76 protein-coding genes and 2 pseudogenes are annotated in these 86,889 nt (G+C 69.0%); 33 read left to right on the top strand and 45 right to left on the bottom strand.

The genetic code is table 11. The features are described from left to right. Positions 1 to 91 precede the first annotated feature (91 nt). Positions 92 to 670 carry a hypothetical protein gene (locus ABT061_RS39895; RefSeq protein ID WP_350928005.1) on the bottom strand — a complete coding sequence of 193 codons (579 nt, stop codon included), beginning with the start codon at positions 668 to 670 and terminating at the stop codon, positions 92 to 94. Positions 671 to 792: 122 nt separating this feature from the next. Between ABT061_RS39895 and npdG the strand changes: the two genes are divergently transcribed. Next, entirely contained in the window at positions 793 to 1,458 is a 666-nt protein-coding gene (gene npdG, locus ABT061_RS39890; protein ID WP_350928003.1) for an NADPH-dependent F420 reductase, read from the top strand. Between the two features lie 98 nt (positions 1,459 to 1,556). On the opposite strand, the gene ABT061_RS39885 is transcribed toward npdG, so the two are convergent. Further along, positions 1,557 to 1,727: a hypothetical protein gene (locus ABT061_RS39885; protein WP_350928001.1), complete on the bottom strand. Its 171-nt coding sequence runs from the start codon at positions 1,725 to 1,727 to the stop codon at positions 1,557 to 1,559. 280 nt (positions 1,728 to 2,007) lie between these two features. Between ABT061_RS39885 and ABT061_RS39880 the strand changes: the two genes are divergently transcribed. Together ABT061_RS39880 and ABT061_RS39875 are read left to right on the top strand one after the other, a co-directional pair. Beyond that, positions 2,008 to 3,180 carry a trans-sulfuration enzyme family protein gene (locus tag ABT061_RS39880; protein ID WP_350927999.1) on the top strand — a complete coding sequence of 391 codons (1,173 nt, stop codon included), beginning with the start codon at positions 2,008 to 2,010 and terminating at the stop codon, positions 3,178 to 3,180. 86 nt (positions 3,181 to 3,266) lie between these two features. Next, positions 3,267 to 4,178, top strand: coding sequence for a threonine/serine dehydratase (locus ABT061_RS39875; RefSeq protein ID WP_350927997.1), 912 nt, complete (start codon positions 3,267 to 3,269; stop codon positions 4,176 to 4,178). 65 nt (positions 4,179 to 4,243) lie between these two features. Here the strand turns inward: ABT061_RS39875 and panB are convergent, their stop codons facing one another. Continuing rightward, a complete protein-coding gene (panB, locus tag ABT061_RS39870; RefSeq protein ID WP_350927995.1) occupies positions 4,244 to 5,089 on the bottom strand; it encodes a 3-methyl-2-oxobutanoate hydroxymethyltransferase in 846 nt (281 codons plus the stop codon). A gap of 208 nt (positions 5,090 to 5,297) precedes the next feature. On the opposite strand from panB, the gene ABT061_RS39865 reads away from it, so the two are divergent. The 3 genes from ABT061_RS39865 (at position 5,298) to ABT061_RS39855 (ending at position 8,851) form a co-directional block, all read left to right on the top strand. Then, positions 5,298 to 6,500: an MFS transporter gene (locus tag ABT061_RS39865; protein ID WP_350927993.1), complete on the top strand. Its 1,203-nt coding sequence runs from the start codon at positions 5,298 to 5,300 to the stop codon at positions 6,498 to 6,500. A gap of 133 nt (positions 6,501 to 6,633) precedes the next feature. After that, positions 6,634 to 8,196, top strand: coding sequence for an MFS transporter (locus ABT061_RS39860; RefSeq protein ID WP_350927991.1), 1,563 nt, complete (start codon positions 6,634 to 6,636; stop codon positions 8,194 to 8,196). Between the two features lie 7 nt (positions 8,197 to 8,203). Continuing rightward, complete coding sequence (locus ABT061_RS39855) at positions 8,204 to 8,851, top strand: TetR/AcrR family transcriptional regulator (protein ID WP_350927989.1); 648 nt, start codon at positions 8,204 to 8,206, stop codon at positions 8,849 to 8,851. A 201-nt stretch (positions 8,852 to 9,052) separates the two neighbouring features. Here the strand turns inward: ABT061_RS39855 and ABT061_RS39850 are convergent, their stop codons facing one another. Together ABT061_RS39850 and ABT061_RS39845 are read right to left on the bottom strand one after the other, a co-directional pair. Next, positions 9,053 to 9,289 (bottom strand): DUF397 domain-containing protein, encoded by a 237-nt coding sequence (locus ABT061_RS39850; protein ID WP_350927987.1) that lies wholly within the window; start codon positions 9,287 to 9,289, stop codon positions 9,053 to 9,055. Next, on the bottom strand, positions 9,274 to 10,113 hold the full coding sequence (locus ABT061_RS39845) for a helix-turn-helix domain-containing protein (protein ID WP_350927985.1): 840 nt from the start codon (positions 10,111 to 10,113) through the stop codon (positions 9,274 to 9,276). The genes ABT061_RS39850 and ABT061_RS39845 overlap by 16 nt, the downstream gene beginning before the upstream one ends. 219 nt (positions 10,114 to 10,332) lie before the next feature. Here ABT061_RS39845 and ABT061_RS39840 point away from each other — a divergent pair, with 219 nt between their 5' ends. Beyond that, on the top strand, positions 10,333 to 12,093 hold the full coding sequence (locus tag ABT061_RS39840; RefSeq protein ID WP_350927983.1) for a hypothetical protein: 1,761 nt from the start codon (positions 10,333 to 10,335) through the stop codon (positions 12,091 to 12,093). A gap of 20 nt (positions 12,094 to 12,113) precedes the next feature. Here ABT061_RS39840 and ABT061_RS39835 read toward each other — a convergent pair whose 3' ends face one another. From ABT061_RS39835 to ABT061_RS39790, 10 genes are all read right to left on the bottom strand, one after another. Continuing rightward, positions 12,114 to 12,311 (bottom strand): hypothetical protein, encoded by a 198-nt coding sequence (locus tag ABT061_RS39835; RefSeq protein WP_350927981.1) that lies wholly within the window; start codon positions 12,309 to 12,311, stop codon positions 12,114 to 12,116. Positions 12,312 to 12,386: 75 nt separating this feature from the next. Beyond that, positions 12,387 to 12,863, bottom strand: coding sequence for a hypothetical protein (locus ABT061_RS39830; protein WP_350927979.1), 477 nt, complete (start codon positions 12,861 to 12,863; stop codon positions 12,387 to 12,389). Between the two features lie 67 nt (positions 12,864 to 12,930). After that, complete coding sequence (locus tag ABT061_RS39825) at positions 12,931 to 14,712, bottom strand: NAD+ synthase (RefSeq protein WP_350927977.1); 1,782 nt, start codon at positions 14,710 to 14,712, stop codon at positions 12,931 to 12,933. Positions 14,713 to 15,000: 288 nt separating this feature from the next. Further along, on the bottom strand, positions 15,001 to 15,906 hold the full coding sequence (locus ABT061_RS39820; RefSeq protein WP_350927975.1) for a TolB family protein: 906 nt from the start codon (positions 15,904 to 15,906) through the stop codon (positions 15,001 to 15,003). Positions 15,907 to 15,964: 58 nt separating this feature from the next. Then, positions 15,965 to 18,061 (bottom strand): sensor histidine kinase, encoded by a 2,097-nt coding sequence (locus ABT061_RS39815; RefSeq protein WP_350927973.1) that lies wholly within the window; start codon positions 18,059 to 18,061, stop codon positions 15,965 to 15,967. Between the two features lie 2 nt (positions 18,062 to 18,063). Beyond that, positions 18,064 to 19,557 (bottom strand): BTAD domain-containing putative transcriptional regulator, encoded by a 1,494-nt coding sequence (locus tag ABT061_RS39810; protein WP_350927971.1) that lies wholly within the window; start codon positions 19,555 to 19,557, stop codon positions 18,064 to 18,066. Positions 19,558 to 19,642: 85 nt separating this feature from the next. Beyond that, positions 19,643 to 21,565: a histidine kinase gene (locus ABT061_RS39805; protein WP_350927969.1), complete on the bottom strand. Its 1,923-nt coding sequence runs from the start codon at positions 21,563 to 21,565 to the stop codon at positions 19,643 to 19,645. A 216-nt stretch (positions 21,566 to 21,781) separates the two neighbouring features. Further along, positions 21,782 to 22,729, bottom strand: a complete 948-nt coding sequence (locus ABT061_RS39800) for a terpene synthase family protein (protein WP_350927967.1) — start codon at positions 22,727 to 22,729, stop codon at positions 21,782 to 21,784. A gap of 161 nt (positions 22,730 to 22,890) precedes the next feature. Beyond that, positions 22,891 to 23,436 carry an EF-hand domain-containing protein gene (locus tag ABT061_RS39795; RefSeq protein WP_350927965.1) on the bottom strand — a complete coding sequence of 182 codons (546 nt, stop codon included), beginning with the start codon at positions 23,434 to 23,436 and terminating at the stop codon, positions 22,891 to 22,893. A gap of 35 nt (positions 23,437 to 23,471) precedes the next feature. Next, positions 23,472 to 24,317 (bottom strand): terpene synthase family protein, encoded by an 846-nt coding sequence (locus ABT061_RS39790; RefSeq protein WP_350927963.1) that lies wholly within the window; start codon positions 24,315 to 24,317, stop codon positions 23,472 to 23,474. Positions 24,318 to 24,500: 183 nt separating this feature from the next. On the opposite strand from ABT061_RS39790, the gene glnA2 reads away from it, so the two are divergent. Both glnA2 and ABT061_RS39780 read left to right on the top strand, forming a co-directional pair. After that, the gene (glnA2, locus tag ABT061_RS39785; protein WP_350927961.1) at positions 24,501 to 25,862 is read left to right on the top strand and encodes a gamma-glutamylpolyamine synthetase GlnA2; all 1,362 of its coding nucleotides are present in this window, start codon (positions 24,501 to 24,503) and stop codon (positions 25,860 to 25,862) included. A 297-nt stretch (positions 25,863 to 26,159) separates the two neighbouring features. Further along, positions 26,160 to 26,885: a hotdog fold domain-containing protein gene (locus tag ABT061_RS39780; RefSeq protein ID WP_350927959.1), complete on the top strand. Its 726-nt coding sequence runs from the start codon at positions 26,160 to 26,162 to the stop codon at positions 26,883 to 26,885. 115 nt (positions 26,886 to 27,000) lie between these two features. On the opposite strand, the gene ABT061_RS39775 is transcribed toward ABT061_RS39780, so the two are convergent. After that, positions 27,001 to 27,864 (bottom strand): alpha/beta hydrolase, encoded by an 864-nt coding sequence (locus ABT061_RS39775; RefSeq protein ID WP_350927957.1) that lies wholly within the window; start codon positions 27,862 to 27,864, stop codon positions 27,001 to 27,003. 186 nt (positions 27,865 to 28,050) lie between these two features. Here ABT061_RS39775 and ABT061_RS39770 point away from each other — a divergent pair, with 186 nt between their 5' ends. The 3 genes from ABT061_RS39770 (at position 28,051) to ABT061_RS39760 (ending at position 33,373) form a co-directional block, all read left to right on the top strand. Then, on the top strand, positions 28,051 to 28,752 hold the full coding sequence (locus tag ABT061_RS39770; RefSeq protein ID WP_350927955.1) for a type 1 glutamine amidotransferase: 702 nt from the start codon (positions 28,051 to 28,053) through the stop codon (positions 28,750 to 28,752). 207 nt (positions 28,753 to 28,959) lie between these two features. Next, positions 28,960 to 31,941, top strand: coding sequence for a bifunctional [glutamine synthetase] adenylyltransferase/[glutamine synthetase]-adenylyl-L-tyrosine phosphorylase (locus ABT061_RS39765; RefSeq protein WP_350928007.1), 2,982 nt, complete (start codon positions 28,960 to 28,962; stop codon positions 31,939 to 31,941). Positions 31,942 to 32,146: 205 nt separating this feature from the next. Beyond that, the gene (locus ABT061_RS39760; protein WP_350927953.1) at positions 32,147 to 33,373 is read left to right on the top strand and encodes a hypothetical protein; all 1,227 of its coding nucleotides are present in this window, start codon (positions 32,147 to 32,149) and stop codon (positions 33,371 to 33,373) included. 151 nt (positions 33,374 to 33,524) lie between these two features. Here ABT061_RS39760 and ABT061_RS39755 read toward each other — a convergent pair whose 3' ends face one another. From ABT061_RS39755 to ABT061_RS39745, 3 genes are all read right to left on the bottom strand, one after another. Continuing rightward, positions 33,525 to 34,928: a hypothetical protein gene (locus ABT061_RS39755; protein ID WP_350927951.1), complete on the bottom strand. Its 1,404-nt coding sequence runs from the start codon at positions 34,926 to 34,928 to the stop codon at positions 33,525 to 33,527. Then, complete coding sequence (locus ABT061_RS39750; RefSeq protein WP_350927949.1) at positions 34,915 to 35,433, bottom strand: SigE family RNA polymerase sigma factor; 519 nt, start codon at positions 35,431 to 35,433, stop codon at positions 34,915 to 34,917. The genes ABT061_RS39755 and ABT061_RS39750 overlap by 14 nt, the downstream gene beginning before the upstream one ends. A gap of 194 nt (positions 35,434 to 35,627) precedes the next feature. Next, positions 35,628 to 36,284 carry a DUF6461 domain-containing protein gene (locus ABT061_RS39745; protein WP_350927947.1) on the bottom strand — a complete coding sequence of 219 codons (657 nt, stop codon included), beginning with the start codon at positions 36,282 to 36,284 and terminating at the stop codon, positions 35,628 to 35,630. Between the two features lie 568 nt (positions 36,285 to 36,852). Here ABT061_RS39745 and ABT061_RS39740 point away from each other — a divergent pair. Beyond that, complete coding sequence (locus ABT061_RS39740; protein WP_350927945.1) at positions 36,853 to 37,575, top strand: permease-like cell division protein FtsX; 723 nt, start codon at positions 36,853 to 36,855, stop codon at positions 37,573 to 37,575. A 473-nt stretch (positions 37,576 to 38,048) separates the two neighbouring features. On the opposite strand, the gene ABT061_RS39735 is transcribed toward ABT061_RS39740, so the two are convergent. The 7 genes from ABT061_RS39735 to ABT061_RS39705 form a co-directional block, all read right to left on the bottom strand. Beyond that, positions 38,049 to 38,885 carry an LLM class flavin-dependent oxidoreductase gene (locus ABT061_RS39735; RefSeq protein ID WP_350927943.1) on the bottom strand — a complete coding sequence of 279 codons (837 nt, stop codon included), beginning with the start codon at positions 38,883 to 38,885 and terminating at the stop codon, positions 38,049 to 38,051. A gap of 104 nt (positions 38,886 to 38,989) precedes the next feature. Continuing rightward, on the bottom strand, positions 38,990 to 39,601 hold the full coding sequence (locus tag ABT061_RS39730) for a C40 family peptidase (protein WP_350927941.1): 612 nt from the start codon (positions 39,599 to 39,601) through the stop codon (positions 38,990 to 38,992). A 183-nt stretch (positions 39,602 to 39,784) separates the two neighbouring features. Next, the gene (locus ABT061_RS39725; protein WP_350927939.1) at positions 39,785 to 43,564 is read right to left on the bottom strand and encodes a type I polyketide synthase; all 3,780 of its coding nucleotides are present in this window, start codon (positions 43,562 to 43,564) and stop codon (positions 39,785 to 39,787) included. A gap of 48 nt (positions 43,565 to 43,612) precedes the next feature. Continuing rightward, positions 43,613 to 44,656 carry a ketoacyl-ACP synthase III family protein gene (locus tag ABT061_RS39720; protein WP_350927937.1) on the bottom strand — a complete coding sequence of 348 codons (1,044 nt, stop codon included), beginning with the start codon at positions 44,654 to 44,656 and terminating at the stop codon, positions 43,613 to 43,615. Positions 44,657 to 44,675: 19 nt separating this feature from the next. Then, positions 44,676 to 44,927, bottom strand: coding sequence for an acyl carrier protein (locus ABT061_RS39715; RefSeq protein WP_350927935.1), 252 nt, complete (start codon positions 44,925 to 44,927; stop codon positions 44,676 to 44,678). Next, entirely contained in the window at positions 44,924 to 45,934 is a 1,011-nt protein-coding gene (locus ABT061_RS39710) for a ketoacyl-ACP synthase III family protein (protein WP_350927933.1), read from the bottom strand. The genes ABT061_RS39715 and ABT061_RS39710 overlap by 4 nt, the downstream gene beginning before the upstream one ends. A 402-nt stretch (positions 45,935 to 46,336) precedes the next feature. Then, positions 46,337 to 47,659 carry a cellulose binding domain-containing protein gene (locus ABT061_RS39705; protein WP_350927931.1) on the bottom strand — a complete coding sequence of 441 codons (1,323 nt, stop codon included), beginning with the start codon at positions 47,657 to 47,659 and terminating at the stop codon, positions 46,337 to 46,339. Between the two features lie 549 nt (positions 47,660 to 48,208). Between ABT061_RS39705 and ABT061_RS39700 the strand changes: the two genes are divergently transcribed. Next, entirely contained in the window at positions 48,209 to 48,427 is a 219-nt protein-coding gene (locus ABT061_RS39700) for a hypothetical protein (RefSeq protein ID WP_350927928.1), read from the top strand. Positions 48,428 to 48,714: 287 nt separating this feature from the next. Here the strand turns inward: ABT061_RS39700 and ABT061_RS39695 are convergent, their stop codons facing one another. Further along, positions 48,715 to 49,056: a hypothetical protein gene (locus ABT061_RS39695; RefSeq protein WP_350927926.1), complete on the bottom strand. Its 342-nt coding sequence runs from the start codon at positions 49,054 to 49,056 to the stop codon at positions 48,715 to 48,717. Positions 49,057 to 49,282: 226 nt separating this feature from the next. Here ABT061_RS39695 and ABT061_RS39690 point away from each other — a divergent pair, with 226 nt between their 5' ends. Together ABT061_RS39690 and ABT061_RS39685 are read left to right on the top strand one after the other, a co-directional pair. Next, complete coding sequence (locus ABT061_RS39690) at positions 49,283 to 50,158, top strand: helix-turn-helix domain-containing protein (RefSeq protein ID WP_350927924.1); 876 nt, start codon at positions 49,283 to 49,285, stop codon at positions 50,156 to 50,158. Beyond that, positions 50,155 to 50,382, top strand: a complete 228-nt coding sequence (locus tag ABT061_RS39685; RefSeq protein WP_350927922.1) for a DUF397 domain-containing protein — start codon at positions 50,155 to 50,157, stop codon at positions 50,380 to 50,382. Before ABT061_RS39690 ends, ABT061_RS39685 begins: the two co-directional genes overlap by 4 nt. A gap of 99 nt (positions 50,383 to 50,481) precedes the next feature. Here the strand turns inward: ABT061_RS39685 and ABT061_RS39680 are convergent, their stop codons facing one another. Beyond that, positions 50,482 to 50,985, bottom strand: coding sequence for a hypothetical protein (locus ABT061_RS39680; RefSeq protein WP_350927920.1), 504 nt, complete (start codon positions 50,983 to 50,985; stop codon positions 50,482 to 50,484). A 350-nt stretch (positions 50,986 to 51,335) separates the two neighbouring features. Between ABT061_RS39680 and ABT061_RS48470 the strand changes: the two are divergent. From ABT061_RS48470 to ABT061_RS39670, 3 genes and pseudogenes are all read left to right on the top strand, one after another. Next, a pseudogene (locus tag ABT061_RS48470) lies at positions 51,336 to 51,482 on the top strand (IS630 family transposase); the annotation flags it as partial. A gap of 573 nt (positions 51,483 to 52,055) precedes the next feature. After that, positions 52,056 to 53,081, top strand: coding sequence for a WD40 repeat domain-containing protein (locus tag ABT061_RS39675; RefSeq protein WP_350927918.1), 1,026 nt, complete (start codon positions 52,056 to 52,058; stop codon positions 53,079 to 53,081). Positions 53,082 to 53,245: 164 nt separating this feature from the next. Then, positions 53,246 to 53,512 (top strand): hypothetical protein, encoded by a 267-nt coding sequence (locus tag ABT061_RS39670; RefSeq protein WP_502991576.1) that lies wholly within the window; start codon positions 53,246 to 53,248, stop codon positions 53,510 to 53,512. Between the two features lie 50 nt (positions 53,513 to 53,562). On the opposite strand, the gene ABT061_RS39665 is transcribed toward ABT061_RS39670, so the two are convergent. Continuing rightward, positions 53,563 to 54,042 (bottom strand): winged helix-turn-helix transcriptional regulator, encoded by a 480-nt coding sequence (locus ABT061_RS39665; RefSeq protein WP_350927914.1) that lies wholly within the window; start codon positions 54,040 to 54,042, stop codon positions 53,563 to 53,565. A 94-nt stretch (positions 54,043 to 54,136) separates the two neighbouring features. Between ABT061_RS39665 and ABT061_RS39660 the strand changes: the two genes are divergently transcribed. Next, complete coding sequence (locus tag ABT061_RS39660) at positions 54,137 to 55,381, top strand: MFS transporter (protein ID WP_350927912.1); 1,245 nt, start codon at positions 54,137 to 54,139, stop codon at positions 55,379 to 55,381. Positions 55,382 to 56,139: 758 nt separating this feature from the next. Beyond that, positions 56,140 to 57,570 carry a WD40 repeat domain-containing protein gene (locus tag ABT061_RS39645; protein WP_350927910.1) on the top strand — a complete coding sequence of 477 codons (1,431 nt, stop codon included), beginning with the start codon at positions 56,140 to 56,142 and terminating at the stop codon, positions 57,568 to 57,570. Between the two features lie 796 nt (positions 57,571 to 58,366). On the opposite strand, the gene ABT061_RS39640 is transcribed toward ABT061_RS39645, so the two are convergent. Next, on the bottom strand, positions 58,367 to 58,954 hold the full coding sequence (locus tag ABT061_RS39640) for a TetR/AcrR family transcriptional regulator (RefSeq protein WP_350927908.1): 588 nt from the start codon (positions 58,952 to 58,954) through the stop codon (positions 58,367 to 58,369). 73 nt (positions 58,955 to 59,027) lie between these two features. On the opposite strand from ABT061_RS39640, the gene ABT061_RS39635 reads away from it, so the two are divergent. Together ABT061_RS39635 and ABT061_RS39630 are read left to right on the top strand one after the other, a co-directional pair. Then, complete coding sequence (locus ABT061_RS39635) at positions 59,028 to 59,864, top strand: SDR family oxidoreductase (RefSeq protein WP_350927906.1); 837 nt, start codon at positions 59,028 to 59,030, stop codon at positions 59,862 to 59,864. A gap of 35 nt (positions 59,865 to 59,899) precedes the next feature. After that, complete coding sequence (locus ABT061_RS39630) at positions 59,900 to 60,853, top strand: alpha/beta hydrolase (RefSeq protein ID WP_350927904.1); 954 nt, start codon at positions 59,900 to 59,902, stop codon at positions 60,851 to 60,853. 115 nt (positions 60,854 to 60,968) lie between these two features. Here the strand turns inward: ABT061_RS39630 and ABT061_RS39625 are convergent, their stop codons facing one another. Further along, the gene (locus ABT061_RS39625; protein ID WP_350927902.1) at positions 60,969 to 62,597 is read right to left on the bottom strand and encodes an AMP-binding protein; all 1,629 of its coding nucleotides are present in this window, start codon (positions 62,595 to 62,597) and stop codon (positions 60,969 to 60,971) included. Between the two features lie 92 nt (positions 62,598 to 62,689). Between ABT061_RS39625 and ABT061_RS39620 the strand changes: the two genes are divergently transcribed. Next, positions 62,690 to 63,550: a LuxR C-terminal-related transcriptional regulator gene (locus tag ABT061_RS39620; protein WP_350927900.1), complete on the top strand. Its 861-nt coding sequence runs from the start codon at positions 62,690 to 62,692 to the stop codon at positions 63,548 to 63,550. A gap of 195 nt (positions 63,551 to 63,745) precedes the next feature. Here ABT061_RS39620 and ABT061_RS39615 read toward each other — a convergent pair whose 3' ends face one another. Further along, positions 63,746 to 65,752, bottom strand: a complete 2,007-nt coding sequence (locus tag ABT061_RS39615; protein ID WP_350927898.1) for a CocE/NonD family hydrolase — start codon at positions 65,750 to 65,752, stop codon at positions 63,746 to 63,748. Positions 65,753 to 66,023: 271 nt separating this feature from the next. After that, a pseudogene (locus ABT061_RS39610) lies at positions 66,024 to 66,230 on the bottom strand (transposase family protein); the annotation flags it as partial. 102 nt (positions 66,231 to 66,332) lie between these two features. Between ABT061_RS39610 and ABT061_RS48465 the strand changes: the two are divergent. Then, positions 66,333 to 66,533: a tyrosine-type recombinase/integrase gene (locus ABT061_RS48465; RefSeq protein WP_502991579.1), complete on the top strand. Its 201-nt coding sequence runs from the start codon at positions 66,333 to 66,335 to the stop codon at positions 66,531 to 66,533. Between the two features lie 63 nt (positions 66,534 to 66,596). Here ABT061_RS48465 and glnA read toward each other — a convergent pair whose 3' ends face one another. Beyond that, positions 66,597 to 68,021 (bottom strand): type I glutamate--ammonia ligase, encoded by a 1,425-nt coding sequence (gene glnA / locus ABT061_RS39600; protein WP_350927894.1) that lies wholly within the window; start codon positions 68,019 to 68,021, stop codon positions 66,597 to 66,599. 170 nt (positions 68,022 to 68,191) lie between these two features. Then, on the bottom strand, positions 68,192 to 69,217 hold the full coding sequence (locus tag ABT061_RS39595; protein WP_350927892.1) for a hypothetical protein: 1,026 nt from the start codon (positions 69,215 to 69,217) through the stop codon (positions 68,192 to 68,194). 123 nt (positions 69,218 to 69,340) lie between these two features. On the opposite strand from ABT061_RS39595, the gene ABT061_RS39590 reads away from it, so the two are divergent. The 4 genes from ABT061_RS39590 (at position 69,341) to ABT061_RS39575 (ending at position 72,484) form a co-directional block, all read left to right on the top strand. Then, entirely contained in the window at positions 69,341 to 69,802 is a 462-nt protein-coding gene (locus tag ABT061_RS39590; protein ID WP_350927890.1) for an RDD family protein, read from the top strand. Positions 69,803 to 69,901: 99 nt separating this feature from the next. Then, complete coding sequence (locus ABT061_RS39585) at positions 69,902 to 70,939, top strand: RNA polymerase subunit sigma-70 (RefSeq protein ID WP_350927888.1); 1,038 nt, start codon at positions 69,902 to 69,904, stop codon at positions 70,937 to 70,939. Beyond that, positions 70,936 to 71,241, top strand: a complete 306-nt coding sequence (locus tag ABT061_RS39580) for a cupin domain-containing protein (protein ID WP_350927886.1) — start codon at positions 70,936 to 70,938, stop codon at positions 71,239 to 71,241. Before ABT061_RS39585 ends, ABT061_RS39580 begins: the two co-directional genes overlap by 4 nt. Positions 71,242 to 71,356: 115 nt before the next feature. After that, positions 71,357 to 72,484 (top strand): serine hydrolase domain-containing protein, encoded by a 1,128-nt coding sequence (locus tag ABT061_RS39575; RefSeq protein WP_350927884.1) that lies wholly within the window; start codon positions 71,357 to 71,359, stop codon positions 72,482 to 72,484. Between the two features lie 152 nt (positions 72,485 to 72,636). On the opposite strand, the gene ABT061_RS39570 is transcribed toward ABT061_RS39575, so the two are convergent. The 9 genes from ABT061_RS39570 to ABT061_RS39530 form a co-directional block, all read right to left on the bottom strand. Next, positions 72,637 to 73,431, bottom strand: a complete 795-nt coding sequence (locus ABT061_RS39570; protein ID WP_350927882.1) for a class I SAM-dependent methyltransferase — start codon at positions 73,429 to 73,431, stop codon at positions 72,637 to 72,639. Further along, positions 73,431 to 74,111, bottom strand: coding sequence for a DUF4191 domain-containing protein (locus ABT061_RS39565; protein WP_350927880.1), 681 nt, complete (start codon positions 74,109 to 74,111; stop codon positions 73,431 to 73,433). Before ABT061_RS39565 ends, ABT061_RS39570 begins: the two co-directional genes overlap by 1 nt. 514 nt (positions 74,112 to 74,625) lie before the next feature. Continuing rightward, positions 74,626 to 75,555, bottom strand: coding sequence for a lipoyl synthase (lipA, locus tag ABT061_RS39560; RefSeq protein WP_350927878.1), 930 nt, complete (start codon positions 75,553 to 75,555; stop codon positions 74,626 to 74,628). Positions 75,556 to 75,672: 117 nt separating this feature from the next. Continuing rightward, positions 75,673 to 76,350, bottom strand: a complete 678-nt coding sequence (gene lipB, locus ABT061_RS39555) for a lipoyl(octanoyl) transferase LipB (RefSeq protein WP_350927876.1) — start codon at positions 76,348 to 76,350, stop codon at positions 75,673 to 75,675. A gap of 28 nt (positions 76,351 to 76,378) precedes the next feature. Next, positions 76,379 to 77,116, bottom strand: coding sequence for a Type 1 glutamine amidotransferase-like domain-containing protein (locus ABT061_RS39550; RefSeq protein ID WP_350927873.1), 738 nt, complete (start codon positions 77,114 to 77,116; stop codon positions 76,379 to 76,381). A 38-nt stretch (positions 77,117 to 77,154) separates the two neighbouring features. Further along, positions 77,155 to 78,051, bottom strand: a complete 897-nt coding sequence (locus ABT061_RS39545; protein ID WP_350927871.1) for a TIGR01777 family oxidoreductase — start codon at positions 78,049 to 78,051, stop codon at positions 77,155 to 77,157. 371 nt (positions 78,052 to 78,422) lie between these two features. Further along, positions 78,423 to 79,871 carry a 2-oxoglutarate dehydrogenase, E2 component, dihydrolipoamide succinyltransferase gene (gene sucB / locus ABT061_RS39540; RefSeq protein WP_350927869.1) on the bottom strand — a complete coding sequence of 483 codons (1,449 nt, stop codon included), beginning with the start codon at positions 79,869 to 79,871 and terminating at the stop codon, positions 78,423 to 78,425. Positions 79,872 to 79,907: 36 nt separating this feature from the next. Further along, complete coding sequence (lpdA, locus tag ABT061_RS39535; RefSeq protein ID WP_350927867.1) at positions 79,908 to 81,287, bottom strand: dihydrolipoyl dehydrogenase; 1,380 nt, start codon at positions 81,285 to 81,287, stop codon at positions 79,908 to 79,910. Between the two features lie 197 nt (positions 81,288 to 81,484). Next, the gene (locus ABT061_RS39530; protein WP_502991575.1) at positions 81,485 to 82,993 is read right to left on the bottom strand and encodes a leucyl aminopeptidase; all 1,509 of its coding nucleotides are present in this window, start codon (positions 82,991 to 82,993) and stop codon (positions 81,485 to 81,487) included. 126 nt (positions 82,994 to 83,119) lie between these two features. Between ABT061_RS39530 and ABT061_RS39525 the strand changes: the two genes are divergently transcribed. From ABT061_RS39525 to ABT061_RS39515, 3 genes are read left to right on the top strand one after another with little or no spacing between them, the layout of a single operon-like run. Continuing rightward, entirely contained in the window at positions 83,120 to 83,467 is a 348-nt protein-coding gene (locus tag ABT061_RS39525) for a GntR family transcriptional regulator (RefSeq protein ID WP_350927863.1), read from the top strand. A gap of 37 nt (positions 83,468 to 83,504) precedes the next feature. Beyond that, positions 83,505 to 84,500, top strand: coding sequence for an SdpI family protein (locus tag ABT061_RS39520; RefSeq protein WP_350927861.1), 996 nt, complete (start codon positions 83,505 to 83,507; stop codon positions 84,498 to 84,500). Positions 84,501 to 84,554: 54 nt separating this feature from the next. Next, positions 84,555 to 85,478 (top strand): CPBP family intramembrane glutamic endopeptidase, encoded by a 924-nt coding sequence (locus ABT061_RS39515; RefSeq protein ID WP_350927859.1) that lies wholly within the window; start codon positions 84,555 to 84,557, stop codon positions 85,476 to 85,478. A 156-nt stretch (positions 85,479 to 85,634) separates the two neighbouring features. Here the strand turns inward: ABT061_RS39515 and ABT061_RS39510 are convergent, their stop codons facing one another. Next, on the bottom strand, positions 85,635 to 86,588 hold the full coding sequence (locus ABT061_RS39510) for an adenosylcobinamide-GDP ribazoletransferase (protein WP_350927857.1): 954 nt from the start codon (positions 86,586 to 86,588) through the stop codon (positions 85,635 to 85,637). Positions 86,589 to 86,669: 81 nt separating this feature from the next. Between ABT061_RS39510 and ABT061_RS39505 the strand changes: the two genes are divergently transcribed. Beyond that, a partial coding sequence (locus ABT061_RS39505; RefSeq protein ID WP_350927855.1) for a hypothetical protein occupies positions 86,670 to 86,889 on the top strand: 220 nt, incomplete at its 3' end.

Here is an 86,889-nt window from a genome sequence, read left to right as displayed (position 1 = left end):
CCTCAAAGAGCTCCAAGCCCTTTTGGCCACCTGGACAGGCCGATGCCCCACCTGCCAGCAAAGACCGCCCTAACCACCTAACAAAGCACTACTAGTCGGTGACCTGCGGGCCGCTGACCCGCTCCAGCAGCCTGGCCAGGCGGTCACGCAGGGTGGGGCGCCGTTCGACCTCGCCCGCGGCCATGCTCACCAGATGCTGTGCCCCGTCGAAGGAGAACGGTGCCCGTTCGGGGACCGTCAGCGCGTCGTGGGCCAGGCCGGTAAGGTCCGTGTCACCGCCGTCCAGGGCCAGGATCGTCGTGCCGGTCCTGCGAGCGTCGCTCACCCGCTCCAGCAGCGCCTCGGGAGCGCGCTCCTCGGCGACCACGAACAGGGTCTCGCCCCGTCCGGCCTGCCGGATCCGGTCCAGCCCGACCCGCAGGTGCGCGGGCGCGTCGGGGGCGGGTGCCCAGCGGACCAGCGTCGGGGAGAGCTGGGGCAGCCCGGAGAGCCTGGCCTCGTCGCTCAGGTGCGCGGTCAGGTGCCAGGGCTCCTCCTCGGGCGTGCCGACCACCAGCAGGCCGCCGGCCGAGCGGGTCGCGCGCAGGGCGAGGCCCAGCTCGCGGGTCCGCTCGATCCAGCCCGTCGAAGCCAGGATCTCGCGCAGCAGTGTCACCGACCCAGCGTCCATGGCACCATCGTGCACCAGCCCCCCCGCAATGATCCTGGGAATGCGCCCCTGAGAGGATTCGGGGCAGACGATATGGTCGATGAAGTCCGATCTTGAGGGTCGAGGATGATGAGGAGCGGTGAGTGAGCACTGATATTCCGGACGTGGGGGGAATCTCGATCGGGATCCTGGGCGGGACCGGGGACCAGGGCAAGGGGTTGGCGCGGCGGTTCGCCCTCGCCGGGCACAGCGTGCTGATCGGCTCACGCAGCGCCGAGCGTGCTCAGGAGGCGGCGGCGAGCATCGGCGGATCGGTGCGCGGCGCCGGCAACCCGACCGTGGCGGCCGAGGCCGACGTGGTGATCGTGGCCATTCCCTGGGACGGGCACCGCTCCACGCTGGAGTCTCTCCGTGCCGAGCTGGCCGGAAAGATCGTCATCGACTGCGTCAACCCGCTCGGCTTCGACAAGCAGGGCGCGTACGCACTCGCGGTCGAGGAGGGCAGCGCCGCCCAGCAGGCGGCCGCGGTCCTGACCGAGAGCCGGGTGGTCGCCGCCTTCCACCACGTCTCCGCCGTCCTGCTGCTGGACCCCGAGGTCGACAAGATCGACCTGGACGTGCTGGTGCTGGGCGACGACCGCGAGGCCACCGACACCGTCCAGGCGCTGGCGGGCCGCATCCCCGGGATGCGCGGCGTGTACGGCGGTCGCCTGCGCAACGCCCACCAGGTCGAGGCGATGACCGCCAACTTCATCTCGATCAACCGCCGCTACAAGGCCCACGCCGGCCTGCGCGTCACCGACATCTAGCGCGACAGCCGGATATCTGACGATCTCGACCGCTCGGCGGTGGCACCGGGGTCGCGGGAGAGCCGCCCGGCGCCGGTCGTGATCGGTGCTTCCGATGTTCACGGGCGAGGCGGCTCCGTCAGATCCAGCCGGCGTCCTCGGCGATCCTGTCGCGGGCGCCGGCCGGGGGCGATGGCGCTCGTCAGGTGGTCGCGCACCGTCCCCGCGAACAGGTGCAGCCGCCCGGCGATCCCCTCCGCGCCGGCGCCCTGCGCGGCCTCCCTCAGCACCGTGCTCTTCCGGGGGCGGCGGGCTCGCGCCGGACCCGGCGGCCGTGGCGACCGGTTCGGGATCCAGCACCCGCGGCCCAGGTGCGGTGCGCCGGATCGCGTCGGCCAGGGGTGTCCTTCGCCGGGTCACCCGACGGGGATCGCGAACGCGCGGCCGGGAACCTGAGGCTGCCACGGTGGTCTTCCCGGTGTCCCGGGTCAGGGTGACCTGTGCTTTTGATGACGAACATCGCACCAAGCAGATCTGACAAACAGCCTGTTAACCGGACATTCTTATCTCATGACTGATTTTCGCCCGGAGACCCGCACCGTCCACCTTCCCCAGCCGCAGCTGAACGGCAGCCGCTCCATCACGGTGCCGCTCTACCAGACCTCCGGCTTCGTCTTCGACGACCCGGCCGTCTTCGCCGACGGGATGGGCCGCCCGGACGGGGCCTTCGTCTACGGGCGCCTGTCGAACCCGACGGTCCGCTCCCTGGAGGAGGCCGTCGCCGGCCTGGAGGGCGGTGCCGGGGCGGTGGCCACCGGTTCCGGAATGGGGGCCATCAACTCGGTGCTGCTCGCGCTGCTGGAGCCCGGTGATCACCTGATCGCGCAGCAGGCGCTCTACGGCGGCACCGCCTCGATGATCAACGACCTGGAGCGGCGCTTCCGGATATCGGTCTCCTACGTCCCCGAGGACGACCCGGCGGCGCTGCGCGCGGCCGTGCGGCCGGAGACGAAGCTGGTCTACCTGGAGACCATCGCCAACCCGGTGACCCAGGTCGCCGACCTGCCGGGCATGTGCGCGGCGGCACGCGAGGCCGGACTCGTCTCCGTGGTCGACAACACCTTCGCCTCACCGATCCTGTGCCGGCCGCTGGAGCACGGAGCCGACATCGTGGTGCACTCCACGACCAAGTACCTGGGCGGGCACACCGACGTGCTCGGCGGGATCGCCGTCTTCGCCGCGGAGGAGATGTACCGCAGGGTGTGGGCCTACAACGTCAAGCTGGGTGCCACCGCGGATCCGTTCGCCGCCTGGCTCACCCTGCGCGGCATCCAGACGCTGCCGCTGCGGATGGAGCGCCACTGCTTCAACACCCGCGAGCTGGCCACCCGGCTGAACGACCACCCCGCGGTCTCCGTCGTGCACTGGCCGGGCCTGCCCTCGCATCCCTCGTACGAGCTGGCGGCCAAGCTCCTGCCGGACTTCGGGGGTGTCTTCTCGTTCGACCTGGTCGGCGGCCGGGCGGCGGGCGAGCGGTTCATGAGCTCGGTGCGGCTGGCCCTGCTGGCCCCGTCCCTCGGCGGTGTCGAGACGCTCATCCTGCACCCCGCGACCACCTCCCACCGCTCCCTGACGGCCGAGGAGCTCGCCCGGCACGGGGTCGGCGCGGGCACCGTACGGGTGGCGGTCGGCATCGAGCACATCGAGGACCTGTGGGCCGACTTCGAGCAGGCGCTCGCCTGAGGGATCCACGGCGTCTCCTAGACTGCGGCACGGGGCCGCAGGAAGGATGGCCGCTTTCCGAGTCGCTTTGTGGGAAGGGGACGCGCGTGAGCGTGTCGATCGGGGACGTGCGACGGGCCGCCGAGCGCATCGCGGGGTACGTCCGGCGCACACCGGTGGTCGAGGTGTCGCCGGGGCTGTTCTTCAAGCTGGAGGGGTTGCAGCACTCGGGGTCGTTCAAGGCGCGAGGAGGTTTCAACCGCGCCCTGTCCATGGGAGAGATCCCCGAGGCCGGGTTGATCGCGGCGAGCGGGGGCAACCACGGCCTGGCGGTGGCGTACGTGGCACGCGGTCTCGGTGTCCCGGCGGAGATCTTCGTGCCCACGGTGTCCAGCCCGGTGAAGGTGGCCGGGCTGCGCGCGCTGGGCGCGCGGGTGACCCAGGTCGGTGCCGTCTACGCCGACGCCTACGAGGCGTCCGTCAAGCGCGCGGCCGAGACCGGTGCCCTGGACGTGCACGCCTACGACCAGGCGGAGGTGGTCGCGGGGCAGGGCACGGTCGGCCTGGAGATCCTGGAGCAGACCGGGGGAGTCGACACGGTCCTCGTCGCGGTCGGCGGCGGCGGGCTCGTCGCCGGGATCACCGTCGCGCTCGACGGCCACGCCCGCGTGGTCGCCGTCGAGCCCGAGCTCATCCCGACCCTGCACCGGGCGCTGGAGGCCGGCCGGCCGGTCGGGGTCGAGGTCGCGGGGGTGGGGGCCGACGCCCTGGGCGCGAGCCGGGCGGGCGAGATCGCCTGTGAGATCACGGGCGCGGCGGGGATACGGAGCCTGCTGGTCTCCGAGGAGGCCATCGTCGAGGCACGGCGCGAGATGTGGCGGGAGCACCGGATCGCCGCCGAGCACGCGGGCGCCACCGCGTACGCGGCTCTGCTGTCCGGCCGCTACACCCCGGCCGAAGGGGAGCGGGTGGCCGTGGTCGTGTGCGGCGCCAACACCGACCCCGCCACGCTCGCCTGATCTCGCGCCGCGCCTGAACGCCCCGGCGCCGCCAGGGTTTCCTGGGACGCCGGGGCTCGGAGTCGTCAGCTGTAGCTGTGCTCGGGAGCGGGGAAGGCGCCGGTCGACACCTCGTCGGCGAAGTTGCGCACCGCCCGGTCCATCTCGTGGGCCAGGTCGAAGTACTTCTTGACGAACCTGGCCGGGCTGGCGGTCAGGCCCATCAGGTCCTGCCAGACGAGGACCTGTGCGTCGGTGCCGGGCCCGGCACCGATGCCGATCGTCGGGATCGACAGGGACGAGGTGACCCGCTCGGCCAGCTCGGCGGGAACGCACTCCAGGACCACGGCGAACGCTCCGGCGTACTCCAGGTCCTTGGCGTCGGCCATCAGCTCGTCACCCGACTGGCCGCGGCCCTGCACCCGGTAGCCGCCGAGCGCGTTGACCGACTGGGGGGTCAGGCCCAGGTGGGCCATCACCGGAATGCCCGCCGAGACCAGCGTCTCGACCTGGGGGAGCACCCGCCGCCCACCCTCAAGCTTGATCGCGTGGGCACCGGCCTCCTTCATGAACCTGGCGGCCGTCTCCAGGGCCTGCTGGGGAGATGCCTGGTAGGAGCCGAACGGCAGGTCGGCCACGACCATCGCGCGGGAGGAGCCGCGCACCACGGCCGCGGTCAGCGGCATGAGATCGTCCACCGATACGGGCAGCGTCGAGTCGTAGCCGTACACGACCATGGCCGCCGAGTCGCCGACGAGCAGCACGGGGATGCCGGCCTCGTCGAAGACCCTGGCGGTCATCGCGTCGTACGCGGTGACCATCGGCCACCGCTCGCCGCGCTCCTTGGCGGCGGCGACGTCGCGTACGGTGATCCTTCGGCCGGCCTGGCCGCCGTAGAGCGAGGTCGGCCGGCTGGGGGAGGAAGAGGACATGGGACCTCCAGTGAAGTCTCGAGGCGCCCCTGATGGCGTCCCCGGACGGTTCCGATGATTGCACGCGTTCGGCAGGTTCAACAGACCCGGCCGGCCTGGTAATCCGATGGCGGGGGTGTGGGTGGCGTACCGCACACCCCCGCGGTAAATCCGGTGGCGGAAGTGTCGGGTGCGTACGGCACAATGCTGGCGGAGGTAAGTAATCAAAATGGCTGTAGAACCTTACCGCCGCCTGCTGGCACTGCCGGGCGTGCGGTCGTTGTTGCTGGTGGGGCTGCTCGCCCGCATTCCCTCGACCGCGGTCGCCATCACGCTGACGATGCATGTCGTCGACCCCGGCGGACTCGGCATGGGCTTCGGCGCGGCCGGTCTGGTGACCATGGCGAGCACCGTGGGCATGGCCGTCGGCTCACCGCTGGCGGGCAGGTTCGTCGACAAGCACGGCCTGCGCCCGGTGCTGGCGGTGACCACGCTCGCCCAGCTCGTCTTCTGGTCCGTCGCGTGGGCGATGCCGTTCCCGGTGCTGCTCGCCGCCGCGGTGCCCGCGGGCCTCCTCGCCCTTCCGGTGTTCAGCGTGATCAGGCAGTGCCTCACGGCGCTGGTCCCGGTCGACCAGCGCCGGATGGGGTTCTCCCTCGACTCCATCATCGTGGAGCTCTCCTACATGGCCGGCCCCGCCCTGGCGATCGCGGGGGTGACCTCCCTCGGCAGCGTCCCCACCATGGGCATCGTCGCGATCGGTCTGGTCGGCTCGGGGACGGCGCTGATCGTGCTGAACCCGCCCATCCGCTCGGCCGAGGAGCTCCGTGAGCCGGTGGCGAGGGTCGCGCGCCGCCAGTGGCTCACCCCGGGCATGCTCGGACTGCTCGGCACCGTCGTCGCGGCGACCTTCGTGCTGGCCGCCACCGAGCTGTCCCTGGTGGCGACGATGCAGCGGAGCGGCGACACCGCGTGGATCGGGCTGGCGATCGCCCTGTGGTGCGCCTACTCGCTGACCGGCGGCTTCGTGTACGGCATGCTGCCCCGTGGGCGCTCGCCGCTGGTCCTGATCGGAGCCATGGGGCTGCTCACCATTCCCGTCGGGCTGGTCGGCGGCGACTGGCACTGGCTGGTCCTGGCCCTGCTGCCGGCGGGCGTGCTGTGCGCCCCCGCGCTGTCCTCCTCGATCGACACCGTGAGCCGCTGGGTTCCCGCGGAGGCCCGTGGTGAGGCGATGGGCCTGCACGGCACGGCGCTGCTGATCGGTGGTGCCTCCGCGGCGCCCATCGCGGGTGTGATCATCGACGGCCCCGGTCCCGGCTGGGCCTTCGCCGCCGCCGGGCTGGGCTGCGTGCTGATGGTCCTGGTCGCCCTGCCGTTCTGGCGGCGCACCGAGAGCTCGGTCGAGGAGCCGCTCCCGCTCGCCGCCTGAACCCCGGCGCGCTCCCGATGGTGCGTGTATCGCGATATGTCCCGATAAATACGAAACGACACGGTTGCGTATCGAAAAAGATGGCGCTACGGTGATGTTTCGAAACTCATACGTATCGAAAAACGGGGCCTTCGTGGAACAACAGCTTGGTCACCCGAGACGGTGGCAGATCCTGGGAGTGCTGGTCTTCAGCCTCCTGGCGGTCGTGCTCGACAACACCATCCTCAACGTCGCGCTGAAGACGATCGCCGATCCGAAGGTGGGCCTGGGAGCCAGCCAGAGCCAGCTGGAATGGGCGATCAACTCGTACACGCTCGTCTTCGCGGGCCTGCTGTTCACCTTCGGGGTGATCGGCGACCGTACCGGCCGCAGGCGCATGCTCATGGTGGGCATGGTGCTGTTCGGCCTGGCCTCGCTGGCCAGCGCCTACGCCCAGGACCCCATGCAGCTGATCGTCGCCCGGGCGTTCATGGGCATCGGCGGTGCCGCGATCATGCCGGCCACGCTGGCCATCATCTCCAACGTCTTCCCCCCGCAGGAGCGCGGCAAGGCGATCGGCGTCTGGGCCGGCGGCGTGGGCCTGGCCGTGGCGATCGGGCCGATCACCGGGGGCCTGCTCATCGAGCACTTCTGGTGGGGGTCGGTCTTCCTGATCAACCTGCCGATCGTGCTGATCAGCATGGTGCTGATCGGCCTGGTCGTGCCCGAGTCGCGTGACCCGCACCCGTCCAAGCTCGACCCGGTCGGCGTGATCCTCTCCATCGTCGGTCTGGTCGCCGTCACCTACGGCATCATCCGGGGCGGCGAGCTGGCCACGATCGCCAGCGCGGAGGTGCTCGCCCCGACGATCCTCGGCATCGTCGTGCTCGGCGTCTTCGTCTGGTACGAGCGCCGCATCGACCACCCGGCCTTCGACGTCCGCTACTTCCGCGACCCGCGCTTCGCCACCGCGGTCGGCATGGTCGGCATCGTGTTCTTCGCGATGATGGGCGCGATGTTCTTCCTGGTCTTCTACCTGCAGATCGTGCTGGGCTTCAGCGCGCTGCAGGCGGGCGCCCTGATGATCCCCTTCGCCGCCGCCCAGCTGATCTTCGCCCCGCTCAGCCAGCAGATGGCCGCGCGCTTCGGCGGCAGGCTGACCGCCACCGTCAGCATGGTCATCGTGGCCGGCGCACTGGCCGCCTACTCGCTGATGGACCAGCACACCCCGATCCTCGTACTGGAGATCGTGTTCTTCGTCCAGGGTGCGGCGATGGCCAACATCATGCCCCCGGCGACGACCGCGATCATGGAGGCGCTCCCCAGGGAGAAGGCGGGCGTCGGATCGGCCATGAGCAACACGGTCCGCCAGGTGGCCGGCGCGCTCGGGGTCGCGCTCCTCGGCTCGCTGCTCTCGGCCACCTACCGCGACCAGATCGCTCCCGCGCTGACCGGCCTGCCCGAGCAGCTCAGGCACATCGCCGGGGAGTCGCTGCCCGGAACGCTCAATGTGGCCCAGGGCCTGGGTGAGCGGGGTGCGGCGCTGATCGAACCGGCGAAGCTCGCCTTCGTCGAGGGCATGCACGTCACCGCCCTCGTCTCCGCGGCCATCGCGCTGGTGGGAGCCCTGGTGGTGCTCAGATGGCTGCCCGGCAGGTCCTCCGGGACCCCCGCCCCGCGGGGCGTAGATCGCGAGGCGGAACCGGCAGTAGTGTAGGTGTGCGATGACGACCGCCGACGAGACCCAGATGGCCGAGGCTCGGACAGCCCAGGCTCAGACGACCCGCCCCGCGGGCCGTCCCCGCAGCGCCAGGGCGGAGAAGGCCATCATCGACGCGACCCTCGATCTGGTCGGGGAGAGCAGCGGCCTCTCCGAACTGTCGATCGAGGGCATCGCCGCTCGCGCGGGGGTCGGCAAGACCACCATCTACCGGCGCTGGTCCAGCAAGGAGGACCTGCTCGTTGACGCGCTGGCGACCCTCAAGAGACCGTTTCCCGCGCCGGGGGGCGTCTCGGTCCGTGAGGATCTGATCACCTACATGCGGGTCTTCCAGCAAGACGCGTGCGACGCGCGCAACCGCTGCGTGATGAACATCGCGATGAACGAGGCCGAGCGCCACCCGCGCCTGGTGGAACGCATCCGCCAGGCGACCATCGAGCCGCGCAGGGCGGCGATGGCCGCCCTGCTGCGGCGCGGCATCGCCACCGGCGAGCTCCGGGCCGGCCTCGACGTGCGCATCGCGATGGCGACGGTGGTCGGCACCATCATGTGGTACATCCGCACCGAGGGCCCGGAAGAGAACGGCGAGCTCCCCTCCGACCTGGCCGAACGGATCGTCGACCAACTCCTGACAGGCCTCGGCTCCGGCTGAGGCTCCTCGCTGCCTTCCAAAGGGATGTCGGCGACCTTCGGAAAGGTCTTCGTTCCTCGCTTTCCCGGGGAGGCCGAGATCGTAGAAATGACCTCTCACCAGAGTGAGGCTCGGCTGACACGTCGCTGCCTCACCTCAGCTCTTCGCGTGTCACGGTGAGGCCCCCGACACAAGGTGCATCGGGGGCCTCACCCACGTTCGTCAGTTGTCGAACTCTCCGAGCTTGACGCCGACGACGAAGGCATCCCATTCGGACTGGGTGAAGAACAGCTTGGGGCCCTCGGGATTCTTGGAGTCGCGGATCACATGAAGGGGGCCGGGGTCTGCCTTGTGACCGGTATCGGGGACATCCACGACGGCCACCTCAACGCAGTTACCCCCGCTGGAGCCGCTCAGGGAGGATTTGTGCCAGGTTACGCCGGTCAGGTCTGTTGCCATTCCTTCATCACCTTTGTTATGAGGTCGGCGCTGGCCCGTGCGGACAGGGCCTCCGAACGGATCGCTTCGTAACGCCTGCAGATCGCCACTACGTCGCGGGGATGATCCGTGACGTGCCCTGCGGCGGCGGACTCCACGAATACACTATCGGGGCTGCCCTCGACGCCTGCAATGATGAATGCTCCCTCCAGACCCGCTATGGTGCCGCCCGTCATGCCCAGCCCGCTGGGAACGATCTGTACGGAGATGTGTCTGTGCTCCGCTGCGATGAGCAGTGCGGACAGTTGGTCGTGCATTATCTCGGGACTGCCGATGTGGAGGTGCAGAGCTTCCTCTCTGATCACCGTCAGGAAAAGTGGCGGATCATCTTTGGTCAGCAATTTCTGTCGCTCCAGACGTCCGGAGACGAGTTCCTCGGCCCGCTCGTCGCTCACTCCTGGTTCGGCGCGAAGAACTGCGCTGGCATAGTCGGCGGTCTGGAGTAGGCCGGGGATTAGGAGAGGTTCCCAGTTCCTCAGAGTGTGGGCCTGGGGCTCGATCTCCAACCAGGGTTGGAATTGCGTGGAGTAGGCGGTATTGGCCAGCAGCGGCCAGATCCGCATGAGCAGACCGCCACCGTTGAGCCTCTCGTCGCAACGTCTGGTGAAGTCGCGGGACGGGTTGCGTTTCCCGGTCTCCACCATGCTGATCAGCGCGATCGAGTAGGAGATCTCCCGGGCGAGCTGTTCCTGTGTCAGCCCGGCCTGCTCGCGCAGGCGACGTAGCTCCATGGCGAAGAAGGCGAGTGGGCTGGACGCGCTGTCGAGCTCACGCGAAGGGAGCATCGCGGACTCCTATCTCCCGGCCGACTGTAGTCGAATCACTACTCAAAGTAGTTCTCGGTCGCCCCGGCCGGAAGCTCCCCTCGGAACTCATTGAATTGACTTCCGATTTGTCTGCTAACTGTTCTCGCTGTTTTCTTCACACTCTCGGTTGTGGGGAAGTCGGGATAACATGTTGAGGCTTTGTCATCCCAGCGTCTCTATCCAAGGAGACCAGGCTAAATGGTGGAGTTTGTCGGCATTGATCCAGCGGGGGCGCGACGTCTGATCACTGCCATGGGCGATGCCGCGCAACGGGGCCGGGTGTTGAGGCCCTCGCTGGCCGCCTCCATTGCCGAAGCGGGCCCCGACTGGCCGGCGGGTCCAGGCGCTGAGGTGCTGGACAACGTCGGGCGGTTTCTCGACGAGGCGCAGCGGGACCTGACCTGGCGGACCCAGACGATCGAGCGTGTCGAGGACACAGCACCGAAAAGCGGCCTCAAGACCGCTGAATTCGCTTTCGGCGACGCCACCACGTCCCGGAACGCGGGGACACTCGCCGGAGAGCGGACCCTGGCGGCGTGGCATGACTACCTGAAGGACCCCAGCGTCCAGAACTGGGAGAAGGTTCAGGCGACGCTCCGGGAGGGACAGGGCAAGACCGTCGACGCCGCCTACTCGGCGGGGTTGCTGACGACGCTGGGCAGCGCCACTTTCGGAGCGATCTTCGCCGCCGTGAGCTCGCGGAACCAGAACGATCCGCGCGGTTACAGTCCCGGGAACCTGAAGAAGGCGGGCAAGGATCTGAAACCGCTGGCCGAGGCGTTCGCCTCAGCGGATGCGGCAGGCACCCTTCCCCAGGGCCTGCGTGACCACGCCCTGGGTAACCTCCCCGTAGGCGACATGGCGGCACTGCTCGGCCTGGCCCGCCAGTCGCGCGAGTTCGTCCTCGCGGCCGGCGCCAAGCTGCTCCAGTACAGCGGCTCACGCGTGTCGGGAAAGGATTGGAACATCTACTGGCTGGCCAAGGCGCTGAGCCAGGATGTGGGAGCGACCCAGCGATTTCTGGTCTCAGCTGAGAACGCGACGTTGCTGTTGCGGCCCGAGGTGGTGAACGGTCTCGACGGTACGGACTTCGAGAAACTCCTAGCCACCGCTCTGGGCAGGGCACTGGCTCCCGGTGCGGGAGACGCCACCCTCCGCCGCGACTCCTGGCTCAACATCATCGATCTCTACAGCAGGAAGAACTTCTGGCCCGCACTGGCCGCCCCGTCTCCGATCGGCCAGGTGCTCGCCACACATATCTCACAGTACTTTCCCGAACTTGTCGATACCTGGAATCGAAAGGATAGGTTTCCGAGCCGCAGCACGGATCAGGGGTGGCAGAAGTTTGACTCTGCAAAGATTTCGAACTTCTTTGGAGGGTTACTGCAGAGCCCTGGGGCGCTGATGCCGCTCAGGAATGGCTATGGAGAATTCTTAAAGAAACTCGATTTAGGGGAAAGTCACCCGTTTGGTGATGCCTCAACCGAGGAGGCCAGGAAAGGTCAGCGTGAAATTTTCTATGAAAAAGTGGTCAGGTCGGGGGCGTTGGCATCGATTTTCTTCAGCGGTTTACATGAAGCTGATTTGTCTGCCGACGAAACGGATAAGGTCATCGTAGAGCTCCTTACTTTCCCCTTGGATATTTTTGCCGGAAGAGTCTTCGGTGAAGTGATCGATGGTGGGGTGTTCAAGGAGACGGTGGCTGGAAAGGCGACCGACATAGTCGGAAAGAACGACCTGAAGAGCGCGATTGAGGGGATCCTTGACCGGGAGCGGCCGGGAGAGGCCTCGGACCTGGTTGAGGTCCTGGTCGATGCTCAGGTGGCCGCCCTTAGCGCCTCCCGGCAGGCCCACGGTTACCCACCGCTTGGGGATTCGGACCTTCGACAGCTCAGGGATCTGTTCTACGGGCGGCTTGAGCCGGTTTTGAAGACCGCGCTCGACGCGCGCGGAGGATGACGATGGGGCCAAATGAACTGCTACGCCAAGCCGAAGAGAAGGAACTGCTGGCTGATCGACTTGAGGGATACGTCAAGAATCTTGAAACGATCCTTGATCGAGTTGAGACCGATTCGGCTGTTGATGGTCCAGTCTGGACCGGGCCATCGGCTCAGCGTTTCAATTCCGATGTAATTCAAAGGCGGTCGGACATCATTCGGCTTGCGGAACAGTGTCATGGCGCTGCGCGCAACCTGAGGCGGACCGCTTCGCGACTTCGAGAGCAGGCTCGTCTTTCCCGAACCCCTCTGTGATCACCGGCTTTCAAATATGCAGTCGGTCTTTCCGATGATCTCTACGTTGGGTTGGGAATCCTGTGCGACCAGGATGACGGTAATTCCCGGATCTTTTTTGTGTAGAACGCCGATGGTTCGCCCGGGGCGCGCCCAGCTGGATTTTCGATCGGCTTCGTAGCCGATTTTTTTAAGCTCCTCCATGAAGAGGAGACTGAATGACTCGACACGCTGCTCCGGAGAGGTCGGACTGTCTTTATTGAAATCACTGCTGAGTTCATAAGAGCGGAGGGCGGTTCCGTCTTTGCCGCAAACCGCGAAGTCGCTTTTTTCCTTGCCGGTCCTGTCGACCGTTTTCTTGTTTGTCGTCGGATAGAAGGGCTCAAGCTTTTTCATGTCCGCGGCCAGCACCTGGGCGGCCTCATCGAGGGTGGGGCTGCTGTTTGTGCAACCGGCCACCAGCAGAAGTAACAGAACGCATCCCGCGACATGACGCACCCTGCCGACTGTACTGATCATTCTCCGGTCAGGGGAGTGTGATGCCCAGAAACGTTGCCAGACCTCGTTAGGTCGTCTCGCGCCAGCGGTTGGTGATGGGGAGGCGGCGGTCGCGGCCGAAGTTCTTGGGGGTGATCTTGGGGCCCGGGGGATACTGGCGGCGCTTGTACTCGGCCAGGTCGACCAAGCGGATCACCCGGGCGACCAGCGCGGGGTCGTGTCCGGCGGCGATCAGCTCGGCCGAGCCCATGTCCTTCTCGACGTAGTCGCCCAGCAGCCGGTCCAGGACTCCGTACTCGGGAAGGGAGTCGGTGTCGCGCTGGTCGGGGCGGAGTTCCGCGCTGGGCTCCTTCTCGATCGAGTTCTCCGGGATCGGCGGCACCGCGAAGGGGTGCAGGAACTCACCCGAGTGGCCCGCCTGGGCGTTGCGCCAGCGCGACAGCTCCCAGACCAGGGTCTTGAGCACGTCCTTGATGGGCGCGAAGCCACCCGCGGAGTCGCCGTAGAGGGTGGAGTAGCCGGTGGCCAGCTCGCTCTTGTTGCCGGTGGTGAGGACGAGGTGGCCGTGCTGGTTGGACAGGCTCATCAGGAGCATGCCGCGCACCCGGGCCTGGAGGTTCTCCGCGGCCAGGCCGGAGAGCTCGATCTCCTTCTCGAAGCCGTTGACGATGTCGGCGATCGGCACGGTGCCGGCGTTGATCCCCTGCCGGTCGACCAGTTCCTGGGCATCGCTCAGCGAGTGGTCGGAGGAGTAGCGCGACGGCATCAGCACCGCGTGTACCCGGTCGGGGCCGAGGGCGTCGGAGGCGATCGTGGCGGTCAGCGCCGAGTCGATGCCGCCGGACAGGCCCAGGATGACCGACCCGAAGCCGTTCTTGGCGACGTAGTCGCGGACCGCGAGGACCAGAGCCGAGTAGATCTCGGCGGTGTCGTCGAGCTGCTCGGCGAGCGTGGGGGGCTCCGGCTCGTACGGCTCCAGGGGGTGGGGCGACAGCTCCAGCCGCTCCACCGTGATCACGGTGTTGTCCCCGGCGTCCACCTGGAACTCCCCGAGTCCTCCGTACCTGGCCTCGGGCAGCTCCAGGTCCGTGACCAGCAATTCCTCGGAGAAGCGCGCCGCGCGCGCGATGAGCTCGCCGGAGGCGGAGACGATGAGCGAGTCGCCGTCGAAGACCAGCTCGTCCTGGCCGCCGACCTGGTTGACGTAGGCGAGGACGCAACCGGCCTCGCGGGCGCGCCTGGCCACCAGCGCCAGCCGTACGTCGTCCTTCTCCTTCTCGTACGGTGAGGCGTTCGGCACCACCAGCAGCCCGGCTCCGGCCTCGGCCGCCACGGCGACGGGGCCGCCCTCCTGCCAGAGGTCCTCGCAGACCGCGATCGCCACGTCGACGCCGTGCAGCCGGAAGATCGGCAGCCGGTCGCCGCGGACGAAGTAGCGGTACTCGTCGAAGACGCCGTAGTTGGGCAGGTGGTGCTTGGCGGTCTTGACGACCACCCGGCCCCGGTGGAGCAGCGCCGCCGCGTCGAGCGGGGCGCCCTTGGGCTGGCCGACGCGCGGGGCGAGATTCGCGCGGTCCACGTAGCCGACGACGACCGGGATCTCGCCGAGTCCCGCCTCGTCCAGTCGTCGCGCGGCCTTCTCGATCGCGGAGATCGACGCCTCCACGAACGAGGTGCGCAGCACCAGGTCCTCGACGGGATAGCCGGTCAGGAACATCTCGGTGAAGACGACCAGGTGCGCGCCGCGGTCCGCGGCGCGCCGGGTCCACTCGACGAGCCTGTCGCCGTTGGCGGCCAGGTCGCCGACGGCGGGATTGCTCTGGGCCAGGGCGATACGGAGTTGAGCCACCTGTCCATCCTATTGGGACGTACCACGAGATCACCGTTCAGGTGATCCCTCTGGGTGTGTTTTACCCACATAACCTGCCGTATCAGGATGAAAGGCGCAGTCCAGGTCCGGCGGCCGCCCGGGAAGTCCGGTGAGGTGCGACGAGAACGGCACGTTCCGGGCTCTGCCAGCCGGTTGCCAGCCGGTTGCGGCCGGTTGCCCGTCGGCCGGCGTCCGATGTCGCCGTCCGGCGGGCAACGCGCGGGTCATCAAGCCTGCCGGCGGCGTCGTCTCACGTAGGGGAAGGCGTCAGTCGAGGACCTCGACCAGTCCGAGGTTCCTCGCCCCCGCCGGCTCGGCCACCCGCTGGAGCTCCTTGCCCGCGCGGGAGAGGATCACGATCGTGTTGGCGGTCGTGCCCTTGACGCGGACCGCCAGGCGGCCGTCGCGCAGGTAACGCGCGCCGAGCAGCCGCCCCTTGACCGGGATGGCGATCTTCGCCCCGGTCTTGGTGTCGTAGATCGACGGGGAGAACGACAGCGGCCAGGAACCGTCACCGCCCGGGGCGTTCGCGCCGATGGCGTTGACCACCACCCTGCGGCTGTCCGGCGACAGGCTCTCCACGTGGTTGGCGAGCTTGATGCCGGGGTTGCGGCTGGCGACACGCCGCCTGGTGTCCAGGAGGTAGACGCCGTTGACGTCGCCCGCGTACCCGGCGAGAGTCCTGCCGTCGGCCGACCAGGTCAGGTGACAGGGGCCGAGGGTCTTGCCGGCGTTGAACCGGCCCTTGCCGTCGGCGCCGACCACGGCCACGGTGGTGGCCTCGGCGGTGCCCCGCACCGGGTAGGCGATCCGCCTGCCGTCGGCGGTCCAGGCGGGGGTCAGGCAGGGGCCGCCGTAGGCGGCGTTCTTGGCGATCACCTTGTCCCCGGTGGCCGACTTGACGTGCAGCCTGCTCTTGTCGTCGATCCAGGCGATCTTGCCGCCGTCGGGCGCGACCGCGAACTGACCGGCGAAGGCCCCCTCTCCGGCGGTCAGGCGGCTCCAGCCTCCCCGGTGGGTCAGCGCCTCGACCCCGCTGCCGGCGTAGCGGAAGTAGACGGCGCCCGCTACGGGAGCCGTCTGAGGTGAGGCAGTTCGGGGTGAGGCCACCGCGGGGGTGGCGGTGGCAGACACGGCGAGTGCGGCGCCGGCGGCCAGTGCCCAGTACTTCAAGGAGATCTCCTCGGGTCAATTCCTTAACGGAGTTAGAGTCCCGAAAGGAGCAAAGGGTTTACAAATGATCAGCCGCGATCGGCAGCACGGCCTCCACGACCGTGCCGCCGCCGGGGGCCGCCCCGATCACGCAGGTCCCGCCCAGCTCGGCGGCGCGCTCGCGCATGGAGAGCAGCCCGACTCCCGAGCGGGGGCCGGCGGGCAGCCCGTGTCCGTCGTCCTGGACGCGCACCACCAGCGACTCCCCGCGCCGCAGCGAGATGGTCGCGGAGCTGGCCCCCGCGTGCTTGCGGACGTTGGTGAGCCCCTCCTGCGCGATGCGGTAGGCGGCCACCTCGGCTGCCGCGGGCAGGTCCGACAGGTTGCCCTCGGTCTCCACGGCGACCCTCGGTGTGCCCTCCTGGGCGAGGGCCCGCACGGCCCCCGCCAGGCCCAGATCGTCGAGGGTGGGCGGTCGCAGGCCGTACACCAGTTCCCTGATCTCCTCGCTGACCGCGTCCATGCCGCTGCGCAGCTCCGCCAGGAGCCGGTCGGCGGAGTCGGGGGCGGTGCGCAGGCTGATCCTGGCCATGTTGATGGCCATCGCCATGTCGGTCAGCGCGTGGCCGAGCCCGTCGTGCAGGTCCCTGCGCAGGCGGCGGCGCTCCTCCTCGCGGGCGGTGAGGATACGCTCCCGGGAGTGCTGCAGGTCGGCGGTCATCCGTACCGCGTGTACCACGTCGGCGACGTACGGGGTGGCCACCGCGATCAGGCGGTCGTTGTGCGCCGCGGCGAACCTGCGGGGGCCGGGGGAGCCCAGAAGCAGCAGCCCGACCGGCTCGCCGTGCCAGATCAGCGGTACGCCGCGTGGCGCCGGGCCCAGCAGGCCGACCTGTACCTGCCTGGTGCCGGGCTCGTACACCTCGACCGCGACCCCGGTGACGCTCAGCCCGTCCTTGACCACCGCGGCGACGGCGGCGAGCGCGTTGGTCGGCTCGGTCTCGCGGACCTCCCAGGCCAGGCGCGCGGCGAACGCCCGCGGGTCGCCGTGCGTGCCGTACATGAGCCGGTCCACCAGGCTCCTGAGCCTGTGCCGGAGCGGGTGGAAGATCACTCCGGCGAGCAAAGCCGCGATCAGGCCGCCGATCCGGTCATATCCCGACAGGGCCAGCCCGGCGACCGTGCCGACCGCGTAGATGACGCTGATCGCGGCGATCAGCCCGGCGGCGACGAAGGCGCGGCTGATCACGGTGTCGATGCCGTAGAGCCGGTAGCGCAGCACGGAGAAGGCGATGGCCACGGGGATCAGCCCGGCCCAGGTCGCGGCGGCCGGCCACCAGTCGGGTCCGGCGAGCAGACAGGCGACGTAGAAGGCGAACGCGAACAGCGGCCAGGCGATCTGCCGGCGCAGCGTGGGGCCGGCCCGCCGGAAACGCAGCACCAGGGAGACCAGCGCCAGCAACGCGAGAACCGATACCAGAATGGCGGCCGCCTGGCGCGCGGCCATGCTGTAGGGGGCCGTGGCCTCCAGCGCGAGTGGGTTGGGAATGATCCGCGGCCAGGGGTAGCTCGCCTGGTCGGGTGCCGGGCGGGTGAGGTCGAGCAGCGTGCTCGTCACCGCCGCGACCGCGCCGACCGCCACCAACGGCCGCCAGCGCCGGGAGGGCAGCCGGCCGTCGGGGGAGTAGAGCGGGAGTATGACCGCCAGCAGGATCCCGCCGGCGTGGTGGCTCATGACCATGGGCCAGCGGAGGTAGCCGGCCGTGTCCATGTCTCCCGCCGCGGCGAAGGCGAACAGCACCGATTCGGAGAAGATGTCGATCGCGCACAGCAGGCCGCCCACGCACATCAGCCATGCCGTGGCCGGACGCGAGCGGTGAGCCAGCAGGAAGGCGCCGACCACGGGGAACATCAGCCCCGCCGTCAGCTGGGGTGTGCCGTCCAGCGCCGGTTGCCACTCGGGCGGCAGGTCGAGGCGGAGCATGACCCCGCCCGCGATGAGTCCCACGGAGAGGGTGGCCATCGCCACGGCGGCGAGCCGCCGTGGCGAGCGCGACAGAGCGCGCGCGAGCGGCACAGCGGGCCCGGCGGGCACCGTGAGCGCGTCGACGGCCCGTCTGGGCACGTCGCCGACGCCGTCGAGCACCCGGTCGTGCTCCCGTGCCCGCGGGTGCATCGCTATCTGCCCACGTCGCCGGGGTTGACCAGCCCGGACTCGTACGCGGTGACGACGAGCTGGGCCCGGTCGAACAGCCCGAGGTGGTCCAGCAGCTTGATCACCGACTGTGAGACCGACCGCTCGGAGACCGCGAGGGTCGCCGCGATCTGCCGGTTGGTCAGCCCCCTGGCGACCAGCTTCATCAGGTCGAGGTCCGCGTCCCCGAGACCGGCCAGGCCGGGCGGCGCGGACGGGTTGGTGCGCCCGGCGAAGGCCGCGATCAGGCGGGTGGTGACGGCGGGGTCGATCAACGCGTCCCCTGCCTGCGCGGCTCGTATCGCGGTGATGAGCTGCTCGGGCGCCGACGTCTTGAGGACGAACCCGCTCACCCCCGCGCGCAGCGCCGCGTAGAGGTTGTCGTCCGTGCCGAAGGTGGTCATCATGACGACCTTCGGCGGTGCCTCGTCGGCCAGAATCCGTCGCGCGGCGGTCAGCCCGTCCAGCCTGGGCATCTGGATGTCCATCAGCACCAGGTCCGGAGCGGTCTCCCGGACCACGGCGATCGCCTGCTCGCCGTTCTCCGCCTCCCCGACGAGCTCGAAGCCGGGCTCGCTGTCCAGCACCACGCGCAGGCCGGTGCGGACCAGCGCCTGGTCGTCCACCACCACGATGCGCAGCCCGGGCAGCGCCCGCGCCCGCTCCTCGGTGGCCGTCGGGCGCGGTGCCGCCGGTTCCGCCGCGCGCGCGGCGACCGGCTCCGCGGGCGGGTCGAGGTGAACGGCCTGGGCCAGCATGTCGGACTCCAGGCGCTGCAGGGCGGCGCCGAGGTCGAGGCCGAGCTCGTCGCGGAGCATCCCCCTGGCCCGTCGGAGCGCTCCCAGCGCGTCCCCCTGCCTGCCGTTGCGGTACAGGGCCAGCGCGAGCAGCCGCCAGGCCTCCTCCCGCAGCGGGTGCGCCGAGGCGTGCGCCTCCAGGTCGGCGACCAGGGCACCGGAGTGACCGAGGAGGAGTCCCGCGTCGGCGCGGCGTTCGACCGCGATCAGCCGCAGCTCCTCCAGCCGGCCCGCCTCGGTCACCGCCCACGGCAGGTCGGAGAACTCGGCCAGGGCCGGACCTCGCCAGAGCGCGAGGGCGGTCTCCAGGCGCCCCCACACCTCGGCGGGTTCGCCACCGGCCTTGACCGCGTTCTCGAACATCCAGGAGTCCACCTGGTCCGCTGAGGCGCGCAGCGCGTAGCCCGGCGGGGCGGAGACCAGTACCTCGGCCTCCTCCCGTGGCGCGCGGCCGGGTTCCAGGGCGCGCCGCAGCCGCGACACGTATCCCTGGATGGTCGACAGGGCCTGGGTCGGAGGCTCACCCGGCCACAGCTCGTCGATCAGCATGGCCACCGGGACGGCGCGGCCGCCGGCTACGAGGAGCCGGGCCAGCACCGCCATCTGGCGCTGGCCGCCGAGATCGAGCAGCGTGCCGTTGTGGCGCGCCTGGAACGGTCCGAGAGCACGAAATGTCAGCATTGCAGGCGCAAGGTTAGAGCTACCTGGGCCAACGTCATAGGGCAACACTCGCCATCGTTCGCAGGCTGTAAGAAATCATCGATGGTCATATCTCCACATTCAAGTTCACCGGAAGAACAGCTTCGACCGTGGTGCCCCCCTCGGGCGGTGCCGTGATCATGCATGTCCCGCCGAGTTCGGCGGCCCGCTCGCGCATCGAGGCCAGTCCGATCCCCGCGCGACGCTCCGCGGGGATGCCGATCCCGTCGTCGTGCACCCGGATGCTCAAGAAGTCCTCGCCGCGTTCCAGCGACAGCCGCACCGTCGCGGCACCGGCGTGCTTGCGGGCGTTGGTCAGCGCCTCCTGCGCGATCCGGTACGCGGCCACCTCGGTGGCGGCAGGCAGCCCCGACAGCTCGCCCCTGACCTCCACGGTGACGCCGGGGCCCGCCATCTCCGCCAGCGCGCCGGCCAGGCCCAGCTCGTCGAGGGTGGGCGGTCGCAGGCCGTACACCAGGTGCCTGATGTCGCTGGTGACGCTGTCCATGCCGGATCGCAGCTCGCTGAGCATACGCTCGGCCGTCTCGGGGGAGACGCGCAGGGAGTGCCTGGCCGCGTTGATGGACATCGCCATCCCGCTGAGTGACTGGCCGAGGCCGTCGTGCAGGTCACGGCGGAGGCGGCGGCGTTCCTCCTCGCGGGTGGTGACGATCCGCTCCCGGGAACGCCGCAGCGCGCCGACCAGCCGGACCGCGTGGGCCGCGTCCGCCACGTACGGCGTGAGCGCGGCGATGACCCGCTCGTTGTGCGTGGCCGGCAGGCGCCTGACCCCCGGCGGGCCGATGAGCAGGCGGCCGACGGGCTCGCCGTGCCACACGAGCCGGATGTCGCGCGCCACCTCCTCCAGCGTCCCCGCCGTCGCCTCCTCGGGCCAGCCGCCGGAAAAACGCACGCCCGTACCGGTGACGGCCAGACCGTCGCGCAGCACCTCCAGGGCGGCGGTCAGCCCGCCCGCCGGATCGGTGTGCTGCAGCCTGCGCCCGAGTTCGGCGGCCAGCGTCACCGGGTCGCCCTTGCTGCCGTAGAGCAGGCGGTCGGCGCCGCGCTGGAGCACCCGCCGTATCGGGTGGAAGAACGCCCCCGCGCAGAGCGCGGCGATCAGGCCGCCGATCCGGTCCACGTCCGACAGGAACAGGCTGGAGGCGGTGCCCACCGCCACGTACACCCCGCCGATCACGCCGACCAGGCCTGCGCCGACCAGGGTCCTGGTGATCAGCGTGTCGATCCCGTAGAGGCGGTACCGCAGTACCGAGAAGGTGATCGCGAGCGGGACCAGCGGGATCGTGAACGACGCCAGCCACCACACCGGGTTGCCGAGCACCCAGGGGACGACGACCGTGGCGATCGCGACCAGCGGCCACAGGATCTGCCTGCGCTCTTCGGCGTCCGCCCGGCGAAACCGCATGGCCAGCGAGGCGAAGGCCAGGAGGATCACCGCGTTGGTGAGCATGTCCAGGGAGAACCTGAGGGGGTACGTGTCCCCTCTCCCCGGCAAGGACATGAAGTCCGTGACGAGTACGTCGAGCGCCAGGATGGCGACCGAGGCCCAGATCAGTGGCCGCCAGCGCGGGGAGGGCAGCCTTCCGTCCGGGTAGAGCAGCGGCAGCAGCACGACCAGGAACAGGATGGTCAGTCTCCAGTTCACCCCCGCGAGCGTCCAGGTGGCCTCGGACGGAACCGTCCACTCCCGTGCCGTGCCCAGCAGGGCGAGGTTCATGGTGAGGCTGTTCAGCGCGGAGAACAGCCCGCCCAGGCAGAGTAGCCAGCCGATGACCAGCCGGGGCCGCTGGAACACCAGCAGCGCTCCGAGGATGGGGAACGCGGTGCCGGCCACGTCCTCCGGCGCGAACGGCAGCGGCGTGTAGGAGGGCTGTGGGAGCAGCGTCGTGGCCCAGACGTTGACGCACACCATCGCGACGGACGCGCTGGTGATCAGCACCGCCGCGACCCGCCCCCGGACAGGCGTCACCCTTTGGATCAACAGGTTCAGCCCGCGCATGGTGGTTCAGGCCCTTCATCTGGTACTTGGAAGGACCTTAACCGGCTTGAAGCGCAATCCAATCAATAAGCGATCAAAGCAGGGCGTATCTCGTACGGAGCCTCGGAGTCGGCCCGATCGCCGGCGGGGCTTGGGGCAGGACACCGCTCCCACCCGGGCGGGCCCGCCCGGGTGGGAGCGGGCCGGTCACGGCACGTCGTACCGGCTGGACTCCAGGAGCCATTCCAACTGTGCTCTCGGCGCCGCGAGGAACGCGCACGCGACCTTGCTGACCTCCCTGGCCTGGCCGATCGACAGCTCGAACCGGTCGAACAGCGCCGGCAGCCGGCGCGCGGAGATCCGCAGGTCCTCGGCGCGGGCGGCGATCCGGTCGTTCACCCAGGTGACGGCGGCGCCGTCGGAGAGCCTGAACGCGGTCGCGGCGACCGTCACGTAGTTGTGCACGTCGCCGTTGGCCCGCTCCTTGTGGTGCGAGGCGACGTCGTTGCACCACGCGGTGACGTCGTTGCAGGCGTCCACCAGCGTCCGCCAGGTCGTGCTCTCGCGCAGTCCCGCGGGCACCTCCACCCCCAGGCAGGGCTCCACCAGGTCGAACAGGTAGGGGCCCGCGGTGCCCCGCCGCAGCCGCGGATACTCCGCGGGGGAGGGCACCCGGCCCGCGCACCGGTTCTCGGCCTCGGTGCGGCATGCCTCGCCCTGCGCCGCCAGCCCCGCCAGGAACCGGTGCCGCCACCGGGTGCTCATCCGCCCCGCGGTGATCTCCCAGAGGTCGGCGAAGGCGATCTCGACGGGCGAGGAGGCGTGGACGGGAGCGCGTGCGACGAGGTCGAGCCTGGCGAAGGTGGCCTCCACGATCTCGGCCGCGCGTCCGGCGGGCTTCTCATCCCACTCGTCGTCGAAATGGAACAGCCAGGTCAGCCATTTGGCGAACAGCAGCGCCGCCTCCACGCCGAACCCGGCGAAGGCCCGGCCCGCCATCCGCTCGAACCCGGCGCGTGGGGGAGCCTCCAGCCCGGCCTCGCGGGCCCAGCCGGCGAGCTCGGCGCTGATCAGGTCGACCGAGGGATGCATCCGGCACGGTGCCGACATCGACGGTACGAGCTCGGCGAGGGGGAGCAGCGAAGCCGCGGCCACCCCGGAGGGGGGTGGCGGCTTCGGGCATCCCGCGGTCCCGGGGGGCGGGGCGGCGAAGGGACGTGTGACAGGTGAGGGGGACGGGTGCAGGGAGTGTGACAAGGGTTGTGAGTGGGGTCGGGGAAAGGTCAGGGGATCGCCGAACGTCGGGGTGAGAGCCACTACAGCGGACCGAACAGCCAGTTGCCGGCCACGTCCGGATCGGTGCCCGTGTAGAACTGCCGGGTCGCCTCGACCAGTTCGCCCACGGACACCGCGCCGTCGCCGTCGCCGTCGAGCCGCTCGAAGGCGGCCGTCACGTCCTCGCGGGAGGTGCCGAACGCGGCCATCATGACCCAGAACTCGTCCGGCCCGACGGCGCCGTCGCCGTCGGTGTCGCACAGCCAGGCCACCGCCTCGGCCGCGGGTCCGAAGACCGCGTCGAACCGGTCGCCCTCGACGAACGCGGAGGTCATGCCGGCGCGGAACTCCTCCGGGGAGATCGCCCGGTCGCCGTCGGTGTCGATCTCCGCGGCCAGTGTCCGCCAGATCCCCTCGAAGCCCTGGGCGAGCCTGCTGCCGGCCGGGGAGGTCGGCGACTCACCGAAGCCGACGAGGATCCGGGCTCCGAGACCGAGAAGGTCCTCGCGCTCGATCGATCCGCTGCCGTCGACGTCCATGTGCTCGAAGGCACGGTCAAGCTTGCGATTGAGGAGCCTGGTGCTCATCGTTTACTCCGTCGTCACTTGATGAACTCGAACTGTTACCCTAAGTGACGATAGCGGGGCGTTTCCAGGAGCCACTCCAGATAAGCCCTCGGGATGGTCAAGAAAGCACATGCCACCCGCGTCACCTCCCGGGAGGCGGCGAAGCCGAGATCGTGCCGCTCGGTGAGCGCCGGGATCGCGCGGGCCGCCGTCCACAGCTCCTCCATCCGGGTGGCCACGCGGTCGATCACCCGCTCCTCTGCCATCTGGTTGGAGCGTTCCAGGAAGGCGCCTCTCGCGCCGTCGTGTTCGGCCGCCGCCTCCGCGCACCAGGTGGTCACGTCGCCGCTCGCCTCGACGAGCGCCCGCCAGCGCGGGCTCCGCCGTACCGGGGTGGGCACCTCCACCCCGTAGCAGGGCTCCACCAGGTCCAGCAGCCGGCGGCCGAAGGCGTTCGCGTGCTCGCCGTCCGGATGCGCGCCGCCGGCCAGTCCGGCGGTGAAGCGCTCGCGCCACGCGGTACTCATCCGGGGGGCGCACGCCCCCCAGAGACCGGCGAAGGCCCGCGTCAGCGGTGCCGTGCCCGGCTCGCCGCCCGCGGCCACGGCGAGGACCGGGGTGAGCGCCGCGGGCTCCTCGCGCAGGCGCGCCTCCCAGGTCAGCCAGCGGGCGAGCAGCGTGACCGCGCGGGTTTCGCAGCGGGCGAACGCCCGCCCGGCCAGCCAGGAGGCGGCGGGGTCGGGGGTCAGCCCGGCCGCGTGGGCCCAGTCGGACGCGGCGGCCTCGACCAGGTGTATCGACGGGTGGACGGGGCAGGGCATCGCCAATGCCGCGAGGCGTTCGGTGAGCCTGACCGGTGACGAGACCGCGTACGGTGGTTCGTGAACTTCAGTGCGCATCATCGTTTCCCCCCGGATCGAACTTCCAGCGGCTCCGGTCGCACACTGTAAGAGGAGACGGGGTCTGTCGAGCGGAGGCGCGACGCGCATCTCACTGTTCTTCCTCGTAACGTGTGCGAAACACTTAGCGGGCAAACTGATAGAACACCAGGCGTGTCGCAGCACGTCAGCAATGAAGGAGAAGCCTTGGACCGCCAGCAGGAGTTCGTTCTCCGCACCCTTGAGGAGCGCGACATCCGGTTCATCCGGCTGTGGTTCACCGATGTGCTCGGGTTCCTGAAGTCGGTGGCCATCGCCCCGGCCGAACTTGAGGGAGCCTTCGCCGAGGGCATCGGCTTCGACGGTTCGGCGATCGAGGGCTTCGCCCGGGTCTACGAGTCGGACATGCTCGCCAAGCCCGACCCGTCGACCTTCCAGATCCTTCCGTGGCGCAGCGAGACGCCGGGGGCGGCCCGGATGTTCTGCGACATCCTCATGCCGGACGGCTCGCCTTCGCACGCGGACCCGCGCTGGGTGCTCAAGCGCACCCTGTCGAAGGCCTCCGACATGGGCTTCAGTTTCTACACCCACCCGGAGATCGAGTTCTTCCTGCTGAAGAACCGGCCGGAGGGCCGTGAGCGGCCCGAGCCGATCGACGGCGGTGGCTACTTCGACCACACCCCGCACAGCTCCGGCCACGACTTCCGGCGTAACGCGATCATGATGCTGGAGTCGATGGGCATCTCCGTCGAGTACAGCCACCACGAGGGCGGTCCGGGTCAGCAGGAGATCGACCTGCGCTACGCCGACGCGCTCACCACCGCCGACAACATCATGACCTTCCGCCTGGTCATGAAGGAGGTCGCGCTGGAGCAGGGCATCTGGGCGAGTTTCATGCCCAAGCCCTTCACCGAGTATCCCGGCTCCGGCATGCACACCCACATGTCGCTCTTCGAGGGCGACCGTAACGCCTTCTACGAGCCGGGCGCCGACTACCAGCTCTCCAAGATCGGCCGCTCCTTCATAGGCGGTCTGCTGGCGCACGCCGCCGAGATCACCGCGGTCTGCAACCAGTGGGTCAACTCCTACAAGCGGCTCTGGGGCGACGCCGAGGCGATCGCCGGAGCCGGCGGCGAGGCCCCGAGCTACATCTCCTGGGGTCACAACAACCGCTCGGCCCTGGTCCGGGTGCCGATGTACAAGCCGCACAAGGGCGGCTCGACCCGCATCGAGTTCCGCTCGCTCGACTCCGCCTGCAACCCCTACCTGGCCTTCGCCGTGATCCTGGCGGCCGGTCTGAAGGGAATCGAGGAGGGGTACGAGATGCCCCCCGGAGCCGAGGACGATGTCTGGGCGCTGACCTCGGCCGAGCGCAGGGCGCTGGGCATCCAGCCGCTGCCCCAGTCGCTGGACGAGGCCATCGCGGTCATGGAGCGCAGCGAGCTCGTCGCCGAGACCCTCGGCGAGCACGTCTTCGACTACTTCCTGCGCAACAAGCGCGCCGAGTGGAACGAATACCGCCGCCAGGTCACCGAGTTCGAGCTCGGCCGCTACCTGCCGGTTCTCTAGCCGCTTCCGCGTTGCCGGCACGGCGGGCGTCGTGGGCTCCCGTCGTGCCCGGAACGACCGCGCGGACCGTGCCGCGCGGACCGTGCCGCACGGTCGTTGCCGGCGGCGTGCCGACACGCCGCGGAGACGGGTAATCCGACGCCGCCCGCCGAACGTCATACCGGTGTTACCCGCTGCTAATCGAGGCGTCATCGACCCCGAGTTGGCTGTATGTACAAGCAGTCCGGTAAAATCGGTTAGTCCGAATACCGTTATTTTTGAGGATTAATCGCCATAAAAGGCGACAGGAGGTGCGGCATGACGACGGCTGCCGAGCTGCAGACCGTGCTGACCGTTCCGGCGCGTTTCCGTGGCCCCGAGGGCTCCGCGAACGGCGGATGGATCGCGGGCACGGTCTCCGAGGCGTTGCACGGCGCCCGGCACGACTCGGCTGTCGAGGTCACGCTGCACGCGCCCACGCCACTGGATACCGAGCTGTCCCTGCGCCACCTCGCCAACACCACGACCCTCACCGACGGTGAGAGGCTCCTCGTCGAGGCCATCACGGTCACCGAGGAGTTCGACGTACCGGCCTTCGTGCCCTTCAACGAGGCGGCGCGGGCCGAGGGCGGCTTCGCCGGCCTCGTCGAACACGCCTTCCCCGGCTGCTTCGCGTGTGGTCTGCGCGATCCCGGTGACGGCCTGCGGATCTTCCCGGGCCCGGTGTCCGGCACCGGCCTGATCGCCGCCGGCTGGCGGGTCCCGATGACCGTCACCGACGAGGACGGCGCGGTCCCCGACGCGATCGTCTGGGCCGCCCTGGACTGCCCCACCGGCTGGGCGCACTTCCAGCCGGGCGAGTTCGCCCTGCTCGGCCGGCTGACCGCGCGGCTGCACCGCCGGATCTATCCCGGCGGCACCTACTCCGTCGTCGCCCGCGCCGGCGGCCGCGAGGGACGCAAGCTCTTCGGGGAGAGCGCCATCTACGAGGCCGACGGCACCCTGGTCGCCGCCGCCAAGGCCGTTTGGATCGCTCCCGCCTAGGTCCTGCCCCCGGGTCCTTCGCCCGCGGCCGCCTTACGAGACCCGCTCGACCGATCCTCGCCACGGCGGGATCGGTCGGGCAGGGCCTGGTACGGGTGGCCGTCGTTCCCTACGGTCAACGGGTGAGACGATCGGCGATCAGCGAGGCACAGCGGTCGTCGAAGAGGATCGTGTAGTGGTTGCAGTCCTCGACCAGCTCGTCCTTCAGCGAGGGCACCCGCGCGGTCCACTCGGCGGCGAGCTCGTCGGGCAACATGCCGACCGGCTGGTTCAGCAGCCCCCTCGGGGCGCGCAACAGTGACAGGGGCGAGGTGATCGCCCGCAGCGCGGCACCGATCGCCTCACCCTCGGTGAGCATCCACCGGCCGTCCTCGCGGACCGGCTCCTGCCGCGCCCGCGAGCGCACCGCGCCTTCCGGCCCCGAGGCGTCGTAGCGGACGTACTCCTCCGCCTCCTCGGTCCACGCGCCGACGAAGGCCGGGTGGGCCTTGAAGAAGTCCACGTACGCGTCGACGCTCGGGAAGGTCTGGGCCAGCCGGGCGACGGCGGGCCCGAGCGTGGCCTCGATGACCGCGTCGGGGTCCGCGCCGGGAGGCATCGGCAGCGGGAGCCCGCCGTCGACCAGCACCACCTTGGCGTAGTCGTGGCCCGCCGCGGCGAGCGCGGTGACGTAGGCGCCCATTGAGTGGCCGGTGAGCACGATGTCGGACTCCGCGCCCACGGACCGGGCGACGAGGTTCACGTCCTCGGCGTGCCCGGCCAGGCCGTACGGGCCGGGGAGCCCGGCGCTGTGGCCGCGGCCGCGCAGGTCCATCGCGACCAGCGACCATTCGGCGGGCAGTCTGCGGGCGACGCCGGTCCAGGACATGAGCGAGGCGGTGATGCCGTGCACGGCCACGATCACGCGCGGCCCGGTTCCGAACCTGGCGACGCGCAGCGCGCCGCCGGGGACCTCGACATCACTCAGGACGGGATTCATCGCTACTCCTTGGAACTGGAGACCTCCACCTGCTTCCGGCGAAGGGGGGAACGCGGCCCTTCGGCAATGTATCTGGATCCGGTCAGGTCACCGAGCGCGTGACGGCGGCGGGTGCTCCGCTCAGGGGCGGCGGTTCTCCGGTTTCTTACGTCCGCTCTTGTATCCGTTTAAGCCCATAATTGCCGTATGAGAATTACCGTCATCGAGCACGAGGCGGATGCGGGCCTCGGGTTCCTCGCCGAATGGCTGTCCGGAGCCGGGGTCGCCTGCGAGATCGTCCGGCCCTACCTGGGCGAGGCCGTGCCCGAGCGGGCCGCCGACGGGCTGATCGTCCTCGGCGGCGAGGCGGCGGCCTGGGAGGACGAGCAGTACCCCTGGCTGCCCGCCACCCGAGACCTGATCCGCGGCTGTGTCGAGGCGGGCGTGCCCACCCTGGGAATCTGCCTGGGAGCCCAGCTCATGACGCTCGCCTGCGGTGGCGCCGTCGAGCGCGGAGAGCACGGGCTGGAGGTGGGCGCGACCGAGGTCGTCCCGCTGCCGGCCGCCGGGGCGGACCCGCTGTTCACCGGCCTCGCCCCCGCTCCCGCCATCCAGTACCACCGCGACGCGATCACGCGGCTCCCCGCGGGCGCGGTGCCGCTGGCCACCGGCGACCCCTACCCCAACCAGGCCTACCGGCTGGGGGAGAACGCCTGGGCGGTGCAGTTCCACCCCGAGGCCACCCCGGAGATCTTCGCCGGCTGGACGGCCGGCTCGGCCGACCGTCTGACCGACCTGGGCCACCCGGTCGAGGAGCTCAACACGCAGGTGAAGGAGGACAGAGAGCGGCTCGTCGCCGCCTGGAGGCCGCTCGCCGAGCGATTCGCCACCGCCGTCCAAACCGCGTGACTGAGCGATTACGTTCCGAATCCGCTAACGACGCCGCACAGTTTCAGGATTAGCCTGTGCGGCGACGCTCCGAATGCCCGAGGTGCGCGCCGAGGCCGACGCGACCGCGAGGGGCGTGCACCTTTGATCGCTCGGGGTAAGGATTGAGGAAGGGCACCCGTGCCTGTGATCGAGGACCATGGAGGGTCGGTGGAGACCGTGCCCCGGATGCAGACGACCGCCGGGCGTCTGGCCAGGCTCGGCTTCGCCGACGGGGCCAGGGCCGAGCGGCTGCTCGACGAATTGGGGCCGGAGGCCTTCGGAGACATCGACCTGCTGACCTCGCTGGTCGCCGCGGCCGATCCCGACCTGGCGCTCACCTCGTTGAACCGGCTGGCCGAGCAGGACCCCAGCGTTCTTGGAGCGCTCCGATCGGATTCCGGGCTGCGTGCCCGGTTGCTCGGCGTCTTCGGCGTCAGCGCCGCGCTCGGCGACCACGTCGTCAGGCACCCGGAGCACTGGCGCCTGCTCTGCGGGGTGTCGGCGATGGAGCGCCCGGGCGAGGGGGAGCTCCGCGCGGAGCTGCTGCTCGCGGTCGGCGCCGAGCCCGACGACCCCGAGCCGAGGGCCGCCGACGCCTCCACCGCCACCCTCTCGGCGCTGCGCGTCGCCTACCGGGGCCGCCTGCTCCACCTCGCCGCGCGCGACGTCACCGGGGCCGTCTCGCTGTCGGAGGTGGCCGCCGAGCTGTCCGACCTGGCCGGGGCCGCGCTGGAGGCGGGGCTCGCCGTCGCCAGGTCGGAGCACCCGGAGGCGGGGGCGGTGCGGTTGGCCGTCATCGGCATGGGCAAGTGCGGGGCACGCGAGCTCAACTACATCAGCGACGTCGACGTCGTCTTCGTGGCCGAGCCGAGAGAGGGGGCCGACGACTCCCTCGACGAGCACGGGGCCATCAAGCTCGCCACCCGGCTGGCCCAGGGCATGATGCGCGCCTGTTCGACCAGTACCCCGGAAGGGGCGCTGTGGGAGGTCGACGCGGCGCTGCGCCCCGAGGGCAAGGCCGGGCCGCTGGTCCGCACCCTCGCCAGCCATCTGGCCTACTACCGGCGCTGGGCCAAGACGTGGGAGTTCCAGGCACTGCTGAAGGCACGGCCGGTCGCGGGTGACACCGAACTCGGAGAGCAGTACGTCGCCGCGGTGAACGAGATGGTCTGGCAGGCCGCCACCCGGGACAAGTTCGTCGAGGACGTGCAGGCCATGCGCCGCCGGGTGGAGGAGCACGTCCGCGGCGGCGAGGCCGAGCGCCAGCTCAAGCTGGGGCCGGGCGGGCTGCGCGACATCGAGTTCGCGGTGCAGCTGCTCCAGCTCGTCCACGGCCGTCTCGACCCGCTGCTGCGCCGCCGTGCCACGCTTCCCGCGCTCGCCGCCCTCTCCCGCGGCGGCTACGTGGGCAGGGACGATGCCAAGGCCCTCGCCGAGGCGTACACCTTCCTGCGCCAGGTCGAGCACCTCATCCAGCTGCACCGGCTCCGCCGCACGCATGTGGTGCCCGATGGCAACGCCGACCTGCGCCGCCTCGGCAGGAGCCTGGGCATGACCGCCGACCCGGTGGGAGAGTTCACCACCAGGTGGCGGCGGCACGCCATGGAGGCGCGGCGCCTGCACGAGAAGCTGTTCTACCGGCCGCTGTTGCAGGCGGTGGCCCGGCTGCCCGAGTCCGAGGACCGGCTCTCCACCGCCGCGGCCAAGGCCCGCCTGGAGGCGCTCGGCTACACCGACCCGGCCGGGGCGCTACGCCACATCAGCGCGCTGACCACGGGTGTCTCCCGCCGTGCCGCGATCCAGCGCACTCTCCTTCCGGTCATGCTCGGCTGGTTCGCCGACGCCCCCGACCCCGACGCCGGCCTGCTCGGCTTCCGTCAGGTCTCCGACAAGCTCGGCTCCACCCCGTGGTACCTGCGACTGCTGCGCGACGAGACCGCGGTGGCCTCGCAGCTGGCCCGGATGCTCGGTACCAGTCGCTACGTGACGGGACTGCTGATGCACGCACCGGAGTCGGTCGCGATGCTCGGCTCGGACACCGAGCTGGCCCCCAGGCCCGCCGAGGCGCTGCTGTCGGAGGCGCGGACCGTGGTCGCCCGCCATCCGGGGGACGCCGAGGGCGCGGTGGCCGCGGTCCGGGGGCTGCGCCGCAGGGAACTGCTCCGTACCGCCGTCGCCGACCTCGCCGGGCTCATCGACATCGAGGAGGTCGGCCAGACGCTGTCCGGGCTCAACGACGTGACGATCCAGGCCGCGCTCGACGCCGCGATCGACAAGGTCGAGATGGAACGCCGTACCCCGCTGGGCACCAGGTTCGCGGTGATCGCGATGGGCCGTCTGGGCGGGATCGAGTCCTCCTACGGCAGTGACGCCGACGTGATGTTCGTGCACTCTCCGCTGGAGGGGACGGCCGAGCGCGCGGCCACCGAGACGGCGTTCGAGGTGGCCAACGAGCTACGCCGGCTGCTGGCCCTGCCCGCCCCCGACCCGCCGCTGCTCATCGACCCCGGCCTGCGCCCCGAGGGCAAGGCCGGGCCGCTGGTCCGCACCCTGGCCTCGTACGCGGCCTACTACGAGCGGTGGTCCTCGCCGTGGGAGTCGCAGGCACTGCTGCGCGCCCGCTTCTCCGCCGGGGACGCCGAGCTCGGGGTCGGCCTGCTGCACCTGGCCGACCCGCTGCGCTATCCGCCCGAGGGCATCTCCGAGGCGGCGGTGCTGGAGATCCGCAGGCTCAAGGCCCGGATGGAGGCCGAACGGCTCCCGCGCGGCACCGATCCCGCCCTGCACACCAAGCTCGGCCCCGGCGGGCTGTCCGACGTGGAGTGGGTGGCCCAGCTCATCCAGCTCCGCCACGCCGGGCGCCTCCCGGCGCTGCGGACCACCCGCACCCTGGAGGCCCTGGGCGCGGCGGTCGCCGAGGGCCTGCTCGCGGAGGCCGACGAGGCGATGCTCGCCGAGGCATGGCGGTTCGCCTCCCGCATCCGCGACGCCATCGTGGTGGTCCGGGGCCGGGCCTCGGACACGATCCCGGTGGACGCCCGCGAGCGCATGCTCATCGCCCGCGCCCTCGGCTACCCGCCCGACGGTACGGAGGACTTCGTGGACGACTACCGCCGAGCCACCCGCCGGGCCCGCCGGGTCGTGGAGCGCGTCTTCTACGAGGACTGACCGTTCTCGCGGCCGGATGGGACCGGCACCTGTTCCGGCCACGCGCGAGGAGGCGGCGGCCCACCCGAAGCCCGCGCGGCGGGCGAGGATCTCCGTCCCTCCGGGTGGAGTGGATGCCTGTCACCCGACCTGGATCGTCACGAAAACCGACCCGTTTCGGTGATCTCGTTGCGCCGCCGGGGGCGGGCGTGTATCAACGGTCCGGGTGATCCTTTTGATATCGGTTTACATTGATCTGGCCATCGGCCTGATCCTGGCCTTCCTGCTCCTGTCGCTCCTGGTGAGCGGGATCAACGAGGCCATCGTCCGGCTGCTCGGGATCCGCAGCAAGTTCCTGTGGGCCTATCTCAGGGACACCCTGGACGGCTCGTCGGAGGAGGGCAGATCGTGGATCCCGTCGAAGGTGGCCGACGTCTTCGCGAAGCTGCCCTTCTCCGGTAACGATCCGCGCCCGGCGCACAGTCCCGATCCGGCGCCCGCCGTGGTCGAGCCGATGCGGGTCGACTCCGCCACGGTCCTGGCCACCGAGAACGCCGAGGAGAAGGTCTCGGCGGAGATCGCCGAAGGGATCGCCCCGGAGGGCGTCGCGGGAAAGACCGCCGGGGAGATCGGACCCGACGAGGCGGGCGTCGGTGGGCCCGCGGCCGAGGACCGCGCGGAGCCGCCCACGCCGGCGGTCGACATGACCGCGCGGCTGTACGAACGGCTCCAGGAGATCGACCACCCCAAGGGCACCCGCACCAGCATCGCGAACATCCCGCCCGAGCGGTTCTCCGGTGCCGTCATGGAGCTGGTCGCCGCGGAGGAGGGCGGGGTCGACGGCCTGCTCGCCAAGCTGGAGGCCATCCGCAGCCCGCTCGCGGGCCATCTCAAGGGCGTCTGGCAGGGTGCCCAGCGGGACGCGCAGAAGTTCCGGCAGGGCGTCGAGGACTGGTTCAACGGGGAGATGCAGCGCCTGTCCACCCTCTACGCCCGCTACGTCAGGTGGGTGGTGTTCGCGCTGGGTCTGGTGCTGACCCTGCTGTTCAGCATGGACGCGCTGGAGTACGGCAAGACCCTGCTGCGCGACAACGCCTACCGCGCCGGGGTGGCCGCCATCGCGGGCGGCGGTGGGGAGGGGTACGCCGCGCTGAAGGACAAGTGCGCGGGAGCAGGGAGCGGCCTCGCCGAGCCGTACCAGTGCGTGACCGAGTCCCTCAGCTCCCCGGCGCTGGTCAAGATCTTCGACCACGCGATCGTGAGCATCACGATCCCGCCCGACGGCTCCGACGATCCTTCCTTTCACTGGAACGGCGCAGCCTGGTGGGACCGGCTCGTCACCCCCGGCCACTGGCCGGGTTACCTGCTCACCATGGTGGCGCTGCTGTTCGGCGCCTCGTTCTGGTGGGACGTGCTGCGCCGCCTGACCGGCGTCCGGGGCAACCGTTCCTAGGCCTGGCCGTGCCGCTGTCCGGTGCCCGGGGCGACCGCCCCTGGTGAGCTGCTCCGGAGATCCTGTCGCAGTAGCGGCAGATCCGGCCGATGGTCTGGTCGGCGCTCTTGGTCCACGGGAAGGCCCTGGCATTGTCGTTCCAGACCTTTCACTAGGGCCAGTAAGACAGGGGCGGGACGCGGATCCCCAGGATGATTTTGTCCAGCTTGTCCGCCAGGGCGGGATCGACCTTGACGTGGACGGCGACCTCCGTGTTCTCGAAGAAGATTCCTCGGCGACCATCCGGATCGGTGGTCCGTATGCCCATGAGCGGCCTTCCCGTGCGTACGGACTCCCGCTTCACCCCGCGCAAGAACTCGTCCACCCACTGGCTGCCATGGAGGACTGCGCCGCGTACCACGGTGACCTCGACATCGCGCGAGCCGTCCGACCAGCGTCCGGCCTTCGCGCTCCAGCCCTTGCCGAGCCGCGCCGTCTCCCCGGCGACCCGCCGCAGGCCGGGAGGCAGGTAGGCGACGGCGACGTGGTCGACCGCGTCACCGGAGGTGGACGGCGGCTCGGCGGGGATGAGACCCTCCACGATCCTGTCCAGTGTGGTCGCGAGGCCCTGGTTCACCTCCACGACGTATCCGAGACCGGGCTTCTCCAGCCACAGGCGCATCTGCGTGTGCGAGGCGCCCCTGCCGCCCCCGTCGGCCCGGTATCCGGGTTTGCCGCGAACCTTTTCCGGGGTGGCGGTGTACAGGTTCTGACGGGTCCTGGCCCAGGTGAGCAATGTCTCCGCGTCCGCGGCGCTCACCCCGCGCACCGCCAGGAGCCGGATCGAGGCGCCGTCGTCCCCGCTCCATCCGAGTTCGGTCCACCCGGTCCGGTCGATCACGGAGAAGGGGTCCGTCAGGTGCAGGCCGGGGGGAACGTAGGTGACGCGCAGCCCCTGGAAGACTCCGCCGGTCGGATCCTTGGGGATGAGACCATCGGCGATCCTCCGCAGGTCGTCCCGGTGTCGGGCGCCCACCGTGACGCGCAGGACCAGGCCGGACCGCTCCTCCCAGACCAGGTCGTCCCCCTCGGCCCGGGTGAACGCCCCGCGTCCGCGCACCTTCGCGACGAGGACTCCCGGCAGCGTCTCGGGCGCGCCCTTGATCCCGCCGAGCACGCGCTCGGCTCCCCCGACGTGGAAGGCCGGGTCCTGGTAGACCGTGACGCGGACGAGGTCGTCCCCCGAACCCCAGGTCGCGCCGGTGCCGCGAAGACCTCCGGCGTCGGCTCTCGCCAGTACGGGGGCGCCGAGACCCGCGGGCAGATAACCGACCTTGACGCCGTCCACGCCCACCGCCTGGGTGGGGGAGGCCACGCCGCTCCGGTCCGCCACGACCAGGTAGCCGGGTACGGCCGCCGCCAGCACGGCCGCGGCGACCAGGGCCACAGCCGTTCTGCGAGCTCTCCTTCCTCGGTTCGCGCCCTGTACGACCCTGTGGGCGAGGCCAGGGGGTACGCCGAGCGCGGAGGTCTCCTCGACCATGGCCAGACGAAGTTCGTTCTCAATGTTCGGCATGGGGAAACGCCTCCTCGTGAAGGTCGGCGCCGATCAGGGCGCGCAAACGGACCAGTCCCTTGAACGTCTGGCTCTTGACCGCTCCGATCGAACAGCGGAGGATCTCGGCGGTCTGGGCTTCGGTCAGGTCCTCGAAAAAGCGCAGGACCAGTACGGCGCGCTGGTGTGGCGGCAGGCTCCGGAGACCGGCGATCAGGACCTGGCGGAGCTCGACACCGCTCAGGGAGTCGGGCGCCGGAGTGTCCGGGGGCGAGTCGGTCAGGAAGATCCGCAAGATCGCGCGACGGCGGGCGCGGCTGATGGCGGTGTTGACGATGATGCGGCGCACGTAGGGTTCGGGGTCACTTCCCGCGTGCAGGCGGCCCCAGCTGTGGTAGGCCTTCTCCAGCGCGCTCTGCAGGACGTCCTCGGCCTCGTCGCGGGACCCGCAGGTGAGGTGAGCGATCCTGAACAGGCTCGCTCCCCGCGCCGCGACGAACTCGGTGAACCCCTCGTGACCGCTCACGCGGCCGTCTTAGGTCTCATACCCGTTCATACGCCCGGCCCCGCGCGAAGGGTTTCCAGGCATGACCAGGTTTCCGGCCACCGGATTCTCGGCCACGGTCCCAAGCGGTCACACTCCCAGACGAGTAGGCCTCTGGGATTGGCATGCTCGCTTATCGAAGTGTCGCGTGTTCGGTTGAGCGGGCCGGTTCGTCATTACTTCAAGTGGTTGTCTGAAGCATGCTGGTCGGAGTATCGGGCCGACTCTGGGAATGTGCCGTCAGGCCGGTCGTAGTAACGGGCGATCGAGGCGCGGTGGGGAAGGGCGCCTGGCTGAAGGTGGCGGGGTTCTAGACGGACGCCGGTGCGCCTTTCGGCGAGCGCCAGCGCGGCCTCGATGTAGTGGGCGAAGAAGCCGTCATCGTCATCATCATCGGGGCCCGGTTGTGGGAGCATGCCGAGTTCGTCGAGGTCTTGCCGTAGTCGTTCTGGCTCGTCGCTGTAGGTCCAATTGGGGAACATGGGATCCAGGTTCGCGACGACCCGGCCGTCGATGGCGTGGATGAAGTGGGAGTGGTGGTTGACGTTGCGTGTGACGCTGGCCATTGACGTGCCGAGGGACAGATCGCGTACCAGGTCGCGGAGAATTCCGGCGTGGCCGGCCCACTCCACCATGATCGATCCACCGTTGGCCCGGCCGACTTCAATGGTGGCAAACTCTTCCTGCTCACGGTCCTCGGTCAACCGCAGCCGGTGGAGCACCTCTTCAGGCGCGAGCCCGGCGATGAAAGTGAAGCAGAACTCTGGCCAGCGAGACTGACCCCACCACACATAATCACTGGTGGTGGCCTTTTCCTTGCCGAAAGTGCCCAAGTTCTTGTCTCCTTAGGGCGGCGGAAGTTCTGATCATCTTGGCAAGAGCCACCGACTTTCCCCGGGGGGCTGCGTAGGCGGCTGAACATTCCCCCCGGATCACTCCTGCGGGTCATCCTTTGCGACATAGCGATTCCAGGTGCCGCCGGTCTTGGCGGCCCACCGCTCAAGTGCAAGCAGCATCGAAACACGCCGGCCCGGACGGTCAGCCCATCGACGGAGGCGTGCGGTCCGACCTGGGGCATGCTTTGTCGCAGTAGCGGACCAGCACGTATCGGGCTCCCGAGCAGTTGACCGGCGATGAGGAAGATCGGAAGAGTGGGAGAGTGGGAGCGTGAATACGCCAACCGAACTGCCAGAGGCCGAGGAGTTGTCGTTCGGAAGCGACTCTCCCCGGAATTCGTGGTTACGCTCGTGGGTCTTCGCTCATCGCAGGCTACTGTTCGCGAGCCTAGCGGTGCTTGTGCTGCTAGGCGGGTCCGGCGGCGGCGCCTGGTACCTTCGCGACCTGTCGCGTAGGCCGCTTTCTCCCCCCGATGGCCCATGGCCCGAGCAGCACGGTTTCTCTGTGGGACTCTGCTACGCGCTGATTTCCAGCTGCCCGCCGGCGAACAACGAGGCCGCGAAGAACCCAGCCAGGATAGAGGCGGCCCTGCGAGCCATAACCGGGGTCACCACCATTCGCTTCCAAGGAACCACCACCACCCTTCGGTCCCAAAACGAGCACGAGCAGAAGCCTCCCAGCGAGCAGGCCAAAGGGCCCAAAGGTGTGTGGACATCGCGAATCCTCGACGGAACTATCTACGCTGCCGCGTATCCCGATAACGCTATGGCGAATTTCGTCGGGACGGTAAGTCGATGGGATGACTACGCACGCGTGGCGGAGCAGGCCATGTCAATCCCTGGAGTGCACTATGTCGCCCCCGTGGTTCCGGACTTCTGGGAAGGCAAGGCGGATGTGGCCATCGACCTCTGCTCCCGTGGTCCCGGACTATTATGCACCGGCGTGCACGACCGGTCCGTGACGGAGGCGCAGAAGCAGGCCATAGTCGACCGGCTCTGGGATATCGACGGAGTGGAAAAGATCTACTTCGGGGACCACGCTCACCGGAAGAAAGTTCGCGAGCACTACACTCAGCATGAACCCGAGGGCATGGTCACTGTCTCTCTGGACGAGATGAACGAGTCGTTTTACGTCAAGCTGACGGACCGTCAGGCCATAAAGATCATCGGCGAGTCAATCAAGGACATGCCAGGGGTTCACTACGTGTGGACGCTTGGTCCGGCATAGTTCCATCAGGACCGCGCCCGTTGCGTGCCCGAAGCTGCGGTGATCAAGGGGGAATCACGGGCACTGCCGCACGGTCTGTGACCAGCGGTGGAGCAGGTTGGGCGGTCGTGAGCCGAAATCTTGTACGCTTTTGAGCACTCCCGGGCGCGAGCAGGACGACGGTCGTGATCGTTGCGCCGGTGGGGGTGAGGTGGGGAACATTCGCTGGGCGGCGCTGGTTGTGTATTTCGTGGCCGGTGTGCCCAGTGTCCCCGGGCCTCACCTGTCGCCTTCGCGGAATACCGTTCGGCTGGAGCCGCGTTGCGCCTTTCGCCGAGAGGCGACCTGCACACCGGTACGCATACGTTAAACCGAAGGCCCCGCTGCACGGCGGGGCCTTCGGCATGTCCGGCGCTGTCCCCCCCGTTGGACCAGCCTGGGCGGCTAGGACCATGCTTCTGCCGCTACTGCGACAGGATCTCCGGACCAGCTCACTAGCGGAGCTCGGCCAGTAGCAGGTCGACCTGGGGGAGCGGGTCGGGTCCGAACGGGCGGACCACGACGGTGCGGGCACCCGCCTCCCACAGTGACCTGACCTGGTCGGCGGCCTCCTCGGCGGAACCCACCGCCATCACCACCTCGTCCGGGGCGACCTTCAGGAACTCGGCGGAACCCTCGGCCAGCGCGGTGACCGTCGCGGCGTCGTCGCCGATGTAGAGGTTGACGAAGACCACCAGCTCGTGATCGCCCCCGCCGGTCAGCGTGAGGGCCTCCTCGATCTTCCCGGAACCGACCCCCTCGGGCAGGATCGTGCCCTGCGCCACCCGTCCCGACAGTTCCAGCGAGCGGGGCCGCAGCACCCCGGCCAGCAGCGGCGGCACGACGGCGGGGGGATGCACCAGGCGCACCCCGTCGAGCCGCACGGCCTTGCCCTCCAGGGTGACCGTCTCACCGCGCAGCAGCTCGCGTACCGCCGTGATCGTCTCCTCCAGGAGTGCCAGCGGGGAGGGCGCGAGTGCGCCCACCTGGCGCATCCAGTCCTGGACGCCGTGCCCGATGCCGGCCGCGAGCCGGCCCGGGTGCAGGCGGGCCAGGTTGCCCAGCTCCATGGCCAGCAGGGCGGGGTTGCGCAGCGGCGCCGGGGTGATCCCGATGCCCACCCGCAGGTGCTCGGTGACGGCGAGCGCGGTGGCCGCCGACGAGATCGCCCCGGTCCAGCCGAGATCCTCCACCACCCAGACGTCGTCCACCTCGGCCGCGTCCAGATGGCGGCAGAAGGGGATGAGCGACTCGGGGGGAAGGTCGCGATCGAACATGACGCCCAGACGCATGTCTCTCCTACGGTCGATGTCTTTCCCGGTGCGGGACCCCGGGTGTTCCTGCCGCGCGGTTTCCGCGGCACCTCATCTTCGCGGCATCCCGCTTTCGAGGCACCTCAGAGGGCTCCCGCGTAGCGGAAGTAGCCGACGAGGTCGTCGAGGGCCGCGACGCGATCGATCCGCACCTCGGTCCCGGTCCTCCGTGCATTGATCATCTTGCCCTGGCCGACGTAGACGCCGACATGATGGGTGCTGACCCTACGCTTGCCGATCTTGCCGTAGAAGACGAGGTCTCCCGGCCTGGCCACGGCGGCGGGGATCCTCTTGAGCCGCTTCACGTGGTCGTCGGTGTTGCCGGGCCCCAGCACGTCGCGCCCGTAGGCGAGATGGTAGACCCAGCGGGTGAGGCCGGAGCAGTCCAGGCCGAGGGTCCGGGTGGCCGGGCAGGGCCGGATCGCCCCCGTGTAGCCCTGGCAGGTGCCGAGGGAGGGGCCAGGCCTCTCGCCGTGACCACCGCCCCAGGAGTACGGGATCCCGCCGCCCTGCCAGCCGGGTTGGTGCCATCCGGCCTCGATCGCGTACGCGATGGCGGTGATCCGGTTGAGGGCGACCGGCAGGGTCGGCACCGAGGCACTCAGCAGCAGGAGCATTCCCAGCAGCACGGCCGCCGCGGCCTGCCGCCGGTGTCCGAGAAGATCGCGAAGTCGGTGAGGGTCGGCCTCTGTCACGTCACCTCGCCAGACTTGTCGATATAAGTCATGACAAGTCTGCCCAACAATCCGGCCCCGTGCCGGCAACGCCACTCCTGCGGCAACGGCGCCAAAGGAGTGGCGTAGCCAGGTCCGGCTCTATCCGGCCTGGTACCGGTACGTGACCCTGACCATGCTCGCGCCGGCCTTCCTCCGGCGGCCTCAGCCCCCGATCGCGGGCATGCTCTCGGGAACGGTCTCCGCCGCCGCGTCCGGTCTCGGAGTCGCGAGAAGCTTCACCAGGTGGTCCGCGATCGCGGAGATGGTGGGCTGCTGCCACAGCAGGGTCGCGGGGAGACGGCAGCCGAAGCGCTTCTCCAGGCGCCGCCGGACCATGACGGTCATCACCGAGTCCAGCCCCTGCTCGACAAGGGGACGCCGGGTCGCCAGGTCCTCGGGGGTCAGCCTCATCACGGCCGCGATCTCCGCGCGGATCTCGGGCAGGACGCGCTCGCGCAGGTCCTCGGGCGCCAGGCCGGCGAACGACTCCGCAGGCCCCCGGAGATCCTCCTCGGCCGAGGCGGGCGTGTCGATCACCGGATAGCGGAGTCCCGTGAGGTGTCCCACCACCCGGCCGTCCACCTCGGCCAGGAGCGCCCGGACGGTGTCGTCGGCGGCAGGGTCCACGGCCGCGTTGATGATCACCGTCGAGGGTGGCGTGCCGGTCAGCACCATCTCGTCGATGTGCACGACCATGCGCAGCACCGGATCGCCGGGGAACACGCAGGGCGCCACGGACATCGCCGCGTCCAGCGCCGGCGCCCAGCTCCCCGGTTCCTCGGTGTGGACCGTGGCCCGCAGCACGCCGTCTCCGCTCAGCAGCGTCTCAATCGTCCAGTCGAAGCCCGTCGAGGGCACGCCGACGGTGGCCAGCCGCTTGTGCACGAACCCGGGATCGATCGGGGTGAGAGCGCCGGCCTCCGGCAGCACGTCGGGTTTCACCTGGCCCGGAGCAGCCACGTCCGCGGTGACGTGCACCAGCCAGGCGGGTTCGGGCTCGTCGGGACCGGCCGGTGTACGGGCCGCGAGCCGTACCACCGGAGGCTCGTACACGACCTGGATCTGCCTGCGTTCCGCGGTCATCAGCGGATGCATCATCTCCACGTCGGTGAGCGTGACGTCCTCGTCCTCGACCGCGTGCAGGAACGTGTTGACCAGCACGGCGGCGGGCACGATCTCGACCCCGTTGAGGGTGTGGCTGCCCGGGTAGGGCCGGTTGGCGTCCTCCAAGCCGGTCCGCCACACCCGGGTCCGGCTGCCCGCGAGGCGGGCCCCGGCTCCGAGCAGGGCGTGGGAGTGCACGTCGTGCCCTCGGTTGTCGTCCTCGATGTACGCCTCGCGCCAGTGGCGGCGGTGCTGCCAGGCGTACGGCGGCAGATCGGCCAGGCCGCCGGACGGCTGCAGCCGGCTCCAGTCCACCTCGACGCCGTGACAGTGCGCCGTGCCCAGCGCTATGAGGAAGGTCGGCGACTCCGGCTGGTTCCGGCGCAGTGACGTGCCGACGAACACGTCCTCGAACCCGTTCTCCGAGAGCGTCTCGGTCACCGAGTGCGCGACCACGGGGTGGGGGGAGATCTCCAGGAACACGCGGTAGCCGTCCTGCGCCGCGGCCGTCGTCGCCGCGGTCAGCCGCACGGGGTCCCGGAGGTTCGCCGCCCAGTACGCGCTGTCCAGGACGGGCGTCGACCGGGGGTCCGCCAGCGCGGTCGTGTACATGGGGATGCGAGGCGCCCCGAACGAGAGATCGGCGGTGACGGCGGCCAGTTCGACGGCCAGCGGATCCATGTGCGGGCTGTGGAAGGCGACATCCGACGCCACCCGCCGCACCACGATGCCCTCGGCCGGCCACTCGTTCACCACCGCCTCGACCGCGGCGACGTCGCCGGACAGCACGGTGGAGCCGGGGGCCGACGAGATCGCGGCCACCAGGTCGGTACGGCCGGCCAGCCTCTCCGCCGCCTCCTCGAAGGACAGGTCGACCATCACCATGGCCCCCTTGCCCTCGGCCTGGCGCAGCAGCCGGGAACGGCGGCAGATCAGGCGGGCGCCGTCGGCGACGGTCATCGCGCCGGCCGTCACCGCCGCCGCGATCTCGCCGACGGAGTGGCCGATGACGGCCTTCGGCGCGACCCCGTACGCGTTCCAGAGCCTGGCGAGGCCCAGCTGCATCACGAAGATCATGGTTTGCACGCGGTCGATGGTGTCGAGATCGCCGTCGGCCAGGACCTGCCGGGGAGAGAAGCCGATCTCCTCGACGAAGATCGGCTCCACCTCGTCGACCAGGGACGCGAACTCCGGCACGGCGAGCAGCTCCCGCCCCATCCCGCGCCACTGGCAGCCCTGCCCGGAGAAGACCCAGAGCGGCCCGGGACCGAGCTCGGGCAGCACGTCACCGGTGAGGACGGCCTCGGCCGGCACGTCCTCCGCGAGCCTGCGCAGGCCGGCCGCCAGCTCGTCCCTGTCCGCCCCGATCACGACGGCGCGACGGGCCAGATGGGTGCGCCGGAGCGCCAACGTGTGTCCCGCCGACGCCAGGTCGAGCCCCTTCCCGAGGTGATCGGCGAGCTTGCCCGCGTACTGCCGCAGAGCCTGCTCCGACGCGGCCGACAGCGGGAACAGCCGCTCCCCGGTCCGCTCGCCCCGGGGCGCCTCCTGGGCACAAGGAGCCTGCTCGAGCACGATGTGCGCGACCGTGCCGCCGTACCCGAAGCTGGAGACGCCCGCCCGGCGGGGGTGGTCGCGCTCCGGCCAGGCTGATCGTTCGGTCACCACGCGGAGACCCGAGGCCTCCCACGGGATGGCCGGGTTCAGGGTGGTCAGCACGCTCGGGGGGATCTCACCGCGGTCGAGGGCGAGCACCGCCTTGATGACGCCGGCGATGCCGGCGGCGCCTTCGAGGTGACCGATGTTGGACTTGACCGAGCCGATGAGGCACGGGTCGCCGGGGGACCGCCGAGTGCCGTACACGGAGGAGAGCGCCCCCGCCTCGAGCGGGTCGCCGAGCCGGGTCCCGGTGCCGTGCGCCTCGATGTAGTCGACGGTGGACGGCGCGACGCCCGCCTGCCGGCAGGCCCGGATCATCACGTGTTCCTGGGCCTCCCCGCACGGCGCCATGATGCCGTTGGTGTGCCCGTCCTGGTTCACGGCGCTGCCGATGACGAGCGCGAGGATCCGGTCACCGTCGCGCTGCGCGTCGGACAGCCGCTTGAGCACGACCACGCCGCAGCCCTCGCCGCGTCCGTAGCCGTCGGCCGACGCGTCGAACGACTTGGACCGCCCGTCGGGGGCCAGGGCCCCGGCTGTGCCGAGCGTGACGGTCTGGCCCGGGGTGACCAGCAGGTTGACGCCGCCGGCGAGGGCGATGTCGCTCTCGCCGAGCCGCAGGCTCTGCGCGGCCAGGTGCAGCGCGACCAGCGACGCCGAGCAGGCGGTGTCGATCGCCATGCTGGGTCCGCGCAGGTCCAGGGAGTAGGAGATGCGATTGGCGACGGCGCAGGTCGCGGCGCCGATCCCGGTCCACGCCTCGATCTGGGGCAGGTCCTCCAGGAGGCGGCTTCCGTAGTCGTTGGTGCAGACCCCGACGAACACCCCGGCGTCGGTGCCGGCCAGCTCGTGCGGTGGCAGGCCGGCGTTCTCCAGGGCCTCCCACGCGGTCTCCATCAGGATCCGCTGCTGCGGGTCCATCAGCTCGGCCTCGCGGGGCGACAGGCCGAAGAACTCCGCGTCGAAGCCCTCGATGTCGCTCAGGAAGCTGCCGTGACGCACGGCGTCGCGCAGCGCGGCGGCGTATTCGGGGCTCCGGTTCTCATACCGGCGCCAGCGTTCGGCGGGCAGCGGCCGGGTCGTGTTCCGGCCGGCGCGCAGCAGGTCCCAGAACTCGTCCGGTGAGCGGACGTCGCCGGGAAGGCGGCATCCGATCCCGACCACCGCCACTGGTTCCACCCGGACTCCGCGCGGACTGTCGACCATCTGCGTTTGTTTCCCTTCGATTCAGGCCCATTGAGGATTGTCGATGATCTTGATCACGGCACTGGAGACGGTCACCCCCGGCCCGGTGCCGAGCATCAGCATGTGGTCGCCGGGGCCCAGCTGCCCGGTCATGAGCAGGTGGTCGAGGGAAAGGACCTGGTCGCTGGCCCCGCAGTGGCCGATGGTGCGGCCGTAGTCCCAGGTCGAGCGGGACATGGGCAGGTCGAGCATGGCCATGCACCGCTGTTCGACGATCTCTTCGGAGTAGTTCATGAACGCCACCCGGGCGAGATCGCGGGCCTCGATCCCGCTCTCGGCCAGCGCGCGCTCGACCATCTCCATCAACGCCCGCTGGATCTTGAACAGCGCCGCGGTGGCCTCGCCCTTGGGCATGACCTGCTGCCGGAACTGCTCGTTCCTGGCCGCGAAGCTCATCCGGCGCCCGACCGTGACGCCCGGCGGGAACAGGGGTTCGCTGCCCCGGTGCAGTTCCTCGGCCTCGGTCACCGTCGTCGTGCAGACCGACATCAGGCGCGCGAAACCTGTCTCCTTGGTGAGCACGAGCGCGCCGGCGGCGTCCCCGCCGATGTAGCCGGGGCCCATCCGCCACCGGTCCATCAGCGGGGTGCCGTAGTTGTCGGCGGCGACCAGCAAGGCGGCCTGCCGGCCGGGAGCGGCGTCCAGGTAGCCGGCCGCGAGTTCCAGGGCGATGAACATCCCGTTGCAGCCCTGCCGGATCTCGGTGGCCAGGGCGTCCCCGCCGACGAGATGACGCTGCAGGTAGGAGTGTGGGGGCCAGCCGTCCGGTCCCTGGTGCCACGTCGAGGCGTACAGGAGGAGATCCAGGTCGGCCGGCGCCCGCCCGCTGCGCCTGAGCGCGCTCCGCGCCGCGTGCAGGGCCATCTCCGGAGCCGGTACGTCACCGGCCACCGCCGCCCCGGCCAGGTTGTGCAACTCGGCCTCTTCGGCCGGGTACCAGCCTTTGGCGACGGCTTTCTCGACGCTGACGACGGTCCGGGGGAGGAAGGCTCCCACTCCGCTGATGTACGTGTCCGCCCACTGCATGACTCTGCCCTTGCCCCGGCTAAACGGATTCGAGTTCTCTGACCATCGCCACGATGGTCACGACGTCCCGGAAGTTCTCGGGGTCGAGCTTCGCGGCGGGGATCGGGACGCCGATGTCCCTCCGGAGGAAGTTCAGCAACCGCGCCGTCCGCAGGGAGTCCAGGAGACCCGACACGAGGAGCGGGGTCGTCTCGTCGACCTTGATGTCGTCGCCGTCCAGGACGAGGTTCTCCTGGATGAAGTCGACCAGCCTTCGCGTGAGCTCGGTCATGCGCGTGCCTCTCTCGTGACGGGAGAGGTGGCCAGGACCCTGAACGCCGCCGCGGCGACGGACGTTCCGGAGCCGAACCCGACCATGAGCAGGTGATCGCCGGCCACCAGCCCGCCGGTCGCGATCAGATGCTCGAAGGCGATGAACTGGTCCACCGCGCCGCAGTGGCCCACGCGCCTCCCGTAGTCCCAGGTCGTCTGATCCTCGTCGATGCCCAGCCAGGACATCTGCCCGTCCAGGTCCTCGCGGCGGCCGTGCGGCAACGCCACCCGCGTGATGTCGGCAAGTCCGATCCCGGCCTCATCCAGGGTCTGCTCGACCTGCTGCATCATCGTTTTTTGGATCGTCAGGTGGATCCCGGTTCCCTGTGCTTTGAGCAGCCGCTGGCGGAATTCCTCGTGCCGGTCTCCGAAGCTCAGCCCTCTGCCGATGGTGGCGTCCGGGGGGAACAGGGGGTAGGCGCCGTCGTTGACCGCGTCGGCCTCCGGGATCACCGTCACGTTCACCGACAGGAGCTCGGCCATGCCGTACCCCTTGCCGAGGATGAGCGCGGCCGCGGCGTCGCCGATCAGTGCCCCGGGGGTCATCCGCCAGCGGTCCACCAGCGGGGTGCCGTGGTTGTCCGAGGAGACGACCATGGCCGTCTCCCGGTCCGCGTCGGCCTGCAGATAGCTCGCCGCCAGCTCGAGCGAGCTGATCATCCCCACGCAGCCGCTCCGGATCTCGAACGCCGGCACGTTCCCGCCGAGGAGGTGCGTCTGCAGGTAGTGCTGGGGCTGCCAGCCGTTCGGGCCCTGGTGCCAGACCGACGGGTAGAGCAGAAGGTCGAGATCGCGCGGGGAGGACTCACCCCAGCGGTCGTACGCGTCCAGGACCGCGAGCCGCGCCATCTCGGGTGCGGGCATGTCGCCGGCCACCGCCGCGCCGATCTGCTGGAACCTCTCGACCTCCTCGTCCGGGTACCAGCCCTCACGAACCGCCTGCTCGACGCTCACACTGTCAGGCACATAGACACCGAGACTCCTGACAAACATGTTGGATGTACGCACACGTCCCCTAACTCATCGGTGATCCCGGACAACGGATTTCAGGCATCGGAAGGCGGTTTATCCGACTTATTTCGGGTCTCGGGATATCAAGCGACCCCCGGCCGTCAATGAAAACAACGGGAAATAGGCCGGTGAGCCGTCCGGGGCAAGAATAGGGGCGGGCCGTCGGATAAAGCAATATGAACGTAAGCGACCAGGTCCGCGACATTCCGTGATCAAGATTCGACGGAACGTGTTGAATTTTGGAAATGCGCCTTTCCGCTCCAGGCCGCGGTTTCTCCGAATGTAATGGTTTGGAATCCGGACGACGAGAGAACGGTGCCGGGCCGTCGCCATTCGGCTCAGGCCCGGCGCGTCGTGTCAGGCGGGCACTCTCGTGCAGGCGATGTTGTTGAGTTTGAACTGGGCTGGAATATCGTTCGTCCCGGTGGCGGTCGCCGAGAAGCCGAGGCTCTGACTGGAGCCGGGGCCGATGTAGGAGTTGTGGCCGGCGTCGCGGGCGGTCACCTGGGCGCCGGCCTGGGTCACCGTGGCGTTCCAGGCGGTCGTGATCTGCTGGTTGCCCGGCCAGGTCCACGTCACGGTCCAGCCGTTGATGGGGGTCGTGCCGGTGTTCCTGACGGTCACGCTGCCGTTGAAAGCGCCGTTCCAGACGCCGGTGGTGTAGACGACCTCGCAGGAGGTGCCCATCTTGAGCCCGCCGCGCAGGAAGGTCGCGAAGTTGGCCCAGGTGGGGTTCAACGTGCCGGTCCCGACGGTCTCGGCGCAGCCGGTGGTGGTGCGGACGGTCTGCATGCCGTACTGGGCGGGGTCCATGATCTGGGGCATCATGTGATCCGCTCCGGGTACCGAGACGAACGTGGCGTTGCCGCACTGAGCCTTGATCCTGTTGTAGAGCAGGACGCTCTGCCCGTGTGGCACCAGGAAGTCGGCCTGGCCGTGCAGGAACATCAGCGGCGGGTCGTTGCCGTCGACGTAGGTCATCGGATTGGCCTGGGCCACCTGGGCCGGGCAGGTCTGGATCGGGCAGCCGACCAGGAGGGATTCCGGGGAGGCGGGAGAGTTGTGGTCAAGCCCGCCGGTCGGCAGGTTCTGCGCGTTCATCTGCAGGAAGTCGGTCGGGCTGTAGAAGGCGAGTCCTGTCTGCACGGCGCTGGAGACGCCGGTCGTGCCGACGGTGCCCTCCAGCGCCGTCACGCCGCCGGACAGGGTGGCCATCTCCGTCAGCCAGCCGCCCGAGGAGTCGCCCATGATCGCGAAGCGATTGGGGTCGAGCTGGTACGTGGCGGCGTTCGCACGCAGCCAGCGGATGGCCGCCTTGATGTCGTGCACCTGGGCCGGGAAAATCGCCTGAGCGCTGGACCGGACGCTGACGCCGGCCACAGCGAAGCCCAGCGGGTTGAAGATGTTCGCGATCGCGTCCGCGCCGGCCTTGCCGTCGTCGCTCGTCCAGGCTGAGCCGGTGTGCCAGATCAGCAGCGGCCGGGGCGTGATGCCGGTGGACGGCAGGTAGAGGTCCAGCAGATGCCCCCTGCTCCCGGCCGGTTGTGCGGGCGCGTAAGCGACGTCAGTGATCACCTGCGTGGCGTGAGCCGGCGGCGCGAAGGCCGCTGACACACCGACGGCGGCCAGCACGGTCATCGCCATGCCGACGATCATGGCCGTGCGGATTCGAGCTTGCATGGTGCGGCTCCGGTTGGTCGGATGATCGCCGCTTCCCCGGTGACCGTCCGTGTCTTCTCCTGTGCCGGGGCGGCCGCGATCAGCACGCCGACCGTAGCGCCTGCGAGAACAACGTCCTGCTCGAGTGTCGCGGCTTACATCGATATGGGCGGGGAGACGATATGCCACGTAAGTGTCGATGGTCAAAGTTTTCTGTACATCGTTCCAATCGAACAGGAAGAGCGGCATAAATCGTACTTTATAGATCACATAGTGCGAAGACAGTCCAGATCATCCATGGCATGCACAGGCGGTCGGATACGCACCTGCGAGGTCTTTCGAGGGCGCCACGTCTGGAATTGGACAGCGGCTGGAACCCTCGAGAACAGGCGACTCGGAAAGCGATACCGGCTTTACCGGCGATACACACCCGTGAAACATGCACCGCTCCACGACGACGCCGATGAAAGTTTCATCTCCTCCCGCGACTGATTCGGACGTGACGATCTTCCTGACGCGTGGTTAGTGATAATGTCCACCGTCATGATCTCCCCAGTCACAGGAGGACGAATGCGAAAGGTACGCGCTGTTCTCGTCTCGGCCGTCATGGTCTTCGGAGTGTCGCTGACGATCGGTGCCGCCCCGGCGCACGCCGAGAGGCTGGCCGGCGTCTTCAAGGACTACTCGGAGTGCGAGCGGATCGGAACCCAGGGCATCACCCAGGGCTGGTGGGACGGCTATTCATGCGAGTGGGAGGGCCGGTACCGCTATTACTTCCTCTACGCGTGACCCGGTGAAACGCACGCACCCCCGGCTCTGAGAGGTCGAACCGGGGGCGCGTGCCCGTGATCCGTGGGTCGTGGATTCGAGTCCCACTCGCCCTACCACGCCGACCTGCGGCTTTACACGGACCTGTAGTCGCGTCATCTGATCGTGAGTCACGCCCCTGCCCGAACCTTGCCGATCTTCCGATTGGCCGCCCGCGCCGCCTGCCGCACGCAGTCGTTGCGTGTCACCTTCGTGCACGCGACCGCGATGCCCCGGAGGCGTGGTCCGGGGCACCTTTCCCCGACCGGTCAGACGGCGCTCTCGCCGAGCCAGACCAGGTCGGAGCCCAGCCGATGCGCGGCCCGGTGGGCGTTCGTCCAGCGGCCGAACCCGTACCCGCTCCTGGTGACGGTCGCCGCCGTCCCATCCGGCAGCGCCAGCCCGTACGCCACCACTTCCGGCGACCTCGGCCCGTCCCTCTCGTCGTCCTCGTCGAACTCCTGGACCAGGGCGAACATGCGCGGGAGATCATCGGGCGGCACGCGCGCACTCGCGTACGCACTCTCCGGGCCCGTGGTCTGCGGGCAACGCTCGTCGAAGTCCGGGTCATGGCAGACGGATGGCTGGTCGGAACCAGCGTGCTGCTCCATGTTGGTACTCCCTTCCGGTGCTGAACCTGAGTGGAGATCTGCTGGACGGCCCCGCTTCGATTTCTCTGCGTCTTCAAGCAAACGCATAGCGTGACCGTCGATGCCTCGGTAGCGTGACATCGAATTTACGAGTGCGCAAGCTTGCCTGAAGAGCTTGTTGGACTTGTCCCGATTCACCCCTTATCGAATCAGCGATACAGGCGTCGCGAGCTCGAAGGAGACGACAATGGGCGCGAAACGAGGACCGACACTGCGGGCGCAGTGGCTCGGCAAACGCCTCAAGGAGTCCCGGGAGTCGGCCAAGCTGACGCTCAGGCAAGCGGGTGACTACCTGCAGCGCGACGCGGCCACCATCAGCCGACTGGAGTCCGGCATCATTCCGGCGAGGGTGTCCGACGTGCTGGCTCTCCTCAACCTGTATGACGTCGGTGATCAGAAGATCCGCGACGGGCTGGAGCGGCTCAGCCGCGACATCTGGCGAAAGGGCTGGTGGGATGGCTACGCCACCGACTCCCTCGGCGGGATGTTCGATCACGTCTGGCTCGAAACCCGCGCGGAGGGGATCCGCTCCTACGAGGTGATGGTTGTCCCTGGTCTTCTCCAGACCCGGGACTACGCCTTGGCGGTCATCGCGGCGGGCGACGCGGATCTCCCCGGGGAGCAGATCGAGCGCTGGGTGGAGTTCCGGATGGACCGGCAGCGCGTGCTCGATGCCGAGTCGGCTCCGAGCATAGAGATCGTTCTCGACGAGGCCGTGCTGTACCGCATGATCGGCGGCCCGAAGGTGATGCGCGCCCAGTTGGAGCACCTGGCCAAGTCCATGTCGAGGCCGAACGTGACCGTCCGGGTCCTGCCGTTCGCCGCAGGGGAGCACGCCTGCCTGGAGGGTTCTTTCACGATCTTTGCCATGCCGGAGCCTTACTCCGACGCGACCTATGTGGAGACCAGAGGGGGTGCCGTCTACACCGAAGCGGAAGGTGCCGAGATCTTCGCACGAGCGTACGATTCCCTACGTAGCGCCGCGCTCACCCCGGATGAGTCTATGACCGTCATCCGGACCGCAATCGGTCGTGCCAAACGCGCGAGAGGGAGCACAGGATGATCACCCCTGAGGAGTTGGCGGGTGTGGCCTGGCACATCAGCACCAGGAGCGCCAACAGTAACGGGCAGTGTGTCGAGGCCGGGCCGCTGGCCGATGGCAGCGGGCGCGTCGCGGTACGGCACAGTCGTCGCCCCGGCGCCGAGGTGATCGTCTACACCCGCGCCGAGTGGCAGGCATTCGTCGACGGCGTCAAGAACGGCGAATTCGACTTCTCCCCCAGGTAAAAGGGCACGGCCTCCGGCGGGCGTTCACGACCGTGCGCCGGTCGTCCTGGTCGTCAGCGGCGACGCCGTCCCTGCCGAGCACGTGGACGAGCCGGTTGTTCAGTAACCGCGGCTCTCGGCCGCCTGGCGGATCTTCGCTCCACCGTACTGACCGCGCGGGATGCATCCGGGACACGGGCAGGGGAACCTGCCGTGGGCGTTGGGCATGTATCTCCAGCCGGTCACCTGGTTCACGCCGCGAACGCGGTGGACCTCCTTGGCGGTGATCGCCCGTGGGATGAAGACCTCGTAGCCTCGGGCGTCCTCGCATCCGGCGATCAGGGCCGCGGCCTTGGCACTGGGAAGCTCCTCGTGCCCCCCTGAGAAGTAACCCACGAACACCGGCTCGTCATCGGGCACCCGAAAGTCGACGGCCACCATCATGGTGCGTCGGCCACCGCGTTTCAGCTCGCGAACCCACTGGTGAGTGAGCTGGTAGGAGGGGAGGATCGGCAGGCAGAACACTCCCGGCAGGCCGTCATGGTTTCGGCTCTGCGCGCGGATACCGGCCCGCCGCACCGAACGGACCTTCTTGGCCGCGGTGAGATGTACGAAAAGGGTCATGAGCCGTGCCGTCCGGAGTGTGACATCTGGCCTGCCAAAAGCCCCTCTTCCAGGAAGATCAACGAGAGCCTGGTCAGCAGCGTAGCCCGGCAGGCGAATATGCCAAACAGCTTTTCCACCGCAACGTGGGCCACAGCTATCACTGCCTACGAAATCCTCCGTGAATAGGAATGCCTCGGCCGTAGGCGGGTGGCTACGCTTCCCGACGAACGGGAGAAGGGGGCGGAGTGCGGCAACGGGTGCGGGGTCCTGCGATGTGCCGTTGTGCGCTTACTGATGAAGAAAGTTGGGCGTCACGGGTTGCTCGGGGGGCTTGTCTGCACTGTTTGACCAGGTGAAAGCCTGGAGGTATGAGGTACTCAGACAGCAGTGGGGGATTGTCTGGCACGGAGCGGGAGCGTCGTGAAGCACTGCGGCTTCGGGCGGCGGACATGTTCTCCGGAGGAATCAAACCGCCACGGGTGGCCCAGCTGCTGGGTGTGACACGCAAGTCCGCCGCTCTCGATGCCGGAGAGGCGTGGCCGACGTCCAGAAGCTGCTCGGCCACGCCTCCCCGGCCACCACCTAGCGCTACGACCGCGGACGCCGCAAGCTCGACTCCCACGCCACGTACCGGATGGCCTCCATCCTCGGTGGGGGTACCTGATCCCGTCAGGGCCAGTCGGTGCGGTCGGCTAGGAGCTGTTTGGGGTGCCGGGATCGGGGAGCCGACAGTGCATCGCTGGCGCCAGCTCGGCGAAGACGACGACGCACCACCCCGGTACCGGGAGTTTCGGGAGGCCCTCACAGGTGCGTGCGCGAAGGCCTGCGCCATCTTGGTCAACGCCGTGATGGCCGATGCCGTCGGTGGCATCGAGACCCGGCGCGTCCTGCGAGCCGGCGGCATCCTGATCGTGCAGACCACCCCCACCCAACGGCTGCCTGGCCCTGGAGATGCTCGCCCTAATGTCACTGGACTGGCGGCCGGTCAAGGCGATGGCCGTGTCATGCAGCGGGCCGCAGGCCGGTCAGCAGAAGGTGAGCAGGCACCTGCAAGTCAATCCCAAGCATGATCTTCTACACCTACGAGTGTGAATACGACCCCTCCACGGCAGCGCCGATCACTATCTCGCCGCACCCTGCTCCTGGGCGGGCTCGGCGCCCTGGCCACCATCGGCGTACCAACCACGATCGCTCTCACCCGCACCTCCAGCCCCACACCGAGCGCCACCAAACCCACACCGAGTGCCACCCTCACCGGCCACGCCGACGGCATCGAGTCGGTGGCCTTCAGCCCGGACGGCAAAACCCTCGCCACCGGCAGCATCGACGGCACGATGCGGTTGTGGGACGTGGCCGGCCGCAACACCGTTGCCACCCTGACCGGCCACACCGACTGGGTCTCCTCGGTGGCCTTCAGCCCGGACGGCAAAATCCTCGCCACCGGCAGCTTCGACGACACGGTGCGGTTGTGGGACGTGGCCAGCCGCCAAAGCCTTGCCACCCTGACCGACCACACCAACCGTGTCTTCTCGGTGGCCTTCAGCCCGGACGGCAAAATCCTCGCCACCTGCAGCCGCGACAACAGCGTGCGGTTGTGGGACGTGGCCAGCCGCCAAAGCCTTGCCACCCTGACCGGCCACACCGACTGGGTCTCCTCGGTGGCCTTCAGCCCGGACGGCACAACCCTCGCCACCGGCAGCTTCGACGACACGGTGCGGTTGTGGGACGTGGCCGGCCGCAACACCGTTGCCACCCTGACCGGCCACACCGACTGGGTCTCCTCGGTGGCCTTCAGCCCGGACGGCACAACCCTCGCCACCGGCAGCGCCGACACCAGCGTGAAGTTGTGGGACGTGGCCGGCCGCAACACCGTTGCCACCCTGACCGGCCACACCGACGGCGTCACCTCGGTGGCCTTCAGCCCGGACGGCACAACCCTCGCCACCGGCGGCTTCGATGGCACGGTGCGGTTGTGGGGCGTGGCCGGCCGCGACACCGTTGCCACCCTGACCGGCCACACCGACCGTGTCTTCTCGGTGGCCTTCAGCCCGGACGGCACAACCCTCGCCACCGGCAGCGCCGACAACAGCGTGAAGTTGTGGCCGGCTCGCTGACCCAGTACTGATGAAGAAAGTTGGGCGTCACGGGTTGCTCGGGGGGCTTGTCTGCACTGTTTGACCAGGTGAAAGCCTGGAGGTATGAGGTACTCAGACAGCAGCGGGGACTGTCTGGCACGGAGCGGGAGCGGCGTGAAGCACTGCGGCTTCGGGCGGCGGACATGTTCTCCGGAGGAATCAAACCGCCACGGGTGGCCCAGCTGCTGGGCGTGACACGCAAGTCCGCCTGTGAGTGGCACCGGGCCTGGCTGAAGGGCGACAAGGCCGCGCCGGTCTCCAAGGGTGCCGCCGGGACCGGCTGCAAGCTCACCGAGGCGCAACCGATGCGGCTGGAGGCGTTCTTGGACGAGGGCGCGATCACGCATGGATGGGACGATCAGCGCTGGACAAGCGCACGCATCGCCGCCTGGTCGGCGTTATGGCGGTAAGAAGTGGGGCCAGATGGTCGGGGCCGTCGTGCCACGATTGCGGCAGAAGGCTACTCGGACCTTGCCCCGGTCGGCGTTCTGGGCTGATTGACTTTGTTGACGGTGGTGTCCTCGGGGTCGAGTCGTCGCCCATCTGCGGAGCGGACCTCTAGTGCGCGCAGGGGCAGCCCGCGCCGGCGGTCGATCATCTCCGAATGCGGTTCATCGGGCTCGAAGAAGTGTCCTTCGCCCCACTGCCGCAGCGCCACGATGACGGGGAAGAGGTCTTTGCCCTTCGGCGTCAGAACGTACTCGTGGTAGGAACTGCCGTCGGAGGCCGGGACGACGTCCAGGATGCCGCCGGCGACCAAGACGCGCAGACGCGTGGTGAGGATGTTCTTGGCGACGCCGAGGCTGCGTTGGAACTCTCCGAAGCGGCGGCTGCCGTCAAACGCGTCCCGCACGATCAACAAGGACCACCAGTCGCCGATCGCGTCGACTGATCGAGCGACGGGACAGTCGCTGTCATTGAAACGCGTCCGCCTGACCATGACACCCTCCACATTTACATCGGTTGCAACATGCTACCAGAACGACTACCGTCCACCTGGTAGCAAGATGAAACCAATTTCCGAAGGGCGCCGAGTGGCCGGTAACGACGAGATCACGACACCGAGGGCTGCGGGCACGAACGAGGGGACTCCCGGCTTCGCGCTACCCCGAGGCGTCACCCTGCTCTTCGCCATCGCCTGTGGGACCGCGGTGGCCAACGTCTACTTCGCGCAGCCCCTCCTGGTGACACTGGGCCGTGACTTCGCGATCAGCCCGGCGACACTCGGCGCCGTCGTCACCCTCACGCAACTTGGTTACGGGCTGGGACTGTTCTTCATCGTGCCGCTGGGCGACCTGGTCGACCGCAGGCGCCTCATCGTGATGCAGCTGCTCCTACTGGCGGCGGCGCTGATGGTGGTCGGCACCGCCACCATCGCGGCGCTCCTGCTTGCGGGTATGGCCGCTGTGGGACTCCTCGCGGTGGTGGCCCAGACGTTGGTGGCCTTCGCTGCTTCGCTCGCCCCACCGGCGCAACGCGGACGCGTCGTCGGCCTCGTGACCAGCGGTGTGGTCACCGGCATCCTGCTTGCCCGCACCGTATCCGGCCTCCTGGCCGACCTCGCTGGCTGGCGCTCCGTCTACCTCACCTCGGCGGCCCTCACCTGCGTGCTCGCCCTGGCACTGCACCATGCTCTGCCGTCCCGTGACACCGCTGCACCGTCCATGCACTACGGACAGCTCTTGCGCTCCACGCTCTCCCTGTTCGCACAGGAGCGCCTCCTTCGGCTTCGTGCCCTGCTCGCCCTGCTCATCTTCGCCGCCTTCAGCACCCTGTGGAGCTGTATCGCGCTGCCGCTGAGCGCGCCTCCGCTGTCTCTGTCCCACACGGCGATCGGCGCGTTCGGACTGGTGGGAGCCGCAGGCGCCCTGGCTGCGACCGCAGCCGGCCGCCTAAACGATCGTGGGCTCTCCCAGCGGACCACCGGTATCGGCCTGGCCCTGCTCGTCGCCTCGTGGCTACCCCTGACCTTCGCCCGACAGTCACTATGGGCACTGGTGGTCGGCGTGATCGTCCTCGACCTCGCCGTGCAGGCGGTCCACGTCACCAACCAGAGCCTGATCTACACACTTCGCCCGGACGCGGGCAGCCGACTGATCGGCGGCTACATGGTCTTCTACTCGCTCGGCAGTGCCTTCGGAGCCATCGCCTCGACCGCTCTCTATGCGGCGGCCGGCTGGGGTGCCGTGTGCGCACTGGGGGCCGCGATCAGCTGCCTCGCGCTCCTGCTATGGGCGGGCACCCGACCCTGTACCCCGACCTCGGCCGCTGCCGACTGAACAGGCCGGCCGCGGCCCCCGGTGATATGCATCATCGGTGCCGCCGAGGACGCCCACTTCCCCTTGCCTCTGACACGCTGCTGCGCTCGACGTGCCACGCCACGTGGTGACGTACCTCGCCCGTCTGCTCGCGGCCCACCGCCGGTGGCTCGGAACGCCCAAGGGTTCCTGGGTCCTGGGGCCGTTCCGGCCGGCAGTACCGGTGCTGCGCTGGTTTCACGAACGCCGACTGTGTCCACTGCCTTGCCCGCGACGCGGGCATCTTCCAGGCCACCGGCTACCGCTATCTCCACGAAGGCATCGATGTGCTCGCCGACCAGGCTCTGGACCTGCACGAAGTCCTGGACCGCTGCCAGCGTGAGGGGATGACACACCTCAATAACCGGGACGGCGGTAAGGCCGAAGATAGATGAATGAGCCCTTTTCATCCCGGGTAGCGGTCGTCTTCGACGGCCTGCAGAACAAGGATCGCTTGCACGATCATGGTGGCGCGATTAGGGCAGCAACGGAGTCGGACCAGTACTGAGCTGATCCGGCCGCAAAGCGCCCCGATATCGTCCGGGCCTTCTTCGCCGACCCGCACCTGGCCTACATCGGCCAATAATGCCAATAGTCCCAAAACTTATGATCGGCTCAGTATGACTGCGCGATCAGCGCCTTGACCCGCCAGTACGGCCTCGGGGACTGCGGCCCGCATTACGAGCGCGTCATCCGGAAAGAGTACGCACCGCTGTGAGCCGGATGGTTTGGAGACCGAAGTGAATGACCTGCCAGAAGCCCGCCAAGCGGATCCGCGCGGCGACGCCCGCTGGAGAACGTCCGCGATCGTGCTTGCCGTGCTCCTGGCTGTCTCCCTGGTCGTCGCGGGACTCGCGTGGAAGCGTGAGCACGACAGGGCCTTGGCTCAGGAGCGCGTCGCACTGGCTCATGGGCTCGCGCTGCACGCCGCGGACCTACGCGACACCGACCCCGTCACGGCCCGGAAACTCGGCGTGGCCGCAGTCAAGATCCACTCTGATGGGCAGACCCGGGCGGGGCTGATCGACACGCTGGTCTGGTGGCGCGGCAGGGAGCTCACGCCGGACGCCTCCAGCGAGGTGGCGCTGAGCGGTGACGGGCGGCTCGCCCTGACCGGTGACATCGGCAGCGGCGAGGTGAGCGTGTGGGACCTCACGACCTGGCTCGACCCCAAGGTCATCCTGAAATCCGATCGGGTCGCCGCCTTGAAGGGCCACAAGGAGGGTGTGGACGCGGTGGCACTGTCCTTCGACGGGCGGATCGCGCTGACCGGCGACGAAGGCGCCACGTTCGTATGGGATCTCACCGATCCGGCCAAGCCGATCCGGGTGGCCACGTTGGCGGGCGAGAGGAAGGCCGACAGCGTGCGAGCGCTGGCGTTGTCGCGCGACGGCCGTACGGCGGTGATCGGCGACGACGCCGGCAACGTGATCGTGTGGAATCTGACCGACAGGTCTCGTTCAGCGCGCCTGTCGGTGACGAGAGCGCACAACTCCTCCGTTCGCGACCTCGGACTCAGCGCGGACGGCGGGATCGCCGTCACCGTGGACAACGATGGGGCGGCGACGGTCTGGGACCTCGCCGACCCCTCGCGTCCGGTCAAGTCGGCCGACCTGACCCCTTCCGCGAAGTCCGCGGCGGTGATGAGCACGGACGGGCGCGTCGTTCTCGTCGGGAACAGTCATCGGGCCGAGGCCGGGCCCGGGCATCAGGTCGAGGTCTGGAACCTCGACGACCGGTCGCGTCCGGCTCGCACGGCGATGTTCGAGGTGCCTCTCGGTTACATGTATGACATGGCCCTGACCTCTGACAGGAAGACCGCCCTGCTCGCCGGACCGAGCGATTCCGCGATGCTCTGGGACCTCTCCAACCCGTCCGGGCCGACCCGGTCGGCCGCGTTGAAGGGATACGCGCGGGAGATCTACTCCGTGGCTCTCGGCGCCGATGGCGGCGTGGCCCTGGCGGCCGGTCCCGGCGGGGTCTCCCTGTGGGATCTCAGCGACCTGGCCGAAGTCGTCGCCGACCCGGAGGAGGCGGCTTGCCGCTACACCGGTGCGGTGCTCAGCAAGGCGGACTGGGCCCGCTACGCGGGTGGTGCGGACTGGTCGGACTACGCGGTGGAGGGTATGGACGTCCTTTTCGTCTGCTCCATCAACCCGGGCTCCACATGACGCCCTTGCCGGGGGGCGTGCGGTAGCGGAGGGGCCTCGCCGGGTTCACGCATCTGCGCGCACTTCCTGCCGCCGGGGGAGGAGCACATGCGAAAGGCCGTCGAGCGTGCCCTCCGGGGAGGGACGGTCGACGGCCTTTCGCGAGACGCCTGAGCATCCTGACCGGCGTTTACCCAGGTCAGAAGCTCAGTAGCTCAGACGTCGTAGATCTGATTGGCTATCCACTCTGACCTGCGAACGCAAGATCGGCTGACCATGAGTATTCGAGGGAATGTTTCACTCTTCGTGGCAAGCATTCTCTGCATGGCCGGGTGTGCTCGGCAGGCGCACTGGTACGGCATCGAGTCCGCTGCCGTCGCGCCTGACGGGCGCACCATCACCGCCACGATCGTCGTCGGCGCGCCTGGCTCTGACGGGAAGTCGTGCCGGGAGGTCACCGACACCGATGTGGCGGAGTCAGCTGACGAGGTGGTGATCGGCATCGAGGTTCGTAACAACTGCGAACCCATCTTCCCGTGGGAGAAGGCGCCGATGCAGAAGGGCATGGGATACCCGCTGAACGTTCAGCTTCATCTGACGAAACCCCTGGCGGGGCGACGTCTTGTAGATCGAGCAAATCACCGGGAGTTGTCGCCTCCCCCCGCAGGGCGACGCCGAAGGGCCAGACCTTCAGCTCCTGCACAGCACCGCATCCAGCGAGGTCTCCTACACCGCGACCTCACCTTCTGTGCTCGTGGCGCACTTAAAACTCAAGCTAGACGATGGTGGCGACGTCGAACGCTTGTATGGCCACTACTCACGGTGACGCCACGCCGTTCAGTACGACGTCCAGCAGGCCAGTGGCGCGCGCCGCGGTATTGGGATCGCGGGCGAGGACGATGAAGAGGTTGACGCTCAGAAGAACGTCGGCGGCCGCGGCGATGTCGGCGTCGCGACGCACTTGGCCGTCATCCGCGGCGGACAGCAGTCGCTCGATCAGCGCGTGACGACTGATGCTCGTGAACTGGTTGTACAACCGGTGAGAGGCTTCATCGTCCGCTGAGACTGCAGCAGCGAGAGCGCGGACGAGGGCGACCGATTCGGTCGCCTGCATCGCTTCGATGAACTGTCGGAGCCACTCGGTCAGGTCGGCGCGAAGGTCGCCCGTGTTGAGCAGCAATACCTGGGGCAGAGGCATCGTGCCGTCGAGCGCCGCCTCGGCGACGATGGCCGCTTTCGACGGCCACCATCGGTAGAGGGTCTGCTTTCCCACGCCGGCTCGGGCCGCGATCCCTTCCATCGAGAGCGCCTCGTAGCCCCCGATCGACATGAGATCCCCAGCCGCTTCGAGCACGGCGCGGCGCGCTTGCTCGCTCCGTGGGCGTCCGGGACGCGCGTTGGTCATTACACGATCGTATCGATTGGCGCTATCCTCAATTTCGAGACGCGCGTCTCGTTAGATGCGAAGGAGGAGGAACATGCCCGATGTTCTCGTGGTGATCGGTATCGGCGGGATGGGTGAAGCGATTGCCCGCCGACTCGGATCGGGTAAGCAGGTCGTGCTCGCGGACTTCAACGAGGAGACGTTGGACCGGGTTGCCGCAACCCTTCGAGCGGACGGCTTCGCCGTCGACGCCCTACAGGTGGATGTCTCATCGAAGCCGTCCGTCCGCGCGCTCGCCGAGGCCGCAGCGGCACTGGGCGATGTCCGGCAAGTGGCTCACACGGCGGGCCTGTCCCCCGTGCAAGCCCCGGCCGATGCGATCTTGCACGTCGACCTGGCCGGCGTCGCCTTCAGCCTCGACGCGTTCGGCGATGTCGTCGCCGATGGTGGCGCAGGTGTGGTGATCGCGAGTATGGCAGGCACGATGGCGGCAGGCCATCTGCCGACGGAGATGGAGGCTGCGCTGGCGCACACACCGTCCGATGACCTTCTCGCTCTGCCCTTCCTGCAGGCCGGAGCCGTGCCGGATGCCGGCGCTGCGTACGGGATCGCGAAACGCGCCAACCAGTTGCGCGTCCAGGCAGCGAGTCTCGCCTGGGGTACGCGTGGCGCGCGGGTGAACAGCATCAGCCCGGGTGTCATCTCGACACCGATGGGCCAGGCCGAACTCGACGGCACATCCGGCGCAGCGATGCGGGCAATGGTCGACGGCTCCGGAACCAAGCGCCTCGGGACCCCGAGTGACATCGCGGAGGCCGCGTCATTCCTTCTCGGGTCCAGTTCGTCATTCATCACGGGTACCGACCTTCTGGTGGACGGTGGCGTGGTCGCCGCAGTCCGCTCCGGCGCCATCGCACTCCCGACCGCCTGAAATTTGCACCGCGCATCGATCCCGAGGAGTCAACGATGCCTTTCTCTTTCAACCCGGACCTCATGCCGGTGTTCGCCGCATCGGCCGCGACCGGGGCAGAACCAGTCCACGCCGCACGCGACGACGTCGCTGCCCTTCGCGCGATCGGGGAAGCCGGCCTCACCATGATCCGCAGCACGCAGGATCCGCACGCGGAGGTCGCGCGCACCGACATCTCCCTGCGCACGTTCGACGGCGAGCTGATCGGAGCCCGCTGGTACACGCCCGCGACTCCGAGCGCCAACCCGGGAGGCAGCGTCGTCTACCTGCACGGCGGCGGCATGATCATTGGCTCGGTCGAGTCGTATGACGGCACCGTCGCCGCCTACGTTGCTGACAGCGGCGTGCCCATGCTCGCGATCGGCTACCGGGTCGCTCCGGAACACCCCCATCCCGCACCGGTCGAAGACGCATTCGCCGGACTGGTCTGGCTGCGCGACCACGCCGGGGAGCTCGGCATCGATGCCGACCGCATCGCGGTGATGGGCGACAGCGGGGGCGGGGGCATCGGCGCCGGTCTCGTTCTCCTGGCCAGGGATCGCGGCGTGGCGGTCGCACGGCAAATCCTCATCTACCCGATGATCGACGACCGCAACACAGTTCCGGATCCGCACCTGGTCCCGTTCGCGGGGTGGAGCTACGACGACAACTACACGGGATGGCACGCACTCCTCGGCGACGCGGTCGGGGGGCCCGACACTCCCGCCACGGCCGCCGCAGCGCGAGCACACGACCTGGCGGGACTGCCTGCCTCCTATCTCGAGGTCGGCGAGCTCGACATCTTCCGCGACGAAACCATCGAGTACGCTCGGCGTCTCGCCAACGCCGGCACGTCGGTCGAGCTGCACGTCCACCCAGGATGCCCGCACGGCTTCGACACGATCGCACCCGACGTCGCCGTCGTGCAGCGGTCCCGTGCGGACCGCATCCGCGTGCTTTCGAGTTTCTAGTCCGCACCCGATGAAACGCGCAAGTGTCTACGTCCAGGTGTCCGCGTTGATCCTGACCGCGAACCCGCCGGATACCTGGCCCCCTACGACTTCCATTTCCAGGTCGGGTGATGAGTCAGCGCGAGGGCACGTCGGACCGCGCACGCAGGCTTGCCTTGGTGACCTTCCCTGTCGCGGTCCGCGGCAGTTGGTCGAGAAAGACCACATGGTCGGGAACCTTGAACCCGGCGATACTGGCACGCGCGTGATTTCGTATGGCCTCCTCGTCGGCATCGTGCCCTGGCCGAAGAAGGACATATGCCTTGGGCCGCTCGCCCCATTTCTCGCTGGAATACCCCACAACCGCCACATCCAGGACAGCAGGATGCGAGCTGATGGCGTTCTCGACCTCGACCGTCGAGATGTTCTCCCCACCCGAGATGATGATGTCCTTGGCGCGATCCTTGATCTCCAGGTAGCCGTCGGCGTGCATCACACCAAGGTCACCGGTGTGGAACCAGCCCCCAGCGAATGCGGCCTCCGTCGCCTCAGGGTCATTGAAGTAGCCAAGCATGACATTGTTCCCCCGAAGGACGACTTCGCCGATGGTGACGCCGTCTCGCGGAGTATCGACCAAGTTCTCGTCCACCACTCGCGCCAGATCTGCCTGAACCATCGCCACACCCTGCCGCGCGACCTTCTTCGCCCTGAGTTGCGGGGTCAGCAGATCCCACTCTTCTTGATACTCGCAAACCGTGTACGGCCCGTACACCTCAGTCAGACCGTAAACGTGCACCACCTGGATTCGCAGCGACTCCAGTTGCTCCAACAGCGTCGGTGTCGGTGGGGCGCCGGCAACGGTGAGCCGGAGATCTCGTTCGATCGTGTGGGCTTCCGGTGCGTCGGCGATGGTGCTGCAGACGGTTGGCGAGCCACACAGGTGCGTTGCACCCAGTTCATCGATAGCCCGCCAGATCGGGCCAGACTGCACGGCGCGCAGGCATACGTGTGTTCCCGCTGCCGCGGTCACGGCCCAAGCCATGCACCATCCGTTGCAGTGGAACAGGGGCAGTGTCCACAGGAACACCGAAGCCGAGGTGAGGCCAGTGTGATGGGCCTCGCCCAGGGCATTCAGGTAGGCGCCGCGGTGGGTATACATCACACCCTTGGGAGCGCCGGTCGTGCCCGACGTGTAGTTGATCGAGATCACCGACTGTTCATCATCGACATCCCACAGGAGATCGGTACCGGCATTCGGAGAGGTCACGCCCCGTTCAACGAAAGAGTCGAAGGAAACTTGCCCATATTGGAGTCCACTCTCGGCGAGGCCGAACTCCGGATCCGGGATCTCAACGATCTGTGTGAGCGATGGCAGTTCGGCTGCGTACTCAGCGACGGATCCGGCCAACTGGGCATCGACAAAGAGCACGGCCGCCGCCGAGTGGCTCAGGATCACCTGCACCTCGGTCGCCGCCAGGCGCGAGTTGATCGCAACGAGAACTCCTCCTGCCAGAGGCACCGCGAAATGGGCAATGAGGAGTTCTGGAATGTTGGGGGCGAGGAACGCGACGCGGTCGCCTGGGCGTATCTCTGCGCGAATCGCACGAGCCAAGCGTTCGGTCTCGCGGAGAAAATCGCAATAGCGATATATTCGCCGTCCGTAGATGATGGCATGCTTTTGTGGATACACCTCGGCCGCACGGCGGAGGAAGCCGAGTGGCGTGAGTGGTGTGTAGTTCGCGTGATGTGCGGATGGCGACGTCATTGTGGTCTCCTTGCGTTCTTCCAGCTTCGCGGGATATCAACCACGCTAGGTGAACGCAGTGGTTGCCGCCACCATCCAAAGGAGGTAGGCGAATGTTGCCTTTGACCGCGGACATCGATTACGAGATGCGTCTTTTGGCGCGCGCCGTCACGGCGATGAAGTCGAGAGCTCAATTTGTCGTGGCCTTTGGTGGCATCACTACAGATGGGCGGGCGCCGCTTTCTTCCTACGCCGGCACTGTTGGAACCAGCGTGCACGGACTTGTGATCGAACCCTGCGAGGGTCTCGGCGGGCAAGCCCTCCAGACTCGCAAGCCGGTGTCCGCAATCGACTACCAGCGAACAAGATCGATCACGCGTCGGTACGAGCGAGAGGTGAACGCCGAGGGAATCGTGACGCTGATGGCGATTCCTGTCCTTGTTGAGGGCGAGGTCCGCGCCGTGCTCTATGGTGGCCATCGGGTCGCCACCCAGCTGGGGAATGACACCGTGAGCTCCGCGATGAAGATTGCCCGGAATCTGAGTTGGGAGATGTCGGTCCACGACGAGGTGAAGCGACGTGTTGAGGCCGCGCAAGGCGAGCGCGTCACCGGCATCGCGCCGTCGGCGGACACCTCGAGTCGAGTACGTGAGATCCGCGAGCAGTATGCGGAACTGAGGGCGATCGCTCAATCGATCGATGACGCCGAACTCCGGCTGCGCATCGAGCAGGTCGGTGCTGTACTGATTGGCCGGCCTGAAAGGCGAGATGAGGCCTTGCCTCGCTTGACGCCGCGAGAGGTCGACGTGCTCGCGATTGTGGCGCTCGGGCAACGTAATGCGCAGGTGGCGCATCGCCTCGACCTCGAGGAGAGCACGGTGAAGGCGTATCTCGCATCGGCAATGCGAAAGCTGGGAGCGAGCAGCCGGTTCGACGCAGTCTTGAAGGCTCGCTCCATACACGCCATTCCCTAGCTGGCTTGCCGAGGGCAGCAACCGAAGGGCGTGAGTGTGCTGGTCGACTTGACCGCAAGCGTCCACTTGAGTGCGGGAGTCAGCGCGCATCCATTCGGCGGGCGCACTCGCGCTGCGAGCAACAGGCGGCGTGTGGTCGCCGGCCGCCGGATCCTCGACATTTCACCACCTGGTCGCCCCTTGCCTGTGACCGGCTCAACTGTGGGGGATGACGGGAATGATCAGCCGCGAGGGATGAGCGAGGTCGTGGAAGACTTGCTGCGTCGCTACCACCGGTATTGTCGAATCGTTGAAGGAATTCGCACCCATATTGTTGTTGGGCAGGAAGAGCGGAAAGTTGCTCGACGAAACCTGCAGACGAATGGAATGGCCGGGCTGGAAGAAGTAGCTGGTCGGCGACAGCTCGATGGTCAATCTTTGTACAGAACCCGGTTCAACCAGACCTGGCTGATCCTCGCGAAATCTCAGCCGCGTGACTCCGTCGCAGACGTTGGTCGACGAACCATCGGTGCTAACGTCGGTCATCTTTGCCGTGAAATCCGTGTCAACCGCGGATGTCGAGGCAAACAATTCGACCGCGACCGGGCCTGTCACCTCGACACCATCAACGAATGGTGCGCTGGTGAATACCAGGACATCCCCTCGTGACTCGACCTCCGCCTGGTCGACGATGCCCGGGGTTGAGACGATGCCGAGAAACGTGCCGCCCGCGGAAGGGACCGGATCTGCGGGGTCATATTGGAACGTGTCGGGGACGACATCCGTCGAGGGGCTGTCGACGAGGCGCCCACCCCCGCGCACGGAGTTCGCCGGGGCCTCGGATGTCAGGTAGAGATTGGTCCAGTTGGTTCGCGCGAGGGGCCACTCCCACTCATCCCGCCAGATGTTGGCGCGCTGAATGTAGATACTGATCGGCGCCTCGGATTCGACGCCGTTCGACTCTCCCTTGAGATAGCGGTCGAACCACCGCGTCGTCAGGTCCACCTCGGGCGAGTACGACATCTCCCCGATGGCGAGCGTGTCGTGCACTCCCGCGAGAGGAGGCACCCACTCACCGACGGGTGCAGCAGACCCCATGTGCGTGAACGGCGAGATCACAATGCGCTGAGGTGCAGAACTGTTCTTCCGTGCGGTCACAAAGTTCCGCAGCGCTCCCCGGATGAACAAGTCGTGCCAGCCGATTGTATGGAGACCCGGCACATCCAGCGTCCTCGTCGCGTCCTCGTAGTCGACCAGGGTCCAGAACGGGTCCGACGGGTCATCGTGGGCCGCCCATCGAGTCAGCCATGGCAGGTGTTCCCCGAGCAGCGCCGCTGTCTCAGCGGGGCGGCCGGCCAAGTCGATGAACGCAGTTGCTTGCGCAGCCATGGCGTTCGCCATCGCAACGAACACCTCCATTCGCCGGTCATCGTCGCCGTCTGAAAAGCTCATGAGTTCGGCTACGAGGTCAGCGGAGCCTGGATTTGTCAATTCGAGGAGGGCTGGATCGCTGACTGCTCGGCCGGTCCTCTTCAGCTGATCTGGAAGGATCTGGTTGGCCGCCCAGCCCAAGAGGACATCCGGCTGGACGATCCCTCGCCCGTAATAGCCGAAGCCGTCGAATACGCGCCCCGTCGACCCTGCGAAGATTGCCTTCACCGCAGGGTGGTGGTTCGCGGCCGCGAGCCACGTGGTCATGCCCAGCGCGGAGGTACCGGTCAATCCGACGGCGCCGTTCGACCAGGGCTGCGCGATGAGCCATTCGATCGTGTCCCACGCATCCGCACGATCGTTCTCCGCGAGGGCGAAGATGCCGTCTGAGTCGTGAGAGCCACGGACGTCCTGTATAAGGATCGCGTATCCGGCCTTCGCCGTTGTGAAGCCGAGCTCGTCCAAGGGGGTGAGGCCGCCGCGCGCGCCGTAGGGTGTGCGCATGATGAGCGCAGGCCGAGGCTCGACATCCGCGGGATAGAAGATCAGACTGGCCAATTCGACGCCGTCCCGCATGGGCACACGCAGATACTGCCTCACGACGTCGTCCTGCGTCGTCTCCTCAACGACGCGCGCAGGCCGACCCGAGGGACCGACGACGTCAACATTCGGGTTGAGATCGGTCATGATGTTCTCCTCTTCGTCGAAGACTTGCGTTCTCCTGTGCGGCCGAGTCTGGCGCCGAAAGAACCGGGAGAATACCGACGAAAGGAGGTAGGCCGTCTTGAGCATGCTGACTCCAACAGTGGACGCCGCGTACGCTGAGACGCTCCGCGGCCGGGGCGCCCTGCGAGCTTGACGTCGTTCCCGGCGCCCCACATGCATTCGAGCAGCTCGCCGACGAATTGCCCTTCTCACATTCCTACCTACTCCGCATCGTCGGCTCGCTCGGCCCGCACCCTGATACATAGGGCGGTCCAGCTCACTGTTCTGGGGTCAGGCATCCGTCGATGACGAAGTCTGCGCCTGCGACGCGGCTAGGGCCTGTACGGACTTCGGATCTTCAAACGGGTTGAAGGCTTCGGATCCACAAGATGGCCTCGCGTAGATGAAGGCCGGCGAGGTAGCTCTCGGGGGTCTTGTCAAAGCGGAAGGCCGGCCCGCGCCATTCTTTGATCCGGTTGATGCAGCGTTCGGCCGTGTTGCGCTGCTTGTAGAGATCTGGATCATGGCTGACCCGACTCGCCACCGATCTCGGCCTGGCCGCCTGATGCGAATCGGCCAACAGAGTCTCGAAGGCGCGGGAGTCATCCCGGTCCGTGAGACGGGCACGCGTCGATGGACCGAGAGCAGGGAGGAGGGGTTTCACGCCCTGCGGCACCATTTCGCGAGCGTTCTCCTGGCGGATGGCGTCGATATCCGCGGCCTCGCCGAGTTCCTCGGCCACGAGGACCCCGGGTTCACACTGCGGACCTACGCGCACTTCATGCCGTCGGGGGAGGAGCGGATGCGAAAGGCCGTCGAGCGTGCCCTCGGCGGAGGGACGGCCAACGGCCTTTCACAAGAGACCTGAGTGCCCTGTATGTGCCCTGGCGGTTCAACCGTCAGCGTTTACGCAGGTCACAGCCTTAACCGATCAGACGTCGTAGTAGAGCTCGAACTCGTGCGGGTGGGGGCGCAGGCGGATCGGGTCGATCTCGTTCTCCCGCTTGTAGGAGATCCAGGTCTCGATCAGGTCCGGCGTGAACACGCCGCCCTCCAGCAGGTACTCGTGGTCGGCCTCCAGGGCCGCGAGCACGTCCGTCAGCGAGCCGGGGACCTGCGGGATGTTACGGGCCTCCTCGGGGGGAAGCTCGTAGAGGTCCTTGTCGACCGGCTCGACCGGCTCGATCTTGTTGCGGATGCCGTCGATGCCGGCCATGAGCTGGGCGGCGAAGGCGAAGTACGGGTTGCACGACGGGTCCGGGACACGGAACTCGATGCGCTTGGCCTTCGGGTTGGAACCCGTGATCGGGATGCGGATGCACGCCGAGCGGTTGCGCTGGGAGTAGACCAGGTTGACCGGGGCCTCGTAGCCGGGCACCAGGCGGTGGTAGGAGTTCACCGTCGGGTTGGTGAAGGCCAGCAGCGACGGGGCGTGCTTGAGCAGGCCGCCGATGTAGTAGCGGGCGGTGTCGGACAGGCCCGCGTAGCCGACCTCGTCGTAGAAGAGCGGCGCGCCGTCCTTCCAGAGCGACTGGTGGCAGTGCATGCCGGAGCCGTTGTCACCGAAGATCGGTTTGGGCATGAAGGTGACCGTGTGGCCGTGCTCCAGGGCCGTGCTCTTGACGATGTACTTGTACAGCATCAGGGTGTCGGCGGCCTTGAGCAGCGTGTTGAACCGGAAGTCGATCTCCGCCTGGCCGGCCGTGCCCACCTCGTGGTGCTGCATCTCGACGTCGATGCCCGCGTCGATGAGGCGGCGCACCATCTCCGAGCGCAGGTCGGTGAAGTGGTCCATCGGCGGGACCGGGAAGTAGCCGCCCTTGAAGCGCGGCTTGTAACCGAGGTTGCCGCCGTCCTGGGCCTTGCCGCTGTTCCAGGCGCCCTCGATCGAGTCGATGTAGTAGTAACTCGCGTGCGCGTTGGTCTCGAACCGCACGTCGTCGAAGATGTAGAACTCGGCCTCGGGGCCGAAGTAGACCGTGTCGGCGATGCCGGTGCCCTTCAGGTACTCCTCCGCCTTGCGGGCGACGTTGCGCGGGTCGCGGCTGTAGGCCTCGCCCGTCAGCGGGTCGTGTACGAAGAAGTTGATGTTGAGCGTCTTGTGCTGCCGGAACGGGTCGAGCACGGCCGTGGACGGGTCGGGCAGCAGCAGCATGTCCGACTCGTGGATGGCCTGGAAACCGCGGATCGACGAGCCGTCGAACATGAGACCGTCGGTGAAGACGCCGGCTCCGAAGTTCTCCGAAGGGAACGTGAAGTGGTGCGTCGTCCCCGGCAGGTCGGTGAACCTGACATCGACGAACTGCACCCCTTCGTCCTTGATGAACTTCAGGACGTCGTCGGCGGAGTTGAACACGCGAACCTCCCATGGGGCACGGGCTATCAGAGCGAAAGTATGCCTGCGCCGTTACCGCCCCGTGTCTCGTTTGTTTCACTCGTGTTAAGCGAAAGTCGCCTTCACGCTAGTTCTCGGACCCCGCCTGGACGGGTATACCGAGCCTTCCTTTGCCCGGTTTTGCCGGATTTTCACGTGTTGGACTTCAGCGGGCTGCAGTCCTTTGTCGTCTCCTCCTCGATCGAGTAGGGATCCACGGCCGGGGCGCCGGCCTTCAGCTTCCGGTCAGGAGGCGAGTCCGGATAGAACGGGTGCACGAAGGCGTCGTCGATGTCGCACCGCGCCGGGGCGACTCCTCCGCCGTTCCAGCCGCTGACCCAGAAGCGCAGCCGGCCGCCCTCCCGCCACACGTCCAGCCTGCCGATGTTGTGCGCGACGAGCCTGGTCAGGGTGTCCGGCTGGCCCGGCCGCTGGATCGCGTACACGAACAGGTAGTTGACCTTGATCCGGACGCCGCCGAGCCCGTTCTCCTTGAAGGTCGTCAGCCGGGTCTTGCCGTGGACCTTGAAGGTCTCGCTGACCAGTTCGGCGCTCTTCGGAGCCAGGCTGGTCACCCACCTCCGGCTTCCGTACCCGCCCTTCCTGCCGGGACGCTTGAGGCCCTTGACGAACGGCGCGCGCTGCTCGGGGTCCAGCAACCGGATCAGCGCGTTCGGCCTGCCGCCCAGCAGCACCTTCCGGTCCAGGTTCGAGGCCGTCAGGAGTTTTCTCGCGTGCCGCAGGGCTGCGGACACCTCCTTGCGGCTCAGTCCGCCGAGCGCCCGAGGCTCCGGCATGACCAGTCCCTTGGCGCCGTTGGCGTACTTCTGGGCGGGTGAGTCGTCGAAGGGGGAGACCTTCACCGGCTTCACCGGCGCCTTCTCGGTGGCCTCGGTCGTCGGGCCCGCGAGCGGCCCGGCGTCGGAGCCCGCGAACCCCGCGAAGACCGAGGCGCGGATCCGCGCGACGGCGTCGGGCCGGTAGACGACGAATCCCCCGGCCGCCGCCACCAGGACGGCCACCGCGACCGCGGCCCACCGCCGCCTGCGGCGACGCCTGAGGCGGGGCTGCCGTGCCCACTCCTGTTCGGCGATCTTGGTCATCCGCTTGCGTTCCCGCACGCTGATCTGAGCCGTGAGCGTCTTGAACCGCTCGTCGATGTCGTCGTTGTCAGGCACGGGGGCTCCGGGGGGAATGTGCTTGTTGAGATGCCGACACATATGATCTACGGCTTTCGCCCTGTCTTGCCAGCCAGTCCGGGCGAGTACGGGGGCGGTACCCAGGGCGGCTACCGTTGGGGCATGAGCAGCAAGCAGCCGCGTTGGACCCAGACCTGGCTCGGTGGCGTCAGGTCGGCCGGAGTCGACCTCGGGTATCCGGGGGAGCGGCTCGGGCTGCCCGCGGAGGGCAGCGGCTCGGTGGCCGGATTCGGCCGCAGGCTCGGCGCCATCGTGGTCGACTGGCTGATCTGCACCTGGGCCATCACCCAGGGGCTCCTGCGGATCGACCCCACTCATTCGGCCTGGGTCCCGATCCTGGTCCTGGCCGCCGAATACCTCCTGCTGGTGGGCACCATGGGGATGACCTTCGGGATGCGCCTGTTCGGCATCAGGGTCGCCGCGCTCGGCGGCGGCCGCCCCGGGTTCGTCTCCGTGCTGGTACGGACCGTCCTGCTCTGCCTGGCCCTGCCCGCCCTCATCTGGGACCGCGACCAGCGGGGCCTGCACGACCGTGCGGCGAACACCGTGGTCGTACGCCTCTGAGGCGTTCCCACGCCCGCAGCCGATTCCTTTTCCCTCCGGCGGCCGTCATAACGGTGGGCGCCCGCGCCGGGCGGGCCGCGGTATGGGAGGAACGTCGTTGTGATCAAGGAAGAGGCGGGCCCGGAGGAGAGCGCGGTCCTGGCCGCCGCGCTGGCGGGTGACGAGCCGGCGTTCGGCACACTCGTCGAGAGGTACCGGCGGGAGCTGCGGGTGCACTGCTACCGGATGCTCGGCTCCTTCGAGGAGTCGGAGGACCTGGTGCAGGAGACGTTCCTGCGCGCCTGGCGCAAGCGGGAGAGCTTCCAGGGGCGCTCTACCTTCAGGGCCTGGCTCTACCGGATCGCGACCAACGCCTGCCTGGACTTCCTCGACCGCCACCCGCGCCGCCCACGCCCGCGTGAAGCGCCGGTGCTGGCCACTCCAGGCGTGTCCGCACCGTCGCCGACCGAGGTCTTCTGGTTGCGTCCGTACCCGGACCGGCTCCTGGAGCCGCCCGCCCCCGCCGGCGCCGAGCCGGACGCCGAGGTGGTCGCCAAGGAGACGATCGAGCTGGCGTTCCTGGTCGCCATCCAGCACCTGCCTCCCCGGCAGCGGGTGGTGCTGATCCTGCGCGACGTGCTCGGCTGGTCGGCGCAGGAGGCCGCCGCGCTGCTGGAGGTGAGCGTCGCGGCGGTGAAGAGCGCCCTGCAGCGGGCCCGGTCGACGATGCGGGAGCACCTGCCCGCACAGCGCCTGGAGTGGGCGCCCTCCTCGGATCCGACCGAGGAGGAACGCGCGGCGCTGCGACGCTACATGGACGCCGTCGAGCAGGCGGATCCCGAGGTCCTGGCCGGGGTGCTGCGCGCGGACGCCTGGCAGGCGATGCCGCCGGCCCCGATCTGGATCCTGGGCGGGGAGGCGATCGTCGAGGCGTGGCGCCCGGCGATGATCGGCCCCGAGGCGTGGGGTGACTGGCGCGTCCTGCCCACCCGTGCCAACCGGCAACCCGCCGCGGCGGCCTACCTCAGGCGTCCGGGCGAGTCCGAGTACCAGGGCTCGTGGCTCGGCGTCCTGCGGGTCGAGGGCGGGCTGGTGACCCAGATCACCACCTTCGGCGCCGAGGTCTTCCCGGCGTTCGGCCTCCCCTCGACGCTGTGACGGGCACCGGCGAGGACCCGCCCCTCTCCTTGTTGGCCGGGCGGTTCGGGCCGTCGTTCCGGGTACGGACGGTCGTCGTCGAGCCCGGCGGCTCGCTGGACCGGGCCGAAGCCGAATGGCGGGACGCGATCGTCCTGCTTGAGCGCGGACGGATCGAGCTCGTCTGCTCCGACGGTGATCGCCTGGTCTTCCGGCGCGGCGACGTGCTGTGGCTGGACGGGCTGCCGGTGCGAGCCCTGCACAATCCGGGACGGGAACCCGCCGTCCTGCTCGCGATCTCCCGCAGGCCCGGGCGCCGCTGAGTCCCGGGCTCAGCGGGACAGGGGCCGGACTTCCGAGAACCACCCCCCGGAGCGATTCTTTTTGCCGCCTCCGGCCGTCGTAACGGTCACACACTGGATCACGGAAGGGAAGATCATGAGCGATATGCAGAAGCTGGTCCAGGAGGCGGCCGACAGGCTCGTGGAGTCCGGGACCGAGCGGGGCCTGCAGGTCGCCGTGTACCGGCACGGCGACCTGGTGGTCGACGTCGTCGCGGGTGTCGCCGACCCGGCCACCGGGCGTCCCGTCACGCCGGACACGCCGTTCTACAGCGCCTCGACCGGCAAGGGCGTCACCTCGACCGTGGTGCACGTGCTCGTGGAGCGGGGCGTTCTCGGCTACGACACGCCGATCGTCGAGCTGTGGCCTGAGTTCGGCGCCCATGGCAAGGAACGTGCGACGGTGCGGCACGCCCTGACCCACTCGACGGGCGTGCCCGGCGTGCCCGCCGGGACCACGCCCGAGGACCTGTGCGACTGGGACGGGATGTGCGCGGCGATCGCCGATGCCAAGCCCTGGTGGGAGCCGGGCACCAAGACCGGCTACCACCCCCAGTCGTTCGGTTACCTCATCGGGGAGATCGTCCGCCGGAGCACCGGCAGGCCGATCTCGCAGGTCCTGCGGGAGGAGGTCGCCGGGCCGCTCGGGGTGGCCGGTGAGCTGTTCTTCGGCGTCCCGGAATCCGAGCTGGGCAGGCTGGCCCGGCTGGAGGACGCGCCGAGCGACTTCGAGTTCGAGATGTCCGCGGAGATGTTCGCCGACATACCGTTCTTCAGGGTGGTGGACGGCTACACGGCGGCGCCGATGGCAGCGATGCCGGATGCCGGTTTCGGCAACCGCGCCGATGTGCTGACCTCCGACATCCCGGCGGGCGGCACCATGTCCGCCCGTGCCGTGGCCCGCATGTACGCCGCTCTGCTGGGCGAGGTGGACGGCGTCAGGCTCGTCTCGCCGGAACGGCTGCGAGAGATCACCAAGGTGGCGATGACCGGGGTGGACGAGGTCACCGGCACTCCGGCCACCAGATCCCTCGGGTACGCCATCGGCGCCACCGAACTGCTCGACGCCCCCACCCTGTTCGGGATGGCGGGCAGCGGTGGCTCGGCCGCCTACGCCGACACGGCCACCGGGATCGCGATCGCCATGACCAAGAACCTGGTCTCCGGCGGTGACTTCGGCACCTTCGATGAGATCGGCCGGATCGTCATGAACGCCGGCCGCTAGGCCCGCGTTCCCGGCCGGTCCGGGACGACCGCCCGCGCATTGGATCTCACCTGGCAGCCGACCTGTGACGATCTCCGGCGTGCGGGAAAGGAGGCCGGGGTGCCATCCGTGTCGCGGGCACACGGGTGCCGCCCCGGCCGCCGGGTGCGCGGCTACCGGGCGCAGGTGAAGATCGCGGTGCCGGGCAGGTGGCGGCCGCGCAGCGGGCTCCAGCCGCCCCACTCGCGGTCGTGGCCCGGCGGCCACTCGGGCTCGGTCAGGTGCCGCAGCACCAGCCCGGAGGCGGTGATGAGGTGGACCCAGTCGGCCATCGTGCGATGGTGCTCGACGTAGGACGGACGCCCGTCCTCGCCGATCTCCACGTACGCGGAGCGGTCGAAGTAGGAGCGGTCGGAGGTCAGCCCGGCGGGGCCGGGGTCGTCGGGGAAGGCCCAGCGGACGGGGTGGCTCACCGAGAAGACCAGGCGGCCCCCGGGGCGAAGCACCCGGCGGACCTCGGCGAGGACGGCTCCGGCGTCGGCCACGAACGGCAGCGCGCCGTAGGCCGAGCAGGCCAGGTCGAACGCCCCGTCGGCGAAGGGCAGGACCTCGGCGTCCGCCTGGACCACGGGGAGCGCGGCGCCCGCGTCCAGGTCGATCCGGCGTGAATGCTGAAGCTGGCGGAAGGACAGGTCGAAGGCGGCGACCCTGGCGCCCTGGCCGGCCAGCCAGCGCCCGCACTGCCCGGCACCGCAGCCGATCTCCAGCACGTCCTTGCCCGCGACATCGCCCAGCAGGCGGGCGTCGGCCTCGTCCAGCCCCTCGGGACACCAGACGAACCCGGAGTCGCGCAGGAACTCCCCGTGCTCGGCCTGGTACTCGTCGGCGGCGCCGTCCCACCAGCCGCGGTTGGCCCGGGAGGTGGCCGCGGCGTCCACCCGGTGGCGGCCCACCCCGGCGGAGCCCATCAGCGCATCTTCGGGCGGGGCATCTTCGCGCCGCGCGGCAGCGGGCCCTTGGGCATCGGCAGCGTCTGCGGCAGGGCCTTCAGCCGGTTGTTGATCTCGTACAGGGCGGGCTTCTTGAGGTTGCGGGGCAGCTTCATCAGGTGCCGCTGCAGCTTGGCCAGCGGGATCTGCCCCTCGCCGTCACCGGACTGGATGTCGTAGACGGGCACGTCCAGCGCGACTCGCTGGACGCGCTTCTTCTCGGCGACCAGCATCTTCTGCACCCGGCTGCCCGGCCCCTCCGAGACCAGGATGATGCCCGGGTAGCCGACCACGCGGTGCACGATGTCCTGGTCGCGGGTGACCGCGACGGCCGGGGTGACCTCCCAGTTGCCGCGCATGCCCTGCAGGATCGCGGCGGCGGCGCCGACCTGCCCGTGCAGCATGGAGTACTGCGCCTTCTGGGCGAGCTGGCCGAACACCACCAGTCCGACGGTCAGGGCCAGCAGGATCCCGATGAAGAGCAGGTACCAGAACCAGCCCGTGACCAGGCCGATCACCACGAACAGCGCGAGCGTGCCCAGCGCCGAGGCGTAGACGATCGGCATCCCCTTGGGGTTGGCCTCCTTGATGATCTTCGAGATCATACGGAGTTGCTTGATGCGCCCCGGGCGCTCTGAGTCTTCGGGCTTCTTGGCCATGTTCTGAAGGATACAAATCCATGGCTCAAGAAGTGAAAACGTGACCTGCCCGGCCCCGGTTCCGGCACCGGGGCCGAAGGCCGCGGAGTGCCGGAAAGGCCGGTACCGCCGGGAGAGACGATCCTGCCGACTTTTACCTGGACTACCCGGTCACGGTCTTCCCGGTGAGGGTGACGGAGTCGTAGGACCAGTCGGTTTGACGCGCTCCCCGGGCTGAAGCCCGGGGATTCCGCCTGTGCCGCACATGCTCATGCGGCACAGGCGTATGAATGTTCGGCGACTGCGAGACGACCTGGGCCCCGCCCACTTCACCGGCGAACCCACCGGCGTGGACGGCACGGAGAACCCCGCGCCGTCCCGGTCTCCTACGCCTGGCGGGTCGAGCGGCGACCGGCGGCTCGGTAGGTCCGGCGGCGACACCGTTAAAAGGCGGGCACCTCCGGCGCCGCAACTGGAGGAACCCCGCTCGCGAGCGGGGTTCCTCCGGTTTCCACAGCCTGTGAGGCCGGGCCGCTCAGGCGTGCTGGCGGGCCTCGACCGCCTGCTTGTACAGGCGGCCCGCCCGGTAGGAGGAGCGAACCAGCGGCCCTGACAGGACCCCGGCGAAACCGATGGCCTCCGCCTCCTTGCCCAGCTCCACGAACTCCTCCGGCTTCACCCAGCGGTCGACGGGGTGGTGGCGCGGGGTGGGCCGCAGGTACTGGGTCACGGTGAGCAGGTCGCACCCGGCCTCGTGCAGGTCGCGCATGGCCTGGACGACCTCCTCGCGATCCTCGCCCATGCCGAGGATCAGGTTGGACTTGGTCACCAGGCCGGCCTGGCGGGCCTTGGTGATCACTTCCAGGGAGCGCTCGTAACGGAAGGCGGGCCGGATGCGCTTGAAGATCCGCGGCACGGTCTCGACGTTGTGCGCGAACACCTCGGGCCTGGCGGAGAAGACCTCCTCCAGCTGGGCCTGGTCGCCGTTGAAGTCGGGCACCAGCAGCTCGACGCCGCAGCCGGGCAGCAGCGCGTGGATCTGCCGCGCGGTCTCCGCGTACAGCCACGCGCCGCCGTCGGGCAGGTCGTCGCGGGCGACACCGGTCACGGTCGCGTAGTTGAGGCCCATCTGCCGCACCGAGTCGGCCACGCGGCGCGGCTCGTCGGTGTCGTACGCCTTGGGCTTGCCGGTGTCGATCTGGCAGAAGTCACACCGCCGGGTGCACTGGTCGCCGCCGATGAGGAAGGTGGCCTCGCGGTCCTCCCAGCACTCGGAGATGTTGGGGCATCCGGCCTCCTGACAGACCGTGTGCAGCCCTTCGCGTTTGACCAGCGCCCGCAGCTCGGTGTGGTTCGGGCCCGTCCTGAACCTGGTCTTGATCCATTCGGGCTTCTTCTCGATGGGGGTCTCGGCGTTGCGGACCTCCAGGCGGAGGAGCTTGCGCCCTTCGGGTGCGACGGTCATGCGAGCTCCTTCGTCGGTCGAGGGACCGAGGTGTTACACGTCGAGGTGGGGTAAATGTCATCACGCTCGCTCACCTGTCCAGCTTATGTCCCGCCGCGAGCCGCGAGGCCCCGGGGTTCAGCGCCGGAACAGGTCCTCCTCGGGTAACTCGAAGGCCCGCGCGCCGAGCGCCTCCGCCAGGTGCTTCTCGGCGTACGGCAGGACCTCGTCGACCACGATCCGCCTGCCGGTCTCGGCGGACAGCGAGGAGACCCCGGCGTCGCTGATGCCGCACGGGACGATCCGGTTGTACCAGCTCGGGTCGTTGGAGCAGTTGAGCGCGAACCCGTGCATCGTGACGCCGCTCGAGACCCGGATGCCGATGGCCCCGACCTTCCTGTCCGGCAGGCCGTGCGAGGGGTCTCCGGCCACCCAGACGCCGCCACGCCCCTGGACTCGGCCCGCCTGCACCCCGAAGTCGGCGCAGACGGCCACCAGGGTCTCCTCCAGGAGCCTCACGTAGGCGTTCACGTCGAGCGGGCCGCCGAGCCTGACGATCGGGTAGCCGACCAGCTGGCCGGGACCGTGCCAGGTGATCCGGCCGCCCCGGTCGACCTCGACGACGGGAGTGCCGTCGGAGGGCCGCTCGTGCGGCGCGGTTCGTTTTCCCGCCGTGTAGACCGGCGCGTGCTCGAGCATCAGGCAGGTGTCGGGAATCTCCTCGGCCACGCGGCGTGCGTGGATGCGCCGCTGAAGATCCCAGGCCTGCTCATAGGGGAAGTCAACGCCAAGACGGACGATTGCCAGGTCACTCACGTCTCAAGAGTAGTTGACCCGTTCGTGGTCACGACGTGAGAAGCCGAGGCTCGATGCGGAACTCCTTGGCCCCGCCGGCCCCGTCGTGCTCGACCTTGTAGGCGTAGGCGCCCGGCTGCACGCTGACGGCCTGGATGAACTCGGTGCCCACGTAGTGCAGCGCCACGCCCTCGTCCGCCGCGTAGCCCCCCGGCAACTCGCCCGAGGCCACCGCCTCGTGCAGCAGCGCGCGGCGCTGCGGGTCGGAGTCGTAGTGGACGCCGCACGAGTGGGGCAGCAGGCCCAGGCCGTCGGACCACACCCGCAGCGCCGGGCCGAAGGAGTCGGTGTTGCCGCCCACGTGCCAGCAGAGCGCCCCGGCGCTCTGGCCGCTCAGCACCACGCCGGCCCGCCACGCCTCCTCGAAGATCTCGTCCAGGCCGTGCAGCCGCCACAGGGCCGCCAGGTTGGCCACGCTGCCGCCGCTGACGTAGATGACGTCCTGGCCGAGCACCCACTCGCGCGGATCCTCGACGTTGGGCATCGGGAACACGGTCAGGTGGCTGACCTCGACGTCCCACTCGCGGAAGGCGCCGTACATCTTCAGCAGCCAGTCGGCGTCGTCGCCGGTGGCGGTGGCGAGCAGGCCCAGCTTCGGCCGGTCCTGGCCGGTCAGGTCGAGGGCGTACCGCAGCAGCGCGCTCGCCTCTATGAACCCGTAGCGCTCGGACGGGCGGAACGAACCGCCTCCGATGGCAACGATGTGAGACTGCCCAGAACTACGCATACATGACCTCTTCGACGGCTTCGGCGGAAACAGGGACCCTAGAGTACGGCGGCCAGCGCCTCACTGAGGCGCGTATGCCGGAACGTGTAACCAGACTCCAGAAGGCGCCGGGGCAGCACCCGCTGCCCGGTCAGCACCCCCTCCTCCGCGAACCCCCCGATGGCCGTGCGCAGCGCGAATCCGGGTACGGCGAGCGGCATGGTGGGCCGGTGCAGGGCCTTCCCGAGCGTCCTGGTGAACTCCGCGTTGGTGACCGGCTGCGGCGCGGTGAGGTTGACCGGGCCCGAGATCTCCGGGTCGTCCAGGATGTGCAGTACGGCGTGCACCCAGTCGTCGATCGATATCCAGGACCAGTACTGCTCTCCCGAGCCCAGGGGCGCTCCCAGCCCCAGCTTGAAGATCGGCAGGATCTTCGCCAGCATGCCGCCCGCGCCGCTCAGCACCAGGCCGGTACGGAGCCGGGCCACCCGGATGCCCGCCTCCTCGGCGGGTACCGTCTCGGCCTCCCAGGGCACCACCACCTCCTGCGAGAGGAATCCCTCGCCCGGTGGGGCCGTCTCGTCCACCTCGCGGTCCCCGGTGTCCCCGTAGTAGCCGATCGCGGACGCCGACAGCAGCGTCGGGGGCCTGTCCGGCAGCTCCGTCAGCGCTTTCACCAGCGTCCTGGTCCCCTCGACCCGGCTGCGGACCAGTTCGCGCTTGACGTCGTCGTTCCAGCGCCGGTCGCCGATCCCCGCCCCGGCGAGATGGACCACGGCCCGCGCGCCCTGCAGGGCCGCCGGGTCGATGAGCCCTTTGCCCGGGTTCCAGAACGCCTCGTCGACGCCCTGCGGCGCCCGCCGTACCAACCTGACCACCCGGGTGTCGTCGGCCCGCAGAGCCTTGACCAGAGCCGATCCAAGCAGGCCAGAGGACCCGGTCACGATGATCGCCATGTTGTCCAATCTAGTCGACCTCCCCTGCGATCTTCGGGAGGCCGGGGTCACCGGATGCGTCGGGAGCGAAAGACGGGTGCCGGCGTGCCGCTGAGAGAAAGACGCACGGAGAGGAGCACGTGGACTGGGCACTGCGCGGCGGCAAGGGAGACTTCGGGGGGCACCTTTGATGGAGCCGACTGGGGCGCTCTCGCTCGTCGCCGCCGTCCTCGCCATGAGACTCTCTCCCGCGGCTCGGTAGCGGCGGCTGGAAACGGCCGTCAACAGCCTGTCTGCCGCCGGCCGGACGCCGGATCTCCGGCGTATCCCGCTCATAAACGGACCGGGCCGGTCCGCGGAGAGCGGACCGGCCCGGGGAGGCGGAACGGTGACTAGGCGTTGAGGCCCAGCTGGTTCTCGAAACGGCCCTCCTCCAGGCGACGCTTGATCGTCGTCAGGAAGCGGGCGGCGTCGGCGCCGTCGACCAGGCGGTGGTCGTAGCTGAGCGCGAGGTAGACCATCGAGCGGACGGCGATGACCTCGCCCTCGGCGGTGTCCAGGACGACCGGGCGCTTGACGACCGCGCCGGTGCCCAGCATGCCGACCTGCGGCTGGTTGAGTATCGGCGTGTCGAACAGCGCGCCCCGGCTGCCGGTGTTGGTCAGCGTGAACGTGCCGCCGCCGAGCTCGTCCGGGCTCACCTTGTTGGTGCGGGTGCGCTCGGCCAGATCGGCGATCTTACGGGCCAGCCCGGCGATGTTGAGGTCGCCCGCGTCCTTGATCACCGGGACGATCAGGCCGCGCTCGGTGTCCGTCGCGAAGGCCAGGTGCTCGGCGTCGAAGTAGGTGACCTCGTTGGTCTCGCTGTTGATCGTGGCGTTCAGCTTCGGGTGCTGCTTGAGCGCCTCGATCGTGGCGAGGGCGAAGAACGGCATGAAGGAGAGCTTGACGCCCTCACGCCGCTGGAACTCGGCCTTCGCGCGGTCGCGCAGCTGCGCGATCTTGGTGACGTCGACCTCGACCACGGTGGTGAGCTGGGCCGAGACCTGCAGCGACTCGACCATGCGCTTGGCGATGGTCTGGCGCAGCCGCGACATCTTCTCGGTACGCCCGCGCAGCGTGGTGTCCACCGCGACCGGCTCGGGAGCCTGCGCGGGGGCGGCCGCCGGAGCCGGGGCGGCGGCCTGCGGGGCCGGGGCCTGGGCCGCCGCGGCCCGCTCGCGCTGGTCGCGGGCCGCTTCCAGCACGTCCTGCTTGCGGATGCGACCGCCGACGCCGGTGCCGTTCAGCGAGTCGAGGTCGACGCCGTGCTCGCTGGCGAGCTTGCGCACCAGCGGGGTGACGTACGGGCTCTCACCGGCGGGCTCGGCGGCCGGTGCTGTCGCGATCGGGGACGGCGGCGCGGCCGGGGAGGTCTGGACGGCCTGGAGGGCCGGTGCCGGTGCCGGGGCTGGCGCGGGAACGGGGGCCTGCGCCGGGGCGGGGGCCTGCGGGGCGGGCTGCGGGATCGAGGAGACCGGCTGTGCCTGCTGCTGGGGGACCGGCTCGGGCTCGGGCTCCGGCTCGGGGGCCGCCTCCTGCGCCGGGGCGGCGCCCTCGGTGCCGTTCTCGTCGATGACGGCGAGCTCGGCGCCGACCTCGACTGTCTCGTCCTCGGCCACCACGATCTTCGTGAGGATGCCCGCGGCCGGAGACGGGATCTCGGTGTCGACCTTGTCGGTGGAGACTTCGAGAAGCGGCTCGTCGGCCTCGACGCGCTCGCCCTCCTTCTTCAGCCAACGGGTGACGGTGCCCTCCGTGACGCTCTCACCGAGCTGGGGCATCTGTACGGACTTCGGCATTGGTGTCTTCTCTCGCGTTCCGAGTGAGGGCTTACGTTAGTTGTGGACGTGGAGCGGCTTGCCGGCCAGCGCCAGCATCGCCTCGCCGACGGCCTCGGACTGGGTCGGGTGGGCATGGATGAGCTGGGCGACCTCGGAGGGCAGGGCCTCCCAGTTGTAGATCAGCTGCCCCTCGGTCACGAGCTCGCCGATGCGACGGCCGACCATGTGCACGCCGAGCACCGGGCCGTTCTTCGCCGAGATGATCTTGACAGCGCCCTGCGTCTGCAGGATCTGGCTCTTGGGGTTGCCCGCGAGGTCGTAGGTGAACTCGACGATCTCGTGGCCGCGCTCCCTGGCCTGGGCGGAGGTGATGCCCACCGAGGCGACCTCGGGATCGGAGTAGGTGATCCGCGGCACGCCGTCGTAGTCGATCGGCACGGGGTTCAGCCCCGCGATGTGCTCGGCCACCAGGATGCCCTCGGCGAAGCCCGCGTGGGCGAGCTGCAGGGTCGGGATGAGGTCGCCGACCGCGTACACGCCGGGCACGCTGGTCTGGCAGAACTCGTTCACGGTGACGGTGCCGCGCTCGATGGCGACACCCGCCTCCTCGAAGCCCATGCCCGCGGAGACCGCGCCGCGGCCGACCGCGACGAGCAGCAGCTCGGCGTCCAGGGTCTTGCCGTTGGCCAGGCTGACGACCACGCCGGTGTCGGTGGTCTTGACGCCCTCGAAGAAGACGCCCAGCTCCTGCTTGATGCCGCGGCGGCGGAAGGAACGCTCGAGCAGCTTGGAGCTCGACTCCTCCTCCAGCGGCAGCAGGTGCGGCAGGGCCTCGACGATCGTCACCTCGGCGCCGAAGGAGCGCCAGACGCTGGCGAACTCCACGCCGATGACGCCGCCGCCCAGGACGACCACGGAGGTGGGCACCCGGTCGAGCTTGAGCGCGTGCTCGCTGGTGATGACACGCTCGCCGTCGATCTCCAGGCCGGGAAGGGACCTGGGCGCGGAGCCGGTCGCCAGCACGATGTTGCGGCCCTCGTAGATCTCGGAGCCCACGGCCACCCGGTTCGGGCCCGCGAGACGGCCCTCACCCTCGATGATCGTGATGCCCTTGCTCTTGAGAAGGCCCTGCACGCCCTTCCAGGCGCGATTGACGATCTTGTCCTTGAACGCGTGGACCGCGGGCACGTCGATGCCCTCGAAACGGGCCTTGACGCCGTAGGTCGCGCTTTCCCGCGTCTCGTCGGCGACCTCCGCGGAGTGCAGAAGCGCCTTGGTGGGAATGCACCCCCGGTGCAGGCAGGTGCCGCCGATCTTGTCTCTCTCGATCAGCGCGACCGTCTTGCCCAGTTCGGCCGCCCGCAGAGCGCAGGCATACCCGCCGCTACCGCCCCCCAGGACGACGATGTCGTAGGGGCCGCTGCCATCAGCCACAGGAAAGCTCCTTGTCGGATTGGAATACCGTGTTCACGGTCGCGCCCCTTCCGTGCCCTGGCCGGCCGCGCGGATCCTCGATCGCATCCACGCCGCCGGCTGACTCGGCTCGGCGCCCAGTCGGTGCCCGCCCTTGGCCCGGCACCGACAACCGCATCTTTTCATCTGTCTGCGTTGCTTGTGACCCGCATGCGCGGCTACGCCGACGCCTGGGCGGCCCCGGTCGCGTAGCGCTCGGCCAGGCCGACGAGCGTCCGGGTGACCGCCCCGGTACCGCCCTTCGGCGTGTAGCCGTGCGGCTCTCCCTTGTTGAAGGCGGGACCGGCCATGTCAATGTGTGCCCAACGGACACCGTCCGGCACGAATTCCCGCAGGAAGATCGCCGCCGTGAGCATCCCGCCGAAACGCTCGGGGTGCAGGTTGGCGATGTCGGCCACGGGCGAGTCGAGCCCCTTGCGGAGCTCGTCGGGCAGGGGCATGGGCCACGCGGCCTCGCCCTGCGCGCCCGCCGTCGCGACGATCTCGGCCCGGAGGTCGTCGTCGTTGGCCATGACGCCCGCCGTCCGCCAGCCCAGCGCGACGATCTGCGCGCCGGTGAGCGTGGCGACGTCGACGATCACGTCGGGGTCGTCCTGACCGGCGCGGGCGATGCCGTCGATCAGGACCAGGCGGCCCTCGGCGTCGGTGTCGAGCACCTCGACCGTCTTGCCCGCGAAGCTGGTGAACACGTCGGAGGGACGCTGCGCGGTGCCGCTCGGCATGTTCTCGGCCAGGCAGAGGTAGCCGACCGCGTTGACCTTCAGGCCCAGCCTCGCGATCGCGAGCATCGCGCCGAGGACGGCGCCCGCGCCGCCCATGTCCGACTTCATCCAGTCCATCGCGGCCGACGGCTTGAGCGACAGGCCGCCCGAGTCGAAGGTGATGCCCTTGCCGACGTAGGCGAGCTTCTTTTCGGCCTCGGGGTGGCTGTAGGCGAGGCGTACCAGGCGGGGCGGGTTCGCCGATCCCTGGCCGACGGCGACGATGCCGCCGTAGCCGCCCTCCTTGAGCGCCTTCTCGTCCAGGACCTCGACCGACAGGCCGGCCTCGCCGCCCACCTGCTCGGCGATCTCGGCGAAGCGCGCGGGCCACAGGTCGGAAGGCGGGGTGTTGACCAGGTCGCGGACGAGCGAGACCGACTCGGCCAGCGTGCCGGCGCGCCCGACCGCGGCCTCGGCGCCCTCGGCGTCGGTCAGCACGGCCAGCTCGGCCACCGGGGCGCTCGGCTCGTCGGCGGTCCGGTACCTGGTGAAGGAGTACGCGCCGAGCAGGCCGCCCAGGGCGACGGCGCCGGCGTGCTCGGCGCTCGTGGTGGGCAGGGCCAGCGCCACCCGGCCGGTGCCGGCCAGGGCGCGGACCGCGGTGCCCGCGGCACGGCGCAGGGACTCGGCGTCGTAGCCGTTCTCGGGGACGTCGCCCAGGCCGACGACGACCAGCAGGGGTGCGGTCAGCGCGCCGAAAGTGGGGATCTTGGAGATCTCGCCGGGCTTCCCCTTGGCGCCCACACTGCCGAGCGTGGCGGTGAGCCTGCCGCCGAGAGCCTGATCGAGGCCGTCGGCCCCGGGAGCGGGGAGCAGGCCGTCCGGTCCGGTATGGACGCCGACGACCAGTGCGTCGGTATCGAACGAGACAGCATTGTCAGTTGGGGTCAGCCGCACAGTGGTCACACAAGCCGATGCTAGTCGGGCTTGCGCAGTACTCATAAACGAGGGTTCGTCCTACGAATCGCGTCGTTCGATGGTGCTATCGGGAGTGGCACCATCGAGAGGGATGGTGCTAATGTCGCTAGCACTATGTTGCTCACCCTGGATATGAACGATCCTCGGCCACTGCACGAGCAGGTCGCCGAGGCGATCAGACGTGCCGTCGCCGAGGGGTCCTACGCCCGGGGAGACCGGCTCCCGCCGGCGCGCGATCTTGCCGCCGCGCTGGGCATCAACGCCAACACGGTGCTGCGTGCCCTGCGGGATCTGCGTGACGAGGGGGTGCTGGAGTTCCGCCGCGGCCGCGGCGTGAGCGTGCTCAGCCGCCCCAACCCGCGCAGTGTCATCGAGGAGAAGCTGCGCTCCCTGCTCGCCGAGGCGGTCCAGTACGGCTACCGGCACGACGACGTCATCGAGCTCATCAGGGAACTGTCATGACCGGGTCTGGACCCGGTCCTTTGAAGGAGTGATCGATGTGGGCCTGCGAGCCCGTTTCCTTTCCACGGCCGCAGCCTGGTTCGCGCTGGTGGCCGCCACCCTGGTCGTCGCGCCGCTGATGCTCCGGGAGCGGATGCCCGACCCCGTCGCCATGCACTGGGGCCCGTCCGGTGCCCCCGACCGCTCGATGTCGTTCACCGCCTCGCTGCTGTTCGAGGTGGGCATGTGGGTGCTGATCGGGGGCGGGGCCTGCGTGGCCGCGCTCGTCAACGCCACGACGCTCAGGCGCAGGGCGAGCCGCATGGCGCTCGGCGCCCTGCTGGGCGGCACAGGCCTGTTCTTCCTGGGGCTGCAGGCGGTCACGCTGGCGGCCAACCTCGACGCTCCCGACTGGCGGCAGGCCGGTCACCTGGGGTGGACCGCGCTGCTCGCGGTCGCAGGGCTGGTGCTCGGCGGCTGGCTCGGTGGTCTCGCCGCCCGTCCGGGACCCGACGACCAGCCGGAGCGGGCCGCGGCCACCTCCCGGAGGTTCCCGCTCCGCCCTGGCCAGCGCGCTGTGTGGGTCTCCTCCGTGCGCAGCGGACTGCTCGCCGCGATCGGCGGCTCCGTCCTGGCGGTGGGGACGGGGCTCGCGGTCGTCGCCCTGGTCGGCGGCGACGGGATGCTCTGGACCCCCGCGGTGATCACGTTTCTCGCCGGCCTGGTGGCCGTGACCTTCAGTTCGGTGCGGGTGCAGATCACCGAGGAGGGCGTCGTGCTCTTCTACGGGCCGCTCCGCCTGCCCCGCAAGCGCATCCCGATCGCGAAAGTGGAGCGGGCCTGGTCGGAGGAACTGTTCCCGTCCAATGTCGGAGGGTGGGGCATCCGGGGCCTGCCGGGGGCTGTGACGGTCATGCTCCGTGGCGGGGAGTGCCTTGTGGTGGGCTACGTCTCCGGCGGTCGCCTCGCCGTCTCGATCGACGACGCCGAGAATGGCGCCGCCTTGCTGAACACCCTCGTGGCCAGGGCGTCCACCGGTCCCGGAGCCCGTTGATCTCCACCTTCGCGGCCCTTGTCCCCCGAAGACCGAGCATTGGAAGTTGGTCTCATGCCCCGCCGATCCACTGATCTGTGGTTGTTTCTGCTCGTCGCGTTCGGCCTGTCCTGGCTGTTCGCCCTTCCTCTCTGGCTGATGGGCGCGCAGATCGGTGCGCCCGTGTTCACGGCGATCGGGGTGGCGATGATGTTCACCCCGACGCTGGGCGTCCTCGCCGTCCGGCTTTGGGGCAGGCGGCTTGGGGAACCCGCCACCACCTGGCGTGAGTGGGCCGGGCGGACCGGCCTGTGGATGGGGGAGCGTCGCGGGCGCACGCTCGCGCTCGTCGCGCTGGCCTGGTTCGGGACCCCTCTGCTGGTAGTCGTCGCGATCGCGCTCAGCGCCACCCTCGGCCTGCTCTCCGTCGACCTGTGGGGGCTCAGCCTGTTCCGCGAGAACCTGGCGGCGGCCTCTCCGGGCCGATCGCTCCCGGTGGAGCCAGGAGTCCTGGCGGCCGTGCAGGTCGTGTCGATCCTCCTGGTCGCTCCGCTGATCAACTCGATCGCGGCATTCGGAGAGGAGTGGGGGTGGCGGGGCTGGCTGCTGCCCCGTCTGATGACGCTCGGCACCTGGCGGGCGCTCCTGGTCTCCGGGCTGATCTGGGGAGTCTGGCATTTCCCGCTCACCCTGCGCGGATACAACTACCCCGAGCTGGGTGCGTGGGCGGCACCGATGTTCATCGTGTTCTGCGTGGTCTTCGGGGCGCTGCTCGGCTGGCTCCGTCTCTACTCCGGGAGTGTCTGGCCCGCGGTCGTCGGGCACGGCTCCCTGAACGCCTCCGCGGGCCTGACCCTGCTCGTCGGTAACGCGGCCGATCCGCCCAACCTGGCCGTCGCGGGGATCACCGGGCTGGTCGGCTCGGCGCTGCTGGCCGCGGTCTTCGCGCTGGTGATCAAACGCTGGCCGATCGAGCCACAGCCCCAGGCCGCCGACTGAGATCTGAGGAGAGGAATGCTCCCGGTGCCCTCACCGATGAGTCTCCGCTGTCAGGTCCGCCCGATTCACCGAATCCGGCTGCTCTGGTCAAACCCGCCGGGTCCGCCGGATCAGGCAGGTCCGCAGGATCTGGCACGGCCGGACGAGGCCGGAAGGTCAGCTCACGAGTACCGTGCTCACCAGCAGTGCCGTGACGGTGGTGATCTCGACCAGGGCTCCCAGCACGTCCCCGGTGATGCCGCCGAGCCGGCGCACCGCTCTGCGCCGCACCACCCAGGCCGCCAGCAACCCGAGGAGTACGGCCGCCGGGAGCCCCCAGGAGGCGGAGAGGCTCCCCAGCCCGGGAACAAGGTCGCTGAGGCCGGCCAGTGCGGTTCCCCCGGAGCCGGAGAGCGAGTCGATCCCCGAGGTGAGCCCGTGGTCGTCCTGATAAGGGCCGAGGAGCGGAGAAGAGGGCGACCGGAGGTCGAAGGCGCCGGCGTCACGCGGGAAGAGCAGCGCGGCCGATCCCGCGAGCACCAGCACGGTCATGCCCACCGCGACGCTCCGTCGCACGGTGCCCGCGACCATCGCGCCGAGCCCGTCGGGCCGGGCCGGGGGGACACCCGCTCGGCAGGCCCAGGTGAGGGCCAGCCGCCCGGCCGCGCAGGCGGTGACCAGGACGATCGGGCCCAGCCCCGCGTAGGTGAGTTCCGACAGGGCCGCCACCTGGAGTAGCAGGGTGCAGACCAGGGTCACCACCCCGAACGGGCCGATGTCGGACCGTTTCATGATCTCCAGTGCCCGTTCGGCGGGTTTCCCGCTGCCCAGCCCGTCGGCGAGATCGGCAAGCCCGTCCAGGTGCAGCCCCCGGGTGAGCAGTGCGAGGACCGCCACGGCCAGCACCGATGCCGGAAGCGGCGTCATACCCAGCCAGAGCGCCATCGCCAGCACCAGCCCCGCGACGGCCCCGAGCGCCGCCCCCACCAGCGGGGCCATCGCCATCGCGACACCCCCCGCCCGGCGGTCGACCACCCCGGGCCGGACCGGGAACACACTCAGCGTGCCGATCGCGAGACGCACCCCGTCGGCGAACGTCGACGACCTGTCGGGAGGCGGGGGCGCGGGCATGACCGCAGATCATAGCCCTCCTCCTCCCGGATGCCCGGGGCGCTCCCAGGCGGTGAGGGCCAGGCGGAGTGGGAGGCGGTGGTGTTCTTCGATCCGGACCCTTGGAGTTCTCTCATGGAACGCGGGCTCAGGGGGAGAAGCGGCGGTGGTGTTCTTCGATCCGGATCCTCGGGGTTCTCTCATGGAACGCGGGCTCAGGGGGAGGAGCGGCGGTGGTGTTCTTCGATCCGGATCCTCGGGGTTCTCTCATGGAACGCGGGCTCAGGGGGAGGAGCGGCGGTGGTGTTCTTCGATCCGGATC

Source organism: Streptosporangium sp. NPDC002544, assembly GCF_040295965.1.
In the GTDB taxonomy this organism is placed as follows: domain Bacteria; phylum Actinomycetota; class Actinomycetes; order Streptosporangiales; family Streptosporangiaceae; genus Streptosporangium.
This window is presented reverse-complemented; position numbering and strand designations above follow the sequence as displayed.

Coding starts and splice junctions, on each gene's coding strand:
- lipA (WP_350927878.1), bottom strand. CDS start 75,555: ATGACCGTCGCACCCGAAGGGCGCAAGCTCCTCCGCCTGGAGGTCCGC.
- ABT061_RS39880 (WP_350927999.1), top strand. CDS start 2,008: ATGACTGATTTTCGCCCGGAGACCCGCACCGTCCACCTTCCCCAGCCG.
- ABT061_RS39665 (WP_350927914.1), bottom strand. CDS start 54,042: ATGGTCAGGCGGACGCGTTTCAATGACAGCGACTGTCCCGTCGCTCGA.
- ABT061_RS39615 (WP_350927898.1), bottom strand. CDS start 65,752: ATGCTCAAGACGGCCTACCTCCTTTCGTCGGTATTCTCCCGGTTCTTT.
- ABT061_RS39780 (WP_350927959.1), top strand. CDS start 26,160: ATGACGACGGCTGCCGAGCTGCAGACCGTGCTGACCGTTCCGGCGCGT.
- ABT061_RS39695 (WP_350927926.1), bottom strand. CDS start 49,056: ATGGAGCAGCACGCTGGTTCCGACCAGCCATCCGTCTGCCATGACCCG.
- ABT061_RS39630 (WP_350927904.1), top strand. CDS start 59,900: ATGCCTTTCTCTTTCAACCCGGACCTCATGCCGGTGTTCGCCGCATCG.
- ABT061_RS39720 (WP_350927937.1), bottom strand. CDS start 44,656: ATGCAGTGGGCGGACACGTACATCAGCGGAGTGGGAGCCTTCCTCCCC.
- ABT061_RS39775 (WP_350927957.1), bottom strand. CDS start 27,864: ATGAATCCCGTCCTGAGTGATGTCGAGGTCCCCGGCGGCGCGCTGCGC.
- ABT061_RS39640 (WP_350927908.1), bottom strand. CDS start 58,954: ATGACCAACGCGCGTCCCGGACGCCCACGGAGCGAGCAAGCGCGCCGC.
- ABT061_RS39835 (WP_350927981.1), bottom strand. CDS start 12,311: ATGACACTGTTCCGCAAGCCGAATGATGTCCGACCGCCTTTGAATTAC.
- ABT061_RS39635 (WP_350927906.1), top strand. CDS start 59,028: ATGCCCGATGTTCTCGTGGTGATCGGTATCGGCGGGATGGGTGAAGCG.
- ABT061_RS39575 (WP_350927884.1), top strand. CDS start 71,357: ATGAGCGATATGCAGAAGCTGGTCCAGGAGGCGGCCGACAGGCTCGTG.
- ABT061_RS39790 (WP_350927963.1), bottom strand. CDS start 24,317: ATGATGCGCACTGAAGTTCACGAACCACCGTACGCGGTCTCGTCACCG.
- ABT061_RS39705 (WP_350927931.1), bottom strand. CDS start 47,659: ATGCAAGCTCGAATCCGCACGGCCATGATCGTCGGCATGGCGATGACC.
- ABT061_RS39590 (WP_350927890.1), top strand. CDS start 69,341: ATGAGCAGCAAGCAGCCGCGTTGGACCCAGACCTGGCTCGGTGGCGTC.
- ABT061_RS39515 (WP_350927859.1), top strand. CDS start 84,555: ATGCCCCGCCGATCCACTGATCTGTGGTTGTTTCTGCTCGTCGCGTTC.
- ABT061_RS39570 (WP_350927882.1), bottom strand. CDS start 73,431: ATGGGCTCCGCCGGGGTGGGCCGCCACCGGGTGGACGCCGCGGCCACC.
- ABT061_RS39715 (WP_350927935.1), bottom strand. CDS start 44,927: ATGACCGAGCTCACGCGAAGGCTGGTCGACTTCATCCAGGAGAACCTC.
- sucB (WP_350927869.1), bottom strand. CDS start 79,871: ATGCCGAAGTCCGTACAGATGCCCCAGCTCGGTGAGAGCGTCACGGAG.
- ABT061_RS39865 (WP_350927993.1), top strand. CDS start 5,298: ATGGCTGTAGAACCTTACCGCCGCCTGCTGGCACTGCCGGGCGTGCGG.
- ABT061_RS39685 (WP_350927922.1), top strand. CDS start 50,155: ATGATCACCCCTGAGGAGTTGGCGGGTGTGGCCTGGCACATCAGCACC.
- ABT061_RS39770 (WP_350927955.1), top strand. CDS start 28,051: ATGAGAATTACCGTCATCGAGCACGAGGCGGATGCGGGCCTCGGGTTC.
- ABT061_RS39755 (WP_350927951.1), bottom strand. CDS start 34,928: ATGCCGAACATTGAGAACGAACTTCGTCTGGCCATGGTCGAGGAGACC.
- ABT061_RS39625 (WP_350927902.1), bottom strand. CDS start 62,597: ATGACGTCGCCATCCGCACATCACGCGAACTACACACCACTCACGCCA.
- ABT061_RS39545 (WP_350927871.1), bottom strand. CDS start 78,051: ATGGCGATCATCGTGACCGGGTCCTCTGGCCTGCTTGGATCGGCTCTG.
- ABT061_RS39670 (WP_502991576.1), top strand. CDS start 53,246: ATGTTCTCCGGAGGAATCAAACCGCCACGGGTGGCCCAGCTGCTGGGC.
- ABT061_RS39510 (WP_350927857.1), bottom strand. CDS start 86,588: ATGCCCGCGCCCCCGCCTCCCGACAGGTCGTCGACGTTCGCCGACGGG.
- ABT061_RS39700 (WP_350927928.1), top strand. CDS start 48,209: ATGCGAAAGGTACGCGCTGTTCTCGTCTCGGCCGTCATGGTCTTCGGA.
- ABT061_RS39795 (WP_350927965.1), bottom strand. CDS start 23,436: ATGAGCACCAGGCTCCTCAATCGCAAGCTTGACCGTGCCTTCGAGCAC.
- ABT061_RS39565 (WP_350927880.1), bottom strand. CDS start 74,111: ATGGCCAAGAAGCCCGAAGACTCAGAGCGCCCGGGGCGCATCAAGCAA.
- ABT061_RS39815 (WP_350927973.1), bottom strand. CDS start 18,061: ATGCACCCGCGGGCACGGGAGCACGACCGGGTGCTCGACGGCGTCGGC.
- ABT061_RS39620 (WP_350927900.1), top strand. CDS start 62,690: ATGTTGCCTTTGACCGCGGACATCGATTACGAGATGCGTCTTTTGGCG.
- panB (WP_350927995.1), bottom strand. CDS start 5,089: ATGTCCTCTTCCTCCCCCAGCCGGCCGACCTCGCTCTACGGCGGCCAG.
- ABT061_RS39845 (WP_350927985.1), bottom strand. CDS start 10,113: ATGCTCCCTTCGCGTGAGCTCGACAGCGCGTCCAGCCCACTCGCCTTC.
- ABT061_RS39735 (WP_350927943.1), bottom strand. CDS start 38,885: ATGCGTCTGGGCGTCATGTTCGATCGCGACCTTCCCCCCGAGTCGCTC.
- ABT061_RS39765 (WP_350928007.1), top strand. CDS start 28,960: ATGCAGACGACCGCCGGGCGTCTGGCCAGGCTCGGCTTCGCCGACGGG.
- ABT061_RS39850 (WP_350927987.1), bottom strand. CDS start 9,289: ATGGCAACAGACCTGACCGGCGTAACCTGGCACAAATCCTCCCTGAGC.
- ABT061_RS39550 (WP_350927873.1), bottom strand. CDS start 77,116: ATGCGTAGTTCTGGGCAGTCTCACATCGTTGCCATCGGAGGCGGTTCG.
- ABT061_RS39810 (WP_350927971.1), bottom strand. CDS start 19,557: ATGCTGACATTTCGTGCTCTCGGACCGTTCCAGGCGCGCCACAACGGC.
- ABT061_RS39690 (WP_350927924.1), top strand. CDS start 49,283: ATGGGCGCGAAACGAGGACCGACACTGCGGGCGCAGTGGCTCGGCAAA.
- ABT061_RS39680 (WP_350927920.1), bottom strand. CDS start 50,985: ATGACCCTTTTCGTACATCTCACCGCGGCCAAGAAGGTCCGTTCGGTG.
- ABT061_RS39895 (WP_350928005.1), bottom strand. CDS start 670: ATGGACGCTGGGTCGGTGACACTGCTGCGCGAGATCCTGGCTTCGACG.
- ABT061_RS39525 (WP_350927863.1), top strand. CDS start 83,120: ATGTTGCTCACCCTGGATATGAACGATCCTCGGCCACTGCACGAGCAG.
- ABT061_RS39855 (WP_350927989.1), top strand. CDS start 8,204: ATGACGACCGCCGACGAGACCCAGATGGCCGAGGCTCGGACAGCCCAG.
- ABT061_RS39840 (WP_350927983.1), top strand. CDS start 10,333: ATGGTGGAGTTTGTCGGCATTGATCCAGCGGGGGCGCGACGTCTGATC.